General features: G+C 37.7%; 101 protein-coding genes, 1 tRNA gene, 8 pseudogenes and 2 riboswitches (1 of these 112 running past the window's edge). Of the genes and pseudogenes, 90 read left to right on the top strand and 20 right to left on the bottom strand.

The genetic code is table 11. The annotated features are described in order from the left end of the window. Positions 1 to 25: 25 nt before the first annotated feature. Positions 26 to 985 carry an IS30-like element IS6770 family transposase gene (locus tag MKX69_RS07900; RefSeq protein WP_002293280.1) on the bottom strand — a complete coding sequence of 320 codons (960 nt, stop codon included), beginning with the start codon at positions 983 to 985 and terminating at the stop codon, positions 26 to 28. Between the two features lie 302 nt (positions 986 to 1,287). Between MKX69_RS07900 and tuf the strand changes: the two genes are divergently transcribed. Further along, positions 1,288 to 2,475 carry an elongation factor Tu gene (tuf, locus tag MKX69_RS07895; RefSeq protein WP_341009666.1) on the top strand — a complete coding sequence of 396 codons (1,188 nt, stop codon included), beginning with the start codon at positions 1,288 to 1,290 and terminating at the stop codon, positions 2,473 to 2,475. 187 nt (positions 2,476 to 2,662) lie between these two features. Here the strand turns inward: tuf and mprF are convergent, their stop codons facing one another. Together mprF and MKX69_RS07885 are read right to left on the bottom strand one after the other, a co-directional pair. Continuing rightward, positions 2,663 to 5,254, bottom strand: coding sequence for a bifunctional lysylphosphatidylglycerol flippase/synthetase MprF (gene mprF / locus MKX69_RS07890; protein WP_002300997.1), 2,592 nt, complete (start codon positions 5,252 to 5,254; stop codon positions 2,663 to 2,665). A 25-nt stretch (positions 5,255 to 5,279) separates the two neighbouring features. Further along, complete coding sequence (locus MKX69_RS07885) at positions 5,280 to 6,041, bottom strand: alpha/beta fold hydrolase (protein WP_341009663.1); 762 nt, start codon at positions 6,039 to 6,041, stop codon at positions 5,280 to 5,282. A gap of 166 nt (positions 6,042 to 6,207) precedes the next feature. Here MKX69_RS07885 and MKX69_RS07880 point away from each other — a divergent pair, with 166 nt between their 5' ends. The 19 genes and pseudogenes from MKX69_RS07880 (at position 6,208) to MKX69_RS07790 (ending at position 27,877) form a co-directional block, all read left to right on the top strand. Next, the gene (locus MKX69_RS07880; RefSeq protein ID WP_341009661.1) at positions 6,208 to 6,840 is read left to right on the top strand and encodes a lysozyme family protein; all 633 of its coding nucleotides are present in this window, start codon (positions 6,208 to 6,210) and stop codon (positions 6,838 to 6,840) included. A 58-nt stretch (positions 6,841 to 6,898) separates the two neighbouring features. Continuing rightward, positions 6,899 to 7,759, top strand: a complete 861-nt coding sequence (locus MKX69_RS07875) for a DUF368 domain-containing protein (protein ID WP_341009659.1) — start codon at positions 6,899 to 6,901, stop codon at positions 7,757 to 7,759. Between the two features lie 184 nt (positions 7,760 to 7,943). Next, on the top strand, positions 7,944 to 10,259 hold the full coding sequence (locus tag MKX69_RS07870) for a cation-translocating P-type ATPase (protein WP_341009657.1): 2,316 nt from the start codon (positions 7,944 to 7,946) through the stop codon (positions 10,257 to 10,259). Positions 10,260 to 10,440: 181 nt separating this feature from the next. Further along, positions 10,441 to 12,282 (top strand): DNA primase, encoded by a 1,842-nt coding sequence (gene dnaG, locus MKX69_RS07865; protein WP_341009655.1) that lies wholly within the window; start codon positions 10,441 to 10,443, stop codon positions 12,280 to 12,282. Between the two features lie 23 nt (positions 12,283 to 12,305). Next, positions 12,306 to 13,415 carry an RNA polymerase sigma factor RpoD gene (rpoD, locus tag MKX69_RS07860; protein WP_341009653.1) on the top strand — a complete coding sequence of 370 codons (1,110 nt, stop codon included), beginning with the start codon at positions 12,306 to 12,308 and terminating at the stop codon, positions 13,413 to 13,415. A gap of 219 nt (positions 13,416 to 13,634) precedes the next feature. Further along, positions 13,635 to 15,734 carry a cell division site-positioning protein MapZ family protein gene (locus MKX69_RS07855; protein ID WP_341010536.1) on the top strand — a complete coding sequence of 700 codons (2,100 nt, stop codon included), beginning with the start codon at positions 13,635 to 13,637 and terminating at the stop codon, positions 15,732 to 15,734. A gap of 407 nt (positions 15,735 to 16,141) precedes the next feature. Then, positions 16,142 to 17,005: a virulence factor B family protein gene (locus MKX69_RS07850; RefSeq protein WP_341009652.1), complete on the top strand. Its 864-nt coding sequence runs from the start codon at positions 16,142 to 16,144 to the stop codon at positions 17,003 to 17,005. A 103-nt stretch (positions 17,006 to 17,108) separates the two neighbouring features. Continuing rightward, on the top strand, positions 17,109 to 17,582 hold the full coding sequence (gene fur, locus MKX69_RS07845; protein ID WP_341009651.1) for a ferric iron uptake transcriptional regulator: 474 nt from the start codon (positions 17,109 to 17,111) through the stop codon (positions 17,580 to 17,582). A gap of 63 nt (positions 17,583 to 17,645) precedes the next feature. Next, positions 17,646 to 19,076: pseudogene (locus tag MKX69_RS07840) on the top strand (IS3-like element ISEfa10 family transposase). A gap of 33 nt (positions 19,077 to 19,109) precedes the next feature. Then, entirely contained in the window at positions 19,110 to 19,289 is a 180-nt protein-coding gene (locus MKX69_RS07835) for a hypothetical protein (protein WP_341010533.1), read from the top strand. Further along, complete coding sequence (gene xerD, locus MKX69_RS07830) at positions 19,246 to 20,133, top strand: site-specific tyrosine recombinase XerD (RefSeq protein WP_002294386.1); 888 nt, start codon at positions 19,246 to 19,248, stop codon at positions 20,131 to 20,133. The genes MKX69_RS07835 and xerD overlap by 44 nt, the downstream gene beginning before the upstream one ends. Positions 20,134 to 20,151: 18 nt before the next feature. Then, positions 20,152 to 20,523 (top strand): GNAT family N-acetyltransferase, encoded by a 372-nt coding sequence (locus MKX69_RS07825; RefSeq protein ID WP_002298147.1) that lies wholly within the window; start codon positions 20,152 to 20,154, stop codon positions 20,521 to 20,523. Beyond that, complete coding sequence (locus MKX69_RS07820; RefSeq protein ID WP_341010531.1) at positions 20,520 to 21,290, top strand: segregation/condensation protein A; 771 nt, start codon at positions 20,520 to 20,522, stop codon at positions 21,288 to 21,290. Before MKX69_RS07825 ends, MKX69_RS07820 begins: the two co-directional genes overlap by 4 nt. Then, on the top strand, positions 21,274 to 21,843 hold the full coding sequence (scpB, locus tag MKX69_RS07815) for an SMC-Scp complex subunit ScpB (protein ID WP_002296975.1): 570 nt from the start codon (positions 21,274 to 21,276) through the stop codon (positions 21,841 to 21,843). The genes MKX69_RS07820 and scpB overlap by 17 nt, the downstream gene beginning before the upstream one ends. A gap of 5 nt (positions 21,844 to 21,848) precedes the next feature. Next, on the top strand, positions 21,849 to 22,565 hold the full coding sequence (locus tag MKX69_RS07810; RefSeq protein ID WP_002294391.1) for a pseudouridine synthase: 717 nt from the start codon (positions 21,849 to 21,851) through the stop codon (positions 22,563 to 22,565). A gap of 81 nt (positions 22,566 to 22,646) precedes the next feature. Continuing rightward, positions 22,647 to 22,771: riboswitch (FMN riboswitch) on the top strand. Between the two features lie 122 nt (positions 22,772 to 22,893). Next, entirely contained in the window at positions 22,894 to 23,505 is a 612-nt protein-coding gene (locus MKX69_RS07805) for an ECF transporter S component (protein ID WP_341009648.1), read from the top strand. Between the two features lie 380 nt (positions 23,506 to 23,885). Continuing rightward, positions 23,886 to 25,409 carry a YfcC family protein gene (locus MKX69_RS07800; protein ID WP_002290168.1) on the top strand — a complete coding sequence of 508 codons (1,524 nt, stop codon included), beginning with the start codon at positions 23,886 to 23,888 and terminating at the stop codon, positions 25,407 to 25,409. Positions 25,410 to 25,645: 236 nt separating this feature from the next. Next, positions 25,646 to 26,986, top strand: coding sequence for a M20 family metallopeptidase (locus MKX69_RS07795; protein ID WP_002294399.1), 1,341 nt, complete (start codon positions 25,646 to 25,648; stop codon positions 26,984 to 26,986). 153 nt (positions 26,987 to 27,139) lie between these two features. Next, a complete protein-coding gene (locus tag MKX69_RS07790; RefSeq protein WP_341009645.1) occupies positions 27,140 to 27,877 on the top strand; it encodes an alpha/beta hydrolase in 738 nt (245 codons plus the stop codon). Positions 27,878 to 28,041: 164 nt separating this feature from the next. On the opposite strand, the gene MKX69_RS07785 is transcribed toward MKX69_RS07790, so the two are convergent. After that, positions 28,042 to 28,263: a ferredoxin gene (locus MKX69_RS07785; RefSeq protein WP_341009643.1), complete on the bottom strand. Its 222-nt coding sequence runs from the start codon at positions 28,261 to 28,263 to the stop codon at positions 28,042 to 28,044. Positions 28,264 to 28,293: 30 nt separating this feature from the next. Between MKX69_RS07785 and MKX69_RS07780 the strand changes: the two genes are divergently transcribed. The 4 genes from MKX69_RS07780 (at position 28,294) to cmk (ending at position 32,145) form a co-directional block, all read left to right on the top strand. Further along, the gene (locus tag MKX69_RS07780) at positions 28,294 to 29,325 is read left to right on the top strand and encodes a helix-turn-helix domain-containing protein (RefSeq protein ID WP_341009641.1); all 1,032 of its coding nucleotides are present in this window, start codon (positions 28,294 to 28,296) and stop codon (positions 29,323 to 29,325) included. Continuing rightward, positions 29,312 to 30,715: a RecQ family ATP-dependent DNA helicase gene (locus MKX69_RS07775; RefSeq protein ID WP_341009639.1), complete on the top strand. Its 1,404-nt coding sequence runs from the start codon at positions 29,312 to 29,314 to the stop codon at positions 30,713 to 30,715. Before MKX69_RS07780 ends, MKX69_RS07775 begins: the two co-directional genes overlap by 14 nt. A 65-nt stretch (positions 30,716 to 30,780) precedes the next feature. Beyond that, the gene (locus tag MKX69_RS07770) at positions 30,781 to 31,416 is read left to right on the top strand and encodes an SAG1386/EF1546 family surface-associated protein (RefSeq protein ID WP_002294404.1); all 636 of its coding nucleotides are present in this window, start codon (positions 30,781 to 30,783) and stop codon (positions 31,414 to 31,416) included. 48 nt (positions 31,417 to 31,464) lie between these two features. Beyond that, entirely contained in the window at positions 31,465 to 32,145 is a 681-nt protein-coding gene (gene cmk, locus MKX69_RS07765) for a (d)CMP kinase (protein WP_002294405.1), read from the top strand. A gap of 13 nt (positions 32,146 to 32,158) precedes the next feature. Here cmk and MKX69_RS07760 read toward each other — a convergent pair whose 3' ends face one another. Then, the gene (locus MKX69_RS07760) at positions 32,159 to 33,118 is read right to left on the bottom strand and encodes an IS30 family transposase (RefSeq protein ID WP_002330482.1); all 960 of its coding nucleotides are present in this window, start codon (positions 33,116 to 33,118) and stop codon (positions 32,159 to 32,161) included. A 226-nt stretch (positions 33,119 to 33,344) separates the two neighbouring features. On the opposite strand from MKX69_RS07760, the gene rpsA reads away from it, so the two are divergent. The 7 genes from rpsA to MKX69_RS07725 all read left to right on the top strand — a co-directional run bounded on the left by rpsA (position 33,345) and on the right by MKX69_RS07725 (position 40,781). Continuing rightward, entirely contained in the window at positions 33,345 to 34,574 is a 1,230-nt protein-coding gene (gene rpsA / locus MKX69_RS07755) for a 30S ribosomal protein S1 (protein ID WP_341009635.1), read from the top strand. A gap of 181 nt (positions 34,575 to 34,755) precedes the next feature. Beyond that, complete coding sequence (der, locus tag MKX69_RS07750; RefSeq protein ID WP_002296982.1) at positions 34,756 to 36,066, top strand: ribosome biogenesis GTPase Der; 1,311 nt, start codon at positions 34,756 to 34,758, stop codon at positions 36,064 to 36,066. 242 nt (positions 36,067 to 36,308) lie between these two features. After that, the gene (locus tag MKX69_RS07745; RefSeq protein ID WP_002290178.1) at positions 36,309 to 36,584 is read left to right on the top strand and encodes an HU family DNA-binding protein; all 276 of its coding nucleotides are present in this window, start codon (positions 36,309 to 36,311) and stop codon (positions 36,582 to 36,584) included. A gap of 231 nt (positions 36,585 to 36,815) precedes the next feature. Continuing rightward, positions 36,816 to 37,775 carry an IS30-like element IS6770 family transposase gene (locus MKX69_RS07740; protein WP_002293280.1) on the top strand — a complete coding sequence of 320 codons (960 nt, stop codon included), beginning with the start codon at positions 36,816 to 36,818 and terminating at the stop codon, positions 37,773 to 37,775. 111 nt (positions 37,776 to 37,886) lie between these two features. Beyond that, positions 37,887 to 38,933, top strand: a complete 1,047-nt coding sequence (locus MKX69_RS07735; RefSeq protein ID WP_341009632.1) for a hypothetical protein — start codon at positions 37,887 to 37,889, stop codon at positions 38,931 to 38,933. 1 nt (position 38,934) lies between these two features. Next, complete coding sequence (locus MKX69_RS07730) at positions 38,935 to 40,194, top strand: tetratricopeptide repeat protein (RefSeq protein WP_002298134.1); 1,260 nt, start codon at positions 38,935 to 38,937, stop codon at positions 40,192 to 40,194. Between the two features lie 5 nt (positions 40,195 to 40,199). Then, positions 40,200 to 40,781, top strand: coding sequence for a ReoY family proteolytic degradation factor (locus MKX69_RS07725; RefSeq protein ID WP_341009630.1), 582 nt, complete (start codon positions 40,200 to 40,202; stop codon positions 40,779 to 40,781). An 81-nt stretch (positions 40,782 to 40,862) separates the two neighbouring features. Here the strand turns inward: MKX69_RS07725 and MKX69_RS07720 are convergent, their stop codons facing one another. Next, positions 40,863 to 41,738, bottom strand: coding sequence for a YitT family protein (locus tag MKX69_RS07720; protein WP_341009628.1), 876 nt, complete (start codon positions 41,736 to 41,738; stop codon positions 40,863 to 40,865). 147 nt (positions 41,739 to 41,885) lie between these two features. Here MKX69_RS07720 and MKX69_RS07715 point away from each other — a divergent pair, with 147 nt between their 5' ends. The 9 genes from MKX69_RS07715 to MKX69_RS07675 all read left to right on the top strand — a co-directional run bounded on the left by MKX69_RS07715 (position 41,886) and on the right by MKX69_RS07675 (position 51,478). Then, the gene (locus MKX69_RS07715; RefSeq protein WP_002290045.1) at positions 41,886 to 42,218 is read left to right on the top strand and encodes a nucleotide pyrophosphohydrolase; all 333 of its coding nucleotides are present in this window, start codon (positions 41,886 to 41,888) and stop codon (positions 42,216 to 42,218) included. 98 nt (positions 42,219 to 42,316) lie between these two features. Continuing rightward, positions 42,317 to 43,525, top strand: coding sequence for a CCA tRNA nucleotidyltransferase (locus tag MKX69_RS07710; RefSeq protein WP_002324657.1), 1,209 nt, complete (start codon positions 42,317 to 42,319; stop codon positions 43,523 to 43,525). A 153-nt stretch (positions 43,526 to 43,678) separates the two neighbouring features. Beyond that, positions 43,679 to 44,134 carry a hypothetical protein gene (locus MKX69_RS07705; protein ID WP_002290187.1) on the top strand — a complete coding sequence of 152 codons (456 nt, stop codon included), beginning with the start codon at positions 43,679 to 43,681 and terminating at the stop codon, positions 44,132 to 44,134. Between the two features lie 361 nt (positions 44,135 to 44,495). After that, entirely contained in the window at positions 44,496 to 44,771 is a 276-nt protein-coding gene (locus MKX69_RS07700) for a hypothetical protein (RefSeq protein WP_002290188.1), read from the top strand. A gap of 12 nt (positions 44,772 to 44,783) precedes the next feature. Then, a complete protein-coding gene (locus tag MKX69_RS07695) occupies positions 44,784 to 46,856 on the top strand; it encodes a cation:proton antiporter (RefSeq protein ID WP_002324658.1) in 2,073 nt (690 codons plus the stop codon). 128 nt (positions 46,857 to 46,984) lie between these two features. Beyond that, the gene (locus MKX69_RS07690; RefSeq protein ID WP_002330482.1) at positions 46,985 to 47,944 is read left to right on the top strand and encodes an IS30 family transposase; all 960 of its coding nucleotides are present in this window, start codon (positions 46,985 to 46,987) and stop codon (positions 47,942 to 47,944) included. Between the two features lie 144 nt (positions 47,945 to 48,088). After that, complete coding sequence (locus MKX69_RS07685; protein WP_033581979.1) at positions 48,089 to 49,972, top strand: ABC-F family ATP-binding cassette domain-containing protein; 1,884 nt, start codon at positions 48,089 to 48,091, stop codon at positions 49,970 to 49,972. An 11-nt stretch (positions 49,973 to 49,983) separates the two neighbouring features. Beyond that, positions 49,984 to 50,931 carry a thymidylate synthase gene (locus MKX69_RS07680; protein WP_341009623.1) on the top strand — a complete coding sequence of 316 codons (948 nt, stop codon included), beginning with the start codon at positions 49,984 to 49,986 and terminating at the stop codon, positions 50,929 to 50,931. Positions 50,932 to 50,950: 19 nt separating this feature from the next. Further along, the gene (locus MKX69_RS07675) at positions 50,951 to 51,478 is read left to right on the top strand and encodes a dihydrofolate reductase (RefSeq protein ID WP_002298124.1); all 528 of its coding nucleotides are present in this window, start codon (positions 50,951 to 50,953) and stop codon (positions 51,476 to 51,478) included. A gap of 62 nt (positions 51,479 to 51,540) precedes the next feature. Here MKX69_RS07675 and trhA read toward each other — a convergent pair whose 3' ends face one another. After that, on the bottom strand, positions 51,541 to 52,194 hold the full coding sequence (gene trhA / locus MKX69_RS07670; RefSeq protein ID WP_002288393.1) for a PAQR family membrane homeostasis protein TrhA: 654 nt from the start codon (positions 52,192 to 52,194) through the stop codon (positions 51,541 to 51,543). A 131-nt stretch (positions 52,195 to 52,325) separates the two neighbouring features. On the opposite strand from trhA, the gene MKX69_RS07665 reads away from it, so the two are divergent. The 6 genes and pseudogenes from MKX69_RS07665 to lepB all read left to right on the top strand — a co-directional run bounded on the left by MKX69_RS07665 (position 52,326) and on the right by lepB (position 56,403). Then, positions 52,326 to 53,168, top strand: coding sequence for a DegV family protein (locus MKX69_RS07665; RefSeq protein ID WP_341009620.1), 843 nt, complete (start codon positions 52,326 to 52,328; stop codon positions 53,166 to 53,168). A gap of 157 nt (positions 53,169 to 53,325) precedes the next feature. After that, a complete protein-coding gene (locus MKX69_RS07660; RefSeq protein WP_341009619.1) occupies positions 53,326 to 54,222 on the top strand; it encodes an SGNH/GDSL hydrolase family protein in 897 nt (298 codons plus the stop codon). 2 nt (positions 54,223 to 54,224) lie between these two features. Beyond that, positions 54,225 to 54,938, top strand: a complete 714-nt coding sequence (locus MKX69_RS07655; RefSeq protein WP_341009617.1) for a YpmS family protein — start codon at positions 54,225 to 54,227, stop codon at positions 54,936 to 54,938. Between the two features lie 18 nt (positions 54,939 to 54,956). Then, a pseudogene (gene msrA, locus MKX69_RS07650) lies at positions 54,957 to 55,452 on the top strand (peptide-methionine (S)-S-oxide reductase MsrA). Positions 55,453 to 55,472: 20 nt separating this feature from the next. Further along, the gene (locus tag MKX69_RS07645; RefSeq protein ID WP_002288398.1) at positions 55,473 to 55,700 is read left to right on the top strand and encodes a YozE family protein; all 228 of its coding nucleotides are present in this window, start codon (positions 55,473 to 55,475) and stop codon (positions 55,698 to 55,700) included. 151 nt (positions 55,701 to 55,851) lie between these two features. Continuing rightward, positions 55,852 to 56,403 (top strand): signal peptidase I, encoded by a 552-nt coding sequence (gene lepB, locus MKX69_RS07640; RefSeq protein WP_002294418.1) that lies wholly within the window; start codon positions 55,852 to 55,854, stop codon positions 56,401 to 56,403. An 88-nt stretch (positions 56,404 to 56,491) separates the two neighbouring features. On the opposite strand, the gene MKX69_RS07635 is transcribed toward lepB, so the two are convergent. Both MKX69_RS07635 and MKX69_RS07630 read right to left on the bottom strand, forming a co-directional pair. Beyond that, positions 56,492 to 57,784, bottom strand: coding sequence for an ISL3-like element IS1251 family transposase (locus MKX69_RS07635; RefSeq protein WP_341009017.1), 1,293 nt, complete (start codon positions 57,782 to 57,784; stop codon positions 56,492 to 56,494). 208 nt (positions 57,785 to 57,992) lie between these two features. Further along, positions 57,993 to 58,223: pseudogene (locus tag MKX69_RS07630) on the bottom strand (hypothetical protein); the annotation flags it as partial. Positions 58,224 to 58,320: 97 nt separating this feature from the next. On the opposite strand from MKX69_RS07630, the gene MKX69_RS07625 reads away from it, so the two are divergent. Next, on the top strand, positions 58,321 to 59,280 hold the full coding sequence (locus MKX69_RS07625) for an IS30-like element IS6770 family transposase (protein WP_002293280.1): 960 nt from the start codon (positions 58,321 to 58,323) through the stop codon (positions 59,278 to 59,280). An 8-nt stretch (positions 59,281 to 59,288) separates the two neighbouring features. Here MKX69_RS07625 and MKX69_RS07620 read toward each other — a convergent pair. Both MKX69_RS07620 and MKX69_RS07615 read right to left on the bottom strand, forming a co-directional pair. Further along, positions 59,289 to 59,603 (bottom strand): annotated as a pseudogene (locus tag MKX69_RS07620) (ECF transporter S component); the annotation flags it as partial. A gap of 236 nt (positions 59,604 to 59,839) precedes the next feature. Next, a complete protein-coding gene (locus MKX69_RS07615; protein ID WP_341009613.1) occupies positions 59,840 to 60,238 on the bottom strand; it encodes a VOC family protein in 399 nt (132 codons plus the stop codon). A gap of 259 nt (positions 60,239 to 60,497) precedes the next feature. Between MKX69_RS07615 and ylqF the strand changes: the two genes are divergently transcribed. The 10 genes from ylqF (at position 60,498) to MKX69_RS07565 (ending at position 71,444) form a co-directional block, all read left to right on the top strand. Continuing rightward, positions 60,498 to 61,358, top strand: coding sequence for a ribosome biogenesis GTPase YlqF (ylqF, locus tag MKX69_RS07610; RefSeq protein ID WP_002296988.1), 861 nt, complete (start codon positions 60,498 to 60,500; stop codon positions 61,356 to 61,358). Further along, a complete protein-coding gene (locus tag MKX69_RS07605) occupies positions 61,351 to 62,118 on the top strand; it encodes a ribonuclease HII (RefSeq protein WP_002296990.1) in 768 nt (255 codons plus the stop codon). The genes ylqF and MKX69_RS07605 overlap by 8 nt, the downstream gene beginning before the upstream one ends. Before the next feature lie 55 nt (positions 62,119 to 62,173). Beyond that, positions 62,174 to 63,031, top strand: a complete 858-nt coding sequence (dprA, locus tag MKX69_RS07600; protein WP_025477861.1) for a DNA-processing protein DprA — start codon at positions 62,174 to 62,176, stop codon at positions 63,029 to 63,031. Between the two features lie 121 nt (positions 63,032 to 63,152). After that, the gene (gene topA, locus MKX69_RS07595; RefSeq protein WP_341009610.1) at positions 63,153 to 65,231 is read left to right on the top strand and encodes a type I DNA topoisomerase; all 2,079 of its coding nucleotides are present in this window, start codon (positions 63,153 to 63,155) and stop codon (positions 65,229 to 65,231) included. Continuing rightward, positions 65,200 to 66,576, top strand: coding sequence for an FADH(2)-oxidizing methylenetetrahydrofolate--tRNA-(uracil(54)-C(5))-methyltransferase TrmFO (gene trmFO / locus MKX69_RS07590; protein ID WP_341009608.1), 1,377 nt, complete (start codon positions 65,200 to 65,202; stop codon positions 66,574 to 66,576). The genes topA and trmFO overlap by 32 nt, the downstream gene beginning before the upstream one ends. Before the next feature lie 197 nt (positions 66,577 to 66,773). After that, entirely contained in the window at positions 66,774 to 67,679 is a 906-nt protein-coding gene (gene xerC, locus MKX69_RS07585) for a tyrosine recombinase XerC (protein WP_002288415.1), read from the top strand. Positions 67,680 to 67,715: 36 nt separating this feature from the next. Then, a complete protein-coding gene (gene hslV, locus MKX69_RS07580; protein ID WP_002288419.1) occupies positions 67,716 to 68,264 on the top strand; it encodes an HslVU peptidase proteolytic subunit in 549 nt (182 codons plus the stop codon). 13 nt (positions 68,265 to 68,277) lie between these two features. Further along, complete coding sequence (gene hslU, locus MKX69_RS07575; RefSeq protein WP_002298110.1) at positions 68,278 to 69,678, top strand: ATP-dependent protease ATPase subunit HslU; 1,401 nt, start codon at positions 68,278 to 68,280, stop codon at positions 69,676 to 69,678. Between the two features lie 17 nt (positions 69,679 to 69,695). Further along, positions 69,696 to 70,487 (top strand): GTP-sensing pleiotropic transcriptional regulator CodY, encoded by a 792-nt coding sequence (gene codY, locus MKX69_RS07570; RefSeq protein ID WP_341009604.1) that lies wholly within the window; start codon positions 69,696 to 69,698, stop codon positions 70,485 to 70,487. An 81-nt stretch (positions 70,488 to 70,568) separates the two neighbouring features. Beyond that, entirely contained in the window at positions 70,569 to 71,444 is an 876-nt protein-coding gene (locus tag MKX69_RS07565) for an aldose 1-epimerase family protein (protein WP_002296994.1), read from the top strand. Positions 71,445 to 71,576: 132 nt separating this feature from the next. On the opposite strand, the gene plsY is transcribed toward MKX69_RS07565, so the two are convergent. Further along, a complete protein-coding gene (plsY, locus tag MKX69_RS07560; RefSeq protein WP_002296995.1) occupies positions 71,577 to 72,215 on the bottom strand; it encodes a glycerol-3-phosphate 1-O-acyltransferase PlsY in 639 nt (212 codons plus the stop codon). A 136-nt stretch (positions 72,216 to 72,351) separates the two neighbouring features. Here plsY and MKX69_RS07555 point away from each other — a divergent pair, with 136 nt between their 5' ends. The 8 genes from MKX69_RS07555 to MKX69_RS07520 all read left to right on the top strand — a co-directional run bounded on the left by MKX69_RS07555 (position 72,352) and on the right by MKX69_RS07520 (position 83,330). Continuing rightward, complete coding sequence (locus MKX69_RS07555) at positions 72,352 to 72,786, top strand: CoA-binding protein (RefSeq protein WP_341009600.1); 435 nt, start codon at positions 72,352 to 72,354, stop codon at positions 72,784 to 72,786. Positions 72,787 to 72,951: 165 nt separating this feature from the next. Beyond that, on the top strand, positions 72,952 to 74,955 hold the full coding sequence (gene parE / locus MKX69_RS07550) for a DNA topoisomerase IV subunit B (RefSeq protein WP_341009598.1): 2,004 nt from the start codon (positions 72,952 to 72,954) through the stop codon (positions 74,953 to 74,955). A gap of 53 nt (positions 74,956 to 75,008) precedes the next feature. Further along, positions 75,009 to 77,459, top strand: coding sequence for a DNA topoisomerase IV subunit A (parC, locus tag MKX69_RS07545; RefSeq protein ID WP_341009596.1), 2,451 nt, complete (start codon positions 75,009 to 75,011; stop codon positions 77,457 to 77,459). A 276-nt stretch (positions 77,460 to 77,735) separates the two neighbouring features. Continuing rightward, positions 77,736 to 79,967 (top strand): formate C-acetyltransferase, encoded by a 2,232-nt coding sequence (gene pflB, locus MKX69_RS07540; protein WP_341009594.1) that lies wholly within the window; start codon positions 77,736 to 77,738, stop codon positions 79,965 to 79,967. Positions 79,968 to 80,210: 243 nt separating this feature from the next. After that, on the top strand, positions 80,211 to 80,972 hold the full coding sequence (gene pflA, locus MKX69_RS07535) for a pyruvate formate-lyase-activating protein (protein ID WP_341009592.1): 762 nt from the start codon (positions 80,211 to 80,213) through the stop codon (positions 80,970 to 80,972). Between the two features lie 84 nt (positions 80,973 to 81,056). Beyond that, positions 81,057 to 81,983: a manganese-dependent inorganic pyrophosphatase gene (locus tag MKX69_RS07530; protein ID WP_002339399.1), complete on the top strand. Its 927-nt coding sequence runs from the start codon at positions 81,057 to 81,059 to the stop codon at positions 81,981 to 81,983. Positions 81,984 to 82,164: 181 nt separating this feature from the next. Next, positions 82,165 to 83,046, top strand: a complete 882-nt coding sequence (locus MKX69_RS07525) for a DUF1803 domain-containing protein (protein ID WP_341009589.1) — start codon at positions 82,165 to 82,167, stop codon at positions 83,044 to 83,046. Between the two features lie 158 nt (positions 83,047 to 83,204). Next, on the top strand, positions 83,205 to 83,330 hold the full coding sequence (locus MKX69_RS07520; protein WP_002296999.1) for a GNAT family protein: 126 nt from the start codon (positions 83,205 to 83,207) through the stop codon (positions 83,328 to 83,330). Positions 83,331 to 83,463: 133 nt separating this feature from the next. Here MKX69_RS07520 and MKX69_RS07515 read toward each other — a convergent pair whose 3' ends face one another. Continuing rightward, the gene (locus tag MKX69_RS07515) at positions 83,464 to 84,096 is read right to left on the bottom strand and encodes a hypothetical protein (protein WP_002289266.1); all 633 of its coding nucleotides are present in this window, start codon (positions 84,094 to 84,096) and stop codon (positions 83,464 to 83,466) included. A gap of 174 nt (positions 84,097 to 84,270) precedes the next feature. Between MKX69_RS07515 and MKX69_RS07510 the strand changes: the two are divergent. After that, positions 84,271 to 84,642, top strand: a pseudogene (locus MKX69_RS07510) (IS30 family transposase); the annotation flags it as partial. 34 nt (positions 84,643 to 84,676) lie between these two features. Here the strand turns inward: MKX69_RS07510 and MKX69_RS07505 are convergent. Continuing rightward, a protein-coding gene (locus MKX69_RS07505; protein ID WP_094850654.1) for an IS3 family transposase occupies positions 84,677 to 85,803 on the bottom strand; the annotation gives its coding sequence in 2 pieces (ribosomal slippage) (positions 84,677 to 85,575 and positions 85,575 to 85,803; 1,128 coding nt in all). 79 nt (positions 85,804 to 85,882) lie between these two features. Here MKX69_RS07505 and MKX69_RS07500 point away from each other — a divergent pair. The 4 genes and pseudogenes from MKX69_RS07500 to MKX69_RS07485 all read left to right on the top strand — a co-directional run. Further along, a pseudogene (locus MKX69_RS07500) lies at positions 85,883 to 86,392 on the top strand (alpha/beta fold hydrolase); the annotation flags it as partial. A gap of 128 nt (positions 86,393 to 86,520) precedes the next feature. After that, the gene (locus tag MKX69_RS07495; protein ID WP_002289258.1) at positions 86,521 to 87,468 is read left to right on the top strand and encodes a LacI family DNA-binding transcriptional regulator; all 948 of its coding nucleotides are present in this window, start codon (positions 86,521 to 86,523) and stop codon (positions 87,466 to 87,468) included. 141 nt (positions 87,469 to 87,609) lie between these two features. After that, positions 87,610 to 88,350 (top strand): hypothetical protein, encoded by a 741-nt coding sequence (locus MKX69_RS07490; protein ID WP_341009585.1) that lies wholly within the window; start codon positions 87,610 to 87,612, stop codon positions 88,348 to 88,350. 314 nt (positions 88,351 to 88,664) lie between these two features. Then, positions 88,665 to 89,573 carry an IS982-like element ISEfm1 family transposase gene (locus tag MKX69_RS07485; RefSeq protein WP_002295743.1) on the top strand — a complete coding sequence of 303 codons (909 nt, stop codon included), beginning with the start codon at positions 88,665 to 88,667 and terminating at the stop codon, positions 89,571 to 89,573. Between the two features lie 122 nt (positions 89,574 to 89,695). On the opposite strand, the gene MKX69_RS07480 is transcribed toward MKX69_RS07485, so the two are convergent. Next, positions 89,696 to 90,364, bottom strand: coding sequence for a YitT family protein (locus MKX69_RS07480; RefSeq protein ID WP_002297002.1), 669 nt, complete (start codon positions 90,362 to 90,364; stop codon positions 89,696 to 89,698). Positions 90,365 to 90,497: 133 nt separating this feature from the next. Between MKX69_RS07480 and MKX69_RS07475 the strand changes: the two genes are divergently transcribed. The 8 genes from MKX69_RS07475 to MKX69_RS07440 all read left to right on the top strand — a co-directional run bounded on the left by MKX69_RS07475 (position 90,498) and on the right by MKX69_RS07440 (position 98,462). After that, a complete protein-coding gene (locus tag MKX69_RS07475) occupies positions 90,498 to 90,785 on the top strand; it encodes a hypothetical protein (protein WP_002324669.1) in 288 nt (95 codons plus the stop codon). Between the two features lie 415 nt (positions 90,786 to 91,200). Next, entirely contained in the window at positions 91,201 to 92,739 is a 1,539-nt protein-coding gene (locus MKX69_RS07470) for an ABC transporter permease/substrate-binding protein (protein WP_002289765.1), read from the top strand. Beyond that, the gene (locus tag MKX69_RS07465; protein ID WP_002289763.1) at positions 92,736 to 93,701 is read left to right on the top strand and encodes an ABC transporter ATP-binding protein; all 966 of its coding nucleotides are present in this window, start codon (positions 92,736 to 92,738) and stop codon (positions 93,699 to 93,701) included. Before MKX69_RS07470 ends, MKX69_RS07465 begins: the two co-directional genes overlap by 4 nt. After that, the gene (locus MKX69_RS07460; protein WP_002339395.1) at positions 93,688 to 95,010 is read left to right on the top strand and encodes a dihydrolipoyl dehydrogenase family protein; all 1,323 of its coding nucleotides are present in this window, start codon (positions 93,688 to 93,690) and stop codon (positions 95,008 to 95,010) included. Before MKX69_RS07465 ends, MKX69_RS07460 begins: the two co-directional genes overlap by 14 nt. A gap of 62 nt (positions 95,011 to 95,072) precedes the next feature. After that, a riboswitch (TPP riboswitch) is annotated at positions 95,073 to 95,177 on the top strand. Positions 95,178 to 95,250: 73 nt separating this feature from the next. Then, positions 95,251 to 95,994: an ABC transporter permease gene (locus MKX69_RS07455; RefSeq protein ID WP_002297003.1), complete on the top strand. Its 744-nt coding sequence runs from the start codon at positions 95,251 to 95,253 to the stop codon at positions 95,992 to 95,994. Positions 95,995 to 96,008: 14 nt separating this feature from the next. Beyond that, positions 96,009 to 97,001 carry an ABC transporter substrate-binding protein gene (locus tag MKX69_RS07450; protein WP_341009581.1) on the top strand — a complete coding sequence of 331 codons (993 nt, stop codon included), beginning with the start codon at positions 96,009 to 96,011 and terminating at the stop codon, positions 96,999 to 97,001. A gap of 11 nt (positions 97,002 to 97,012) precedes the next feature. After that, positions 97,013 to 97,750 (top strand): ABC transporter ATP-binding protein, encoded by a 738-nt coding sequence (locus MKX69_RS07445; protein WP_341009579.1) that lies wholly within the window; start codon positions 97,013 to 97,015, stop codon positions 97,748 to 97,750. Next, positions 97,740 to 98,462, top strand: a complete 723-nt coding sequence (locus tag MKX69_RS07440) for a TatD family hydrolase (protein WP_002297012.1) — start codon at positions 97,740 to 97,742, stop codon at positions 98,460 to 98,462. The genes MKX69_RS07445 and MKX69_RS07440 overlap by 11 nt, the downstream gene beginning before the upstream one ends. A gap of 83 nt (positions 98,463 to 98,545) precedes the next feature. On the opposite strand, the gene MKX69_RS07435 is transcribed toward MKX69_RS07440, so the two are convergent. Further along, the gene (locus tag MKX69_RS07435; protein ID WP_341009576.1) at positions 98,546 to 99,169 is read right to left on the bottom strand and encodes a LysM peptidoglycan-binding domain-containing protein; all 624 of its coding nucleotides are present in this window, start codon (positions 99,167 to 99,169) and stop codon (positions 98,546 to 98,548) included. Between the two features lie 394 nt (positions 99,170 to 99,563). Between MKX69_RS07435 and MKX69_RS07430 the strand changes: the two are divergent. The 3 genes and pseudogenes from MKX69_RS07430 (at position 99,564) to MKX69_RS07420 (ending at position 102,044) form a co-directional block, all read left to right on the top strand. Further along, positions 99,564 to 100,257, top strand: a pseudogene (locus MKX69_RS07430) (DNA-directed RNA polymerase subunit omega). A 207-nt stretch (positions 100,258 to 100,464) separates the two neighbouring features. Then, the gene (locus tag MKX69_RS07425; RefSeq protein ID WP_002295437.1) at positions 100,465 to 100,755 is read left to right on the top strand and encodes a hypothetical protein; all 291 of its coding nucleotides are present in this window, start codon (positions 100,465 to 100,467) and stop codon (positions 100,753 to 100,755) included. 126 nt (positions 100,756 to 100,881) lie between these two features. After that, a protein-coding gene (locus MKX69_RS07420; protein ID WP_086956687.1) for an IS3 family transposase occupies positions 100,882 to 102,044 on the top strand; the annotation gives its coding sequence in 2 pieces (ribosomal slippage) (positions 100,882 to 101,158 and positions 101,158 to 102,044; 1,164 coding nt in all). A 345-nt stretch (positions 102,045 to 102,389) separates the two neighbouring features. Here the strand turns inward: MKX69_RS07420 and fosX are convergent. After that, positions 102,390 to 102,800, bottom strand: a complete 411-nt coding sequence (gene fosX, locus MKX69_RS07415; protein WP_010723919.1) for a FosX/FosE/FosI family fosfomycin resistance hydrolase — start codon at positions 102,798 to 102,800, stop codon at positions 102,390 to 102,392. Between the two features lie 990 nt (positions 102,801 to 103,790). On the opposite strand from fosX, the pseudogene MKX69_RS07410 reads away from it, so the two are divergent. Further along, positions 103,791 to 105,161 (top strand): annotated as a pseudogene (locus MKX69_RS07410) (DUF6056 family protein). A gap of 239 nt (positions 105,162 to 105,400) precedes the next feature. On the opposite strand, the gene MKX69_RS07405 reads toward MKX69_RS07410, so the two are convergent. After that, positions 105,401 to 105,484 (bottom strand) — tRNA-Leu (locus MKX69_RS07405). 54 nt (positions 105,485 to 105,538) lie between these two features. Between MKX69_RS07405 and MKX69_RS07400 the strand changes: the two genes are divergently transcribed. The 6 genes from MKX69_RS07400 (at position 105,539) to MKX69_RS07375 (ending at position 111,647) form a co-directional block, all read left to right on the top strand. Further along, on the top strand, positions 105,539 to 105,718 hold the full coding sequence (locus MKX69_RS07400) for a hypothetical protein (RefSeq protein ID WP_002303756.1): 180 nt from the start codon (positions 105,539 to 105,541) through the stop codon (positions 105,716 to 105,718). Between the two features lie 148 nt (positions 105,719 to 105,866). Continuing rightward, positions 105,867 to 107,084, top strand: coding sequence for a pyridoxal phosphate-dependent aminotransferase (locus tag MKX69_RS07395; protein ID WP_002303757.1), 1,218 nt, complete (start codon positions 105,867 to 105,869; stop codon positions 107,082 to 107,084). A 183-nt stretch (positions 107,085 to 107,267) separates the two neighbouring features. Further along, positions 107,268 to 108,104, top strand: coding sequence for a helix-turn-helix domain-containing protein (locus MKX69_RS07390; RefSeq protein ID WP_002339389.1), 837 nt, complete (start codon positions 107,268 to 107,270; stop codon positions 108,102 to 108,104). Positions 108,105 to 108,179: 75 nt separating this feature from the next. Beyond that, complete coding sequence (gene nagA, locus MKX69_RS07385; protein WP_341009572.1) at positions 108,180 to 109,328, top strand: N-acetylglucosamine-6-phosphate deacetylase; 1,149 nt, start codon at positions 108,180 to 108,182, stop codon at positions 109,326 to 109,328. 279 nt (positions 109,329 to 109,607) lie between these two features. After that, positions 109,608 to 110,609 (top strand): AEC family transporter, encoded by a 1,002-nt coding sequence (locus tag MKX69_RS07380; protein WP_341010528.1) that lies wholly within the window; start codon positions 109,608 to 109,610, stop codon positions 110,607 to 110,609. Positions 110,610 to 110,627: 18 nt separating this feature from the next. Continuing rightward, complete coding sequence (locus tag MKX69_RS07375; RefSeq protein ID WP_002339386.1) at positions 110,628 to 111,647, top strand: 2-hydroxyacid dehydrogenase; 1,020 nt, start codon at positions 110,628 to 110,630, stop codon at positions 111,645 to 111,647. A 101-nt stretch (positions 111,648 to 111,748) separates the two neighbouring features. On the opposite strand, the gene MKX69_RS07370 is transcribed toward MKX69_RS07375, so the two are convergent. Both MKX69_RS07370 and MKX69_RS07365 read right to left on the bottom strand, forming a co-directional pair. Next, on the bottom strand, positions 111,749 to 112,465 hold the full coding sequence (locus MKX69_RS07370) for a response regulator (protein ID WP_002321172.1): 717 nt from the start codon (positions 112,463 to 112,465) through the stop codon (positions 111,749 to 111,751). Further along, entirely contained in the window at positions 112,434 to 114,083 is a 1,650-nt protein-coding gene (locus MKX69_RS07365; protein WP_139902671.1) for an ATP-binding protein, read from the bottom strand. Before MKX69_RS07365 ends, MKX69_RS07370 begins: the two co-directional genes overlap by 32 nt. Before the next feature lie 174 nt (positions 114,084 to 114,257). Here MKX69_RS07365 and MKX69_RS07360 point away from each other — a divergent pair, with 174 nt between their 5' ends. Together MKX69_RS07360 and MKX69_RS07355 are read left to right on the top strand one after the other, a co-directional pair. Then, complete coding sequence (locus MKX69_RS07360; RefSeq protein WP_002295447.1) at positions 114,258 to 114,782, top strand: NfeD family protein; 525 nt, start codon at positions 114,258 to 114,260, stop codon at positions 114,780 to 114,782. Between the two features lie 15 nt (positions 114,783 to 114,797). Continuing rightward, positions 114,798 to 115,343, top strand: the 5' end (the start) of a protein-coding gene (locus MKX69_RS07355) for a flotillin family protein (RefSeq protein ID WP_002297122.1). 954 nt of this gene lie beyond the right edge of the window; the window shows 546 of its 1,500 coding nt (coding positions 1–546); it begins with the start codon at positions 114,798 to 114,800; its stop codon lies beyond the right edge, outside the window.

The following is a 115,343-nucleotide window of genomic DNA, read 5'->3' as shown; positions in this document are numbered from 1 at the left end:
ACACATTTTTTTATTTTATGATTTGTCAAATTAAGCTAGAATAAAATGCTTCTTGTACATAGCTCAAAAATATTTCGATTGGTGTTCTGTAATTCAATGATTTTCTTGGAATATGATTACGTTGATTGCTGACACTGGAAATAAATGTCTGATTCACTTCTCTAAAATCCATTGATTTCGGCAGTCCATTACGACGCAGAATCCCGTTAGAATTCTCGTTTAATGGGCGTTGAGAAGGTGTTCCAGGGTCCGCAAAATATATATCAATATCATGTTGGTTACTAATGGCTTTCCAGTTAGAAAATTCTTTTCCACAGTCAAACGTAATAGATTTAAAGAAGTTTTTAGGGAAGCGAGAAAACCATTGATTAAGGGCAGTTTCAATATCTAATGCCTTACGGCCGTTGGGTTTAATCGTGATAATGACTTTAGATAATCTTTCAACTAAAGTAATGACGGCACTTTTATGATGAATGCCAACGATCGTATCACCTTCAAGGTGACCAAACTCAGAATTGAAATCAGGATAATTATCAGGTCGATCATGGATTGAGCGCTGATACTGTTGTTTTCCCCGTTTTTCCTGATGGCCATTGGGTTTTCTTTTACCTTTCATCGGTAGTGTGTCAATATCAAATATTCCTTTAGAAAATAAACGATAAAGTGTTCTCATACCGCATGAAACAGGCCTTTCTTTTCGCCCGATAATGACGTCAGGCGTCCAACCAAGAGTGACTTTCTCTTTAATGTAATCTACTTCATGAGCAGGTAATTGAATGACTTTTCTCCCACATTTTTTCTTATTTTCTTTATACTGGTGCCAATAATCAAGAGCAGTCTTGCCTTGCTTGAACTTATTGACTACATTATAAATAGTTTGTATAGCACGTCCCATTCGGTTAGCGATTTCAACCGGCTTATTATGTTGAAGATAATATGATTCTATCATTGTCAGTTCGTCTATGGTAAGATGTTTGTAGGTCATTTATGGTTACACTCCTTTGTTTTCTTTCGTCGGAAATACAATTTGAGTGTACCATAAATGCCTTTTTATTTTTCTAACTTAATTTTACAATTCGCGTTTATAAAAGGTACTTTTTTCGCGTATAAGACAAGCGAGTGCTCTTAGTTAACTTTGACCAATATTGACGTATAATAAGCTTAGTTCGAATCTTACAAAAAGTAAGTCGGACGTATTCTTTTTGATTTAGTCAAAAAAAGACTATAATAAAAAGGTGAGAGCTGAAATTTTTCAGTGATCTATATTATTTAGGAGGTTTGTAAATTATGGCAAAAGAACATTATGACAGAAGTAAACCACACGTTAACATTGGTACGATTGGACACGTTGACCATGGGAAAACTACTTTAACTGCTGCGATCACTACAGTATTAGGCAAAAAAGGCCTAGCAAATCCTCAAGACTATGCTAGTATTGATGCAGCTCCAGAAGAACGTGAACGTGGGATTACGATCAATACCGCACACGTAGAATATGAAACAGAAAAACGCCACTACGCGCATATTGATGCACCAGGACACGCGGACTATGTGAAAAACATGATTACAGGGGCAGCACAAATGGATGGTGCAATCTTAGTTGTTTCTGCAACTGACGGTCCGATGCCTCAAACACGTGAACACATTTTATTGTCACGCCAAGTTGGTGTAAAATACCTGATTGTTTTCTTGAACAAAGTTGATTTAGTCGATGATGAAGAATTGATCGATTTGGTAGAAATGGAAGTTCGCGAGTTATTGAGCGAATATGGTTTCCCAGGCGATGACACTCCTGTGATCAAAGGTTCCGCATTAAAAGCATTGCAAGGCGATCCAGATGCTGAAGCTGCTATTATGGAATTGATGGATACAGTAGATGAATATATCCCAACACCAGAACGTGATACAGATAAACCATTACTATTGCCAGTGGAAGACGTCTTCTCAATTACAGGTCGAGGAACTGTTGCCTCAGGTCGTATTGATCGTGGTGCTGTTCGTGTCGGTGATGAGGTAGAGATCGTAGGGATCAAACCTGAAACACAAAAAGCAGTTGTAACAGGTGTAGAAATGTTCCGTAAAACGTTAGATTACGGGGAAGCTGGGGATAACGTAGGCGTGTTGTTACGGGGGATCCAACGTGACGATATCGAACGTGGACAAGTACTTGCTAAACCAGGTTCCATTACTCCACATACAAAATTCAAAGCAGAAGTGTACGTGTTGACAAAAGAAGAAGGTGGACGTCATACTCCATTCTTCAACAACTATCGTCCACAATTCTACTTCCGCACAACTGATGTTACAGGAACAATCACATTGCCAGAAGATACAGAAATGGTCATGCCTGGTGACAACGTGACGATTGATGTTGACTTGATCCATCCAATCGCTGTTGAAAACGGAACGACATTCTCAATTCGTGAAGGCGGGCGGACAGTAGGTTCAGGTATCGTTACAGAGATCAAAGCATAAGAAACGCGACTCGAATATTTTGGTAATGAAAAATGTTTAAAATAAAAGAGCGGTCCAAACAGGATTTCTGTTTGGACCGCTCTTTGTTCTTCAATTGTATAAGAAGAGATTGTAGAAGCATGAACTTTCGTTTTACTTCAGTCTCTTTTATTCATCATGAGAGTGTTCATCTATCGGTATGCAGTTTTTAATACTTTCTTCGTATCCATTTTTTCAAACCACTTATTCTACCTTGTGTCTGCTCAACTGGCGCATTATCAATAATCAGCAAAGCAATCATAACATATGCAATCCAACTATCTCTAGAATATAGAGTATAACGTGAGACCCAGTTTGTAGCGTACTTGCTTTTATATTCTCTTAATCCATGGAAAGAATAAAAATGAGAACCAAACTCGTAAACCAAGTATGCAATCCTTTCCTGTAAAAAACTCTTTCTGGAAGTTCCGACATTTGAAAGAGGGGCCATCCCTAAATTGAACCATTGGATATGTTCTTCTTTCATATAGGCAAACAAATGCAAGAACAAGAAATCCATACTGCCAGAAGGTGCTTTTTTAGGATCATATCGCATCAGATCAATCGTTCCTACTTTATTGTTCGTGTAAGTAGGCATGATCGTTGCAAAAGCGACAATTTCTTCTTGGGTATTTTTGACAACTGCAATAGGCGCTCTTTGTAGATAATCTTCAGAGAAAAAGCCTAAAGAAAACCCTTTTTCCTTTCGTGAACCCAACCAATTATCAGAGATATTTTTGAAAGTACTCATTTGCTCAGTAGAAAATGGTGGTTGTAAGACATCAAATGTAAATCCTTCTCGTTCGATCCGATTCAAGACAGCACGAGTGCCCTTCATTTTTTTCCCTGAAGTTGTAAAACTATTCAGGTCTACATAAGCTTCTTCCCCCATCTTAATGAAATCGTAGCCGAATTCATGCAAAATCATAACAATCTCTTCGCTTGTTTCGTAGAAAACTGGTAAATAGCATAGTCGATCTGTTTCTTCGATAAAAGCTTCGATTGCTTCTGGAAAATCTTCTTTCTTACCAGAAGGATCACCCATTACAATACATTTATTATTGAAGCAAGCGAATTGGAGAAGAACAGTTGGTTCACCGTCTTTTTCATAGGCAAACATCCGCTTATCTTTTAAGAAGATCAATTGACTATCGGAGTTTCCTCCATAAGTTGTAAGGATCTTCAGGGCCTTTTCTTCATTAAAGGCTTCGCCAATCTGTTTCTTTTCTCCTTGAAGGAAATGAACAAATAGAACGATCATGAAACTAACAGCGATGATGGCCAACAATCCCGAAAACCAAATCTTTTCAGAAGGAAATAAGAAAAAGGAAATAAAATGGTGACGCCGATGAGGGAAATCCGGCAGATTGTATACCCCAATAACGATGTAAAGCAAGGACAGTGCACCAATAATGATTCCATCGATCGTACGCCACTCCCATGAATAGATCAATTGTTCCCGAAATAATTCGTTTTTAGAAGCAAGAATGATCAGAAGCAGAATAGACAAGAAAACCACCGGTGTGAAACTAAAATCACTTAATAAAACATAAAGTAAAGCTAGAACAATCAAGAAGATTGTAGGCAAATATGCTCGTTTCACACGTGCTGCGATCCCTCTGCCCATAATGATTAAAAGAAATCCCAATAGTATACTAGGAAATTGGATAATAAAATGAAATTTCAATGGGTTCAAACTATGAAGCCAGCGAAACTCTGTAAAAGCTTGCGGGATAGTGGCAGAAAGTACTAGCATGATTCCAGAAAAGTATAATAAGACAACCACGATTTTATGCGCAATTTCTGTTGCTAATTGTTTAGGGATACCAGAATAACGCTGATCAAAAGTGGAACCGATATTTTTGAAGAAAAAGACGATTCCAATCAAAAACGGAATGATGTAGTAGAACAGGCGATAGAGCAAGATCCACACAACGACTATTTCTCTTGGCACACCAATAGCGGACAACCCGATAATCATCATTACATCGAAACTCCCAATTTCTCCTGGAATCATAGACACGATTCCTATCACTGAAGCAGCAATGAATAACGGAATTGTTTGCCACAGATCAATCCGGATTTCCATTAAATAACCAACAGAAAGGAAACTAAACAGGACACCGGTCCATTCCAACAATGAAACTAGCAATAGCTGTCCTTGAGTTTTAAGTGAGGTACCACCAAGGAATCCTTTCTTTTTGAAAGTAGTAAATAAAAAGACGACAGGAAAATATAGACCGCCGCCGATCAACCATATCCAATATTGCTTCAAAAAAGGAGCAACTGGCGTGAAGACTACAAGTAAAAAAGAAAGCAGACTGTAAATAGAAAGTCCAGCCATCAAAAACAAGAAAACTTTCGATAATGCTTGGATCACGTTTCTGCTCTCTTTCTTTTGTCCATATAGTTCAGAGCGAAGCCCCACACTAACAAACCCGCCGAAACCGGCAATATTGTTGATTGTATTGATCAGCCAGCTTGTCTCAAACAAGTAACGAGGATTCTGCTTTTGTTCAAGCATCCGATTCAAAATAATATCATAACCAATCATAGGTAACACAGAGACAAGACCAATCAACAGCATAAGTCCGCTTTTCCATACAGGTATAGTGGCAAACGTTTCTCCTAATTGCTGGATAGATAGAGTTTTACCGATGGACATCAATTCACCGACAATAATGACAATGACAGAAATCAAAAAGATTGTTTTGAACAGTCCTAGGTGGTTTTTCAGCCATTGTATGGTATTTTTTAACAAATAAATCACCTTCTATTCCTAATAGTTATGTTTCAGAAAGAAATTGAAGAACTTCTCGATTGAAGCGTTCAGGATCTTTTCTAGCTAATTCATGTCCTTGTTCTTTCACAAGCACAAAGGAAGCTTTTGGTATAGTTTTAGCTATATACAAAGAATGTTTTAGCTTGATTACATCTTTTTTTCCCACGATGATCAAAGTGGGGGAGTTGATTTTTTTTAAATCATTTTCTGTAAGCCCGATGTCATGCAGCAAAAGTTTGATAACTAAAAGATTTTTGCGAAGACTTGGGCGAAATAAAGAGAGTAACCATACCCATGCATAATGAATATTACTGATGACTCTGGCAGAAAAACGAACGCCTTTAACAAGCGTGTTTCCAGAATTTAAAATCAATCGATGAACTTTTTTAGGGAAGCTGCTGGCAAATACCAGTGCTAGATTTGCTCCATCACTAAATCCAAGAAAATCTGCCTGATCGATTTTTTCCAGCAACATGATCGTATTCAGATCCTCGGCCATTAACTGAAAATTCAACATAGATGCTTCGTTTGTCGAACGACCATGTCCTCGGCTATCTACTAGATACACGGTATAGTAGCGTTCGAGTACAGGGACCTGTTCTGAAAAAAAGCGGCTGCTGCCGTCATTGCCATGCAGTAAAAAGAGAGGGAAGCCTTGACCGCTCTTTTCATAGTAAATTTCGCTCCCATCTGGCATTTTTGCATATTTCTTTTCTTTTTTCACATAATCACCTACTGTGTAAAGTATAACGATTATATCAGTCATTGGGCAATTGTTTTTACTGAAAAACAACGATCATTTTCGTAAGATGACAAAAAATACAGGAAAATTCATTTTTTCTTAAGGCGTACACAGAAATCAAGGAAGAAATAGCCAAGAAGATAAAGAAATAGTAAGATAAAAAAAGATGTCAAAATAACTAGGTGATGAAATGAAGCGAAAACGATTATCTATTATCCGTATTCTTTTTTACATGATCATTCTAACGGTTATTGGTGCGGTGTTGTTTTTAGGAGGAAGAACTTATCGTTCGGTAAAACGAGTGGAAAGCTATCAAATAGAAATAACAACAGCTGCAAAAAATTATCATATGGAAAACTACGAGAATTTGATCAAGGCGATAATATTGACCGAATCAAAAGGAAAAGGGACAGATCTCATGCAGAGCTCGGAAAGTCTGCATGGAGAAGCTGAGATCATTGATAATCCAGCTGACAGTATTGATCAAGGTGTCAAATATTTGGCGGAAATGATAGTAGAAGCAAAGAAACAAGGATGCGATTTATGGACAGCTGTCCAAGCATATAATTTTGGGAAAGATTATATTGCCTATGTAAAAAATCATGGCGGAGAAAACACAGTAGAATTAGCAGAAGCGTATTCTAAAGATGTGCTGAGCCCACTTTTAGGAAATGAGGAAGGGAAACAATACCGATATTGGCGGATCCAGTCCTTGCTTTACAATGGCGGCTATCTCTATCATAATGGAGGTAACATGTTTTATTCTGATATTGTCAAAATGAATGAAAAAATAATAGAGACCTATGAAAAAGTCTTTAAGTAAAATAGTAGGAAATGTTCAATCATGAATAAAATTAAATGAAAGAAGGAGTGCGCAAATAGTGGAAAAAAGGCAAAAAATGGAAAATCAAAAAGTGGGGTACACAACCAAAGACTGGATGTTACGGTTTGTGAAGGGAACGTTTATCGGTTCAGGATTTATCTTGCCAGGAGTCAGCGGTGGTGCATTAGCAGCTATCTTTGGCATGTATGAGCGGCTGATTTCTTTTTTAGCCCACCTTACAAAAAATTTCAAAGAAAATGTTTTGTTTTTTCTGCCTGTTGGTCTAGGCGGAGTGACAGGCATCTTTCTACTTTCTTTTTTAGTCAGTTTTTTATTAGGTGCGTATGAAACAACGATATTATGGTTTTTTGTCGGATGTATCGCTGGAACTGTTCCTGCGTTATGGAAAGAAGCAGGAAAAAAAGGAAGAGATACTTCTGATGTGATCATCATGGTTGTTACTTTTGTTCTGGCTTATTTGTTTTTATTATACGGCGCTCAATTATTTGACGGGCAAGTCGATCAGAATTTTGGAACATGGCTGATTGCCGGCGGATTGATTGGTTTGGGTATGATCGTCCCAGGATTGAGCCCTTCTAATTTTTTGGTGTATATGGGATTGTATAAAGCGATGGCTGACGGATTTAAAGAAGTACGACTTGAAGTGATTGTGCCGATCGGAATTGGTGGGATTCTTTGTGTTCTTGGATTGTCAAAAATCATGGATTACATTTTCTCAAAGGCATATAGTAAGCTATTCCATTTCATTTTAGGTGTAGTTTTTGCTTCAACAATTATGATCATTCCTACTGATTACGCGGAATTGGGAGTTGCTGGGGTGCTAGCTTGTCCTGTTCTTTTTATAGCCGGTACAGCACTAGGTTGGTGGATGAGCCGTTTGGAGGAACAATATAAGTAAAGATAGATTGATAATAAAAACAGCACACGGGTGATTCAAACAAAAAGGTTGGCATCTTTTTTGTAAAATCATTCGTGTGTTTTTCTATAAATTTTATAAAAACAAGTTGTTTTTAATCTTGGAACACGCTAGACTTAAACACGTGATTATTTTTGAAAGTTGGCGGAAAATGGAGAAAAAGAAAATGAATGGACTTACACAGCAAGAGGTAGTTCAGAAAATGGCTTCTGGCCAGCAAAATGACTACCAGGAAGATGCATCAAAAAGTACAAAACAAATATTCAGCGATAATATATTGACGTTATTCAATTTTCTGAACTTTGGTATTGGGATTTGTCTGTTATTTGTAGGTGCGTATTCCAACATGGCGTATTTAGCAATTATTGTCGTCAATATCGTTATTGGAATTTATCAAGAAATACATGCAAGAAATCTTGTACGGAAATTATCGATTGTTTCCCAATCAGAAGTACTAGTGATTCGGGACGGTAAAGAACAATCGATTTCTACTAAAGAGCTGGTATTAGGAGATTTGGTAAAAATCGGAGCAGGAGAACAGATACCAGCCGATTTACAGGTTATATCTGGACGGGCAGAAGCAAATGAAGCTCTTTTGACAGGCGAATCTGATTTGATTGTCAAAGAAACTGGAGCTGAATTGCTTTCTGGAAGCTTTTTGACAAGCGGTTCTGTCATGGCTGAAGTTATCCGAGTAGGTGCAGATAATTATGCTGTCCGCTTGACTAGCGAGGCAAAGACTCACAAAGCTATTCGTTCTGAACTTGTAGATTCGATTCGCAAAGTATCCAAATTCACTAGTTTCGTGATTATTCCTTTGGGGATCATACTATTTTTGGAAGCACTGTTCATCCGCGATGCTTCTATCAAAATTTCTGTTATTGCATCTGCAGCAGCTTTGTTAGGCATGCTTCCAAAGGGTTTGGTATTGCTAATAAGTATTGCATTAACGACAGGGGTAACCAAACTGGCAAAAAAACGAATCCTTGTTCAAGACATGTATTCAATTGAAACGCTGGCCCATGTCGATACATTATGCTTGGATAAAACAGGGACCATTACTGAAGGAAAAATGAGTATCCAGCGGGTAGAAGCACTACATCCGCTGTACGAGAAAGCCATCCCAGAAATTATGGGGACGTATCTGGCAGAAAGCAGTGATAACAACATCACTATGCGGGCTATGAGAGATTATTTTGAGCTTTCTAATCGGTATGATGTGACAAACAAAGTCGCATTTTCTTCTGATCGCAAATGGGGCGCGATGGAATTTCCAGAACTGGGAGTCGTGTACGTAGGAGCGCCTGAACGTTTGGTGGAAGAAGATCGGCTTCCGGACAGTCTAAAAACAGCCCAAGCGAATGGCTATCGCGTACTTATGTTGGGGATCGCTCCAAATCAGCAATTGAACGAAGAAAAACCAGCATTTGTTGAGCCGGTTGCTCTGTTTGAAATCGATGATCCAATCCGAAAAAACGCTCAAGAAACACTAGCTTATCTTCATGAGGAAGGTGTGGATCTGAAAGTGATTTCTGGAGACAATCCTTTTACTGTCTCCAATATCGCTAGACGTGCAGGATTACCGAATTATGATGCGTATGTCGATCTTTCTCAAATTACTGAAGAAATGGAAGTGCGAGAAGCTGCTCATCGCTATACGGTTTTTGGACGAGTGAGTCCTCAGCAAAAGAAATTGCTGGTAAATGAATTGAAAGAAAGCGGCAGAACGGTTGCAATGACAGGCGACGGTGTGAATGATGTTTTGGCGTTAAGAGAAGCAGATTGCAGCATTGCTATGGCAGAAGGTGATGGAGCAACACGTCAGATTGCGAATCTGGTATTGTTGGACTCTGATTTTACTACATTGCCAGAAGTCCTGTTTGAAGGACGCCGAGTGGTCAACAATGTGACGAAAGTCTCAGGCATCTTTTTTATCAAAACGATTTATTCATTTATTTTATCGATTATATGTGCCGTTACAGCAATTGGATTTCCGTTTATCCCTATCCAAATCACGATGATTGATTTAGCGATTGAAGGGTATCCTTCCTTCTTTTTATCTTTTGAACAAGATAAAAGAAAAATCACTTACCGTTATTTGCCTACAGCACTTATTAATGCTTTACCAAATGCCTTGCTTGTAGTAGTGAATATCATTGCGGTGTATCTACTTGGAAAAACATTCGCATGGGGAAATGCTGAAACTACTACTTTGATGTATTACTTGCTGATTGGGATCAGTTGCATGGCAGTTGTAAAAGCTTGTTATCCCTTCAACCCATTGCGCATCTTCCTAGCAGTAACGACGATCGTAGGGATATATGTAGCTGCAATGCTGTTCCATGGAATTTTGGAAGTAAACTTAGGGTTGGGAGAGAGCGTAGGATACTTCTTTGTATTCATGCTCGTAAATATTGTTCTTCGAGTATTGTACTGGAAGGCTGATATTCAAAATCATTTACTGAAAAGAGTAGCAAATTGATGCTTAATGAGATAGAAATGTGTTATACTTGAAAAAGCAATGAAATATGATACAATCAAACATGTATAATTGTGTCCTTTAAAATCGCACTGATTTCAGTTAGTGCGATTTTTTACCGGTTATTCTCCTGAAATATCTTCTGTTAAACCCAAAAGATATCAATAGAGCAGGGGGTGGAAAAATGGCTCAACGGATTCCTCAAGAGGTTATCGAAACAGTACGCAGTCAAACGAATATCGTTGAGGTGATTGGACAATATGTCCAGTTGAAAAAGTCTGGTAAAAATTACTTGGGGCTGTGTCCTTTTCATGAAGAACGTACACCGTCTTTTTCTGTTGCAGAAGACAAGCAGATTTTTCATTGTTTTGGTTGTGGTAAGGGCGGAAACGTGTTTACTTTTCTTCAAGAACTAGAAGGTCTAAGTTTTCCAGAAGCAGTGGTAAAAGTGGCAGACTTCGAACAGATACCGTTAGAAGATCAATGGCGTCAGCGTACTATAGCTGTCCAAAATCCTGAATCTGCTACGGGGAAACTGATTGCTGCTCATGAAAAAGCAGCGGAAATCTATCATCACATGCTATTGCATACAAAAGCTGGACAGCCAGCTTTAGAATATTTGCAAAATCGTGGGTTGTCTTTAGAATTAATTGAAGAATTCAACATAGGTTTTGCACCTAATGAGCGTTCTTTTCTTCAGCAAGTATTCAAGAATGAATCAATTTCAAATGAATTGTTAGAACGCTCTGGATTGTTTGTCACGCATGATGATGGCCGTATGTCTGATCGTTTTTATCAAAGAGTGATGTTTCCACTTCGTAATTCTCAAGGCCAGACGATCGGTTTTTCAGGACGCTGGCTTGCACCTGAAAAAGGGCAGGAAAAAGATCAGCCCAAATACTTGAATAGTCCAGAAACAGAACTGTTCAATAAAAGACAAGTTTTATTTAATCTTGATAAAGCAAGAAGCGATATCCGGAAAAACGGAGAAATTTTGTTGTTCGAAGGGTTTATGGATGTGATTGCTGCATGGCAGGCTGGTATCAAAACTGGATTAGCTTCTATGGGGACAAGTCTAACAGCTCAACAGATCCAACAAATGGAAAAGCTGACGAAAGAATTGGTCTTTTGCTATGACGGAGACAACGCAGGTTTTGAAGCAACCAATCGAAGCATTGAATTGCTTAGGCAAAACAGTCGCTTAGCACTTTCTGTCATAGTCGTTCCAGAAAAACTCGACCCGGATGAATATCTGCGTAAGTATGGAGAAGCATCTTTCCAAGAATTAGTGGCTAATGGGCGCGAAACAGTCTTTACTTTTAAATCACGTTATTTAAAACAAGGGAAAAATTTAGATAATGAAAAAGACAAGATCGAATACCTCGAAGAATTACTAGTTGAACTTAGTCGAGTTGTTTCACCAATCGAACAAGATATGTATCTATCTCAACTGTCAACAGAGTTTCAGATCGGCAGAGAGACGATACAAAAACAACTGCGCGATCTTCGAAGGACAAATCAGCAAAATCGTCAAGAACCTCAGGAAAGTCAACACACTCAGGTTACGAGACAAGAAACTGCACGAAAAAAGAGACCATTGACGCAAGTAGAAAAGGCAGAGCAGATTCTATTATATCGTGCATTTAAAGAAGTTTCTGTCCGTAATATTTTAAAAGAACGAGAATTTCAGTTTATTCATGATGCATATGCAGAAGTTTATTTTTTATTCGATGCATATGTCTCACAAAATTATGAATTCAACCTTGCAGAGTTTTTAGACTTTTTGCAAGATGAAAATTTAAGGCGGTTGGTGGTGGAGATCGAATATTTACCGGTGGCAGAAGAAAGTTCGCCACGAGAAATCCAAGACTTGCTAGATGTGATCAGCAAATCTGGCTTAGCTGATGAAATAATATTAAAAAAACAAATGCAGCAAGAAGCCAGACGTACTGGAAACAAACAGCTTGAGCTTGAATTGACGATTGAAATCATCAATTTAACGAAACAGTTAAAACAAGCCAAATAGCTACTCAAGGGGGGCCTTCTTTTATGGCAAATGGAACAGATAAAAAAACGTATGAAGCAGCAGTAGCAGCTTTCATCAAAGAAAACAAACCCAAACGACAAGTTGTATATGATGATTTATCCAATCAGCTTGCTACACCATTTACTTTGAATGCAGATGAAATGGACAAATTGATCCAAAAGATTGAAGACGCAGGTATCAGTGTGGTGGATGAAAATGGTGATCCATCAATTCACAGCTTGAAGAGTGCTGAGAAAAAAGCTGAACAAGCAAAAACAGAAGATATATCTGCGCCAACCGGTGTAAAAATCAATGACCCGGTTCGTATGTATCTGAAAGAAATTGGCCGTGTCTCCCTTTTAACTGCGGAAGAAGAAGTAGCGTTAGCATTGAAAATCGAAGAAGGCGACCAAGAAGCGAAACAGCGTCTGGCAGAAGCAAACCTTCGTTTAGTAGTAAGTATCGCTAAACGTTATGTAGGACGAGGCATGCAGTTCCTTGACTTGATCCAAGAAGGAAACATGGGACTGATGAAGGCAGTTGAAAAATTTGACTACCGCAAAGGATTTAAGTTTTCAACCTATGCTACATGGTGGATTCGTCAAGCCATCACTCGAGCAATCGCTGACCAAGCACGTACGATCCGTATTCCAGTTCATATGGTTGAAACGATTAATAAATTGATACGTATCCAACGTCAATTGCTGCAAGACCTTGGAAGAGAACCTACGCCAGAAGAAATCGGTGCGGAAATGGATCTTCCAACAGAAAAAGTCCGAGAAATCTTGAAAATCGCGCAAGAACCTGTTTCCCTTGAAACGCCAATCGGTGAAGAAGATGACTCTCACTTAGGTGATTTCATAGAAGACCAGGAAGCAACAAGTCCAGCAGAACACGCAGCTTATGAGTTACTAAAAGAACAATTGGAAGATGTACTAGATACATTGACTGACCGGGAGGAAAATGTCCTTCGCTTACGTTTTGGTTTAGATGATGGCCGGACGAGAACATTGGAAGAAGTAGGGAAAGTATTTGGTGTTACTCGGGAACGTATTCGTCAGATCGAGGCTAAAGCATTAAGAAAATTGCGCCATCCTTCTCGTTCAAAACAATTAAAAGATTTCTTAGAATAAGCGTGGACTATTGACCAGAAGAGAAATCAGTAAAATTGTTTGGTTTATTTTAAAAGAAAAAAAGCTTGAGACTACGCAGTCTCAAGCTTTTTTTTCTATAGGAAGGAAATTCATTCATTATTTTTAAGTAAATCCTAAAAATAAGCTATTGGCGTGACGTATAGAATATGATAGATTAAATGGTAGCGTAAACCTAGTAAAGGAGCCGATCGCTAAGTGATGAAAAAATGTCCAAATTGCGGATCGAAAAAAATGGAGCAGAATACTATCTGTCCAGACTGCGGTCATCAAATAACTGCAGAAGATCAGCAAATAAAAGAATCAATTGAAGAAACAAATACAGATGCAGCTATGCAGGATAAATCAACTGAAGATGCAGTCTTTCCTGATACAGAATTAAACGATCCAATCGAATGGTCGGAATTGAAAGATTTACCTCTAGAATCTGTAATGGAATTATTCGAAAAAGCAGAACCAGAAGACGAAGAACCACCTGCTCACGATCAAGTAACTAATATAGAGAAAAATGAACAGAAGAAAGCAACTGTTCATGAGACTTCGGAAGAATCAGGAAAGAATCAAGAAGAAACGCTTGAATCAAAACAAAAAAGAAGAGTAGCTGAACTGAAAGAAATCGTCGATAATGAGGAAGAAAATTCGATACTATCCGCTTATATCAAAGCACATCGTGAAGATACAAAAGAAGAGCACGCGAAAGAGCTGCTCAAAATGATCAGTGAAAAAATTGCACAGGAAAACAAAGTAGAGCCAGAAAAGGAACAAGAAACTGAAAAAGACTCTGACAGAGAAAACGCTACAGGTAAAGAAACAGTAAAAATAAAAGACGTAAAAACGGATATCCCAGAAAAAACTGAAGTATTTACTGAAAAACAATTAGAAGAGAAAAAAACGAATAAGCTGCCGGAAGCAGAGAAAAAAGAAATACTCGAAAACACAGACAAAAAGTCAACAGAGCCCGATGAAATAAATAGTGAATCCGACGCTGAAAATCAATCTGTAAGCAAAGAGGGTACTGCTCTTGAAGCAAAAATAGAAAAAGAAGAGAACCAGCCTAAGCTGTTTGAAGCAGAAGCGAAATCAATAACAATCGTGCCAGATGCTGAAAAAACACATCAAGAATCAAACTTAGAAAAAACAGATTTAGATAAAGCGCAAAAGAAAAAATCAAAAAAAGTATCTTATCTCGTTTTAGCAGCAGTACTTCTACTCGGTGGAGGAAGCTGGGCTTATTATGACCATCATCAAAAAGTAGAAGCCGAAGTAGCTGCGGAAGCAAAAAGACAGCAACAAATGGAAGAGCTTCGTGGGGCACTTGCTTCATTTTATACGGATGATCACCATCAATTCATTCGTTCAGGCATGATCCATCAAGATTTATCAAAACTAAAAAATGATTTATCCAGTCTTAAGAATGAAAAAGGATATTCAGAGTTAGAAACAACTTACCAAGATATCCAATCTAAGATCCGAGATATCCAAAAAGTGAATGAGTGGTTCATAGTACCTGCCATCGTCGATGATCATCTAGCAGATGACATCAAGTTGAAAGTAGATAAAGAGATCCAAGCAATCGAAACGGATAACACAGATTTTGGAAAATTGATTCAACAAGCACAAACAGAAGCTAAAAATCAATATGCTGAATTGCAAACAGCTAAAGAAAAAACAGCTATAGTATTTAAAGACGGAAAAGTAGTGGATTCAGCAACACGCGATCAATACAAGACGGCAAAAGAAGCAGTAGAAAAAGTGAAAAATACAGATCTATCTGCTCAGTTGAATGAACAATTGAAACAAGTAGATAAGATGCTCACTGATAAAGAGAAAAAAGAAGAAGAGGAAAAGAAAAAAGCAGAAGAAGCGAAAAAAGCAGCTGAAGAACAAGCAAAACAAGCGGCTCAAGCAGCAGCTGCCGCTCAAGCCGCTCAACAAGCTGCGGTCGCACAAGCAGCACAGCAAGAAGCTGCTTCAGCGACTCCTCCCTCTTCAAACTCAGCGAATCAGCCAATCAAATCAGCCAGAGCAAGTGATATTGCCGATGCGTCTAATCCGGCGTGGACTTGGGCACCAGGTGTCCAAAGCAAAGTAATTGCTACATGTATCCAACGTGGATATATCGTTGAAGGAGGTTACAGATTAGAAAAAGCCAGAATCGAAAATGGGGAAGGCTATTATAATCTATATGCCACTTCAACAAAATCTGCATTGATGAAAGGCATTGGAGAAAGTGCTTTGCCATTTTACATCGTAACCATCAACTGTAAAACTGGATGGTTCGGAGGAAATGGGAGCAATTAATTTTAGGCAAATGAAAGAGGCTGTTAGCCTGCCGTTTAATTCTGAGTCACAAGGAACAATTTCAAAAAACAGCTTCTCATAGTTTATGACTGACTATTGTGAATTGTGAGTCAGAGTTGGCAAGAGAACACCGTTTAAGAAAGAGATTGTAAAATCAGCATTTTATTCTGAGTATTAGAGAAAAAAACAGGAAAATCAGCTTCTCATATTTTCCCGCTTTTTGATCTAGTACCGAAGACTAACTGATTGAATACCGCTTGCTCGAAAAAGGGGAATGTGACACAATTTTTGTCATACTCCCTTTTTCATTTCCCTTAAGCAAGGGTCAGCTATTCAATCAGAAAACATTATGTTATGATAGCAAAGAAATGTATTAAGAAAACCTTTCACTATAGAGGGAGAAAAAAATGAACGATTTATTAGCAACTATATTTACAGGTATTATTATTGATGAAAATGAAAAAAACTACTTTGTCCAAAAAAACGGACAAACCTTTGGCTTAAGTAAATCAGAAGGTGAACACAAAATCGGTGAAGCAGTTGAAGGATTCGGTTACCAAAATCAAAAACATGAAAATCGGATCACTACACAAATTCCTAAAAGCCGTATCGGTCATTACGCTTTTGGAATCGTTACTGCTACACGAAAAGATTTAGGTGCGTTTGTCGATATCGGTCTTCCAGATAAAGACTTTGTCGTATCTCTTGATGAATTGCCGACAATGACAGAGCTATGGCCTAAAAAAGGGGATCGCTTGATGATTTCCCTTAGAGTTGATGCAAAAGACCGTATTTGGGGCAGTTTAGCAGATGAAAAAATATTCAAATCTTTAAGCAAATATGGAACAGAAGAAATGAAAAACAAAGATGTGATAGGAACAGCATACCGCTTGAAATTAACAGGTACGTACGTTTTAACGGAAGATTTCTATCTTGGGTTTATCCATCCTTCTGAACGATATACTGAACCTCGTCTAGGCGAGCAGATAAAAGGTCGAGTGATTGGTGTCCGACCAGACGGTGTACTGAATCTTTCATTGAAACCAAGAGCATATGAAGCTATATCAGATGATGCACAAATGATTTTAACCATTTTAGAACGTTCTGCAGATCAGCAAATCAACTTTACAGATAAATCGGATCCAGAAGAAATCATGAAAGCTTTTGGTATCAGCAAAGGAGCATTTAAGCGCGCATTAGGTAATCTTTTGAAACAAGGATTGATTACACAAGAAAACGGTGTGACAAAACTAGTCAAAAAATCTAATTGAGAATCCCTTGCATGTTTTTCTTAACTAGCTTATAATAATTTTAATTAACATAGTGTTATATCTTTTTTTATTTGTAATTATTATAAATTGTTGGGGTTGAGTAATGGTCATGAATGCTATTTCGGCGATGAAAAAAACAAAACAGCAGCTACATGAAGCGGGGTTTAAGCTGACACCGCAAAGAGAAGCTACTCTGCTTGTGCTTTTGGAAAATGAGAAAGAGCATTTATCTGCAGAAGAAATCTTCTTTTTAGTGAAAAAAAAGAGTCCGGAAATTGGACTTGCTACTGTTTATCGAACCCTTGAAATCTTGACAGAATTGAAAATTGTCGATAAAGTAAGTTTTAATGATGGATTAGCCCGTTATGATTTGAGAAAAGAAGGCGCCAAACATTTCCATCATCATTTACTATGCTTGAACTGCGGCACGATCGAGGAAGTAGAAGAGGATCTTTTACTTGAAGTGGAGCAAGTAGTAGAAGAACGTTATCATTTTTTAGTAAAAGATCATCGGCTGACGTTCCATGGAATCTGTCATGAATGCTATGAAAAAGAAAAAAGAAACCAGTCCGTCTGAGTGTCTGTACCGACCCCCAAAAGTTAGACCAAAAAATCTAACTTTTGGAGGTCGGTATTTTTTATGGCTAAGTATACTTTTGAACTTAAATTAAAGATCGTTCATGATTATTTGGATGGCAAAGGCGGAAGTGATTATCTGGCAAAGAAGTATTCCATTAAGGCTCCATCACAAGTGAAGCGCTGGATCAATGCCTATCAAGAATTTGGTGAAGAGGGTCTAGTAAGAAAGCGACAAAAGAAAAAATATTCTGTTCAATTTAAGCTGGATGCGATAGAGTTATATCTAACAAGTGAGCTGTCCTATCGTGAAGTTGCCAACACACTTAACATGAACAACCCTAATTTGATCGCTAGTTGGATGCATCAATTCCGTGAGGGTGGGATCGATGGACTCTCAAAAACGAAAGGATGTCCACCTATCTTGTCTAAGAAAAATGAACCCAAAAATAAGAAAAAATCTACAACTAAAGCAACGTCTGAAGAACGTGAACGCATCGAGGAGTTGGAGAAACGAGTCCGTTCCCTTCAAATTGAAAATGCCTTTTTAAAAGAATTGAGGAAGCTGCGAAAACAGGAAGCCCAACAACGACGAATGAAGCAATCGCACGAATCATCGCAAGCCTCCGAGGACCGTTTAAATTAGTTGAGCTTCTAGAAACTTTAAAGTTCCCTAAGGCAACCTTTATGTACTGGCAAAAACGATTGGACCGTAAAAATCCAGATCAAGAGATTGAAGCGGAAATGCTTAAAATTCGGGAGAAGCACAAGGATTATGGCTGTTTACGGATGACCAATGAACTAAGAAACCGCGGTTTCTCTATCAATAAAAAGAAAGTTCAGCGCCTGATCAAGAAGCTAGGAATAAAAGTAACGGCATACACACGTAAATCACGGCGCTACAATTCTTATCGAGGACAAGTCGGAGCAGTAAGTAGCCAAAAATCGGATCCATCGTCGTTTCTACACCAGTATCTGCCATCAGAAAATCACGACGGATACAACTGAATTTAAATACCATGAAGTGGATGCCAAAGGCATTATCCGTCAAAATAAATTGTATCTAGATCCTTTTATGGATATGTTCAATAGTGAGATTTTATCCTATCGTATCTCTGAAAAACCCAATGCATTAGCGGTAATGGAAGGTTTGGAGGAAGCTATCCAGACCACTAACGATTGTCCCTATCGTCGTACGTTTCACTCAGATCAAGGTTGGGCGTATCAAATGAAAGCTTATAGAAACAAATTGAAGGAGTACAAAATCTTTCAAAGCATGTCTCGGAAAGGGAACTGCTTAGATAATTCACTTATGGAGAATTTTTTTGGCTTATTAAAACAAGAGATTTTTCACGGGAAAGTTTATAACTGTTTCGAGGAATTAAAATCAGCCATCGATAGCTATATCTATTACTACAATAATGAACGGATAAAACAGAAATTAAACTGGCAAAGTCCCGTCCAATTTCGTAAAACAACCGTAACGGTTGTGTAAAAATATCATTTTAGAGCATGAAAAAAGGAGTGGATTTCTCCACTCCAAAAAAGTCTAACTTTTGGGGGTCACTACAGTCTAGACGGCTTTTTCTTTGCTCAGATTATGGAAAAAGACTATCAGAATGAAGCGGTATCTGATATGATAGAGAGGCATGAGGGGGATTATTATGAAAGAGCAAATCAACGATTATCTCCACTACTTGAATATTGAACGGGGATTGTCCGCCAATACACGACAAAGCTATGAACGTGATTTGGAACAGTACTTGCATTTTCTACAGGAGCAGAAAATTGCTTCATGGCAGGATGTCGATCGCTTTTTAGTCATCCGTTTTCTGGAGAAGTTGCATGAAGAAAAAAAAGCGACAGCAACTGTTACTCGGATGATCTCAAGTCTCAGAAGATTCCATCAGTTTTTACGGCAAGAGCGTATCACTGATCATGATCCGATGCAACATATCGATACGCCGAAGAAAGCACAGAAATTACCAAGTACATTGACTCTGACAGAAGTAGAAAAGCTGATTGAAGCACCTGATACGACAAAAACGTTAGGGATAAGAGATCGTGCAATCTTGGAAGTCATGTATGCTACTGGGATGCGCGTCAGTGAATTGATTGGATTGAAATTGGGAGATCTTCATCTTTCTCTTGGACTGGTACAGACAGTTGGAAAAGGAGATAAAGAACGGATCATTCCTTTAGGTGATTATGCGATCCAATGGCTGGAACGCTACTTAGACGAAGCACGTCCATTACTTGTAAAGGACGCATCTGAAATGCATGTATTTGTCAATAATCATGGGAAAGGTCTTTCTCGGCAAGGAATCTGGAAAAATCTGAAGCAGCTAGTACGAGAGGCTGGGATTTACAAAGAAGTAACACCACATACGCTGCGGCATAGCTTTGCCACACATCTGCTAGAAAATGGAGCTGATTTGCGGACAGTACAGGAATTGTTAGGTCACGCGGATATCTCTACGACTCAGATTTATACACATATCACGAAGAAAAGAATGACGGATGTTTATAAGCAGCATTTTCCAAGGGCTTAGTCATAGGAAGGTGAGAAGATGTTAACACATTACCGGAAAGAAAACCGTAAAATTGCTATGGGACTATTGAGTTTCCATAAGAAACTGACAGGTAAAACTTCTTTGTTGAAGGAGATTGATACGTACGAATCTGAAGACGATTATGAACTTTTTTTCTTTACGCCAGAAGGTTCAACCAACATTCAAGGGATTATTGGTGTTTACTGGGCAACGAACGATCAGCTGATCATCCATGACATTTCTTTGAATCCGTCTTATCGCGGTGAGAATATGGGCTTTCAAATGTTAGATGAATTACAGGAAAAGTACCCGGATGTCTCCATCCGTGCAACTGAAATCACAGAGCCTTACATTGGAAAATGGCTAGCAAAGAAAAAGAAGAAAGAGTGAATGAGTTGACGGAGATCAATATTAAATTAGATGTATTCGAGGGTCCTCTCGATCTGCTGCTTCATCTGATTCAGCAAATGGAAATCGATATATATGATATACCGATCGCTACGATCACGGAGCAATATATGAATTATATCCATACAATGAAAACACTAGAGCTAGCTGTTGCAGGAGAATACCTAGTGATGGCTGCTACATTGATGGCAATCAAAAGTAAGACGTTGCTCCCTATCCAAGAGTTTGTTACAGATGATGAAGAACTATGGGAAGAAGATCCTCGAGAAGAATTGGTCACTCAGCTTTTAGAATACCGTAAGTATAAGTATGCGGCTGAAAAATTAACAGAAAAAGCAGAAGAACGAAGTCTTTATTACACAAAAGACCCTATGAACATCGATGGATTGGCGGATGTTGAAAAGCCGTTGAAGCGAGGACAAGTGAAAAAAATCGATTTGATCCGTGCCATGCAGAAAATCTTAGAACGTAAGAAATTTTCTAAAAAAGTGGAAAAAACGATCACGCCCGATGACACAACGATCGAAGAACGAATGGTATTTATCGAAGAGCGTATAAAAAGAAATGCGCATGGCTGTACTTTCGATTCTTTTTTTGAGTCACCTTCTAAAAGTGAAGTTGTCACTACTTTTATGGCTTTGCTAGAATTGATGAAAAAAGGGCAGATCATTGCGCAACAAAAAGAAAACTATGAATCAATTATGCTTTATCCAGCAGTAGGAGATACCGAACATGACGAAATTAAGTGAACTTGAAGCCCTTCTTTTTATTGTTGGCGAGGAAGGGATCAGTAATGAAGAATTAAGCGGACTGTTAAATCTCAGCGAAGCAGAAGTCACAAGTTTAGTGAAAGAATTAAAAGAATCTTACACTCAAAACTCGCACTCAGCTTTGCATATTTTTGAAACGGAAAGCCATTATGTATTAACGACTAAAAAAGAGCTGGCTCCCTTACTTAAGCGATATGCGCAAGGGACATCAAACACATTATCTCAAGCCGCTGTCGAAACCTTAGCAATCATCGCTTATAAACAGCCAATCACAAGAGCTGAAATCGAGCAGATTCGAGGAGTTCAGGTTTCAGGAGCGGTACAGCGTCTAGCTGCCCATAAACTGATTGAAGAAAAAGGTAGAGTAGAAGGGCCAGGTCGGCCGATATTATATGGAACAACTGGCTACTTCTTAGATTATTTTGGTTTGAAATCATTAGAAGAACTGCCTGATACACAAGAAATGGAAATTTCACTTGAAGAAGACGTGTCACCAGATCTATTCTTTGATGGAATGAATAAAGGAGAATAATTGTAATGGAGAGATTGCAGAAAGTAATTGCCCACGCTGGCATCACTTCTCGTCGAAAAGCAGAAGAATTCATCCTTGCAGGACGTGTAAAAGTAAACGGACAAGTTGTAAGGGAATTAGGGATAAAAGTTGGGAAACATGACACTGTGGAAGTGGATGAAGTCCCAATTTATCAAGAAGAATACGGTTATTATTTATTGTACAAACCTAAAGGAGTTATTTCTGCTGTTGCAGATGACAAAGGAAGAAAAGTTGTTACGGATCTTTTGCCGATGGTAAAAGAACGTATCTATCCTGTAGGTCGACTGGATTACGATACTTCGGGGATCTTGCTACTGACAAATGATGGAGATTTTGCTCAGCGCCTGACACATCCAAAACATGAAGTGGATAAAGTTTACGTTGCAAAGGTAAAAGGGATCGCTACAAAATCGATGCTTGCACCTTTGACAAAAGGAATAAAGATCGAAGGACGAAAAACATCTCCAGCTAAATTCCAAATTTTATCAGTGGATCCTAAGACAAACCACAGTATCGTGGAATTGACGATCCACGAAGGACGTAATCATCAAGTGAAAAATATGCTTCAAGCAGTTGGTCTTCCTGTGCAAAAACTAAAACGTGAAAAATACGGAGATCTGACTTTACAAGGCCTACGTCCTGGGGATTACCGTGAACTGAACAAAAAAGAAGTCAGCAGTTTGCTGAATCACTCAAAATGAACACTTACTTTTTATAAGTGTTAGATGTTGCGTTTTTTGAATAGATATGTATAATGAATATGTAAACAAAAATTATATAAGGTTCGTCTTCAGGGGCAGGGTGAAATTCCCGACCGGTGGTTATAGTCCACGACCTATTTTGCAAAAAATAGCTGAATCGGTGAAATTCCGATACCGACAGTATAGTCTGGATAAAGAAGATAGAGCTTATTTGACGACGCTTGATCAAATAACTCTAACTCTATTTTCCCTGGAAAATAGAGTTTTTTCATTTGGAGAGAAACGTCAAAAAGTTCGCTGAAGAGGAGTCCTAACAGGAGGATTTCAAATGAAGAACACCCGTGTACAGAAAATGGTTGCAGTAGCGATGTTTGCTGCGATCGCATTAGTTTTACAGTATTTTGCTTTTCCGATCATGCCGGCTTTTAGTTTTTTGAAGATCGATTTTAGTGATATCCCGGTATTGATCAGCATGTTCTTATTCGGTCCAGCGACCGGAGTTGCAACAGCGTTCTTGCGTTCAGTATTACATCTGCTGACTACAGGTTTTTCTCCGGATAATTTGGTAGGAGACACTGCTAGTTTCTTATCAACAACGATCTTTACATTCCCGATTTATTATTTCTTTAGTGTAAAGAAACAGCATAAAGGAAGAAACAAATTTTTAGGTGTCATTACAGGAACCATCGCTCTAACTATTTTTATGAGTATCGCAAATTATTTCGTTATTACGCCTCTTTACTTAATGTTTTTAGGACTGAACGCAACACAGATGCTGGGCATGTCTTTAGCAAACTATGTACTGATTGGGATCGTTCCTTTCAACTTGATCAAAGGATTCATCGTGAGTGCTGTCTTTTTAGTGCTGCATGCGCAACTTCTTCCATGGTTAAGTCGAAAACAACATCAGTTCGAACAACGTCATACAGCAGTCAAATAAATATCAAAAAGATCAAGAAATTTCTTGGTCTTTTTTTTTTTTGGAAAAAAATACAAGACATGCAATAATGTAAACGTTTTATTTGTTTGTTTTGAGTATTTTTTTGATTTATGCATAAAAATCAATCAATTCTTTACAAATGTGAAATTCTTCTCATTTTAAAAGACGAAAATGTTTGTTTATAAAAAAAAGGAAACGCTACAATGAAAAAGAAGAAAGCTTTAAAAACCTGTAAAAAGAGGAGGGAATAGGGAAAAACGAACTTTTTGAACAAAAGTTTTACAAAATGCGTGTTATTATTTTTGTTCTGATACTCTTTTTGATAAAATAACATTAGAGCCAAAATTGTTGTCTCTAACGGAAAAGAAAGGAAGAAGAAGATGGAACAAACAAAAAAGAAAAAATTTCAAATGCCTTCAGCGTATACGGTCTTATTTATTATTATTGCAGTAATCGCTGTACTTACTTGGTTTATACCAGCTGGGCACTATAGTGTAGACGATGCAGGCAACATCGTCGCTGGATCATATGAACGAGTACAACAAAATCCTCAAGGGCTGTGGGATATTTTCATGGCGCCAATCAATGGGATGCTAGGTGTACCAGCGGGGGAGCTAACTAAAGAAACACCTGCTGCAATCCCAATCTCTTTCTTCATTTTGGTTGTTGGTGGATTTTTAGGTATTATCAACAAAACAGGGGCACTAGATGCCGGGATTGCTTCAGTTGTGAAGAAATTCAAAGGAAAAGAAAAAATGCTTATTCCAGTATTGATGCTGTTATTTGCATTAGGCGGCTCTACTTACGGAATGGCAGAAGAAACGATTCCATTCTATGCTTTACTGATCCCAGTCATGATGGCTGTAGGCTTTGATACAGTAGTAGCTGTAGCAATCGTATTAGTAGGGTCTCAAGTAGGCTGTCTAGCTTCAACGGTAAATCCTTTTGCAACAGGCGTAGCTTCACAAGCTGTTGGGATTTCGATGGGTGAAGGTATTGGTCTTCGATTCTTGATGTTCGTTATTTTGTTAGCTATTTCTATTGTATATGTGTATCGTTATGCATCAAAGATCGAAAAAGATCCAACAAAATCATTAGTATACAACCAACGTAAAGAAGATATGAAGCATTTCGATATTGAAGCAATCGGTCGTCAAGAAGTAATCACGAAAAAACAAAAACATGTTAATGTATTGTTCTTTATTACTTTTGGTATCATGATCATCAGTTTGATTCCTTGGACAACCTTGAATGCGAATTTCACGATTTTTGAATCATTGACAAACTGGTTAACAAACCTTCCGGTACTAGGTACGGTTCTAGGTAAAAGCATGCTTCCATTAGGTGACTGGTACTTCCCAGAAATTACTATGTTATTCTTAGTAATGTCCATCGTAGTAGCAATCACTTATGGCATGAAAGAGTCTGAATTTGTCTCTGAATTTTTAGCTGGTGCTTCTGATTTGATCGGTGTAGCAATCGTAGTAGCTGTTGCTCGTGGTATCCAAGTGGTTATGAACAATGGATTAATCACAGACACCATCTTACATTGGGGCGAACAAGGATTAAGTTCATTATCTTCAAGTGTATTCATCATTATTACATTTATTTTCTATATCCCTATGTCATTCTTGATTCCTTCAACTTCCGGCTTAGCTGCTGCAACAATGGGAATCATGGGACCTATGGGTGAATTTGCCGGCGTCGGTAAGGATTTAGTAATCACTGCTTATCAATCTGCATCTGGTTTAGTAAACTTAATTACACCAACATCTGCTATCGTAATGGGTGCTGTAGCAATTGCTCGTTTCGATGTTTCAGTGTGGTGGAAATTTACCGGTAAATTAATTGCGATATTATTTGTAGCCATCTGTGTGATCCTAGGTGTAGCAGCAATGTTCTAAACCTAGACAAATACAGGTACAAGGTCTATCATAAGAATGAAGAAACCGATAAACGGCTATCGATAAGCACGTGGACAAGTCAATAGCTCCATTCAGTGAGTGTTTTTTCTTTCATCATTTGTTAAGAACATTCTGCTTGCTGATGGAGCAGGCTTAAAACGTCATTATTTGAGAAGAAGAGGTTGTGTCGGAGGAATTTGACATGACCCTTTTTAACATATTAGGAGGATAATATCATGAAAAAATTTGTGACAGAACAACATCATGAACAAGCATTAGAATCATTGAGCGAATTGATCCGAATTCCTTCCGTACTAGATGAAGCAGATTCAGGACAAGGACATCCCTTCGGTAAAAAAGTGATTGAAGCTTTGGATAAAGTATTGGAAATCAGTGAAAAGCTAGGATTTAGAACATTTAAAGATCCAGAAGGCTATTACGGTTATTCAGAGATTGGCTCTGGAGATGAATTATTCGGTATCTTGTGTCATATGGACGTTGTTCCAGCAGGGGACGAAAATAATTGGGAAACAAAACCATTCGATCCAACTATAAAAGACGGCTGGTTAGTTGGTCGCGGATCCCAAGATGACAAAGGTCCTTCTATTGCGGCAATGTATGCCGTCAAAGCTTTGATTGATGCTGGCGTGGAATTCAAGACACGTATTCGTTTTATCTTTGGTACAGATGAAGAAAATTTATGGCGTTGTTTAGAAAAATATAACGAAAAAGAAGAAGGAATTACGCAAGGATTTGCGCCAGATGCTGAATTTCCTTTAATTTATGCAGAAAAAGGCTTATTGCAAGCTTACTTGACAGGACCAGGAACGAACGAGTTTTCTGTAAAAGCTGGAGGAGCGTTGAATGTTGTTCCTGATGCAGCTCCTTACTCTGGAGAAAAGCTTTCTGAAGTAAAAGAAGCATTGAAAAAACACGAATTCGATTTCGAAGAACAAGGTGAAGGCATCGTCGTTCTTGGTAAAAGTATCCACGCGAAAGATGCAGCACAAGGAGTGAATGCTATTTCTCGTCTGGCAATTGCTCTTTCAGAAGTATTCGATTTTGGCCCAATCAATTTCTTAGGAAAATTAGTTCAAGAAAATGCAACTGGTGAAGCTGTCGTGGGCAAAACAGAAGATGAACAATCCGGCGAGCTAACGATGAACTTTGCAAGTTTGGAAATCACACCAGAACAAACAAAAATCGGTGTAGATATGAGAATCCCTGTTACATTCAAGAAAGATGATTTAGTAGCTAAATTAACTAAAACAGCAGAAAAATATGGGTTGACTTATGAAGAATTTGACTTCCTTGATTCATTATACGTGCCACTAGACAGTGAGTTAGTGAAAAATCTATTGGGGACATATCGCGATATTACTGGAGACATGACTGAACCGTTTGTATCAGGCGGCGCTACTTTTGCTCGTACGATGAACCAGTGTGTGGCATTCGGTGCGATGTTCCCTGATACTCCTGACTTTATGCACCAGGCGAATGAACGATGGGAATTAAGTAGTATGTATAAAGCAATGGAAATTTATGCAGAAGCTGTGTATCGTTTATGTGCTAAATAAAAATAAACATACAAAAAGGGCGAATATTCAAATGGATATTCCGTCTTTTTTTATTTGATGCTGGAAAGTTTGCATTTCTCTCTTATTTTTTTTTAGGTATAATCATACTTGATTAAGAAAAAGGGGTCACTCAGATAGAAAAGGTGGGAGAAAGTGAAAATATTTAGACGAATACTAATTGGCTTAGTCATCATTTTAGGATTACTCGGTGGAGCCGGTTATTACTATATACAGCAAAATACGTACGAACCATCGTCAGAAGCGCAAGTGTTGGTAAAAGAAGGAAAAAACAAAGAAGATTACTTATTTTTTGAAGGAGAGAAAAAGAATCATGGAAAGTCTCCATTACTTATTTTTTATCCTGGTGCTCTCGTAGAGCCAGAAAGTTATAGTATTTGGGCGCAAGATTTAGCAAAAAACGGCTTTTCAGTCGCTATTGTCAAAATGCCACTTGATCTAGCAGTGATGGGCGGAAACAAAGCGGATAAGGTCAAAGAAGATTTTCCAAATTCCGATTATGTGATCGGTGGTCATTCATTAGGTGGCGTAATGGCAAGTCGTTATGTCAATAAGAATCATTCAGACAAACATTTAAAAGGGGTATTCTTCATGGCAAGTTATCCCGACAAAAAAGGAACATTGACAGAATCAGCTGTCCCTGTTTTATCGATCACGGCGACAAAAGATAAAGTATTGAATCAGGAAGCTTATCAAGAAGCTAAGCAGTATTTACCGGAAAGAACAGAGTGTGTATCAATCAATGGCGGAAATCATGGAGGTTTTGGCAGCTATGGTGAGCAAAAAGGAGATGGAGAGGCAGAAATTTCTAACGCAGACCAGCAAACTGTGATCGTCAATACATTGGAAAACTGGCTGAAAAAGTTGAAATAATATAAATGGGTCCTATAGGGTCCGTGAAAAAACTAGTCAATTAACTATAGATAGCAAATGAATCTTTCAAAATAAGTCGGGATTTCACGGAACAAGAGAAACAGATCCCGGCTTATTTTCAAGTTTAGAGAACTTAGTGTACGTTTTTAAAGTTTCGTTTATATTTATATTTTATTTTCTAATAAAATCGCTCGAACTGGACATTTTTGATACGCTTTTTTTACATATGTTTCTTCTTCCGGCATCACGAACTGTTGATGAGCCTCTGGTTCTTGGGCAAATAAAACGATTCCTTCTTCATCATAATCGAAAATATCTGGCGTTTCGATTTGACAAAGACCGCATGCAATACAGCGTTCAGGTACAAGTTTACATAGTAGTGACATTTCTAACCATCCTAACTTAAGGAGAATAATATGATTGTTTTTATTTTATCGCTATTTTCATCAGGACACAAGCTGCGGATTAGTTCTCTTTACCAACTCCTTGTGGGAAAACGAACGACTTCAGTACTTATTTATGGATTTACCCACGAACTTTTGTTTATCCATAACTGTTTTCCAGAATTGAAGCAGGATAAGTTTTATCAAATTTTGCAAAAAATTGCGCAGCAAGGTTGGATCGAAATAAATGAAAATGAAGCAAAGCTAACGCCTGTAGGGGCTGATATGTTTTCCGAACATCAAATAGAACATACTGGTTTGCGTTTTGACCGCTATGGCAGAACAGGGGAAACTAGTTGGCGGCTCATTAAATTTGCTGTTCAAGTAATTTCTAATCTGGCAACGGGTATTCAAGACTATCTTCCAGCAGAGACAAGTCCTTTTTATACTTTCCAACTAAAAAAATGGCTTAGTGAAAGCCAATTGCCACGTGAAATTTTGATTGATACTGCGTATGAGAGTTTGATGCAGCTGTTTTCGGAGATACCAGAAGAAGCAGCAGATTTTTTAGCTAACCAATTATCTGGAAATGAGCGAACAGGGCTGCTTCCTTATCAGCTGGCAAAAAACAATGATGAGTCAGCGGTTTATCTGCAACAAAGCAGATGTATCCACCTTTTGTTAGCACAAATCGAAAAACGGCCAGATTCGCTTTGGCACGCTTTGATCGATTCATTATTACAGCAAAAATTCAATCAAAGTATGATGATCACCAAGCAGATGTTTATGAATGGTCAGACAATTGACCAGATCATGGCAATCCGTCATTTAAAAAGAGGAACAGTAACAGATCATCTTATTGAGTGGGCCTTGTTTTTTGATGATTTTCCATACGAGCGGATTCTCTCTGCAGAAACAATCGAACGTTTGGAACCAAATAAGGATTCCGTGCGAGAGTGGCGCTTTAGCGAATGGAATGTAGATGGACAATTAGATTATGGAGAATTTCGTTTGTATCAAATCTATCTATTGAGAAAGGAAGCGATACAGAATGTTAATAAATGAATTAAAAAAATATTTTGGATTTGATTCATTTCGTCCCGGCCAAGAAGAAATCATTCAGGCGTTGCTTGATGGAGAAGATACTCTCGCTATTTTGCCTACAGGAACGGGAAAAAGCCTTTGCTATCAATTGACGGGGTATTTAATGGAAGGTCTGGTCATCATCGTGTCACCGCTGCTTTCTCTAATGGAAGATCAAGTGACGCAATTACAAAAACGAGGGGAGAAACGAGTAGCTGCTTTCAATAGTTTACTTTCGCAATCTGAAAGAAGATACGTCCTCCGTCATCTATCGCAATATAAATTTTTGTTTTTGAGTCCCGAAATGTTGACTAATCCTTCTCTTTTAGAGCATCTGAAAAAACAAAATATTGCGTTATATATAGTAGATGAGGCTCATTGCGTGTCTCAATGGGGAGTTGATTTCCGTCCAGAATATCAACAGTTAGGGAAAATCCGAAAGCTTTTAGGAAACCCGGTCACACTGGCACTAACGGCGACAGCAACAGATTTAGTAGCAAGAGATATACGTCATGTACTATTTGATCGACCACCAAAAGAGATCAGACAATCAGTCAATCGGCAAAATATCTCGCTTTTTGTTCGGAAAACGCAGCAAAAAGAACAAGAACTTGAACACTTCATGGAAAGAGCACAAGGAGCGGCAATCATTTATTGTGCAACAAAAAAAGAAGTCGAACGCTTGTATCATTTATTCAGGGAACGTTTTACAGTTGGATACTATCACGGTGGTCTTGATGCAGCTCAAAGAAGACAACTTCAACAGCAGTTTGTAAAAAATCAGCTGCAGTTTCTCATTGCTACGAATGCATTTGGTATGGGGATCGATAAATCTGATATCCGTTATGTGGTCCATTATGATTTGCCAGACAGTCTAGAAAACTATGTACAAGAAATCGGTCGAGCAGGCAGAGATCAGGAAGAAAGTGCAGCAATTCTTTTTTATCAAAGTGGGGATGAACGTATCCATTATTTCTTTAATCAACTTTCTAGAGAACAGCGACAAAGTTTTGAGCTTTATTTGGAATATGCCACAGAGCAAGCTCCCTTTGATGAGCTGCAAAAAAAATGGATGGAGCTGATCCAGCAGTCTGAAAAACCAGAAAATTGGGTGGAACGGCTCAAACGTCAGGAAAAAGAAAAAGAATTCCGCCTGCAGCAGATGCTTCGCTATATTAATGAAGAAAACTGCCGCAGAAAATTCATCTTAGCTTATTTTGGCGAAAAACTCTCCGAAAAGCCGCAGAATTGTTGTGATATTGATGGAGCAAAAGCAGAACTTCTGCCAAAGAGGAAGCTTTTTTCTAAGACTGAACAACTTCATTGGGAAACGATTTTACTAAATTTATTTAAAAAAAACATGGAACATTGATTTTTTAGGACAAGACACTTTTTCCTATGGTATAATACACACGATAGAGTTTAGGAGGTAAAACAGTGAGCAGAAAAGATAGACATCAATCTACAGAAAATAACGAAACACAAGAACCATGGGAACAACCAATCTACGATACAGATGATGAAGTTTCATCAAGAAGTTCTCAGAGACAACAAAAGAAAGGAAATACATTATTTCTTTCGCTATTTTTGATTTTACTGGTCTTATGTATCGCTATTCCAGCAGGTGCTTATTTCTGGATCAGAAATGGATCAAGCAACAATGCAACAGCAGCAACTTCTTCTGAAACTTCGACATCAGTAGTAGAAAGTTCTACAAGTACAACAAAAGAGGAGTCAACTGAGACTTCAACAGTAGAATCTAGTACAATCGCGGAAGAATCTACTGTGTCTCAAGATACAGGTGTAACGTCAGAAAGCAGTATTGCAGCAGAGACAACACCGACTTCCTCAAGTGAGGCAACTTATCAAGCAGGGGATTCAAGCAGCAATGCAGCAGAAACAACACCTTCTTCATCAGCTGCAGCCGGTTCAACAACGACTGTTCAAGCAGGCGAAGGTCCAAAACAAGTGGCTGAGCGTGCAGGGATCACCACTGATCAATTGTTTGAATTGAATGGCTTAGATCCAAACAACTTTATGCTTTACCCTGGTCAAGAATTAAGAATTAAATAATAATAGCCGCGCTTTGCGGCTTTTTTTTTGAGAAAAAGGAGTTATATCATGACACAAATCAGTATTGCAATCGACGGGCCTGCTTCATCTGGGAAAAGTACCGTTGCCAAGATATTAGCAAAAGAATTGAATTATATTTATACAGATACCGGTGCCATGTATCGCGCAGTAACTTATTTAGCTATTACGAACAATGTATCTTTTTCAGATGAAGAAGGGCTAGTTTCGCTGATCAAAAAGTATCCTATCTCTTTTTCGCAACAAGAAGATGGACAGCATGTATTCATAGCATCAAAAGATGTGACATTAGAAATCCGTCAACCAGATGTCACAAAAGCTGTTTCTGAAGTCTCTGCACATGGAAAAGTCAGAGAAGAATTAGTTGCTATCCAACGAAAAATAGGGGAACGCGGTGGCGTTGTCATGGACGGAAGAGACATCGGGACAGCTGTATTACCGAATGCAGAAGTGAAAATCTTTTTAGTAGCAAGCGTAAGTGAGCGTGCAGAAAGACGTTTCAAAGAGAACCAAGAAAAAGGAATTCCGACTGATCTTGAAACACTGACGAAAGAGATACAGGAAAGAGACCATTATGATTCAACAAGGGACGTCTCTCCGCTGAAGCAAGCAGAGGATGCTGTTCGTATCGATACGACTGGCAAATCGATTCCAGAAGTCGTTGCAGCAATAAAAGCTGTTGTTTTGAAAAAAGGTTATCTTCTTTTTTAAATTATCTTAATTGTCAAATTAAGTTAGACAAATCATCAATACTTACGTAACTCAAAAATACTTCCAAAGGTGTTCGATAATCCAGTGATTTTCTAGGAATATTATTTCGTTTAGATGTGACAGATTGAATAAAAGATTCATCTACTGAATTGAAATCCATAGATTTCAATAAACCATCTCTACGTAACAATCCGTTAGAATTCTCGTTTAGGCCTCTTTGAGACGGTGTTCCTGGATCAGCGAAATAAATGGCAATATCATTGGCATTACTGATTTGTTTCCAATTTGAAAATTCCTTTCCACAATCAAAAGTGATGGATTTGAATAGATTTTTCGGTACAGATTCAAACCAATGATTTAATTTTTTTTCAATATCAATCGCTTGTCTACCACACGGTTTCAATGTAATGATAACTTTTGATAATCGTTCAACTAAGGTAATTACAGCACTTTTATGTTTCAGACCTACGATAGTGTCACCTTCAAGGTGACCAAACTCATTTGAGAATTGGCTATAATCTTTTTCACGTTCATGAATAGAGCGGCGGAAAGCTTGTTTTCCACGCCTTTCTTGATGTCCATTCGGTTTACGCTTGCCTTTCATCGGTAAGTCAGAAGGATTAAATAGCCCCTTTTTGAACATACGATAAATGGTACGAGCAGAACAACGAATAGGAAACGCTGCACGACCAACAATCACATCGGGTGTCCATCCTTGAACAACCTTTCTTTGAATATATTCTGATTGTTCCTCGGGTAAAACAAGCGGGCGTCTACCACAGTTTGATTTGTTTTTCTTATACTGTTGATAGTATTCTAAGGCTGATTTTCCTTGCTTGAAGAATAGGTATACTTTATGGATCGTTTGTCTTGAACGATTCAAGCAATGCGCAGTTTTCGCAACAGATTGATTTATTTTGAAATAAGACTCTATCATTACAAGTTCATCCGTTGTAAGATGGGTATAGGTCATTTGTACTCACTCCTTATAATTCTTTGGTCAGAACTATTTTGAGTGTAGCACAAATGGCTTTTTTAGTTGTCTAGCTTAATTTTACAATCGGCGTTAAGAAAAAAAATGAAAAACAATTGTTTTTTCAAGGAAAACGAACGAAATCGCTTTATTTTTTTTGAATAATCAATTAAACTAAAAACAGTACCGTACTTACGGCAGAATGTTGGTTAGGAGGACAAGTGTTATGACAGAATTTGATCAAAATCAAGAGAACAACCAGTCAATGGAAGACGCAATGAAAAGCGTACAAGAAGTAAAAGTTGGCGATGTTGTTAAGGGCGAAGTTTTAGTCATTGAAGACAAACAAGTGATTGTCGGAATCGAAGGGGCTGGAGTTGAAGGAGTCGTTCCGGCAAAAGAATTATCAACTTTGCCGGTAGAAGATATCAGCGAAGTAGTAAAAGTCGGTGATGTATTAGACTTAGTCGTTATCAGTACGATCGGCAAAGATAAAGAAAACGGCAGCTACCTACTTTCAAAACGCCGTTTAGATGCTAAAAAAGTTTGGGAAGATATCGAAAGAGATTTTCAAGAGGGCAAGGTGATCGAAGCACCTGTTACAAATGTTGTCAAAGGCGGTTTAGTCGTTGACGTCGGTGTACGTGGTTTTGTCCCTGCATCAATGGTGGAAGATCATTTTGTTGCAGACTTTTCAGACTATAAAGGCAAAACATTGAGCTTTAAAATCATCGAAATCGAACCATCAGAAAATCGTTTGATCTTATCGCATAAAGCGGTAGTGGAAAACGAAAGAGAAGAAAAGAAAAAAGAAATTCTTTCAACTATCCATGAGGGAGATGTTCTCAGTGGACGTGTTGCACGTCTTACTGATTTTGGCGCATTTGTCGACCTAGGCGGAATTGACGGTCTAGTCCATGTCTCAGAGATTTCACATAGTCATGTAGCAAAACCAAGTGGTGTATTGGCTGTCAATGATGATGTAAATGTCAAAGTGTTGTCTATCAATCCTGAACAAGAACGTGTTTCCTTGTCAATCAAAGACACACAGCCTGGACCTTGGTCAGAAATCGATACAAAAGCTCCAGTTGGCACAGTATTAGACGGAACAGTTAAACGTTTGACAAGCTTCGGTGCCTTTGTTGAAGTGTTCCCTGGAGTAGAAGGGCTAGTCCATATCTCTCAAATTTCACATAAACATATTGCGACACCACATGAAGTGCTTCATGAAGGTGACGAAGTGAAAGTGAAAGTATTAGAGATCCATCCAGAAGAACATCGTATTGCATTGAGTATCAAAGCTTTAGAAGAAAAACCAGCTTCAGAAGAAGAACCAAAAAATGTTGAGTCTTATGAATTACCAGAAGAAAATACTGGATTTACTATGGGAGACATTTTAGGTGATGCGTTGAAAGAAGAAGTAGAAGAAAAAGCAACCGATGATTCTGAAAAATAATTGATTTTGTATCTGTGACTGAGATGAAAGCAGCTGCTTTTGTCTCAGTTTTTCTTTTGAAAAGCGATTAGTATTTCAATAAGGAATAAAAATACTTCGTTTAATTGACAATCTATGCTTGAAAGTTGGCAATGCATTCGTTAAACTAAGTGAGATTGGAAACTTGTGAGGAGGAAATAATATGGCAAATCCAACAATTGCAATCGTTGGCCGCCCGAACGTCGGTAAGTCTACGATTTTTAACCGCATCGCTGGTGAGCGTATCTCGATTGTCGAAGATACTCCTGGAGTAACTCGTGATCGTATTTATGCAAAAGGTGAATGGTTAGGTCGAGAATTCAGCGTGATCGACACAGGCGGAATTGATCTTGGCGATGAACCTTTTATGGATCAGATCAAGCATCAAGCAGAAATCGCGATTGAAGAAGCAGATGTAATCATTTGTGTAGTCAGCGGACGCGAAGGCGTGACAGACGCAGATGAGATGGTTGCGAAAATTTTATACAGAAGTAATAAACCAGTGATTTTAGCAGTCAATAAAGTAGATAATCCAGAAATGAGAAACGATATCTATGAATTTTATTCCTTAGGGCTAGGCGATCCTTATCCTGTTTCAGGAAGCCATGGACTAGGGATTGGTGATATTTTAGATGAAGCAGTGAAGTATTTCTCTGAAGAGACTGAAGAAGAGGACGACGACACGATTAAGTTTAGTTTGATTGGTCGCCCAAATGTTGGTAAATCCTCTTTGATCAATGCGATTTTAGGAGAAGAACGTGTAATTGTTTCGGATATTGAAGGAACGACCCGAGACGCAATCGACACCCACTTCGTTTCTGAAAGTGGTCAGAAATTCTTAATGATCGATACAGCTGGTATGCGTAAACGCGGAAAAGTATACGAAAATACTGAAAAATACAGCGTGATGCGTGCAATGCGTGCCATTGACCGTTCTGATATCGTTTTGATGGTACTGAATGCTGAAGAAGGGATTCGGGAACAAGACAAGCGAGTAGCGGGTTACGCCCATGAAGCTGGTCGTGGAATTATTATCGTCGTGAATAAATGGGATCTTGTAAAGAAAGAAACCAATACAATGCGTGATTTCGAACAAGAGATTCGTGATGAATTCCGGTATCTTGATTACGCTCCAATCGTTTTTGTTTCTGCAGTGACTAAACAACGGTTGGAACGTCTGCCTGAAATGATCGAACAAGTAAGTATGAACCAGAATCTTCGTATCTCTTCGGCTGTGTTGAATGATATCATTATGGATGCTGTAGCAATCAATCCAACACCAACAGATAAAGGAAAACGCCTGAAGATTTTTTATGCTACACAAGTCGCTGTCAAACCACCTACATTTGTCGTTTTTGTCAATGAAGAGGAATTGATGCATTTTTCTTATGAACGTTTCTTAGAAAATCAAATCAGAAAAGCATTTACTTTTGAAGGGACGTCCATCCGAATTATCCCTCGTAGGAGAAAATAGGCATTTTACCATATCGACGTTTTTTTTTCAAAAGAAAAAGACAGTTTCGTTTGTTACGTTTCTATGACTAAAAAAAGCATGTGAAAATTGGTAAAAACCTTGCTATTAAGCGGTTCATATGATATCGTGATAACAGAATATTGAAGTTAATCAATATTTCTTTTTAAACTTCTGGACCACTCAGAAAGTTTTAACTAAATGATATTTCTATCATATCTCTTGTGGAGGAGGTGAATCTATCCATGGCAAACAAAGCAGAATTAATCGAAAAAGTTGCTTCAGCTACTGATTTAACTAAAAAAGATGCAACTGCAGCAGTAGATGCTGTATTTTCAACTATTCAAGATGCTTTAGCTAACGGCGAAAAAGTTCAATTAATCGGTTTTGGTAACTTTGAAGTTCGCGAACGCGCAGCTCGCAAAGGTCGCAACCCACAAACTGGTGAAGAAATCGAAATTCCAGCTAGCAAAGTACCTGCATTCAAACCAGGTAAAGCATTAAAAGACGCTGTTAAATAAGACAGTTGAAAAAGCGCTTGTGGCTCTAGGGCTACAAGTGCTTTTCTTTTTATTTCCTAGCAGAAAAGAAATAAATAAGAGACAGAGATTCCGAATCCGTATGTCATACATAGAAAACACATGTATTTTATTTAACGCGAATTGTAAAATTAAGTTAGAAAAATAAAAAGGCATTTATGGTACACTCAAATTGTATTTCCGACGAAAGAAAACAAAGGAGTGTAACCATAAATGACCTACAAACATCTTACCATAGACGAACTGACAATGATAGAATCATATTATCTTCAACATAATAAGCCGGTTGAAATCGCTAACCGAATGGGACGTGCTATACAAACTATTTATAATGTAGTCAATAAGTTCAAGCAAGGTAAGACTGCTCTTGATTATTGGCACCAGTATAAAGAAAATAAGAAAAAATGTGGTAGAAAAGTCATTCAATTACCTGCTCATGAAGTAGATTACATTAAAGAGAAAGTCACTCTTGGTTGGACGCCTGACGTCATTATCGGGCGAAAAGAAAGACCTGTTTCATGCGGTATGAGAACCCTTTATCGTTTATTTTCTAAAGGAATATTTGATATTGACACACTACCGATGAAAGGTAAAAGAAAACCCAATGGCCATCAGGAAAAACGGGGAAAACAACAGTATCAGCGCTCAATCCATGATCGACCTGATAATTATCCTGATTTCAATTCTGAGTTTGGTCACCTTGAAGGTGATACGATCGTTGGCATTCATCATAAAAGTGCCGTCATTACTTTAGTTGAAAGATTATCTAAAGTCATTATCACGATTAAACCCAACGGCCGTAAGGCATTAGATATTGAAACTGCCCTTAATCAATGGTTTTCTCGCTTCCCTAAAAACTTCTTTAAATCTATTACGTTTGACTGTGGAAAAGAATTTTCTAACTGGAAAGCCATTAGTAACCAACATGATATTGATATATATTTTGCGGACCCTGGAACACCTTCTCAACGCCCATTAAACGAGAATTCTAACGGGATTCTGCGTCGTAATGGACTGCCGAAATCAATGGATTTTAGAGAAGTGAATCAGACATTTATTTCCAGTGTCAGCAATCAACGTAATCATATTCCAAGAAAATCATTGAATTACAGAACACCAATCGAAATATTTTTGAGCTATGTACAAGAAGCATTTTATTCTAGCTTAATTTGACAAATCATATAATTTTTATTTATTTCCAAGTTATGAGGTGAGCTTTGCTCTTATCTTTTCTAGAATTTGCTTACTAATGGTAAAATAAAAATAAGAAGAGGAGGGATGCGTATGGAACTTGATTATCAAGTAGAAGATGCGTTGACGAAAGTGTTTTACGGAGAAACGCTAGTCAGCCAGCTAAGAGAACTTTCCATTGATCAGCCAATCTTATTTTTAACGAATCAGCGCTATTATGATTTGTTTGCAGATAAGATCAACCCGTTATTTGCAAATCAAGCAAACAATGACTGGTATATTTGTGCCAACACTCAATGCAAACATTTAACAGAATTAAAGAACCTGCTTGATTTCGTCAAACGCTATCCCGAAAATCAATCCATGTTTGTCATCGGATTTGGAAATGAAGGGATCATGGATCTGGCAGGTTTTTTTCAAAAACATACAACCCTTGATTCATCACTATGGATGATCCCTGTATCGATCCGTTCTCTAAGCCGAGCATTAACACCGCAGCGGACGATTTTGCAGCTACCAAATCGTGTAGTACTGCAAACCATCAATCTGCCAGAACGCATCGTTTATGATCAAACGATCAGCGAGCGGCAAGTGGACGGAAAGCAGATTGACTTTTTGACTTTTATCTGTTGCGGAATGATTTGTGATCATCGTTTTTTGCAAAATCTGTATAAAAACTATCCAAATAAAAAGCAATTAACGACTCGGCCGTTTGCCGGGATGATCGAAGAAATGATCTATTTTTATCAATTAGAGGCAGAAAACCTGTCAAATTATGGTAAACTGTTTGAACAAGCTTTTTATCTGACCGAAAATGGCCATCTACTTTCTGCTAGTATGAAAAAATTTTTAGGAATGATGTTTCATTTCGTGTGGAATCTCCAAGCATATCCTTTTGATTTCCAACTAAAAAACTTTTTTGTGTGGCTGGACTTGCTTGGCTATCCAATCCACTGGCTGGAACAGATTTCAAAGATGGAGTATTTGGAAAAAGTTCTTTTTTTGGCAGAAAAAAGCAAAAAAATGCTTGTTTTAGAAAAAATAGGTATAATAGACGGATACCAACGTCCAAACGAAAAAGAATTATTGAGAACAATGACGGTATTTCAACAAATCGTCAGTGAGATAAGAGGGAATTGAAATGAATACAAATAGCGAAAAAATGTTGCAAGCTTTATCAGATGAAGACTTGTCACAAGCACAAATCTTTTTAGAAAAAGCATTAAAAGAAGACCCAGCAGATATATTAGCTGAACTAGGCGAAGAATTGCTGGCTATTGGCTTTTTGATCGAAGCAAAACAGATTTTTGAACAACTGATCAACCAATACCCAGAAAATGACGGACTGAACATCCCGTTAGCAGAAATTGCAATCGAAGATAATGAGATCGACTTAGCTTTTGAATACCTGGAAAAAGTGGATAAGCAAAGTGATTACTATCCGCAAAGCTTATTGGCGATAGCTGATTTGTACCAAGTTATCGGAATCCCTGAAGTGAGTGAAGCAAAATTGAAAGAAGCAGCTGGGTTGCTTCCTGATGAACCATTGATCCAGTTTGCGCTAGCTGAATTGTATTTTTCAGTTGATCGTTTCAAAGAGGCAGCAGTGGTTTATGAAACATTGTTGGCAAGCGGGATAAATGAAATTTCAGGAATCTCGATGCAGGAACGTTTAGGACAATCCTTAAGTATGCAAGGAGAATTCGAAGCAGCTATCGCACCTTTAGAAGAAGCACTGAAAGAAGAAAGGACAGATGATCGACTGTTCCAGCTAGCTTTTACGAATCTTCAATTGAAAGAAAATCAGCAGGCAATCAACTATCTGGAAGAACTTCGAGAAGTTAATCCGCATTATCAATCGTTATATCTATATCTAGGACAAGCTCTTCAAGAAGAAGAAATGATTGAAGAAGCACAAACAGTGTTAGAAGAAGGAATCAAAGAAAATCCTTACCAAGTCGAACTTTATCACCTGGCCTCGGAAAATGCTTTCCGTCTGCATGATAGACAGCGAGCAGAAGAACTTTTACTGAAAGCTTTAGAAGTAGGAGACAAACAAGATGAAACATTACTTACTTTAAGCAATCTTTACTTGGATGATGAAAGATATGAAGATGTGATACAAGTGATCAATCAGATGGAAGAAACTGCTAATCCTTATGCAGAATGGAACCTAGCCCATGCTTATAATGAATTAGAAGACTTTACCGTTGCAGCTGTACACTATGAACAGGCTTATCATGAACTATCACATGAACCAGATTTCTTGAAAGAGTATGCCTTTTTCTTAAGAGAAGAAGGGCAGCTGAAAAGAGCGCAAGAATTATTGACTTATTATTTAACACTTGAACCAGGAGATATGGAGGCACTGTCATTATTAGATGACCTAACAGAGAGGTGAGAAAAATGCTAATTGATGTACGGGAAAAGAAGAATTTTTTAACGTGGATGGTCAATCATGTATCTTTTAGCCGAAGAGAAGTTTTTTGGATCTTGAATTATCTTGCCAATCATGAAGCGATTTTAAGCAATGTCCACTTTGTTGAAGGGGCGAATTTTGCGGATCGAGGACTGCAGATCAGTGATCTATCTGTTGAAGGGGAACCCATGAATTTGTTTTTGCAGGGAAAAGAATTTACGGACACAGACCAGATTTTTCATGAAATCCGTTTGAATTGGAAAAAGCCTTTATATGTGGAATGTATATTCGAAAATGCTTGGCAGACAAGAGAATATCTATCTATCTTAGAAGACAATCCATTTTCTTCTTGGGATTCTTCAGTCAGTGAAGAAGATACTGAATTAATTGAACGATATTTTCAAGAAAAAGAAGAAGAGGCAAAACTAAAAATGCTTTATGCTCAAATCGATCAAGCACTAGAAGATGGAGATAGGGATGCTTTTTTGAAATTATCTGATGAAGTTAACCGAAAGATCCTTTTGCAGACACAAAAGAAAAGTAACCGGGTAAGTGAACATAACAATTAGTTAAAAATAGTATAGTACTAAAAAAGACAAAGGTCAGCTGGATGTGGAATCTTTCCTCATAGCCTATCTTTGTCTTTTTTCTTATAGTTTTTTCAGTAATCTTGTCTGTGGCTTCAAATAAGTAAAGCCTTGCCCTTCCACTTCATGCACATTGATGATTGAAAGGAAAGCTTTTTCGTCAATCTCGTGGACGATCCTCTTAGCTTCAGTTAATTCACTAGAGCTAACGACCATATAGATGATTTTTTTTGAATTACCAGAGAATGCGCCTTCTCCAGAAAGGAAAGTCACACCTCTTTGCAGACCGGTCATCAGTAGTGGTGCAATCTCTTCGCTTTTGTTGGAGACGACAAGTAGACCTTTTGCAGAATATCCGCCATCTAAGATCGAATCAATCACACGACTGAAAACATACGAAACAATCAATGTATACATCATACGTTTCAAGTCGATATAGGTTAATGAAGCAAGTAAGACGATGATATCAAATGCCAATAGGGAACGCCCCATAGTGATGCCGTAATTTTGTTCTAAAATCCGAGCGATAATATCACTGCCGCCTGTTGTTCCACCCATGCGGTAGACGATCCCGCTTCCTACACCTGCAACTAAACCCGCAAGTAGAGAAACGATCAGTAGATCATGCTGTAAATTGATTTCTAGTGGAACCTTTTGCCAGATCCATAAAAAGAATGACAAAGAAAGTGTACCTAGAACAGTATAGGCCAAGGAACGTTTACCGAGGATCTTTCCTCCTAGTAAAATCAATGGGATGTTGATTAATAAAGTCGTATAAGCTGGATCAATACCAAATAAAGCTCTTAAGATCAAGGTGATCCCTGAGACTCCCCCTTCTGCTAAATGATTAGCGATGTTCAAGTAAACAAGACCAAATGCATAAATACTTGTTCCTATAATGATAAAAAGAACTTCTTTTACTGTTTTTCGTTTGACCATATGAATTCCAGCTTTCAATTATGTATTTTCACAGAATTTCCATTTAGAAATTCCTTCCTAAATGTAGCATGGAAATTCGATTTTCTCAATTGCTCTTATCTAGGATTTGCGTTAAAGTTTTGGTAAGATAGTTTTGGAGGGAAAAAGATGGATAAAAAGCGTTCTTTATACAGTATGCAGCAGGAAGTGGATGAATATATCCAGCAATTCAAGGTGGGGTATTTCTCTCCATTAGCTCAGATGGCTCGATTAACTGAAGAAGTAGGTGAATTGGCAAGAGAAGTCAACCACACTTATGGAGAAAAAAGCAAAAAGGCTTCTGAACCAGTTAACTCGGTAGCAGAAGAACTTGGTGATGTTTTATTCGTTACGATGATCATGGCTAATTCATTGAATATCGACTTAACTGAAGTTTTTGAAAAAAACATGGAAAAATTCAATCAAAGAGACCATAATCGCTTTGAGCGTAAGGACGAGTAAGTCCTGGCCTTGAAGACTCTGAAACGGACTTGTCAAACAGTCACCATGCAACTGAGTCTTTATCTCAGTACAAGAAACACGCAGGAAAGGTTGGAAAAATGAAATTAAAACAATTACCTCTGGAATACCAAAAGGCAATTCCAGTTCTGAAAAAATTAGAGAATGCAGGATATGAAGCTTATTTTGTAGGTGGAAGTGTTCGTGATATCTTGCTGAACCAGCCAATCCATGATGTGGATATCGCAACAAGCGCATTTCCAGAAGAAATCAAACAGCTTTTTCCAAAAACGATAGATATTGGGATCGAACATGGAACTGTGTTGGTATTAGAAAATGATGAACAATATGAGATCACCACATTTCGGACGGAATCAACTTATCAGGACTACCGCAGACCAGATCATGTCGAATTCGTTCGTTCGTTGGCAGAAGATTTGAAAAGAAGAGATTTTACGATCAATGCGTTTGCTTTGAAAGAAGATGGAGAAATCATCGATTTGTTCGATGGTCTGCAAGATCTAGAAGAACAGATCTTGCGAGCTGTAGGCAATCCTCATGAGCGGTTCCATGAAGATGCCTTACGAATGATGCGCGGGTTGCGTTTTGTCAGTCAACTAGGGTTCAAATTAGAGGAAGAAACCTTCTACGCCATCAAAGAAAACCACGAGCTATTAGGTAAAATATCTGTAGAACGTATAAATGTGGAATTCATCAAGATGCTCTTGGGAAATGAACGGGCCGCGGGAATCCATGCATTTATTGAAACAGAGTGCTACATTTGCTGTCCCGGTTTGAAAGAAGAAGGCGAAGCACTTTTACGTTTTGCTGAATTACCATCCGTCCCATTGAAAGAAGAGAGCCAAGTATGGACATTATTGATCAGCCAACTGGGTCTAAAAGAAAATGAGATTCGTTCCTTTTTGAAATCGTGGAAGTGTTCTAACCAAATGATTAAAGACGTTCAAGCACTTGTCCAAGGACTACGACAACGAGAAACTGGAGCTTTGGAACCATTCGAATTGTACTTCTTAGGCAAAAAACATGCACTGCAAGTAGAAGAATTGATGATCTATTTTGACGAAACACCTCAGATGGATGCCGTAGGAGAATCCTATGATCGTTTACCTATCAAGTCATTAAGCGAATTAGCAGTAGATGGTAAAATCTTGCTAGAAGAAACTGGAAAAAAACCTGGTAAGTGGGTTAGTGAAGCTTTGCAATTAGCTGAAAAAGCCGTCGTAGAACAAAGAATAAAAAATGATAAAAAACAGGTTTTGGATTTTTTATCGAAAGAAAAATTGATTTAAAAAACACTAGACTGTATCTGCTCAGCTTTGTTGGCTACTTAAAGTGGGCAGATACGTCATTAGAAGAAAAAACATAAGATGTGACCACTTACATAAATTTGTGCTAAACTGAGGTAGTACAAGAATAAATTACATCATAAAGGAGTCTTTTTAATGAGTAAAGAAATGACAGCGCTAAAATTTTATTTTAGAAATGGAGAAACCTGGACGATCAACCGCCGTCATATCGGCGATCTTTGGATCAAACAAATCACAACAAGTTTTGGACGAATCAATGGCAGTGAATTTGTTGAAATCCATCCGTGTGCTGGATTTAAAATCGAAATCTTCCATGAAGGGGACGCAGTTGCGACACATGATATCAACCTAGGCGGACTGGAAATGGGCATGTTTAATCGCGCATTGAAATACGAAGATATCGAGCGAATGGAAATCCTTTACCGAAATGGCACACCTGATCTTGTGTACTTCCCATATCTAGATAAAGGAACAGAAGGATTAGACAATCAATATCAATCAACAAAAATCAGCGAAAAAACAGGTAACTTGTATATCGTGATCAATCCAGATCAACGTGTAGAAGATGTATACGGGGAATTTTTCGAATAAATCGATTTTTACGCAAAAATGAGGCTGTGAAAGAGATGTGTCTTATTACTACTGATAAGCTGTCTCTTCCACACCGTTTATTCAGAATAAGGGACTGTGACAAGATTTTTGTCGCAGCCCCATTTTTTTGTTGTGATAAAAGAACAAGAAAGGCAGGAATGGAAAAGTAAACATCCTTTTGTCAGAAACTTTTATCTTTCTTAAGTTTTACTTGATATCTGATACTATTTGGAATAGAATGAGGCGTTGAAAAATTTATGGAAATTTCTAACTAGCAATAAACGATGAAACAATGAAATATTTTTCATCCAAAAAGAACTTTGTTATAATGATGGAAGTTTGTGTATAGGAGATCTGGAAAATGAGAGAGAGTTTTGAACAACAAAAAAAACTGTTGCATGATCGCTATGGCGCCCTTTCGATGGATGACCGCCGTCAAATACTTTGTAAGTTGCGTAAAAGAAATATATTGATGTATCGTCAGTTGGAACGTCTGAAACATGATCTGCTTCGTTTGGAGTCAAAACGTGTACAGTGTGAATTAGAGGGAAACCAAACACAGGTTGAAGTAGTCGAAACCAAAATTTTAAAGAAAAAAGAACAATTTTTAAAAATGCTTACACAAAATAAAAAATAAAGGGGATGGACGATGGAATTTGCTGAGTTAGTTATTGTATTTGCAGTAACGATCACCTTATCGAACATAGCTAGCCGCATTTTGCCAATGATTCCAGCTCCACTGATCCAAATTTTCCTTGGAGTGGTATTAGGTCTGACAGAGTGGGGACAATCAATCGATTTTGAACCTGAATTGTTCTTAGTTATGATTATTGCACCATTGTTATTTAGAGAAGGAGAAAAAGCAGATATTTCTTCGATTCTCAAAAATTTCGGGACAATTTTGTTCTTGGCATTTGGAGGAGTCATTTTGACCCTTGTCGGGGTAGGTGCGACGTTATCATTCCTGTTGCCAAGTGTCCCACTTGCTGCCTGCTTTGCTTTTGGAGCAGCGTTAGGTCCGACAGATGCGGTAGCAGTCAGTTCTCTTTCTGGACGAGTGAATATCCCTAAAAAGGCGATGCATATTTTGGAAGGAGAAGGTCTTTTGAATGATGCATCTGGTGTTACTGCCTTCCAGTTTGCTCTTGGTGCGCTGATCACCGGATCTTTTTCAGCAGTAAACGCGGGGATGAGTCTAGTAGTTTCTAGTATTGGGGGAGCTTTGATCGGCTTTTTGCTTGTCTGGTTCAAACAAAAAATAATTCATTTGATCGAAAAAGCATCAGCACAAGATGTCACAGGGTATCTGCTGATCGAACTTTTGCTTCCTTTTCTAGCCTATGTATTGGCAGAGGCATTTGATGTATCTGGAATCATTGCTGCAGTGGCAGCAGGTATTCTCCAAGCTTCTGGTTTTAGGAAAATCTCTGTGTTTGATGCAGAATTGTCGAGCTTGTCCCACAGTACATGGACAACTATTGCTTTTACACTGAATGCATTAGTATTTATATTTTTAGGAATCGAATTGACGCAAGTGTTCTCGCCAGTATGGGGAGACGGTTTATATCCAAACGGTCTTTTATTAGCGATTATCGTATTAATCTCTGTCATGCTTTTTGTGATCAGATTCATTTCTATCAGTCTTTTTTATGTATTCAAAGATGGCAGTAAAAAGTTCAAAAAACAGTTGAACGAGATCTTGATCTTAACATTTGGCGGTGTAAAGGGAACAGTCAGTTTGGCTACGATTTTTATTTTGCCATTTTCAATCAATAATATGATGTTTTACCAGCGGTCTTTGCTTTTGTTTCTGACGGCGGGTGTCATCTTAGTGACTTTGGTCATAGGGATCATTGTCTTGCCTATGCTGACGGAAACAGAGGAAGCGAAAAGCACGGATTTGAATGCTTTGATGATTTTAGAAGAGGTCGTTGAAGTTTTGCGAAAAGAAATAAAGGAAATTGATCGTAATACAAAAGAATTTTTAGCCACTGAAGCAGTGATAGAAAATTATCAAGAACGGATACGTGATCTGTACTTGGAAGATTTAACCGATGATGAAAAGCAAGAAGTACAAGAAATACAAGCACTGATTTTGTCGATCGAACGGGATGGATTGGATGAAAGTTATCGTTCGGGCAAGCTTTCTTCTAATGGTTATCGTTTTTACTCCCGTTTTCTTTCTCGATTCGAACATTCTATCACAAGCCAGATTTTGTCTTTTATCGGCTTTTGGTTCATTGTTGTCCGTAGGTTAATGCGAATCGTTCTCCATCCGAAAATGTTTTGGCAAAGAAGATATGCTGATCGTCAGACATTTATTAGTGATGAAGATATCCAAGAAATCAGAGAGACATATCAAAAAAATACTCAGTTGATTATTGAAAGTTTAGATAACTTGACTGATATTTATGATGAAACGATGGTTCAATTTTTTATCCAGCAACGCAAACTTGAAGGAATAAAAATGAACTCGGGGAATTTGATTTCTTCGTGGATGATCCAGCAAGATAGTCTGTTTACGAAAAAAATGCTAAGAGGTTATTATCTTGAAAGAAAAATCATTGATGAATACGAAGTTGCTGAGAAAATCACGACGTTTTCTGCGAACAGCTATCGCAGGAATATCAATTTGTTAGAATCTTATACGATGAACAAACCATCTGATAACTTTTCTTTCCGATTTGCGTTTCGAGCAAAGTCAAAAAAACGAGTCCAATAAAATAAAAAGGTAAAAATTTTCAAGTTTTATAAAAACGCCGATTGTAAAATTAAGCTAGACAACTAAAAAAGCCATTTGTGCTACACTCAAAATAGTTCTGACCAAAGAATTATAAGGAGTGAGTACAAATGACCTATACCCATCTTACAACGGATGAACTTGTAATGATAGAGTCTTATTTCAAAATAAATCAATCTGTTGCGAAAACTGCGCATTGCTTGAATCGTTCAAGACAAACGATCCATAAAGTATACCTATTCTTCAAGCAAGGAAAATCAGCCTTAGAATACTATCAACAGTATAAGAAAAACAAATCAAACTGTGGTAGACGCCCGCTTGTTTTACCCGAGGAACAATCAGAATATATTCAAAGAAAGGTTGTTCAAGGATGGACACCCGATGTGATTGTTGGTCGTGCAGCGTTTCCTATTCGTTGTTCTGCTCGTACCATTTATCGTATGTTCAAAAAGGGGCTATTTAATCCTTCTGACTTACCGATGAAAGGCAAGCGTAAACCGAATGGACATCAAGAAAGGCGTGGAAAACAAGCTTTCCGCCGCTCTATTCATGAACGTGAAAAAGATTATAGCCAATTCTCAAATGAGTTTGGTCACCTTGAAGGTGACACTATCGTAGGTCTGAAACATAAAAGTGCTGTAATTACCTTAGTTGAACGATTATCAAAAGTTATCATTACATTGAAACCGTGTGGTAGACAAGCGATTGATATTGAAAAAAAATTAAATCATTGGTTTGAATCTGTACCGAAAAATCTATTCAAATCCATCACTTTTGATTGTGGAAAGGAATTTTCAAATTGGAAACAAATCAGTAATGCCAATGATATTGCCATTTATTTCGCTGATCCAGGAACACCGTCTCAAAGAGGCCTAAACGAGAATTCTAACGGATTGTTACGTAGAGATGGTTTATTGAAATCTATGGATTTCAATTCAGTAGATGAATCTTTTATTCAATCTGTCACATCTAAACGAAATAATATTCCTAGAAAATCACTGGATTATCGAACACCTTTGGAAGTATTTTTGAGTTACGTAAGTATTGATGATTTGTCTAACTTAATTTGACAATTAAGAAAAACAAAACATATCAGAACAGGATCGAATCGGTCCTGTTCTTTTTTTGAGAACACAAAAAGAACAAATACCAAAAAAATTTTCCTGAAGTTCACTATTTTTATGATACAATATCCAAGATAAGGAGGGAACATGTTGAAAGAATTAAAAGTAACTGACCTCAAAAAAACTTATGGTGAAAAAGATTTGTTTGACCAGATTTCTTTTTTGGTCCACGAAAAAGACCGTATCGGGTTGATTGGGACGAACGGGACGGGTAAAACAAGTCTCTTAAATATTATTGCCGGTATCGATAGCGGCGACGGTGATCGGCAAACAGTGTTTTATCCAACTGATTACCGTATTGGTTATCTTTCTCAAGCAGCTGAATTTTCCGATGAATTAACTGTTCTCCAAGCAGTCTTTCAAGGAAACAGCCCCTTGATCCAAACTGTTCGAGCATATGAGGAAGCATTGATCGAACTAGGGGAAAACGGAGAAGACCCTGATGTGCAAAAACGTTATGCTAAAGCAGAAGAACAAATGAATAAAGAAGATGCTTGGACTACAGATACCAACGCAAAGATTATTTTGCAAAAATTAGGAATCAGTGAATTAGATAAAAAAATCAGTACTTTATCAGGTGGTCAGAAAAAACGAGTTAGTCTGGCGCAAGTGTTGATTGATGAACCCGATTTACTATTACTAGACGAACCAACAAACCATTTAGATTATGAAGCGATCGAGTGGTTGGAAAACTATTTGAAACAATACCGTGGCGCACTATTGATGGTTACCCACGATCGTTATTTTCTAGATAGAGTAGCAAACCGAATCTTCGAACTTTCATTTGGAAAATTATACGAGTATAAAGGAAATTATGAAGCTTACGTCTTAGAAAAAGCAGAACGTGATCGTGTAGAAGTAGAACAAGAAGAAAAGCGCAAGCGGCTTTATAAACAGGAATTAGCTTGGATGAGGGCTGGCGTACAGGCACGTGGCACCAAGCAGCAAGCACGGATCAACCGTTTCGAAGATCTAAAGGAGAACTTGTACCAAGTAAACCAAGAAGATGATTTAGAGCTGAACCTAGCGACACAACGTTTAGGGAAAAAAGTACTGGAAATCAAAGATGGCAGTTACCGTATAAATGACCAAACACTGCTAGAACATTTAGATTTACTGATTCAATCTCGGGAAAGACTAGGTATTACTGGTAAAAATGGTGCGGGAAAATCGACATTGCTTAATATTCTAGCTGGCAGAATTCCCCTGGATAGCGGTACAATGTCTATCGGTGAAACGGTTCATCTCGCGTATTATACACAAGAAAATGAAGAAATGGCACCAGATAAACGGATGATTGCTTACTTACAAGAAGCTGCTGAAGAAGCAAAAACAGCAGATGGCAGTCAAATCGGAGTAGCAGAATTACTTGAACGATTTTTATTTCCAAGATTTATGCATGGGACACTGATAGGCAAACTTTCAGGCGGAGAAAAACGCCGGTTATTTTTGTTGAAACTGCTGATCCAGCAACCTAATGTTTTATTATTGGATGAACCGACCAATGATTTGGACATAGCAACATTGACGATTTTGGAAGATTATTTTAGAAGTTTTCCAGGTGCTGTGATCACTGTTTCCCATGACCGTTATTTCTTGGACAAGGTAGCAGATAAGTTATTAGTATTCCAAGGAAACGGAAAACAAGAACTTTATTACGGAAACATGTCCAGTTATTTACTGAAGCAAAAAGAGACCCAGCAGCCTGCTGAAAAAGCGAAACCAAAAATACAGAGCAAGGAACCTGCTGAAAAGAAGAAATTATCTTACATGGAACAAAAAGAATGGGAAACGATTGAAGATGAGATTGCAGAACTTGAAGAAAAAATCTCATTGCTCCAAGAAGAGATGAATCATCAAGGAGATAATTTCACTCGATTACAAGAATTGCAAAACGACGTATCTGAAACAGAAGCACAACTTGAAGAAAAAATGGCACGGTGGGAATACTTGAGTGAATGGGTAGAAGATTAGGAGGAAAAAGGATGGAACAAGCGTATCTTGACTTAGGAAGAAAATTGTTGGAAGAAGGGCATCGTAAAGAAGACAGAACAGGCACAGGCACATTAAGCTTATTCGGATACCAAATGCGGTTTGATCTGCAAAAAGGGTTTCCTTTGTTAACAACGAAACGAGTACCTTTTGGATTGATCAAAAGCGAATTGCTTTGGTTTTTAAAAGGAGATACGAATATCCGCTATCTATTACAAAATAAAAACCATATTTGGGATGAATGGGCATTTGAACGCTACATCAAAAGTCCAGACTATAATGGACCAGATATGACTGATTTTGGCCATAGATGTTTGACAGATCCTGAATTCAATGAAGAATATAAAAAGCAGAGCAAGCTTTTTTGCGAGAAGATCCTAACCGATGATTCCTTTGCTGAAACATACGGCGATCTTGGACACATCTACGGCTATCAATGGCGTCACTGGGAAACAAAAGACGGTGGCTTTATCGATCAAATCAAAGAAGTGATCGAAGCAATCAAAAAGACTCCTGATTCTAGAAGATTGATCGTTTCTGCATGGAATCCGGAAGATGTTCCTAGCATGGCTTTGCCTCCTTGTCATACGATGTTTCAATTTTATGTTCAAGAGGGACGGCTAAGCTGCCAATTGTATCAACGCAGTGGGGATGTGTTTCTAGGCGTTCCGTTCAACATTGCAAGTTATGCGTTGCTGACTCACCTAATTGCACATGAAACAGGTTTAGCGGTTGGCGAATTTGTTCACACATTAGGAGACGCTCATCTTTATATCAGTCATATCGAACAAATGAAAGAACAATTGAGCCGAGAAATACGCGCATTTCCGACTTTAGTTTTGAATCAGGAAAAGCAGTCAGTATTTGATTTTGAGATGGAAGATATCCAATTAGAAGGATATGACCCACATCCGGCGATCAAAGCTCCTATCGCTGTTTAGAATCAGAAAGGATGAGAAAATGTTAGCTGCAATTTGGGCACAGGATGAAAACGGATTGATTGGAAAAGAAGACCGTCTTCCTTGGCGTTTGCCAAATGATCTGAAATTCTTCAAACAAATGACAGAAGCAAATACACTAGTGATGGGACGAAAAACTTTCGAAGGGATGGGTAGCCGTCCGTTGCCGAATCGTCAGACGATTGTTTTGACGAGAGATTCTTCCTATAAAGCAGAAGGCGTGCATGTCATGCATAGTGTGGAAGACGTGCTTGCTCTGGAAAAAGAAACAGATGGTATCTTTTTCATCGCTGGAGGGTCAGCTGTTTATCAAGAATTTCTGCCATTTTGTACGATATTATACCGTACAGTCATCCATCATGTATTCGATGGAGATGCTTATTTTCCACCTGTTGACTGGTCTGATTGGTCACTGATCAATACTAGTCAAGGAGAAATAGATGAAAAAAATCGTTATCCGCATCAATTTGAAACGTATCAGCGTAATGAGAATCCTGTAAAAAGCGGGACAGGCGAATTGACGATATAAAAAAGCTATGGATAGACTAGCTGTTATTTAGAGCTGTCCCATCCATAGCTTTATTTTTTTTATTAAGTAAAGAATAAAACAGAGAAGTACATAAAACCTGCACCTAACATAACAAACAAATGCCAAACAACATGCATATAGCGGATAGAATTCAAGCTATAAAAGAATGCGCCTATCGTGTAAGAAAGCCCGCCTGCTACCATCAAAATAACACCAGTCATTCCAAGAGAGTGATAAAGAGGAACAGCAGCCACGACACAGAGCCACCCCATAAAAATATAGATGATCGTAGATACTTTTGATACTCTCTCCCGTTTATGCAACGTCAACGCTTTATATATAATGCCAAGAATCGCAAACAACCAGATTAATACAAATAAAGTCCAACCTAGCCATCCTCGGATACTCAGCAAACAAAAAGGAGTATAACTTCCTGCAATCAAAAGAAAAATCGAACTATGATCGAATACTTGGAACACCTTTTTTGCTTTTGTAAAAATCAATGAATGAAACAAAGTAGACGTTAAAAATAAAAGAATCATCATCGATCCATAGATAGCATAAGAGACAATATGGAGGGAGGAATGCAAGTGGGCACCTTTTACTAAAAGAACCACTAGTCCCGCGATACTCAATCCAGTCCCAATTCCATGGGTGACTGCATTAAACACTTCATTTAATATTTCATACGTTCGATTAAATTTCGTTTTTTCCATGAAAACGGCTCCTTTACTAGGTGTAATTAATGAAAAATCATTATTTGTCTGTTATACTAAAAATAGAAATTGTCTTACATGTAGTTTAACATGAATAAGACATCTTGTTAAAGAAAGAGAGAGAGAAAATAATGACAAATGTAAAAATCGTAACAGATTCTTCATGTACGATGGAAAAAAATGTACGCGATGCTTTAGGCATTCGTGTCATGCCGCTATCCATCATGATCGACGGAACAGTATATCCCGATGATGACCAACTAGACGGCGAAAGATTTATGGAAATGATGGCGAAAGCAAAAAATCTGCCCAAAACAAGCCAACCACCGATTGGAGAATTCATCTCGATGTATGATGAGCTAGGAGAAGACGGCAGTGAAGTGATTTCGATCCATATGACAAAAGGCTTGAGTGGAACAGTAGAAGCAGCAAGACAAGCCAGTAATCTAACAAAAACGAAAGTAACGGTTATCGACAGTGATACCACTGACCAAGGATTATCTTTTCAGGTAATTCGAGCAGCTGAATTAGCAAAAGAAGGTAAAACAGTAGAGGAAATCCTTGAAGAAGTCAAAAAAGTACAAGACAATACAAAATTATACATCGGAATATCCACACTAGATAACTTGGTAAAAGGTGGAAGAATCAGCCGAACAACTGGTTTGCTGTCTAGTGTTTTGAACATACGCGTGGTGATGAATTTCGCCCATTCTGAATTAATCCCTGTAACTAAGGGGCGAGGAAAGAAAACGTTCGATAAATGGTTTAATAATTTGAAAAATGAACTGAAAGAATTGCCAAATGTGCGACAAATCGGTATTTCACATGCGGATGCAAAAGAATTGGCGCAAGAATTCAAAGTGGGTTTGCAAGAATTATTCCCGGACATGCATATCCCTGTACTGCATACGAATCCGGTTATCGCTACGCATACTGGTAAAGACGCGTTTGCAATCATGTATTATGTAGATTAGTCGAAAAGAGGATAAGCCCTCATCCTGAAAGGCTTGCAGCTTATTCTCTTTTTCTTTATAAAATTAGGAAAATAATTGTTTTCTTTTTTCATAAAGACTACCTTTTTGATAAAATTTTTGATAACATTAGAACCAATCGAATACAAGAGGTGAAAAAATGAAATTAACGAAACGACATTTGATCCTCGTTTTGTTCCCATTATTAATTGCGATCATCATCTATGTAGGTTTAGCTGCTTCTATACCGAAAGCTGGCCCACTAATGAAACCAGTAACTACTGTGAGAGAAGATCCAAATAAAAAAGAAAAACTTCACTACATAGCTATCGGAGATTCGCTGACTGAAGGAGTAGGAGATCAAACCAAGCAAGGAGGATTCGTTCCCCTTGTCGCAAATGATCTAAAAGACCGTTATAATTTGACCGCGGTTGAAACAGAAAACTATGGTGTAAATGGTGAACGAAGTGACCAGATCTTAAAGCGAGTAAAAACAAAAGAAGAAATTCGAAACAATATCAAAACAGCTGATTTTATCACACTGACTGTTGGCGGTAATGATTTGATGAAAGTTATCCAAAATAATTTATTCGGGTTAACGGTCAATTCCTTTAAAAAGCCACTGAAAAACTATCAGGAAAATGTCACAGAACTATTGGAAGAATTTCGATCCCTCAATAAAACCGCACCTATTTACATTTTAGGCATCTACAATCCATTTTATTTGAACTTTCCTGAGATCACTGACATGCAGATAATTGTTAACAATTGGAACAAAGGAACAGAAACGGTGACGAAAAAAATGCCGAACTGCTACTTTATCCCAATCAATGATTTGCTTTATCAAGGATTGAATCAGGAAGTAGGTGTCACAGAAGAAGGAACAGATCAAACAACTAGCACGACAGAAAATCTAAATGGCATCAAAAATAATGTGCTCTATGAAGAAGATCATTTCCATCCAAATAATTTAGGTTATCAATTGATGGCAAATGCAGTGAGAGATCAGCTGATCGAGACACAAAACCAATGGCTAGAGAAGGAGGATGATCAATAAACATGAAAACAAGATCTGACGTATCTTCAAACAAAACAAAGAAAACAAATTACTGGAAATTCGCCTTCCTTATCCTTCTTGGGGTAGTACTTGGTTCGACCGTATTTTTAGGCAGCCGTATTTTTGCTAATCGGGAACCAGAACTCCCAGAAATACCAGCTCTTACGGAAAGACAAGGAGATCCTGTCTTAACGATCAATTCAAATAAAGAAAAAGTCAATCAAATCATCAGCTTTTTCCTTAGTGAGTATCAAAAAGATAGTGATATTGAATATAAATTTTATTTGGAAAATGAAGCACTACTCAATGGTACTTTCGAAGTACTAGGTTTTCCTATCGATTTCTATTTATATTTTGATCCGTATGTGATGGAAAACGGAAATGTCCAACTAAAAGCTAGAAGTCTTTCTATCGGAACATTGAGTTTGCCAATCAAAGATGTGATGAATATGATCAAGAGAAACTATAAATTACCAGATTGGATCGAAGTCAATACAGATGATCTGACTATCATGCTTAGGTTGGATCAATTCCGAATGCAAAACGGGATGTATATTAAAGCAGATAAAATCGACTTAGTAAATGATGACATTCGGTTTAGTCTATATTTGCCAAAAGATACCTCTGATGCTTCAAACAACTTAAATACCAACAAAACTAGCACCAGCAGTACTGAAAGCAAGACAAAAGAAAATAAAAAATCATCGGATGAGTAGTATTAGAGGGGAATCATAATGGAACGAGCAATATTTGCAGGAGGCTGCTTCTGGTGTATGATCCAGCCTTTTGACATGCTTCCTGGTATCCATACAGTGATGTCAGGATATACTGGAGGGCAATGTACCAGATCCGACTTATGAACAAGTAAAAAGCCAAACGACTGGACATACAGAAGCAGTGGAGATTATCTATGATCCAACATTGATTTCATATGAACAATTAGTAGAACTTTACTGGCAGCAAACTGATCCAACTGACGCTTTCGGACAATTCGAGGATCGCGGTGACAATTATCGCCCGGTGATTTTTTATTTGACAGAAGAACAGCGGATCATTGCTGAAAAAAGTAAGAAACAGTTAGCTGAAAGTGGACGTTTCGAACAGCCAATCGTTACAAAAATCGAACCAGCCCAACCATTTTATCTAGCAGAAGAAGACCATCAAGAGTATTATAAAAAGCATCCTGAAAATTTTAAAAGAAACCATGCACGCCGGGCTGCCTTTATCTAAGAAAATTGGAGGAACGAAGGGTGAATCGAAGCTTTTTTCATTATTTAATGACACTGCGAGGCGGTGGCACACATGATGCTTTATCTGTTTTCGCTACAGAAGCCGGTAAAGACATCCAATTTCCTAAGCACAGCTCTAGCTACGAAGAAATTTCTAATTATCTGGAACTGAATGTCGACTATTTGCCGTCCATGGATATCTTTGACGAAGCATGGGAAAAATATTTAGAAAATAATCATGACATATAAGAGATAGTTTTGTACTTTATGATCAAAAAAGTTTTTTGTCCAATAGCCTAATTGAAAGAATTATTTTTATTTCAGCTATCTAGTCGCATTTTTTTGATATTTTTCTTATAATAAAGAAAGAATGAAAAAACGAGGGATGGATTGATAGAGATTGACAAAAAAACAACGCTATATTAATCGCTTCTGGCTTGTATTCAAATACTTACTTGTTTCTGTATTCCTTGCGTTCATGTTGCGGGGATTTTTATTCATCCCGGTACCAGTGGAAGGCAATTCAATGGAAAACGTGTTGAAGCAAGGTGATATGGTTGTGATGGAAAAATTTTCGGAGATCAGACGATTTGATATTGTTGTTTTTCAATTAGCAGATGGCACGATTTATATCAAACGAGTAATCGGTCTTCCAGGAGAAAATGTCAGCTACCAAAATGATCAATTGAAGATCAATGGGAAAGTAGTTAAGGAACCTTATCTAACTAAAAACCTGAAATCAGATCATGCAAATGCATCCTATACGACGGACTTTACACTACAAGAGCTAACGGGACAATCCAAGCTTCCGGAAGATAATTATTTTGTACTTGGAGATAATCGAAGAGTTTCAAAAGATAGTCGTTCGTTTGGCACGATCAATAAAACTGATATTCTAGGTAAAGCAAGATTTGTCTATTATCCACTTGATGAAATAAAATGGATCCAGTGAGAAACAATGGCTCTTTGTCAAATGATGTTGGTAAAGAGAAATCTTAGAATAATTGGAGATCAAGTGGATCAGTTCCTCTTGATCTTTTTTAGTTGAAAATCAATGCGTTGCCATGACGAATCATGATGCGCAATTTGAAATTATAAAAGCTACGAAAGCCATATGCATTTCGTTTTAACACTTTGATATGGTTGTTCAGACATTCAAGTGGGCCATTTGAATAACTTTGTTGTAAAGCATTTTTGATTTGTGGCAGAAATTTCTGGAACGTTCTCAAGGTCGTCTGATAGCCTTCGGGAAGCATGATATTATTGGTAAGTAGTTCTTCAAACGATACGTAGTCTCGTTCCTTTACAGCGTAAAGAAAGTCTTGATATAACTGATAGCCTACACGCAAAGCAGGGCTCCCTTTCAGTAAGCGATCCACAATATCGGTCTCTGTTAAATGAGCTTTGAAGCCAGGTCGCCAAAGGCGTCGAGTATAATCAAGCTTGCGTTCATCTTTTTGAAGAAGTTTCCAGTATCTTTTTAATTGCTTACCTAATTGATAGTGTTTTTGTTCTTTGCTTTTTAATAGTTGGTTCGTTTCTTTGATTCGATGATTGCGAAAGGTACGACCAATATGTTGGACGATGTGAAACCGGTCAATAATCAGCTGTGCTTTTGGAGACAGCTTTTTAACGAGCGATACATAAGGAGCGTACATATCAATCACGATCCATTCGACCGCTTCACGAATTTCTCGTGAAAAATGACTAAAATAACGTTTTAAAAAAGGCAGTTGTCGGTTCTCGACAATGTCCAATAAGCGCTGTGTTTGTCCATCCATCATGATGAAACTCATAGCACCTGAAACACCCCGAACTGATTTGAATTCATCAAAACAAAGTACCTTAGGTAACGGTGTCCGAAAAGGATTCAACGGACGATAAAATCGCTTCATAATACGGTAAACAGAAGAGACCGATAGATTTTTCTGAGCGGCGATCTCTGTCATTGAGGTATTTTTTTTCAGACGAGTCACGACAGACCAGCGGACTTTCTCACTGATGAAACAGTGTTTTTTCGCAACAGAAGTATCTGCGACAAAGGTCCGCTGACAAGCTTTGCATTTGAAGCGTTGCTTTTTCAATTCGAGGTAGGTACGGTATTCAGAAACATCGTTCATTAACAACCGGACGGTTGTTGTACCCCAACGCACAATATCTGAAGCAATCTGGTGTTTACAGTGGATGCATTCTTGGGCTGTATAAATCAAGTTTCCACGATAAATATGACAGATTTGCCCTTTGTATTTTTCTTTTGTGAGACAATTTTCGTTAAAAGTAACTGATAAGTCTAGAATATCTAATGTTTCTTTGATAAGGTGAGTGTAAGACATCTTGATTCCTCCTTTTGGGTTGGTTCGCCAAATTAATTCTAAAGGATTTCAAGGTGTCTTTTCTATATGTTTTGGAAAATAAAAAAGATGCTGGTGTCATCCACCAACATCAAAAAGTATAGAGCCGAAACAATAAAGCGTGCAGTCTGTTGAGACTGCACGCTTTATTGTTTAATCCAAAATCAGTTTACTACCTTAGTACGTAAAATCAAACAGCTCGTTTAAACACTTTTCTAGCCTCTAAAGTTTTGATAAATGAATAAACAACCATTATTTGAATAGGGATTTGGATCATATTCCTGATGACTCTACCTAGAAAAATCACTTTGAAATCTGCACCAAACAAAACAGACATCAGCCAAGAATTGATAAAAAGGCTGACTGGGATCATAATCAATAATTGGGCAGCGATGACGGAAGGCAGGTTTATCTTTTTATGACGCGAATTGTAAAATTAAGTTAGAAAAATAAAAAGGCATTTATGGTACACTCAAATTGTATTTCCGACGAAAGAAAACAAAGGAGTGTAACCATAAATGACCTACAAACATCTTACCATAGACGAACTGACAATGATAGAATCATATTATCTTCAACATAATAAGCCGGTTGAAATCGCTAACCGAATGGGACGTGCTATACAAACTATTTATAATGTAGTCAATAAGTTCAAGCAAGGTAAGACTGCTCTTGATTATTGGCACCAGTATAAAGAAAATAAGAAAAAATGTGGTAGAAAAGTCATTCAATTACCTGCTCATGAAGTAGATTACATTAAAGAGAAAGTCACTCTTGGTTGGACGCCTGACGTCATTATCGGGCGAAAAGAAAGACCTGTTTCATGCGGTATGAGAACCCTTTATCGTTTATTTTCTAAAGGAATATTTGATATTGACACACTACCGATGAAAGGTAAAAGAAAACCCAATGGCCATCAGGAAAAACGGGGAAAACAACAGTATCAGCGCTCAATCCATGATCGACCTGATAATTATCCTGATTTCAATTCTGAGTTTGGTCACCTTGAAGGTGATACGATCGTTGGCATTCATCATAAAAGTGCCGTCATTACTTTAGTTGAAAGATTATCTAAAGTCATTATCACGATTAAACCCAACGGCCGTAAGGCATTAGATATTGAAACTGCCCTTAATCAATGGTTTTCTCGCTTCCCTAAAAACTTCTTTAAATCTATTACGTTTGACTGTGGAAAAGAATTTTCTAACTGGAAAGCCATTAGTAACCAACATGATATTGATATATATTTTGCGGACCCTGGAACACCTTCTCAACGCCCATTAAACGAGAATTCTAACGGGATTCTGCGTCGTAATGGACTGCCGAAATCAATGGATTTTAGAGAAGTGAATCAGACATTTATTTCCAGTGTCAGCAATCAACGTAATCATATTCCAAGAAAATCATTGAATTACAGAACACCAATCGAAATATTTTTGAGCTATGTACAAGAAGCATTTTATTCTAGCTTAATTTGACAAATCATATGATATAAAAATAAGCCATTAATAAATCCACCAAGGAAAGCCGTGATAAGAAAAGCAGCTTGAAACGTTCCTGAACCAAATATCGTGAAATTTAAAGTGTTCGACAACATTTCAAGCAAACCAGCCCAGATCGGTCCATATAGATAACCCATAAGCGCCATACTTAAAAATCCGAATGTGATTTGAAAATAAGCAGGACCAATCGCTATCTTGTATAAGATGACATCAAGGGCTAATAAAAGAGCAGAGGTCGACAACAATCTTGCATTCATTTCGGGCAATCTAAAAACGTCTTTTGCAATCAAAGTGTTCAAAATATTCTCTCCTTTGTCAGTTAATAATAAAAGGATACCATAAAATCACCAATGTGTCATGACACATTGGTGATTTACATACACTGGCATCTAACAATTAAAAAAAGGGTGAGAAGACTGCTTTTATAAACTGTAAAAAAGAGATTGTACGAATGAAAAAAATAGAGGCGGAGAATACTTATCGTATCATCCGCCTTTGTTTTTTTGTTATAAAAAACGTCAGATTAGTTATCTGCTTACATCTTCATCCATACGGGTTCTAATGTATTTCCGTCTAGATCTTGGACTTCTAATGAAAACATTTCTTCTTCAGGCATTCCCATATCTACTTCGTGGAAAGTACCACCATTTTCTTTTGCAATTTGAGCAAATTTTTTTACTTCATCCGCGTTTTCAACACTAAGCGAAATCAAAGCACCACTTGTTTTTTTATTATCAGCTATTTCTTTATCTTTTATAAATTTTTTATAAAAATCATGAGAGAGAAGCATTACCCAAAAAGTGTCATCCCATACCATTGAACCAGCTTCTTCAGTAGAAAATTCTTCATTTTTTTTAAAACCCAGCTTTTCATAAAAAGCAACGGAACGATTGACATCAGCAACAGGAAAATTAACAAAAACCATACTATTCATTTGTTTCGTCTCCTTTCTGTTTTGTTCGTTTATCATCTCTTATTTAGGAAACGCTGTCAAAAATTTAGATTCATATATAGAAACCAAAATAAAAATTTACATCATCAAAAAAGTGAAGATGTGATAGAATGAGGACTGGTTCACTTTCACTTAACTAATAGATGGAATTTCTTTATAATAAAAAAGTGAATTTATATTGAAAAAGAAAAAAACAAGTAAAGCCGGGGAATATTCCGGTATGAAAGGAATGGAGAGAACAATGACCATCCAATGGTTTCCGGGACATATGGCAAAAGCCCGACGAGAAGTTTCTGAAAAAATGAAATATGTGGACATCGTATTTGAATTGGTAGACGCACGATTACCTTTATCTTCTCGTAATCCAATGCTAGATCAGATCATTCAGCAAAAACCTCGCCTTGTTTTATTGAATAAAGCGGATCTGGCAGATCCACAACAGACAAAGCTGTGGCAAGAATATTTTCGTAAACAAGGCCATCTTGCATTAGCTATCACGGCACAAGAAAGTAAAGGAATTAAAGGTCTAGTACCTGCGGCTAAAGAAGCATTGAAAGAAAAACGGGCAAGAGATGCTGCTCGGGGGATCAAGCCTCGCGCTATTCGGGCAATGGTCTTAGGTATTCCAAATGTTGGGAAATCTACGTTGATGAATCGACTAGTAGGCAAGAAAATTGCACAGACAGGAAATAAGCCTGGCGTAACAAAAGGTCAGCAGTGGCTTCGTTTAGGTAATGAGTTGGAATTGTTAGACACACCAGGGATTTTATGGCCCAAATTTGAAGATGAAGAAATCGGCAAAAAACTAGCGCTGACAGGCGCGATCAAAGACCAGCTTGTCCATTTAGATGATTTAGCGATTTACGGATTAGACTTTTTTGCCCGATATTATTCAGGAAGAATCAGCGATCGTTATGGTTTATCAATCGAGCAAGAAGAAAAATTGGCACCGGAATTACTGATGGATATTACAGCAAAACGTGGGTATAAAGAAGACTATGATCGCGGCAGCGAATTAGTCGTGCATGATATTCGCCAAGGAAAACTTGGACGATACACACTGGATCGTTGCGAAGAAATGGAGCAAAAAAGTGATGACTGAATCCATCCAAAGTATCAAAGAACGATTGAAAAGCATACAGAGAATAGATGATCCTACACTAGAATCATTAAGAAATGATCCACGCAAAGGCGTGCAGCAAGCACTGGCTTCTTTTGAACGACGATTGAAAAAGGAAGCATTAATTAAGGAAAAATATGAAGAAATGTTTTGCTTTGAAAAGCAAGGGTACGCACAAGGTCACCAATGGATTGCCGGCATTGATGAAGTAGGAAGAGGACCATTAGCTGGACCTGTCGTGGCAGCTGCAGTTATCTTGCCGAAAAATGAGATCATATTAGGGCTGAATGACTCCAAACAATTATCAGAGAAAAAGCGAGAACTTCTTTATCAACAAGTTCAAGAAAAAGCCCTGGCAATCGGGATCGGGATCGTTGATCAGCAGACAATCGATGATGTGAATATTTATGAAGCAAGTAAATTAGCGATGATCCAAGCAGTAGAAAAATTGTCCATTGTACCAAGCTATTTGTTGATCGATGCGATGACCTTGGATTTGCCTATCCAGCAGGAAAAAATAATCAAAGGGGATGCACGATCTGTGTCGATTGCTGCTGCAAGTATCATTGCTAAAGTATATCGAGACCAATTGATGAAAGAATATGACGTGCTTTATCCTGGATATGGTTTCTCGCATAATGCAGGTTATGGAACAAAGGAACACTTAGAAGGACTTGAACGACAAGGAATTACGCCAATCCATCGTAAAAGTTTTGCACCTGTAAAAAAATATTTACAATAAAAAACAGCCGCTTTTACGTATCTTATTAGAAAGAGAGACGAAAGGCGGTTTTATGATGTATCAAATAGAAGAGAATTTATTGAAACTTGCTTATACAAAAGGAATCAGTAGTCAAGGAAAATGGGCACTTGCTAACTGGATGATGCAGTATCCTTATAAAGAAATCGGATTTGAAGACATCATTAAGATAGGTAAAATAACCACACATCGGGAGCTGTTTCGCAAAAGTTGGCAGGAAATTCACGCTAACTGGGGCAAAATCCAATCGAAACAGTCGTTTATCACTTGCTTTGATCCCAAATATCCCCCTCAGCTGCTTCACTTGACCTATCCGCCAATTGTACTGTTTTATAATGGTGATCTATCTTTACTTTCTTGTAACATGTTAAGCGTTGTTGGTGGAAGACACACTTCTGCTTTAGCCAAAAAAACAGTTTATTATTTACTAAAACCAGTGGTAGAAGCTGGATATGTGATCGTCAGTGACTGCGCGAAAGGGATAGATACATACGGTCACCAAGCAGCAATCTCTCATGGTGGACGGACAATCGCAGTCATTGGAACAGGGATAGAGCAAGTCTATCCTGCTGAAAATCGTGACTTGCAAGAGGTGATTGCAAATGATCATCTTCTTTTGAGTGAATATCCTCCTCAATCCGGCCCGAAAAAGCATCGTTTTCCAATGAGAAATCGGATTATCGCAGCTTTGTCTAAAGGAACATGTGTCTTTGAAGCCAAGAAAAAAAGCGGCTCTCTGATAACAGCACAGCAAGCATTGGATCTTGGAAGAACAGTTTTTTCTGTTCCAGGAAATATTTTAACAGAACATTCTACCGGATGTCATCATTTGATCCAAGACGGTGCAGTTTGCACGGTTTCGGGTGAAGATATCTTGGCAGAATTTAAAGAATAACACCATACTTTTCATTTGCTTTTCTTGACAAACGTTTTCTGAATGGATATGATTAGCTACGATTTGTATGAATCCTCTTTTAATAGTAGGAACACGACAATGGAAAGGAGTCCATTCAGTAATGGCGTATAAATATTTAGTGATTGTAGAATCACCTGCAAAAGCCAAGACAATTGAGAAATATCTTGGACGAAACTATAAAGTAATGGCCAGTGTTGGCCATATAAGAGATTTACCGAAAAGTAAAATGGGTATCGATTTTGAAAACAATTATGAACCCCATTATATTTCTATACGCGGAAAAGGCGATGTCATCAAAAGCCTTAAAGCCGCAGCAAAAAAAGCTCAAAAAGTTTACTTGGCAAGTGACCCGGATAGAGAAGGAGAAGCGATTGCTTGGCATTTAGCGTACCTACTTGGGTTGGATCTGAAAGAAAAAAATCGGGTGGTCTTCAATGAAATCACAAAAGACGCAGTCAAAGCAGCTTTTAAGGAACCAAGAACGATCGATGTAGATTTAGTAGATGCACAGCAAGCTCGTCGTACCTTAGACAGAATCGTTGGTTATTCGATCAGTCCTATTCTCTGGCGTAAGGTCAAGAAAGGGTTAAGTGCAGGACGTGTCCAATCTGTCGCTTTAAAAATTATTATTGACCGTGAAAAAGAGATCCGAGAATTTGTTCCAGAAGAATATTGGAGCATCGACGGTAATTTTAAAAAAGCTCGCAAGAAATTCAAAGCAAATTTCTGGGGAATCGACGGTAAGAAAAAGAAATTACCAGATGCACAAAGTGTAAAAGAAGTCACTGCTAGAATTGATGGAACAGACTTCGAAGTTAAAAAAGTAGAAAAGAAAGAGCGCAAAAGAAACCCTGCGAATCCTTTCACTACAAGTAGCCTGCAACAAGAAGCTGCCCGTAAGTTAAACTTTCGAACAAGAAAAACCATGATGGTAGCACAGCAATTATATGAAGGAATCACTTTGGGTAAACAAGGAACAGTCGGCTTGATTACATACATGCGTACTGATTCTACCCGGATTGCCGATACAGCAAAAGCAGAGGCCGCAGCATTTATTGAAGATACGTATGGAAAAGAATTTTCTAGACATGATCACCGAAAGATCAAAAATGCTCAAGGCGCACAAGATGCCCATGAAGCTGTGCGTCCAACGAGTGTGCTTCGTACACCAGATGAACTCAAACAATATTTAGATAAAGATCAATTGAAACTTTATACATTGATCTGGTCACGTTTTGTGGCTAGTCAGATGACACCAGCTATTTTAGATACAATGAAAGTGACATTAGAACAAAATGGTGTCATCTTCATTGCGAACGGTTCAAAAATCAAATTCAAAGGATTCATGCAAGTGTATGTGGAAGGTAGAGATGACGGCAAAGAAGAGAAAGAAAATATTCTTCCAGAACTTGAAGAAGGCGATGTAGTCCAATCTGTTGATATTGAACCAAAACAACATTTTACTCAACCACCAGCACGTTTTAGTGAGGCTACGTTGATTCGTGCACTAGAAGAAAACGGGGTAGGGCGACCTTCCACTTATGCACCAACACTTGATACGATCCAAAGACGCTACTATGTAAAATTGACACAAAAAAGATTTGAGCCGACTGAACTAGGAGAAATTGTCAATTCACTGATCTGTGAATTCTTCCCTCAAATCGTCGATATCCATTTCACAGCAGAAATGGAAGGAGATTTGGATAAAATTGAAGAAGGCACGGAAGCGTGGGTCAAAGTGGTTGATCGTTTCTATAAACCGTTTGAAAAAGAACTGACGAATGCGGAAGAAAAAATCGAAAAAATTCAAATCAAAGATGAACCAGCAGGATTCGATTGTGATGTCTGTGGACATCCGATGGTGATAAAATTAGGGAAATATGGGAAGTTTTATGCTTGCAGTAATTTTCCTGATTGTCGGAATACGAAACCAATCGTAAAAGAAATCGGTGTGACTTGCCCAGTATGTCATGAAGGACAAGTCATTGAACGAAAATCTAAGAAAAACAGACTATTCTATGGTTGTTCCCGTTTTCCAGAATGTGAATTCACTTCTTGGGATAAACCAGTGGGCAGAAATTGTCCAAAATGTGACGGATATCTGGTCGAGAAGAAAGTCAAAGGCGGTAAACAAGTAGTCTGTGTAAATGGAGATTACGAAGAAGTCATCCAAAAATAATAGAAAAGAGGTTCTTTCATTGAAAATGGTAAATGTTGTTGGAGCAGGGCTTGCCGGAAGTGAAGGTGCTTGGCAAATCGCACAAGCAGGAGTCCCTGTCCGTTTATATGAAATGCGTCCAGTCAAATCGACTGAGGCGCATCACACAAGTAATTTTGCTGAACTAGTATGTTCCAATTCATTAAGAGGAAACAGTTTGGCTAATGCAGTAGGGTTATTGAAAGAAGAAATGCGCCGATTGGATTCGGTAGTAATCACTTCGGCAGATGAAACAGCAGTGCCAGCTGGTGGTGCCTTAGCTGTTGACCGCGATTCTTTTTCTGAAACAATTACCCGAAAAGTCAAAGAGCATCCATTAGTAACAGTGATAAACGAAGAGATTACTGAAATACCGGAAGGAATCACCGTAGTAGCAACAGGACCTTTGACTTCTCATCCATTAGCAGAAAGCATCAAAGCATTCAATGGTTCAGATGGTTTTTATTTCTATGATGCAGCTGCACCAATCGTAGACAAAGCTACGATCGATATGGATAAAGTATATTTGAAGTCCCGCTATGACAAAGGAGAAGCTGCTTACTTGAACTGTCCGATGACAGAAGAGGAATTCAAAGCTTTCCATGAGGCACTAATCAATGCCGAAGTGGCAGAACTTAAATCTTTTGAGAAAGAAAAATATTTTGAAGGATGTATGCCAATTGAAGTAATGGCACAGCGAGGATTCAAAACGATGCTTTTCGGACCCATGAAACCAGTTGGATTGGAAGATCCTAAAACTGGCAAACGTCCTTATGCTGTTATCCAGCTGCGTCAAGACAATGCTGCAGCTTCTTTATACAACATCGTGGGCTTTCAGACTCACTTGAAATGGGGCGAGCAAAAACGTGTTTTCCGGATGATTCCTGGGTTGGAAAATGCTGAATTCGTTCGCTATGGTGTGATGCACCGAAACAGCTTTATGAATTCGCCAGAATTGCTGAAACCGACTTACCAATCAACGAAACGCGAAGATCTGTTCTTTGCAGGTCAGATGACTGGTGTAGAAGGCTATGTTGAAAGTGCAGCGAGCGGACTACTTGCTGGAATCAACGCCGCACGCTTAGCAAAAGAAATGGAACCAGTCGAGTTTCCACAAGAAACAGCTATTGGAAGTATGGCTTACTACATTACTCATGCGGAAGGAAAACATTTCCAACCGATGAATGCCAACTATGGTCTGTTTCCTGAACTGCCAGAGCGCATTCGAGACAAAAAAGCAAGATATGAAGCAATTGCACAACGAGCTTTAAAAGCTAATGAGGCAATAAAAACAGAATTAGAAAAAACTGCAGTCCCAAATGAGTAAGGAAACTCCATGAAGAGGGTGAGACGGATAGTCTCGCTCTTTTTCTTGCGTTTTTCTTAAGAATTTCTCAAACAAAAGGTGAGGAATTGCGCCAATTGTGAACAAACTTAGAAATATTGGTTAAATTCTGACAATTTATTTGTCTTTTTATAAACGCTGTGCTAAATTATTCTCTGGGACAAAAGGAAGGTGAGAAAATGACAGAAGCCACGTGGGAACAAAAATTTTTGCGTTATTTGATTGTCGAAAGAGGATATTCAGAAAAAACGAAAGAAGCATATGAAGAAGACATTCTCCATTTCAAACATTTTTTGGAGGAATCTGGAGACGCTGATCTGCTGAAGGCGGAATATTTTACGGTTCGTGTCTATTTGAGTGCATTAGCTGATCATCGTCCTAGCTATAGCAGAAATTCTATCAGTCGCAAGATAGCCAGCCTACGTTCGTTTTATCAGTATCTTCTCAAAGAAGAAGTGATAAAAGAAAATCCATTTTCTTACGTTCATCTCAAAAAGAAAAATTTGAGATTGCCACGCTTTTTTTATGAAAATGAAATGCAAGCACTTTTTGACAGCGTAGCAGGAGATAGTCCTCTAGATTTGAGGAACCGCGCTTTGCTGGAAGTCCTTTACGGATCTGGCATCCGTTTAAGTGAGTGTAGCAGTTTGTCGGTATCAGACATTGATTTTGATTCAGAGGTCATGTTGATCCATGGTAAAGGAAACAAAGAGAGATATGCTCCTCTAGGTTCTTTTGCTCAAGATGCTCTGCAAGAATATTTCAGGGAAGGCCGCCAGGTATTGATGACAAAATATCACGAAGAGCATGATATCGTTTTTGTGAATCATCATGGAAAACCAATCACGCCTACTGGAATTGAATATGTCTTGAATCAAATGATCAAAAAAAGCAGTTTGGATAGTGATATCCATCCTCACATGCTGCGCCATACATTTGCTACTCATTTATTAAATAATGGGGCAGATTTGCGGACAGTCCAAGAATTGCTAGGACATGCCAATTTATCGACTACCCAGATCTATGCCCATGTAACAAAAGAAAGTTTACAAAAAAACTATCGTTCTTTCCATCCAAGAGCGTAAAAATAAGGAAAAGAACAAATTTAGGAGGAAACAAACATGGTCGAATCACCATTTCATTCAACCACTATCTGTGCCGTCGAAAAAGACGGGAAATTTGCTATGGCTGGAGATGGCCAAGTAACAATGGGTGAATCTGTTGTCATGAAAGGCACTGCAAAGAAAGTACGACGTATCTACAATGGAGAAGTTGTTGTAGGTTTCGCCGGAAGTGTTGCAGATGCGTTTACTTTAGAAGAAAAATTTGAAGGCAAACTAAACGAATATAACGGGAATCTACAACGCGCAGCTGTCGAATTAGCTCAAGAATGGCGGACACAGCAATCTATGCAAAAACTTGAAGCGATGCTGATCGTAATGAATGATAAAGAAATGCTTCTTGTTTCAGGTACAGGAGAAGTTATCACACCAGATGATGGTATCTTAGCTATCGGATCAGGAGGGAATTTTGCGTTGGCTGCAGCCCGAGCAATGAAAAACTATGCTCAAAACGACATGAGTGCGAAAGAAATTGCAGAAAATGCGTTAAATATTGCCGCAGATATCTGTATCTTTACTAATCATAATATTATCGTAGAAGAACTGTAAGAGGTGAGTAGATATGTATGAATTAAAACAAACACCAAGACAAATCGTAAGTGAATTAGATGAATATATCGTAGGACAGCACGCAGCAAAAAAATCTGTTGCCGTTGCTTTGCGTAACCGCTATCGCCGTTTGCAGTTAGATGAAAAAATGCAACAAGATATTACACCAAAAAATATGCTGATGATCGGACCTACAGGGGTCGGTAAAACAGAAATCGCACGACGTTTGGCAAAAATCGTCAATGCACCATTTGTCAAAGTCGAAGCAACAAAATTTACTGAAGTCGGTTATGTCGGAAGAGATGTAGAATCAATGGTTCGGGATTTAGTAGAAAATGCGATCCAAATCGTAGAAAAAGAGCAGTACAGCCGTGTATACACAAGTGCTAAAAAAAATGCAGAAAAACGTTTGGTAAAAATCTTGGTACCTGGTATAAAAAAAGAACAGAAACAATCCACTAATCAATTTGAACAAATGATGAATCTTTTTAATGCTAGTCAGCAAAATACCGCTGAACCGCAAGAAGAAGTGACAGAAGATATTCGAATCAATCGCCGTACAGTCTTGGAACAACTACAAAAGGGTTTACTGGATAGTCGTGAAGTAACTATTGAAGTTGAAGACCAAAAGAAACCTGCACCAATGATGAACAATGGATTGGAGCAAATGGGGATCGACCTAAATGAAACTCTAGGTGCTTTGACACCGAAGAAAAAAGTGGAACGGACGGTAACAGTCAAAGAAGCTTTAGAGTTATTGATCAAGGAAGAATCAGCAAAATTAGTCAAGGATGCTGATATCCATAGTGAGGCAATCAAATTAGCGGAAGAAAGTGGAATTATTTTTATCGATGAAATCGATAAGATCACTTCTAAATCACAGCAATCTGGAGAAGTATCCAGAGAAGGCGTTCAAAGAGACATATTGCCAATTGTCGAAGGTTCACAAGTAAATACAAAATACGGGATCATCCAAACAGATCATGTCTTATTCATTGCTTCAGGAGCGTTCCATTTATCTAAACCGAGTGATTTGATTCCAGAACTCCAAGGGCGTTTCCCAATACGGGTAGAATTAGATGATTTGACAGCTGAAGATTTTGTGAAAATTCTGACTGAACCGAATAATGCTTTAATAAAACAATATGTAGCATTGATTGGTACAGAAAATGTGTCAGTTACGTTTACAAAAGAAGCAATTGAACGGATCGCTCAAATCGCTTTCGATGTCAACCGTGACACAGATAATATCGGCGCACGCAGACTGCATACCATTTTGGAAAAACTACTAGAAGATCTATTATTTGAAGCACCAGATATGCAAATGGGAGAAATAACGATCACAGAAGCATATGTGGATGACAAACTTGGCTCAATTGCGGCAAATGAAGATTTAAGTCGCTATATTTTATAAAAAATCGGAGGACGACAATGACAGACCTGCTAACGAAAACCCGCAAGATAAACACACTTTTGCAGCAAAAGAATACTTTTGACATGCAAGCAGATTTGCCTTACGATAAAATGGCTGTCACACTAGGTGGTATTCTTGACAGCAACACCTATATCATAGGAAGTGACGGAGTATTACTAGGTTATAATGAACGTCACGATGTGAACAATGAACGAATCAAAACAATTTTTGTTGAGAAACAATTTCCTGAATCTTATACTGATACAGTGGCACAGTTGATGAAAACTGAAGCTAATATCCCAATTACTAGTGATATTACTGCATTTCCGATAGAGTCAAGAGAGAAATATCCATTTGGTCTGACGACTGTCGTTCCGATCTTTGGAGCTGGCGAACGTTTGGGTACGATTATCTTATCTCGTATGGAACAATCGTTTGCAGATGACGATCTAGTCTTAGCAGAATATGGAGCTACGGTTGTCGGTATGCAGATCCTTTATCAGAAGTCTCGAAGCATCGAAGCAGATGTACGGAGTGCAACGGCTGTCCAAATGGCAATCAACACATTATCTTATAGCGAATTGAAGGCTGTACAAGCTATCTTTGAAGCATTGGATGGAGATGAAGGTCGTCTGACTGCTTCTAATATTGCCGATAGTATCGGCATCACTCGTTCTGTGATCGTCAATGCTTTACGAAAATTGGAATCAGCTGGAATCATTGAATCTCGTTCGTTAGGCATGAAGGGAACTTATTTAAAAGTATTGAATTCCCGTTTTAAAGACGAGTTAGCAAAACACAGTTATTAGAAGTAAGGGGACTGGGGCAGATAGAAATGTTTGTTCCAGCCTTCCCATTTTAAAAAGTAAGTCGAAGTTGGAGGAATGGCAATGACTGTTATTATTCAAAATGACCAGCTGATCGCCGAAATCGCTGAACACGGTGCGGAATTGATCAGTCTGAAATCAAAAGAACATGGTTTAGAGTATATCTGGCAAGGTGATCCAGCGTATTGGGGCAGACATGCACCGGTTTTATTCCCTTTTGTTGGACGTTTAAAAGATGATCAGTATGTTTATCAAGGGAAAACATATCAAATGGGGCAACACGGATTTGCTCGGGATATGGATTTTGAAGTCATTGAACATGGACAAGAAATGGCTAGTTTCATCTTAAGGAGTACGCCGGAGACATTAGAAAAGTATCCATTTGATTTTGAATTAGTGATCAGCTATGAATTAGGAGGAGACGGCATCACGGTTCATTATCAAGTGGCAAATACCGGTGAAAAAGAAATGTTCTTTTCTATCGGTGGACATCCTGCTTTCAATGTACCTCTTGAAGAAGGATTGTCATTTGAAGATTTCTATCTGGCATTTTCTCCATTGAAATCAAGATTACGCCTACCATTGAAAGGCCCATTCATCGATATGGATCAAAAGACGTTAGGTCAGACAAATACGAATCTGGCTTTGAATCGTGAACTTTTTGAGCAAGATGCCTTGGTTTTTGAAACAAGGGGTCTAAATGCGTATGCCATTCGAAGTGAAAAATCTTCCCATAGTGTAACTTTAAGCTATAAAGATATGCCTTATGTAGGGATCTGGTCTCCTTATCCAAAAGAAGCGCCTTTCGTTTGTATCGAACCGTGGTGCGGAATCGCTGACACGGTGAACAGTAGTGGAAACTTGATGGAAAAAGTAGGGATCAATCAACTAGGTGCCCATGAAATCTTCAAGACAAAATATTCCATCACAGTGAAGTAAGAGGTTGTGACCGAGAAGTTAGCAGGGAACACCGGTTTACCAAGGTGTGTAAAAAAGCTATCCTGTAAGTAATAAGGGAGTGTGACATCGATTTGTCACACTCCCGTTTTATCTCTTTGGAATGAAAAAGTATCAGGATTTTTTCTTGCTGCTATTCAAACCAAACGGGATTCGACTTTCTGTATGGTTTCTGATACGCTTGATATTGTCTTTATGCCGATAAAAGATAAAGGAAGAAACTAAAAAGGCAATGATCGTCAGTAACCAATTGGGCTTAGCCAAAATCACAGGAGCTACATAAGGAAGGACGATCGTAGATAAAGTGATCAATACTGCACTGATCATACTGCTCAAACTCACCATACTTGTACAAAATAAACTAACGATAAAGATGATACAAGAATAAACAAAAAATACAGGATTAAATCCTAAAAGCATTCCTGCACTTGTCGCAACAGCTTTTCCTCCTTTGAACCCAGCAAAAATCGGAAATGTATGGCCAAGAATGGCGCATACCCCAAACCAAAGAGGGTTAATCCCAGAAAGGTGGAAGATCATCGGCAAACAAGTAGCCAATGTACCTTTTAAAATATCCATAAGCAGGACAACAATCCCGGCTGTTTTGCCTAATACACGAAATGTATTGGTCGTTCCAGTATTACCGCTCCCGTGTTGTCGGATATCTTTTTTGAAAAACAATTTGCCAATCCAGACACCGGAAGGAATAGAACCTAAAAGATATGCTAAAATAAGTAATAAGATCAATTTCATTTTTTACCCTCTTTCAAGTTGAAAACTATCCTTTACTATCCTTTATTTTAGCATGAATAGGTAACAGGAACAATTGAAAAAATGAAAGATACAAGTATAATAGATGGAATAAAAAGAAAAGCAAGGGGTGGCAGAAATGTCTGTAAAAAATAAAACACAAGAAACGATTTTCAACTATTTGGAAGAAGCAAAAAATATTGCCGTCGTAGGCTTGAGCAATAAACCAGAACGAACAAGTTACATGGTTGCACAGGTATTGCAAGACAATGGATATAAAATCATACCAGTAAATCCATTATTGGCTGGTGAAGAAATTCTAGGCGAGAAAGTCTATGCGAATTTGACAGAAATCGATGATCCAATCGATATCGTAGATGTATTTAGACGGAGTGAATTTTTACCTGAAGTAGCAGATGATTTTTTGAAAACTGATGCTAAAGTGTTCTGGGCACAATTAGGGATTGAAAACAAAGAAGCAGCTGAGATGCTAAGAAAAGCAGGACGTACAGATATCGTGATGGATCGTTGTATTAAGATTGAACTTGGTAAGTTGAAAGAAAACCAAAAATAAAAATGACCACAAAGAAGAGATGATCGATAGAGGGGAATGTCGAAAAAGCGGTTAGGAGATAATTAAAATTGATTTCTCGTCTACCCTCTTTTTTTTCACGACCTTTTCTAGTATGATAATCGTGGTGCGGTTTTGCCGCAAAGTATTATTGAAGGAGCGTTTGCCTTGGCAAAAAAAGTAAACAACGAATACAATGACTCGTCCATCCAAGTATTGGAAGGATTAGAGGCAGTTAGAAAAAGACCAGGGATGTACATTGGATCCACTGACAGCCGAGGCTTGCATCATTTAGTCTATGAAATCGTCGATAATGCAGTTGACGAAGCATTATCAGGTTATGGCAGTGAGATTGATGTGACCATCCATGAAGACAATAGTATAACTGTTGCAGATAGCGGACGTGGGATGCCTGTAGGAATGCATGCTTCCGGAATACCAACAGTTGAAGTGATTTTTACTGTGCTGCATGCTGGCGGAAAGTTTGGTCAAGGAGGGTACAAAACTTCTGGTGGACTGCACGGTGTAGGAGCCAGTGTGGTAAATGCCTTATCGAAATGGCTAACTGTAACGATCGTTAGAGATGGCGTAGAGTATCAGCAGAAATTTAAAAACGGCGGTAAACCTGACGGTACGTTGAAAAAGATAGGAAAAACAAAAAAAGCAAACGGGACGACTGTCCATTTTTTACCAGACGATACAATATTCAGTACAACGAAATTTTCATATGAAATTTTAGCCGAACGGTTAAGAGAATCTGCCTTTCTTCTAAAAGGCGTTAAAATCTCTCTTTCTGATCTTCGTGGAGAAGAACCAGTCAAGGAAATTTTTCATTACGAAGAAGGAATCAAAGAATTTGTTGATTATCTGAATGAAGAAAAAGATACATTGACACCAGTTGTTTATTTTTCAGGAGAAAAAGAAGGTATCGAAGTAGAGGTCGCTTATCAATACAATGACGGGTATTCAGAAAATGTTTTATCTTTTGTCAATAACGTTCGGACAAAAGATGGGGGAACCCATGAAGCTGGTATGAAAGCGGCGATGACGAAATCTTATAATGAATATGCGAGAAAAGTTGGTTTGCTGAAAGAACGGGACAAGAATCTGGAAGGTAGTGATTTCAGAGAAGGGTTAGCTGCTGTACTTTCTATCCGTGTACCTGAAAATCTTCTGCAATTTGAAGGGCAAACAAAAGAAAAACTTGGTACGCCAGTTGCTCGTACCGTAGTAGATAACGTCATCAGTGAACAAATGGGCTTTTATTTGCAGGAAAATAGCGAAATGAGCCAGATGTTGGTCCGTAAAGCAATCAAAGCCAGAGAAGCGAGAGAAGCAGCACGTAAAGCCAGAGAAGAAAGCCGAAATGGGAAGAAGCGTAAAAAAGGCGAATCTCTTCTTTCAGGAAAATTGACACCCGCACAATCCCGAAACCCTAAGAAAAATGAATTGTATTTAGTCGAAGGGGATTCTGCTGGCGGATCTGCTAAACAAGGAAGAGACAGAAAGTTCCAAGCAATTCTACCTTTACGAGGAAAAGTCATCAATACCGAAAAAGCTAAAATGCAAGATATCTTGAAAAATGAAGAAATCAATACGATGATCTATACGATTGGTGCAGGAGTCGGTCCTGAGTTTTCTATCGAAGACTGTAATTACGACAAAGTAATCATCATGACCGATGCGGATACAGACGGCGCCCATATTCAAGTATTGCTGCTTACTTTCTTTTATCGCTATATGAAACCGCTGATTGAAGCTGGGAAAGTATATATCGCGTTACCGCCTTTATATAAAGTATCCAAAGGACAAGGGAAGAAACAAGTCATTGAATATGCGTGGACAGATGACGAATTGGCAGCAATGATTAAAAAAGTCGGCAAAGGATATATGCTGCAGCGGTATAAAGGACTTGGAGAAATGAATGCGGAACAATTGTGGGAAACAACGATGGATCCGACTTCCCGTACGTTGATCCGCGTCCGTATCGATGATGCTGCGCAAGCTGAACGTCGAGTAACCACACTGATGGGTGACAAAGTAGAACCTCGAAGAAAATGGATCGAAAATCACGTGCAATTTACGCTCGAAGAAGATGGCAGTATCTTAGATAAAAAAGAGGATACTGAAATCTCTCCTTCAGTTTCTAATGATTTATTAGATGAAGAATGAGCAGATAAAAATGAAAACAATCAGTTATTTGAAGTAGAATAGGAGGTCACCTGATGGAAAATCGACAAGAAGTACAAGAATTAACTTTAGAAGAAGTGATGGGTGACCGCTTCGGACGTTATTCCAAATATATTATCCAAGAACGTGCACTGCCTGATATCCGTGATGGATTGAAGCCAGTGCAACGCCGGATATTATTTGCCATGAACAAAGATGGCAATACGTATGACAAAGGATTCCGTAAATCAGCAAAATCTGTCGGAAATATCATGGGGAATTATCATCCTCATGGTGACAGCAGTATTTATGAAGCGATGGTCCGCATGAGCCAAGACTGGAAGTTGCGGGAAGTACTGATCGAAATGCACGGGAATAACGGGAGTATGGACGGTGATCCACCTGCTGCGATGCGTTATACTGAAGCCAGGTTATCCAAGTTAAGTGGAGAGATGCTAGCAGATATCGAAAAAGAAACAGTCGATCTCGTGTGGAATTTTGATGATACAGAAAAAGAACCAACAGTCCTTCCAGCTCGATACCCAAACCTTCTCGTCAATGGATCGACAGGTATATCTGCTGGATATGCGACAGAAATCCCGACTCATAACTTAGCTGAAGTGATCGACGGCACAATCTATATGATCGATCATCCACAAGCGAGCCTTGAAAAATTGATGGAATATATTCCTGGACCTGACTTTCCAACAGGAGGGATCTTGCAAGGAAAAGATGAAATCAAAAAAGCTTATGAAACAGGGCGAGGAAAAGTTATTCTTCGTTCGAAAACAAAGATAGAAGCAATGAAGGGTAATAAACAGCAAATCGTGATCACAGAAATCCCATATGAAGTAAATAAAGCGACCTTGGTGAAAAAAATGGATGAGATCCGTTTGAATAAGAAAATCGATGGAATAGCTGAAGTACGAGATGAAAGTGATAGAACAGGTCTGCAAATTGTCGTCGAATTGAAAAAAGACGCCAATGCTCAAGGAATTTTGAATTATTTGTTCAAAAACACTGAGCTACAGATCAATTACAATTTCAATATGGTCGCTATCGACCATATGACTCCGCATCAAGTTGGACTGAAAGACATTTTAAGAAGTTATATCGAGCATCGAAAGCAAGTCATAACAAAACGTAGTCAATTCGATTTAGCCAAAGCTCAAAAAAGACAGCATATCGTAGAAGGATTGATGAAAGCTTTATCGATTCTGGATGAAGTAATCGCAACGATTCGTGAAAGTAAAGACAAAAAAGACGCCAAAAAGAATTTAGTCGACGTCTTTCAATTTACAGAAGAACAAGCAGAAGCAATTGTCACATTGCAATTATACCGTTTGACGAACACGGATATCACAGAGCTTCAAAAGGAATCCGAAAGCTTGATTGCGCAAATCACAGAGTTGAATAAAATCCTTTCAAATGACAAAGAGCTTTTCTCTGTTATGAAAAAAGAATTGCGAGAAGTGAAAAAAAATTATTCTTCCGCTCGTCTAACGACAATCGAAGACGAAATCGAAGAAATCAAAATTGATACGCAAGTCTTAGTGTCACAAGAAGACGTAATTGTCAGTGTGACGCGAGAAGGCTATGTGAAGCGAACAAGCCTTCGTTCTTATAGTGCTTCCAAACCAGAAGAAATCGGGATGCGAGAAGGCGACTACTTGCTATACTCAGGTGAATTGAGTACATTGGACCATGTTCTTCTGATCACAAATAAAGCAAATGTGATCTACCGCCCTGTCCATGAACTACCCGATTTGAAATGGAAAGATGCTGGTGAGCACATTTCTCAAACAATCTCCAATCTGTCTGTAGACGAATCGATTTTAGCTGTTTTCCCATATCAAAAAATTCAAGCAGAGAAAACATTTGTATTCATCAGCAAGAATGGATTGATCAAGCAAACACGAATGACAGAGTTCGAACCATGGCGCACCTATAAGAGCCGTCCGCTCAGCTGTATGAAGCTAAAGGCGGAAGAAGATGAACTGATTGCTGTGTATCTGAAAGAAGATCAGCCAGGCTTAGATGTTTTCTTAGTAACGCATCAAGGAATGGGTTTGCGCTATCCTTTAACAGATGTTCCCGTTGTTGGAGCAAAGGCAGCTGGAGTGAAGTCTATGAATTTGAAAGATGGAGATAGGATTATCAACGGGCTGCTTGTGTTAGCAGAAGGTGATACGCCGATCGTAATCGTTACTCAGCGAGGAGCTGTTAAACGCATGCTTGCTCAAGAAATCAGCCAAACTTCACGTGCGAAGCGGGGAGTGACGGTCATGCGTGAGCTGAAAAAAAATCCGCACCGTATTATCTATATGTCGGAAGGAAGATCAAAAGAAATAACCTTGATGAATCAAAAAGGGCAGCAGTTAACGATTGACCCAACTGATTTCCCTATAGGTGATCGAACATCGAATGGATCATTTGCGATGGATGAGAAAAAAGGTGGAGAAGTCATCGAAGTTATCGATGCTCCTGAGATTTTCATCGAGTCGTAACTGTTGTAGTATTTTAATGAAGAGACGACGTCTGTATTAATACAGATGGCGTCTCTTTTTCATTCATTTTTAATAAATCCTTATACGTTTGCAAAAAAAGATGAAAGTGTTCACAATGCTTAAATGTTGGTATGTCAACGTTGATTTAAATATATGTAAATAAAACATAAAGATTGTTAAATAAAAAACAAGAAAACCCTTGCAAAGATAGGGTGCTGTGTTATACTAATCACGTAAAAACTGTTACATAAAACAGAAATTTAGGAGGTCCATACAATGGAGCAATGGAATGGATTTAAAGGTACCAAATGGAAAGAAGGCGTAGACACTAGAGACTTTATTCAAAATAACTACAGTGAATATCGCGGTGATGACAGCTTTTTGGAAGGCCCAACAAAAGCAACAGAAAAATTATGGGATGAATTGCAAAAGTTAAATGATATCCAATTCGAGCGTAACGGTGTCTATGATATGGACACAGAAATAGTATCAACTATTACTTCACACGATGCAGGCTATTTGGATAAAGATTTGGAAAAAATCGTCGGTCTACAGACAGACAAACCTTTGAAACAAGCATTCATGCCGTTCGGCGGAATCAATATGGCTAACAATGCGCTAAAAAGCAATGGCTATACACCAAACGATGAATTGACACATATTTTCACTGACTGGCGCAAAACACATAATCAAGGTGTATTTGACGCTTATACTGCTGAAATGCGTGCTGCTCGTAAAAACAAAATCATTACAGGACTTCCAGACGCTTACGGTCGCGGACGTATCATCGGTGACTATCGTCGTGTGGCATTGTATGGAATCGACTATTTGATGGAACAAAAGAAAAAAGATCATGATATGACTGGTTATCATACAATGAGTGAAGAAGTGATTCGTTTACGTGAAGAAATCACTGAACAATATCGTGCATTAGCGCAAATGAAAGAAATGGCTGCGAAATATGGCTATGATATTTCTAAACCAGCTGCAAATGCAAAAGAAGCTGTCCAATGGCTATACTTCGGATATTTATCAGCAATCAAATCACAAAATGGTGCTGCGATGTCAATCGGACGTATCTCAGCATTCCTTGATATCTATATCCAACGTGATTTGGATAATGGAGTAATCACAGAAAAAGAAGCACAAGAATTGATCGACCACTTAGTAATGAAATTACGTATGGTCAAATTCGCGCGTACACCTGAATATAACCAATTATTCTCAGGATTCCCTATCTGGGCTACTTTATCCATTGCAGGTATGGGATTAGATGGTCGTTCATTAGTTACAAAGAATGATTTCCGTCTGCTTCATACATTAACAAATATGGGACCTTCACCAGAACCAAACTTGACTGTTTTGTATTCTGAACACCTTCCAGAAGGATTCAGAACATATGCTAGCAGAATCGCTATCGAAAGTTCTTCGATTCAATTCGAAAATGATAATCAGCTTCGTGAACAATGGGGTTCTGATGATTGTGCGATTGCTTGCTGTGTATCAGGAACAGTTGTCGGAAAAGACATGCAATTCTTTGGTGCTCGTGCTAACTTGGCTAAAACACTATTATATGCCATCAATGGCGGAGTCGATGAAGTGACTGGCGCCCAAGTTGGACCAGAATATCGTCCAATCACATCAGAAATACTAGACTTTGAAGAAGTGAAACATAACTTCATGAATATGATGGATTGGTTAGCAGAACTATATGTCAATACGTTGAACATCATTCATTATATGCATGATAAATATTCTTATGAAGCAGCTCAGCTGGCTTTGATGGATTCTGACTTGCAACGCACATTTGCTACAGGTATTGCTGGGATCTCTCATGCGGCAGACAGCTTGTCAGCGATCAAATATGCAAAAGTAAAAGCAATCCGTAATGAAAAAGGAATAGCAGTTGATTTTGAAGTGGATGGCGACTTCCCTAAATACGGAAATGATGATGACCGTGCAGATGAATTAGTTTCATGGATCTTGGAATACTTCATGGGACAAATCAAACGTCATAAAACTTACCGCAACTCAAAACCAACAACTTCATTATTGACGATTACTTCAAATGTTGTTTACGGTAAAAATACAGGAAATACTCCTGATGGCCGTGAAGCTGGAAAACCACTTGCGCCAGGAGCAAATCCAAGTTACAATGCGGAACAAAGTGGGTTATTAGCTAGCCTGAACTCAACAGCTAAAATGAATTACGGCTGTGCATTGGATGGAATTTCAAATACCCAAACAATCAATCCTTCAGGTCTTGGAAAAGAACAAGATACAAGAATCGAAAACTTGCGTAATGTCTTAGATGGATACTTCTCAAAAGGAGCTTATCATTTGAATGTCAATGTATTCAGTAATGATTTATTGCGTGATGCAATGGAAAATCCAATGAAATATCCGAACTTGACGATCCGGGTATCTGGTTATGCAGTTAAATTCCGTGACTTGACAAGAGAACAACAATTAGATGTCTTGATGAGAACTTCACACGACAGAATGTAAAAAGTTCGTGAAAAAAGTTTTTCGACTTAGCGTCGAAAGGACGTTGAATAGCCATCGCATCAAAATCGAATAATCAGTATGCTTATTTGAAAGAAACGATTTACAGGGGCAGGACTTGTATGTTCCGTCCCTGTAAATTTTACACATAACGAAGCGGCAATTGCGAAAAATTTTGTTCAGAAAGCTTCGCTTCGACAGCTAACTTGTACTTAAAATGAAATCAAAGAAAAGATGTGAACTTAAATGGAAGAAAAAACAATCGGCTATGTTCATTCTATCGAAACTTTCGGTTCAGTAGACGGACCTGGACTGCGCTTTGTCGTGTTTATGCAAGGATGCCGCATGCGTTGCCAATTTTGTCACAATCCAGATACTTGGAATATTGGCGGAGGGAAAGAATACACAGCAGATGAACTTTTAGATAAAGCAGAACGCTTCAGACCTTACTGGGGAGATAAAGGTGGTATTACTGTTAGTGGTGGAGAACCTCTATTGCAGATCGATTTTTTGATCGAACTATTTAAAAAAGCAAAAGAGCGGAAGATGCATACTACATTGGATACATGCGGAAAACCTTTTACGTATGAAGAACCTTTCTTTTCACGTTTTCAAGAATTGATGAAGTATACAGATTTACTGTTATTTGACATCAAACACATCGATAATGAAGAGCATAAAAAACTAACGCATTGGGACAATGAAAATATTTTAGAAATGGCTCAATATTTGTCAAAAATCAACAAACCGGTTTGGATTCGCCATGTACTAGTTCCTGAGCGAAGTGATTATGATGAATATTTGATCCGACTAGACAACTTTATTCAAAACTTGTCAAATGTAGACAGAGTAGAGATTCTTCCTTATCATACGATGGGAAAATACAAGTGGGAAACACTTGGTTTGAAATATCCATTAGAAGGGATCGAACCACCTACAAAAGAACGTGTCGAAAATGCTAAACGATTGCTTCATACAGAAGAGTATACAAAATATTTAACGCGATAGGTCGCATCGGAAAGAAGATAAGTATTGCTTCTTTCCGTTTTTTTGCTATTATTAAATAGGAGAAATCACAAAGGAGCGAATGACATGTCAAAAATTTTAGTTTTTGGTCACCAAAATCCAGATACAGATGCAATCGGGGCAGCCATTGCGTTTTCACACTTGCAAAATGAATTAGGTAAAGAAACTGAAGCAGTTGCTCTAGGTACACCTAATGAAGAAACACAATACGCATTAGACCACTTTCAGCTATCTGCACCACGAGTAGTAGAGTCAGCTAAAGCAGAAAATGCAGATGTCATGCTTGTGGATCATAATGAATTCCAACAAAGTATTTCAGATATCAGCGAAGTAAATATTTTAGCTGTAGTAGACCACCATCGTATTGCAAACTTTGAAACAGCTAATCCATTGTACTATCGTGCAGAACCAGTTGGATGTACAAGTACGATTATTTTAAAACTATATAAAGAAAACCCAGTAACAATTCCTAAAGAAATCGCAGGAATCATGCTCTCAGCTATCATTTCAGATACATTGTTGTTCAAATCACCAACATGTACGCCTGAAGATGAAGCAGCTGCAAAAGAACTTGCAGCAATCGCTGAAGTCGATCTAAACACTTATGGACTTGAAATGTTGAAAGCAGGAACAAATCTAAGTGATAAATCAGCTGCGGTTCTTCTTGATTTGGATGCAAAAAGTTTCCCAATGGGCAGTTCCAACGTTCGTATCGCTCAAGTCAATACAGTGGACCTTAATGAAGTGATGGATCGACAAGCAGAGCTAGAAGCAGCAATGGAAGATGAAATGAAAGCAAATGGCTACGATCTGTTCGTATTAGTTGTCACAAACATCTTAGACAGTGATTCAGAATTACTTGTTGCTGGTAAAGGAAAAGAAAAAGTAGAAGAAGCTTTCCAAACAACTTTGACCAACAACCGTGCTTTGCTTAAAGGTGTCGTTTCACGTAAAAAACAAGTCGTACCTCAATTGACGGCTGTATTTAGCTAATCAAATGGTAGTATGAAGCATTCAAAATGAATGGATAAGCGATTGATATAAAAAGAAACATAGAACATACTAAAGGCCGAAGAAATGGAGGAGAATAACAGTCAATTATGACTCTTGTTCTTCCTCCTTTTTACGTAAAAGCCTTTTAAGTAAAATAAAACGGATAGAAAAGAGAACATATATGAACTATTATTATTCAAAAAATAAGGAAAACTTTTATCAAAAACTGACCGATGATCCGCTTTTTTCTTCATTGACCGATTATCTATATGAACATCGAGAACAAGAAACGATTCTAAGAGAATTGAAAAAAGAATTTTCGCAAAATAAATTTTCCCATTTTCTTGATCTATTGATCGATGCAGGATTAATCAAGAGGGAAGAACGAAGATATCATTTGAACTTTCCAATATTTGATCCTAAAGATTACTTGCAACAAGCCACTTCGGCTGCTGAAACCATAGCTGAACAATTGAAGAGACTCTCTGTTGATGAACAAAAATTAGCGATGGGAGAAGTTATTTGGGCGTATTGTTTCGAAGATGAACGGAAAGAAGCGTATTTTTATGGAGTAAAAAACAGCCGAGAGACAGAATTGTTGAGGACAACTGCAGGAAATGAGAAGTACCGTTTTATCACACTTTCCTCTATAGAACACTTCCCGCTTACTTTGGCTAATTACTTTTTTGTACAGAAGAATCAGCTTCCTGTAACGAAGGCATTCAAAGAATTAGCCGAACTTATTGGAGACGTAAATGAAGCGTACTTTTTTGATCAAATAGAAGTTATCGTTGACAGGATACGTAAGAATAAATATAAAAATTGCCGGCCTAGTATTTTCCATCAGTCTCTACTTGTGACGAATACTATAAAGGAAGAAGAATCATTCACATTAGAATTACCTATTGTCGAAAAAAACAATTTTGAGATTGAATTACCAACATTGGATCCTTCATTGACAATGGAGGAAACGGCCTTTCTTAAACGACAAATCTTTTCTGAGCTGAGCAAGAAATTTATACCGCATGTATTTTCTTATATCAAAGAATATGGAACAATATAGAACAGCTTTAGTGCGTAAAATTTAAGAGAGCAGTAAGCAAAAATTATACTGAGTCTTGCAGGAGGAGCCTTTCTCTTCCTTTATGGTTAAAAGAATTATTTGAGTATTTTGCCTATCTACCACCTATTAGATTCACTACATGGTCTGGAAACAAAGGAATGCAAAAAAATGGTGAGAAATGTGGAATGACAAAGGAAGTAGTGATAAGAAAAGTTAGATTTTTAAATAATCAATATTATGATTCAGTCAAGTATGGCATTTTATGGGAAGAACTAGCTGATTAGATTAGGAAGTCCATTTGATGATCCAGAATCACTAAGAAACGAATGGCGAGTCATTAATAATTTATCCAATCTTGGGTTATTCTTTTAGATTGAAGTGTTTAAAACTAAAAAAGCATTTATGAAGTTGTAATAGTCAGGCTTCAAAATGCTTTTTATTTTGTTTGTTTTTTCTTTGCCACATAAATACACCTAGACTGACGATGAAGAGCATATCCAACAGATTTCCTGCGACTTGGATCGTCGAAGGGTTGGTCAGTGGCATTAAAGCAAGGACAAAAAAGGAAAACAAGCTGTAAATAAAACAGGTGACAGGAACTAATCGAAAGAAGAGCGGACATTTCAATTGGCTAAAAATGAGTGAAAAAATAAAATAAGTAAAAATGGATAAAATCACGACTAAACCATTCATGATAAAGAAGAAAAGCGTATTGTGATTAAACGAATAAAAAAGAATTGCTAAAAAAGAAAACGTTTTAAATGCAATCAATACGCTTGAAGCTTCGTTTAACGTACCAGGATGTCGATGAAAAAAATAGGCACCGAAATAAACAGAAAACAGTAAGCCGCAAAGAGAAGACAAAATCAAAAAAAACGGATTTTCTTCGGCTTCTGTGATATCAGAATGATCCAAAAGCAACCAGCCTAATGCACTAGAAGGCGCATGTGAGGTCTTAAGGTATGAATAACATAGAAAAAATAAGATCGTCAAAGTTGCAAAAAAAGAGCCTAAATGTAAAAAATTAGTGGTTCTACGTTGAATTTCCATAATATCTCCAAATTAAATTGATAAGTATATAAAGTATAATAACAAATTGATGAGTATATGTCGATGTTTTTTAATCAACGCGAATTGTAAAATTAAGTTAGAAAAATAAAAAGGCATTTATGGTACACTCAAATTGTATTTCCGACGAAAGAAAACAAAGGAGTGTAACCATAAATGACCTACAAACATCTTACCATAGACGAACTGACAATGATAGAATCATATTATCTTCAACATAATAAGCCGGTTGAAATCGCTAACCGAATGGGACGTGCTATACAAACTATTTATAATGTAGTCAATAAGTTCAAGCAAGGTAAGACTGCTCTTGATTATTGGCACCAGTATAAAGAAAATAAGAAAAAATGTGGTAGAAAAGTCATTCAATTACCTGCTCATGAAGTAGATTACATTAAAGAGAAAGTCACTCTTGGTTGGACGCCTGACGTCATTATCGGGCGAAAAGAAAGACCTGTTTCATGCGGTATGAGAACACTTTATCGTTTATTTTCTAAAGGAATATTTGATATTGACACACTGGATTTGAGTCAATATCTTGGACACATTTTAGTAGAGACGGTTAAGCCATTTTTTCTTTTGCTAATTCTTCAAATTCCTGTGGGGTTAGATAGTGAATCGAGCTATGGATTCGATTTCGGTTATAAAATCCTTCAATGTAGCTAAATAGCGCTCGATTTGCTTCTTCAAAATCTGAGTAGCTAGTCGTGTAGACTTCTTCTTTTTTCAATGAGGCATGGAAAGATTCGATTCCAGCATTATCATAAGGTGTTCCTTTTCTACTATAAGAATGCCTTATTTTGTTGGTTTTAAGCCATTGTTCCACTTCTCTTGCTGTGTATTGGCTGCCCAAGTCAGTGTGTAGAATCATTCCTTCTGGAATGTGATAATGTATTTTTGCTTTATTCAATGTTTGAATGACACAATCCACAGTCATTCGTTTTGAAAATGTATAACTAATAATTTTTTTCGTGTGTAAATCCATGATTGAAGATAAGTAACACCAACCATTTTTCTTAGTAGGAATGTACGTAATGTCAGCTGCCCATTTCTCACAGATCGTTTCAGTAGAAAAGTCCTGATTTAAGAGATTCTCTTTTGAAATGATCGGTTTATTAGACCTTTGAGGTCTATATTTTTTAACTACAATCGACCTTAAATTTAATTGTTTCATTAGCTTTTGGACATGTTTAAGAGATACTGAAATCCCTTCTTTTAATAAAACTTGATGGATCTTTGTGGCACCATAGCGTTGTTTATTCGTAAAAAAAATTGTTGAAATCTTCTTTTTCAACTTATTATTTCTGATTTCTGTAGCTGTCAACGGTTTATTCTTATAAAAATAATAGACACTTCTAGGGATTTCTAATAACCGACACAACAAAGAAACAGTGTAATCCTTACACCATTTTTCAATAAATTGAACAAGCGAATTTAGGTTTTCCGAGAGAATATGGCTGCGGCTTTTTTTAAGATTTCAAGTTCCTCATTTAAACGAGCATTTTCTTTTCTCAGTTCAGCTACTTCTTTTCCAGTCAGTCCTGTGGACTGATCAGGTAAATATAAATTCTTCCATTTGTAAATCGTTGCTTCAGATAAGCCATATTCTTTCGCTAACCCTCGAACAGAACGTCCAGTTTGATTCAGTTCAACAATCATTTGTTTAAAATTTTCTTCATATCGGGTCATAAAAATTCATCCTCTCGTAGATAAGTTTAATTTATTCTTGTCTCTACGAAAAGCTGTCTAAGATTTGATACTAACACCATACGGAAATCTGTTTGAATTTGACACACTTATCAAGCATTTAGAAAAAAGAGGTCTTCTACATGATCAGCTTGCAGTTGGCGGGGTTTCGATGGGGGGAATGACAACATGCGCCTTGTTGGCTAAACATCCTCATATAGTAGCGGGCGTGTGTTTGATGGGTTCCCCTGCACCTTTGGAATATGGAAAAGAAATCGTAAGGCGCGCATCGGAATATAATTATGTCGTACCAAAAGACTATTTTGATTTGATTTCATGGGTTAAGAGCTATGATTTGTCATTGCAGCCGGAAAAGTTAGCTGGACGTCCTCTGTTCTTTTGGCATGGACAAGCTGACGAAAAAATTCCTTATATACAAACGGAACGATTTGTAGAAAAAAATCGGCATAAGTCTTACGGAAAAGAAATTGTTTTTCGTTCCTCAAAAACACAGCGACATATGGTACAAATACCACTAATGGAAGAAGCTTCCACTTTTTTAGCAAAAAATTTGATAAAAAAGTATAAATAATTGAAACGGAAAATCACTCATGACGATAGAGGATTTTCCGTTTTTTATTTTGGGCTATAATAAACTCTGTTAGGAAAATTTGGTATAATTGATAGTAAGAATGACAACATGTTAGAAAGGAAGAGAGCATGCCCACTTTAGCAGATGTTGCAAAACGTGCCAATGTTTCAAAAATGACGGTCTCTCGAGTCATCAATCATCCGGAACAGGTGACTGACGAATTGAAAGAGTTAGTTTTCTCAGCAATGGCTGAACTGGATTACCGTCCAAATATTGCTGCAAAAGCACTTGTCACGAATCGGTCGCAGATCATCAAATTATTTATACTGGAAGAAATCGACACAACTGAGCCCTATTACATGAATTTGCTGATGGGAATCGCTAAACGGATCGGTAAAGCGCATTATTCTCTCCAATTAGTTACAAATGATGCCTTCGACGTCGGTTCTTGTGATGGATACATCATCACAGGTGTCAGAAAAAAAGACTTCGATTGGATCGATCGTTTGGAAAAACCAGTTGTCTTGTTTGGGGAAAATTCTGAAGGATATGATTATGTAGACAGCGATAATGAATATGGTACAGCAAAAGCAACGCAATATGCCTTAGAAAGAGATTATCAAACGATTATTTATATCGGTATCGAAGTGGACGAGCCTTTTGAAATTTCAAGGGAAACTGGTTATTTATCTGTGATGAAGGAAGTTGATCTTCCTAGTAAAATCTTGCGGTTTCCAAATCATTCGACAGAAGTAGAAAGATATATGACAGAAAACTGGGCAGATTTTACAGATAAAACTTGTTTTGTATGTAGTTCAGATCGGCTAGCACTAGGAGCAGTAAGAGGGATTATAAATGCTGGAGGACACTTGCCCGAAGAATTTGGTGTGATTGGATTTGATGGGGTATTTTTAGACCAAATCAGTTCACCTAAATTGACAACGATCAAGCAAGATATTATACGTATGGGTGAAGTATGTGGAGAAATGTTGTTAAAAAAAATAGAAGAAAAAGGGGCGAGTCAAGGTTATCGTCGTTTTTTTCCTGAACTAGTTATCAGAGAGACAACGAATTAAGTCTTATTACTATATATATATTTATGAAAATATTTATGAAATTCATCGCTATTTTCTTAAAATAATCAGCGCATTGCTACTGAAAACAATGAATCTGTGCTATTATTGAGAAAAGTTCCATTTTTGAGAAGGATGGTTTGAATGAAAGAAATCAGACGAAAACATTTCCGTTTTCCTGCGTACGATGATGAATTAGGCGTAAAATTAACCAACGACAAGAAGCGAGTATTATTTGACGGACAAGAAGATCTTTTGACTGAACAGAATCAGTCCCCGTTTGAGCAGATGAAAGAATTTCATTTCACGAACACGAACACCGAGAAAATCCGTCGCAAGCGTCGTGCAACAAATGGATTGAAGTCAGCTCCGCGTAAGGAAAATTTGGAAAAGCATAAAGGAAAATTACCGGATTATACCGGCCATTACCAATCAGAAATCACATCGACAGGACGAAAAAAACTTTTTGGTGATTCCTCTCGTTCTGTCAGACAAAGTGAAACAAGGACAGAGTCCAAGCATACTACACGAAACGCATCTATTGACACGAAGGTGCGGGAGCGTTCTTATTTTGTTCCTAAATATGTACCCGCATCGATTATCCCAGACCCTAGAGAAAGCAAAATTTCTGAGGATCATTTAATCGAATCGATGAAAAAAACGGATGACTCTTATCTGTTGTTCGATACAGAACCGACGCCGTATCAAGAAAAAAGAAATGGTGAGCCGTCTGTACGAACATTCAATCGAACAAAAACGTTAGAGGAAACAAAGCAGTCAGAAGAAAAAAAATCGAAAAAAAGCCATGGTATCTTAGAACGCTCATTACAAGGATTGATCGATGATCAAGGAAACTCTTTGGGAGAAAATAGCTATTTTAAATAAGTGATATACAAATTTATATTCGGCTACAGTTGGAAAGGAAACGCTGCGGCGTTTCCTTATTTTATACTCTATCCGAAAGTTTATATCGTATCCTCAGATTTTTTTGAGTTTAAGCGAATTTTTTCTCCCAATAAGTAAGAAAATAATGGCAAAATAAAAAAACAAACTATTTTCGCAGATCGTTTGCAAAAATAGTTTATTTTACCCGTGGTGCTAGTTAATTTTTTCCTAGAGGAAAATGTCTAAACATGTTGGTAAATCAACAAAAAAACGCATATAGTAGTCTCAAAACTCCCAAGAAATGAGGACTACATATGCGTTCATCAAAATATACTGAACATTATACAGATACTTTTATAACATTCAAGGAAATTATGAGAACTGTTTCTAACATATACCACAATTGTGTACCAGATAAGATTAAAAACCGAAGAAATACTGATCAACTGAAGCAACGCGATACAGTGATTATTGCTTGTGTTATATGGGGCATAATTAATGGCTATACTAGCCAAAGAGCCACGTATAGAGCGGTTTGTTCCGTCTTATTTCCTAATGGTGACTTTCCTAGTAGGAGTCGATTCACTCGCTTAAGTTCAAACTTAGCTTACACTATCAAGATTATTCGATACTTTTTCATCAAGAAGCTCACCAAAGGTGAACTAGTCGGAATTATAGATAGTTTTCCTAGTCCATTATGTAAACCAGTTAGAAATAGACAAGCAAAACTATTGAATCAAATAGCCAAAGTTGGCTATAACTCAACAAAAAAATCTTATTTTTATGGTCTTAAAATTCATATGATCGTTACTAAGACTGGCTTTCCGATTACTTACTCAATCACGAATCCAGGTGTCCATGACGTGAAAGTGTTAGAGACTTTATCGGAAGAAGCGAATCTTCCCAATATCCTAGGGGACAAAGGATATATTAGCCATAAAATCCATGAAAAGCTTGCCCTTAAGGGCATTACTATATCCGTTCCGCCACGTAAAAACATGGATAAATCAGAAAAACTAGACCACAGCTTACTTGGAAAACAAAGAAAAACAGTTGAGACTGTTTTTTCTTCCTTAGAAAAATTAGGTTGTCAAAATTTCAACTCACGTTCTGTTAAAGGGCTAGAGAGTAGATTTGAAAGCATATTACTGGCTTACAGTGTTCTATTAAGTCGAGCACAACGACGTTTTGAAGGAACTTTGAGATATTCTTTAGGATATTAAAATTAACTAGCACCACGGGTTTTATTTTTTATTTTTTTATAAAGAAGATTTTACTGAATAATATCATTTTAGTTTACATAATGATATTTCTGTAAATTAAACAAAGTAGTGAAAAATAAGAATCAGTGCTCTAACTGTTCAAGAGGATCAAGTGGTTCAAATGTTTCTGTAGTCTGTTTTGCTTCCAATTGGGGCAAAACAGATCCAATTTCCAGATACTTCACTTTATTCAATGTATAAGATAGAATAGAACAGCTAAGTAATGTATACAGAAAATGTGTGAGATCCAAATAAAGCAAGGAGACAACTAAAATACCAAAAGTAATCAAGAAAAGACTTTTGCCAATCTTAATATGAAAATATTTTTCAATGGCTTGATAAATGATATCTGTTCCGCCTGTGCTTCCGCCGAATCGAAAGACGAGACCGCAACCAATGCCAGAAAGAATACCTGTCATCAAACTATTGATCAGTAGACTATCTACAGCAAAATGTATATGAAGGCTCTCCCATAAATGTAAAAAGAAAACTAGCGCAAATGTTCCGACGATCGTCCGGAGAAAAGCGTGTTTTCCAAAAAGAAACAATGAGATAAGCAATAAAGGTAAATTAAAAAGCAGTGAAGTGACAGAAGGAGCGAATCCAAAAAGATTATGCAAAAGCAAAGCAATACCAGTAACCCCACCATCTGCCAGCTTAGATGGAATATTGATTCCTGTCACAGCTAATCCGTAGATTCCTGCGCCTAAAATGATTCCGCACAATTCTGTAAATAAATTTAATTTTTTCATTTCTAGCCTCTTTTCTTTTGAAAATTTTCAGCAACTTCTTTATTATACTGACTTATACTCTTACTTCAAGAGGAAAATGAAAAAAAATTATTTTTGGCTGTTTCTTTTTATTTATCAAATAAGGAGTGGAAAAATGCGAGCAGCAGACTTATTGACAATTCTTACAAAATCACCCAAAAAAACAGAGTATAAAGGAGTTTTTTTGGCTCAAGAACAAAAACTGGTGCCTGTGACAATGGTCCAGATAAATAAAGCAAATCAATTTATCTTTTTATTTGAACACGGCAAAGCACCACTTGCTATGAAAGACATCTTTCTTTTTTTGATGAAGAACCGTGAGAAAGCTGTTTATTATCAGTCAAAAGAAGAACTCATTCCGCTTTATGGAGTGAAAGAGATAGAAAATAAAGTGGTGATATAAGTAAAAATAAGAAAACAAGACGTTTATGATGTCAAAACAACCGTTTTTTACATTTTTGGCAAAAAAGTGTCATGATACAGTATAATATTCGTTGAACAGGCCAATAAAGGTGTTCTCCCCCACGAGATTTCTACTTTATTGGCTGTTTCTTTTTATTAAAATAAAAGTTGTGTGTGTAAAAAAGATATAGCTGATTCCAAGTGACAATTTCGTATAGATTTTTATGGTATTCGTAGTGAAAAAACGAGAACCAAAAAGTTGATCCGACTTTGTTGCTTGGATTCTTTTTTTGTCAGCATATTTAGAGGTATTTTTTTCTTTTTTTTGTTCGTGCTGTAAGGTTAAGGCAAGACAAGTTAGTTGGGAAAAAGGAAAGAAATGTTTATACTTAAAGAATAACAGAAAGGAAGGTCGCATGAATAATTTTATACAAACATTAAGTGAAAGAAAAGGCGAGTTGCTGGAAGCTGCATTTCAACATCTGTCCATTTCTCTCATTTCTTTGCTGATTGCAGCACTGATTGCTATTCCTTTAGCGATTTGGGCAGCCAATCATAAAAAAATGGCAGAAGTCTTATTGCAGATCACGGGTGTGCTCCAAACGATTCCTTCACTTGCCTTATTAGGTTTACTTATCCCATTTGTAGGGATCGGAACTGTTCCAGCATTGATTGCACTTGTTATTTACGCTTTGCTTCCGATTTTCCAAAACACGTATATTGGTCTAGCTGAAATTGACCCGTCTATTGAAGAAGCAGCGGTAGCATTTGGTATGTCCAGAATGAGACGCTTGCTGAAAGTAGAGCTTCCCATCGCATTACCTGTCATTATCTCAGGTATCCGAACTGCCTTAGTTTTAATCATCGGTACGGCTACTTTGGCAGCATTGATCGGAGCAGGTGGATTAGGGACATTTATTTTGTTAGGTATTGACCGAAATACACCTGTTTTGACATTGATTGGTGCGATCAGTTCTGCCTTGCTTGCCATTATATTCAGCGGACTGATTCGCTGGTTGCAGCATAAGAAACCTCGATATTCCATCATTACTTTAGCAGCAGTGGTGTGTTTATTTGGCGGCGTTTCTTTATATCAGTCTGCCTTGTTTAAAAATGAAACCATCACGATTGCTGGAAAATTAGGAGCGGAACCTGAAATCCTGATCCAAATGTATAAAGAATTGATTGAAGACAACACAAAAACAGAAGTTGAATTAAAACCGAATTTTGGCAAGACGAGTTTTTTGTTCAATGCACTGGATCAAGGTCAAATCGATATCTATCCTGAGTTCACAGGTACTGTCCTAGAAAGCTTGGTGAAGGTACCTGAAGCAATGAAAAGTGCTGATTTGACAAAAGAAAAAACATATGACGAAGCAGAAGAATTATTGAATAAGCAATTCGATATGACATTATTAAAACCAATGGCTTACCAAAATACGTATGCCTTGGCAGTCAAGAGATCTTTTGCGAACGAACATCAACTTAAAAAGATTTCCGATTTGGCAGCTATCTCTGATCAGATCAAAGCGGGATTCACACTGGAATTTATTGATCGTTCAGATGGATATAAAGGAATCCAAGAAGCATATGGCTTGAATTTTTCAAGTGTACAAAGCATGGAGCCAAGTTTGCGTTACCAAGCAATCAATAATGGAGATGTCAATATTGTGGATGCCTATTCCACAGATAGCCAGCTCAAGGAGTACGATCTAGTGACTCTAGAAGATGATCGAGGGTTATTCCCAGCTTATCAAGGCGCACCGCTGATGAAAAAAGATTTTGCTAAAGAACATCCTGAAATCGTTAAAGCACTGAATAAATTAAGCGGAAAAATAACAGAGGATCAAATGATTGATATGAATTACCAAGTCAATGTCGAAAAGAAAAAGCCGACAGAAGTAGCACGAATCTTCCTGAAAAATGAAGGATTAGTAAAGGAGGAAGATCAGTGACTAAATTAATCGAGTTCAAACATGTGCAAAAAAAGTATGATGGAAAGTATGTCATCGATGACCTAAATCTGGCAATCAAAAAAGGAGAAATCTTTGTTTTGGTTGGTCCTTCCGGTAGTGGAAAAACAACTACTTTGAAAATGATCAATGGATTATCTAAACCATCAGCAGGAGACATCTACTTCAAAGGAAAATCGTTAAATGAATATAATCTGCAGAAAATGCGGTGGAATATGGGATATGTGCTGCAGCAAATCGCTTTGTTCCCGACCATGACAGTCAAGCAAAATATTGAAGTCATCCCTGAAATGTTAGGTTGGGAAAAGCAGAAAAGAGCAGACCGTGTAGATGAACTTCTTCAAAAAGTTGGCTTATCTCCTGATATTTATCGAGATCGTATGCCTAGAGAGTTGTCTGGAGGAGAACAGCAACGGATCGGGATCATCCGAGCTATTGCTGCAAGCCCAGATGTGATTTTGATGGACGAGCCATTTAGCGCATTAGATCCGATTTCAAGAAACTCATTACAAGAATTGGTTTTGTCCTTACACGAAGAATTGGGCACGACCATCGTTTTCGTTACGCACAATATGGAAGAAGCAATCAAGCTAGGTGATCGTATTGCATTTATGAAGGATGGAGAAATTATCCAATGTGACACACCAGAGCAGTTATTGATGAATCCTAAAAACGACTACGTTCGGCATTTCTTTGATGAACCGAAACAGACGAAAGAGTGGCGAGTAGAAGATTTAGTCGTCAATGGATATTTCTTAAATGAAATACCAGAAAATGCTCGTCAACAAGTTTGCTTTGATACGCCTATGAAAGAAGTATATTCGCTTCTTTCGGTGTATCCAAGCATTGTGATAGTAGAAAAGCAAAGAAGTATTGGGTCGCTGACAAGTAAAGAAATCTTTGCTTTTTTAAGTCGAGAGGAGGAAGGAAATGAAAACATATGATGCAATCGTCATCGGTTCAGGTGTGAGTGGCTTAAGTGCTGCTTATGGATTGAAAGAAGCAGGTAAAACAGTACTAGTGGTCGAAGAAGATCTATGGGGCGGGACTTGTCCTAACCGTGGATGTGATCCTAAAAAAGTCTTGTTAAGTGCAGTAGAGGCACGTAATCGGGTAAAACAATTGAGTGGAAAAGGTTTTAACGAGATCCCAACTGCCAACTGGGAAGAACTTCAAAAATTCAAACGAACATTTACGGATCCAGTCCCAGAAAGCCGAAAAAAACAATTAGCAGAAGCTGAAATCGATCATCTTTCAGGAACCGCTCGTTTTTTGGATGATTCATCTATTGAAGTCAACGAAGAAGTCTTCCATGCGGATTACTTTGTTTTGGCAACCGGGCAAAGACCTACGATCTTACCAGTGGAGGGAAAGGAATACTTGAAAACTAGTGCAGACTTTTTATCATTGCCTGTACTGCCTAAAGAAATCATTTTTATCGGTGGTGGTTATATTGCTTTTGAGCTAGCTACGATTGCCAATGCTGCAGGGAGCAAAGTAACCATTGTCCATCATAATCAACGGCCATTAAAAGAATTTGAGGCGTCTTTGGTAGAGGAAGCCGTCCATCAAATGGAAGCATCTGGCATTCAGTTTGCTTTTGATGTTGAAACCCAAAAGATCATTTCAGAAGGTACTCGCTATCGTTTAGTCGGAAAAGAGATGGAATTAGTAGCAGATATGATTTTTTGTGCGACTGGGAGACAGCCGAATACAGAATCTTTAGCACTTGAACAAGCGAATGTCGTCTTTGATAAACACGGAATTGCAGTCAATGATTATCTGCAAACGAGCAATCCAAAAATTTTTGCGTGTGGAGATATTGTTTCAAGGAAAACCCCCAAATTGACACCAGTCGCCACTTTTGAAGGAAATTATGTAGCTAAGCGGATAACGGATGCAACAAGCGAACCTATCAAATATCCGATTATACCTACGATCGTCTATGCCAGTCCTAAACTTGCTGAAGTAGGAGTTACAAAAAGTCACGCCTCTTCGTCAGATCAAGTGGTAGAGATGGATCTTACCAGTTGGTTCACCTATCATCGTGTCAATGAACCAGTTGCTAAGGCTGAATTGACCTTTGACCAGCAAAATTATTTGATTGGTGCTGCAGTGATTAGCGAGCAAGCAGACGAATTGATCGATGATTTGACACTAGTCATCAATCAAAAATTGACTAAAAAAGAGTTGGATAGCTATATCATGGGGTATCCGACATTGGCAAGTGATCTCTCCTATTTATTGAAATAATCAGCATGATAACTAAAGCGCTTGTTGCTTTTTCCTTCTTGTGCTACACTTTAAAAAATGAATACCTGTTTCTGGGGATGTCGTAGACGACATGAGAGTAAGTTGTGAACTTAGACCCATTGAACCTGTCAGTTAATACTGGTGAAGGGAGAAACATAGCAGACGCTTGAAGCTGGTTACTATGTCGTGCCCATTTCAAGCGTTTTTTGTTATTCATATTAGAAGAAAGGAGGTAACAAAATGAAGAAAAATCTTTATCCAGCAGTCAGTATGGCATTCATTTTAATTATTTGGCAGATTGTTGTCATAGTTTGGAAAATACCTGCCTTTATTTTACCCGGACCTGCTGCTGTATTTTCTGCATTAGCGGCAGATGCACAAGTATTACTTTCCCATTCTGTCACGACATTAAATGAAGCAGTGCTTGGTTTGGTAATAGCTAGCGTTCTTTCTTTTATTACTGCCTTGGCAATGGATTATTGGAAGTTTTTAGAAATGTCTTTTTATCCGTTACTAGTGATTTCACAAATGTTGCCAATCATGGTGTTAGGGCCATTACTTACCCTATGGTTTGGTTTCGGTATGCTTCCAAAAGTGATCCTTGTTGTCTTGATAAGCTATTTTCCGATCGTAGTTTCTTTTTCGGATACATTGAGGAAAGTATCAAAAGAGCAAATCATCTTTTTGAAAACGATGGGGGCAGATACAGGGAAGATTTATCGAATATATAAAATACCAGCGGGTTTATCCGGCTTCTTTTCCGGTTTAAAAGTGGCTGCTACTTATTGTGTCAGCGGAGCAGTCGTTGGAGAATGGCTAAGCGCTCAAGCAGGCTTAGGGTATTACATGATACGCGTAAAAAACAGCTACCAGATCGATAAAGTTTTTGCTGCGATCATTTGTGTCATTCTATTGAGTTTATTGCTGAATGGCGCTTGTTCATTATTGAAAAAAGGGTATTATCGTATGCTTTATATTTTTTAAGAGAAGGGGATCAAATGAAAAAATTATGGCTTTTATTACCGCTACTGTTGCTTTTATCCGCTTGTGGCACTGCAAAAGAAACAAGTAGCAAACAAGAAACAAAGGATTTGAAAAAAGTGACACTTGTTTTGGATTATGTACCGAATACTAATCATACTGGCATCTACCTAGCAAAAGAAAAAGGCTATTATAAAGAGGCTGGTTTAAATGTCCAAATCATCGAACCAGGAGATAATTCGACAAGTATTGGTCTAGTAGGTGCGGACAAAGCACAATTTGGTGTAAGTTATCAAGAAGATGTCACTTATGCTCACGCAGATGGACAGAATATACCAGTCAAAGCAATTGCTACAGTGATCAAACATAATACTTCTGGATTCGCCACCCTATCAGACAGTAACATCCATTCACCAAAAGATTTTGAAGGAAAAACATATGCAGGTTGGCAAAGTCCAAGTGAAGAAGCTGTCTTAAAAGCTGTGATGGAAAAAGACGGCGGGGACTTTTCAAAACTGACAATGGTAGGAAGCAATGGAGAAGGGCCAGAAAGCTTAGGAAAATCCTCAGATATCCAATGGTACTTTGAAGGTTGGGATATGATCAAAGCAAAAGAAGTGGGTATTGAACTAAACTATATCCCATTGAAAGAATTAGATGAACGGTTAGATTACTATACTCCGGTAATTATTACGAATGATCAACTGATCAAAAGTGATCCAGAATTGGTACAGTCTTTTATGGATGCCACGAAAAAAGGCTATCAGGAAGCTATTAAGGATCCAAATGACAGTGATAAACTGTTGCAAAAATATGCAAAAGAAAATGATCGGACGTTTTTAGAAGAATCACAAGCATTCTTGTCAAAAAATTATACGGATGATCCTGAGAATTGGGGATTGATGGAAGAAAAAGTTTGGCGCAATTATACAGCTTTTATGCAGGAAAACGGATTGATCAAGCAAGATGTACCTTCGCAAGAACTATTCACTAATCAGTTTATAAAATAGGAGTGATAGATATGTCAATCCAAATCAGCCACTTGAATGTAGTCATTGAAAACCTGAAAATATTAGAAGACATCCATTTCACTATCCCTAAAGATACCTTTACATCGATTGTCGCGCCAAGCGGAGCCGGTAAGTCAACATTGATGAAAACTTTAACAGGAGTCCAGCCTATGACTTCTGGAACGATCAAAGTAGACGATCAAAAAGTAACTGGTCTCCATACAGCATTTAGTTATATGCCGCAAGAAGATATGTTACTTCCTTGGCTGAGCGTCTATCAAAACGTTACGTTATATCAAAAAATCAATCATCCAACAATCAATGAAGAACAAGTAAGGGATTATCTGGATATCTTTGGGTTAAACGGCTATGAACATTTTTTGCCGGAACAATTATCTGGCGGGATGAAGCAGCGAACGGCCTTGTTACGAACAATCATGAATCCTTCTTCTTACTTGCTTCTTGATGAACCATTTGGAGCGTTAGATGCTATGACCAGAGGGCAGATGCAAGACTGGATGTTGAAGCTGCCTAAAAAAGCAAAGCGGACTACTTTACTTGTGACGCATGATATCGAAGAAGCAATTTATTTATCAGACAGGATTCTTGTGCTTTCCGCCCGTCCGGCACATGTGATTGCTGAGATTCAAGTGCCTGAAAAACGACGGTCACGTGAATGGCTACTGCAGCAATCAGAGTTGAAGCAAACGATTTATCAGTTATTGGCAGGTGAATTAGATGTTAAGTGATGCTCATTGTCATTTAGATGGGAGTCAGAGTTTAGCACTCCTTCAGCAGGAACACACGATTTTGACGATCATCAATTGTGATTCGCCAGAAGAATGGAAGGAAAACAGACAGCTTGCAGCAAGTAAGACTCAAGCCTTAAGTTACGGTATCCATCCTTGGAAAGCAGATAGCTATACGTTTGAACAAGTTGAGCCTTTTTTGAAAAAAGCAAGGATCATCGGTGAAATAGGGTTAGATAATATTTGGACGAATGTACCGATGACTACACAAAAAAAAGTATTTGAGCGACAGCTTGCTTTTGCAGCCATAAATGAGAAACCTGTTGTACTGCATACAAAAGGATGCGAAAAAGAGATCTTAAATTATATCCAAGCTTACCCTAATCACTATTTGATCCATTGGTATTCTTCTTTGGACTATCAACAAGACTATATTGATTTAGGCTGTTATTTCAGTATTGGTCTTGATTTGAAAAAGAATCCAGCAGTCTGGCAACTAGCTAAAGCAGTCCCAATCGACCACTTACTTATTGAAACGGATGGACTACATGCAGCAGAGTGGGCTTTAGGGGGGATTTTTTCAGAAAAAGATTATGTCTCACTGCTTGAAGAACAGTTAAAGACAATCGCTGAGATCAAAGAGCTATCAGTTGAAGAAGTTAAAAAAAATACTTATCAAAACTTGGAACGTTTCATTAGATTAGGTAAATAAAAAAGAGGTGTGACACAACTAGTGTCGCACCTCTTTTTGGCTTTCTTTATATAAAAGTAAACCGTTCGATTAATAAATGAATCTTAGTACCAACCGTTTGCTTCCCAGAATGCTTTCGCCGCTTCCCAAGAACCATAACGTGAAGCAACATATTGTTCTGCCACTTTTTCTTGGTTCGCAGCAGAGTAGTCACCATTTAAGTAAGAAGAATCTAGTTGGTAACGCCCGATGTAACGTCCGTTCGTTGCTGTGTAAGAACCGCTTGATTCTTTTTGTGCGATCCATTCTTTTGCAGAGCTTGTGCTTGCTGGAGTAGCAGCAGTTTCTGTTACAGCAGGAGCAGCTTGTGTTTCAGCAACAGGCGCTGCTTGTGTTTCCGTTTGAACCGTTTCTTGTACAACAGGTTGTTCAGCTTGGACTGGTGCTTCTTGAACGGCTGCTTGAGGTTCAGCAGCTGCTTGTGCAGAGCCTTCTGTTGGGATTGTTAATTGTTGTCCTGAGTAAATCAGGTTAATATCAGAAATTGAATTTGATTCTGCAATGGCATTGATCAAGGAGTTATCACCAACGTATTTTTGAGAAATCGTTGATAGAATATCACCTGATTGAACGGTATAAGCTTCGTCCGCATGAGCAGTCGTTCCCATGAAGAATGCAGCGCCGGCAGCCAAAGTTGTTCCAAAAAGTAAAGTTTTAAGTGATGTCATGAAAAATCTCCTTTATTCGTTAAAAAGTTTTATTTGTTGTGTTCAACGAGGAATACTTTAACACGTGAAAATATTTCATAGGTAAAAGAAGCATGACAATTTATGACAAATCCACGTTTTTTGTAATAAATACAGTAATCTATGAAATGAAAAGGGTTACGTTTAATAAAACTTGCTTTTTTGTTTTTGTTCACCATAAATATTTATTTAAGAAAGTATTAACCTGCATTTTTCTCTATAAAAAAGATTTTTTAAATAGATAAAAAAGGAGGATTAAATGAGTATTTGATAGTATTTATATTAAAATTACATATGTAATTTAAAAACGCTTGACATTGTGTTTGAGATCACTTACTTTTAGTATGTAAAAGTATTGGATTAAGGAGCTATGCAAATGAAAAAGAAATTTATTACTGGTGGGATTGTCGTTGCATTTCTATGTCTAATTGGCTACACAGGCACGCGGTACGCAAAATGAAATTATTTTGTGGGGTGGAGAGACAGATATTGATACAATCAATGAGAATCTGACACAGCTTGATCATACATTGACAGATAAAGAGCAAGCGATTACAGATCTTACCGCTCGACTAGCACAAAAAGAACAGACATTGCAAGATTCAAAGGCAGATGTCCAAGAATACCAAACAAAAGTAAATGAATTAGAAAACCAAAAAAATCAATCGGCAGCAGAAAAACAAAACTTAGAAAGTCAATTAGTCAGCAAGGATGCACAACTACAAAGCAAACAAAATGAAATCAATGTCAAACTAGATGAGATCAACCAAAAAAATGATGAAATCAATCATCTGAATGCAGATTGGACAGCAAGACTACAAGAAGCACAAGCAAAACTTTCAGAATTACAAAATACTGTAAATGGTTTGAACCAACAAATCGCAACACTTACACAAGAAAAAACAAATGTAGAAACTCAGTTAACAGATACACAAAAGAAATTAGACGAAGCAACTGCTGAAAACTCAAGCTTGAAACAATATATTCAAAAGTTAGAAAAAGCAAAAGATGAAGTGGAAGATACAGCTGATAAATCTCAGCAAATTGTTGAAGAACATTTGCGTAAATAATCTTTCTTAACAAGTAAACCTAAATTAGTAAAGAAGCAACAGTAATCTATACTGCTGCCTCTTTTTTTTAGTACATGTCCTTCATCTTCGCAGGAAGTGCCAATATGATTTTAAGAAAGGTAATAGACAAAAAGTCAACAAGATAAAACAGAGTTTCTTCTTTACAAAGGGAATGTATGTTCGTATAATGGTATTGAGGTGAAGGTTATGGAGAAAAAATATGGAACAGTAGATAAGATCCGTACTTTGCAAGTCAGTGCCAGACCGTTGATCCGTTTCAGTTTAAATGGGGTCAATTGTTTGATTGCTTCCCATAGTTTGAACTTCCTAGCTGAAGTAGACGAAGGGATGAAGTTAGTCGTTACAGGTTATTATAATAATAGAAAGCAATTTGTTGTGAGATCCTATCATGTGTTAGGGAAACCCAAAATTGTGGTAGAATATGAGAAAAGTCTATACCCAAGAAAAAAGGTCCGACAAGATGAAAGAATAAACTAGAAAACAAGCGGCTGAGACAAAAATGTCCTAGCCGCTTGTTTTGGAAAGATGTGGATAGGCTACAATTAACTAGACAGAAAAATTAAGGTGTGTAGACTAGAAGAAAACATACCAGGAGGAATTTTTATGTCTAAGAGAACACGAAGAACTTTTTCACAAGAATTCAAGCAACAAATCGTCAATCTTTACTTAGCTGGAAAGCCACGTGTAGAAATCATTCGAGAATATGAACTAACGGCTTCAGCATTTGACAAATGGGTAAAGCAATCTAAAACGAGTGGTTCATTCAAAGAAAAAGATAATCTTACGCCTGAACAAAAAGAATTGTTAGAACTACGTAAAAGAAACCAGCAATTAGAAATGGAAAATGATATTTTAAAGCAAGCAGCGCTGATATTCGGACGAAGAGACAAGTAATCGATGCGAATAAGCATCTTTACCCTATATCAGCGATGTGCAGAATATTAGGTCTATCACGTCAGTCCTATTATTATCAATCAAAACCAAAGAAAGACGAATCAGAACTTGAAGAAGTAGTCGCTGAAGAATTTATCCGCAGCCGAAAGGCCTACGGCTCAAGAAAAATAAAAAAAGCCTTATCAAAACGAGGCATTCAGATCAGCCGACGAAAAATTAGTAGAATCATGAAAAATAGAGGATTAAAATCGAGCTATACTGTTGCTTATTTTAAAGTACATCATTCTACTTGCAATGAAGCCAAAACGACAAACGTATTGAATCGTAAATTCTTAAGAGACAACCCATTAGAAGCGATCGTAACAGACTTGACTTATGTACGAGTCGGGAAAAAATGGAATTATGTCTGTTTCATTTTGGATCTGTTCAATCGAGAAATTCTCGGCTATTCTTGTGGAGAACATAAAGATGCCGTTCTAGTAAAAAAAGCATTTAGCCGTATCAAACAACCTCTGACAGAGGTTGAGATTTTTCATACTGATCGTGGAAAAGAGTTTGATAACCAAGCTATTGATGAATTATTAACAACTTTTGACATCAATCGATCATTGAGTCATAAAGGCTGTCCTTTTGATAATGCCGTAGCTGAATCAACTTATAAGTCGTTGAAAGTAGAATTTGTCTATCAATACACATTTGAAACCTTACAACAATTGGATTTGGAGTTATTTGACTATGTCAATTGGTGGAACCACCTTCGGTTGCACGGTACACTTGGCTACGAGACACCGGTTGGTTACCGTAACCAGAGATTGGCGCAGCGAATCCTTGATAATGAGCTCGGATGTGCTAACGCTAGCGAGGCAGTCTAACTTTAACTGTTAGCTCCTGCCGAAGATCGTCACATCCGAGGAGGCTCATTGTCAAGGACAATCGGAATAGCATACGGAAAGAAGTTCTACACCTTATAAAATTTGTCAAAAAAACTGTTGCCATTCCAATGGATGCAGACGATGGGATTTGAACCCACACGAGCATACGCTCACAAGAACCTCAATCTATATACAACTACATGTATTTAAGTATTTGTGATGAATCACTAAACTTTACAAACTCATTTGAGGGATATTGCTTAAAGATTGAACAGATCAATTCGAAGCCCTATTAGTATTCGCTCAATGGGGGGATCAGAGGCCATAAAAAGAGACTAGTCATTACTAGTCGCAGGTAGTGGAATTGTAGGATTTTAAACGTTCCTGGAGAGTACCGGTATGTAACTCGAAGAGGTGATTATCATAGTCGTAAAAGTAAATTGAAGAAGCCTCGCCTTTCACACGAGAACGTCCTGGTTCGACAGTTAAACCTAACATTTGGATTTTTGAGACAAACGAATCTATATCTTGTTCGTCAATTTTAAAAGCAATATGATTGTATGTCTTTGGCAGTTTATTCGACGAATTCTGCATTACTGCAATCCATAGGTCCTTAACTAAGAAAAATTTTTCTGGATATAATGAAAATTTTTTTTGTTGACTATCGTAGATTTCTTTTGCATCAAATAAGGTATTTAACAATACAGAAGTTTTATTTAAGTCTTTAACAATTAACGTAATATGAGAAATTTCCATATCAAACCTCCTCTTTTTATCGATTCTAACATAGGGTCAATTTGATGAAAAGCTTTTAATTTTATTGTTTTAAAAGTTATTTCAAAAGAAAAATATGGAAGCAGAATGAGCGTTCAAGACAGTATTTCATCTATATGATCTAAGAGATAAATCGCTTAAAAAGTGTATTTCAAGAAGTGAAAAGAAGCCATTTCTTAATTCATAAGTGAGAAAAATATAGCATTATATCTATCCGCAGCAGGCGTCAATCTTGAAATTAAACGATTAAAAAAGCAAAATAACCGACTGCAAAAAATAGAGCGTTGTGGCGAAAGGAGTGTACGTAAACTACCTGTATATAAGTTGCAGTTATATATTAGATCACTCGTTGAATGGTTTTTTATGTCGTATAAATGGCTTAATAACGTGCCTACTGACAGGGCATTATGGCTGTAATCTTACTTTGCAGTTCCTGCAGCAATCACTGCTCAAATGCAAGACTACTTTATTCACAGTTTAAAAAATACTACGATAATCCCGCATTGAAACCTGATAGCAGTACTGAAGATCAGAGCCTTGATGATAAAGTATCAGCAAGCACGCTAACGCATCAAGGGAACGTTTATGGCAAACTAGATATTTCAAAAAAGTAATAGACAAAACAGTTCGTGTGGCTGGCTGGTTCTCGACAAACCACAAGGTGTAGTTGGAACTTATGTTTACGTACTTGTGATAGAACACGGAACACCTAAAGAATTAACGTGTATTTAATCTCAAGCGACTGCTCGGCAAGACATCAAAAAGGCATACGGAATCAATGTGGCGATGCAATCAGTCAAACGATGAAGGTGTAGTGAAGGATGTGCGATTTCTGATATTCATTTGACGATATATTCAGCCCACACATGAGGGGATACATATAAGTATTTAAAAGATAACTTTTAAGTTATCTTTAAGTAATGCTTAAAGCTATGTTATACTCTATTAGGAAATATAAGAAGGAGTATAAAAATGAACAAACATAATAGAAAAATAACGAATAACAAAGAACTGATCTTGTTACTAATAGGGATTTGGGGTATCTTTTTACTCTTTAATATGTATATGCCGACTATGAGAGCGGATGACGTAGTTTATGCAAGTAGATTAGATGAACTTGGCTATTTGGGTGCTTCGATAGAACATTATAAGACATGGAGTTCAAGAATTATTATAGAACTATTCTTAATGTTCTTTTCTAAACACTTTATGCTATGGAAATTATTAAATTCTACGATTATGTTAGGAATTGTAGTATTACTTTGCAAGTATGTTTTTGAGAAAATAAATGTTAAAAATTTATTATTGGTTTGCTCTATATACTGTTTAATACCATTGACAGTAATGGGGGAAACCGGTTGGAGAGCAACCACCTTGAACTATCAGTGGCCAGTAGCATTTAGTTTACTAACTTTTTATCCGTTTTTTCAACTCTTAAGAGGAGAAGAAATAAATAGAAAAATATATTGGGTAAGTATTCCTTTATTGATATTTTTAACTAATCAAGAACAAGTCAACGCCTGTTTTTTTGTTCTAACAAGTATAGTTAGTTTATATTTGATTGTCAATGGACGATATAATTATAAGTTATCAGTATTTTCAATAATAAGCTTAGCAGAATTAATTTTCTCTTTGACAACTCCAGGGAATGCATTACGTGCTGCACATGAAATTAATAAATGGTTTCCTGAATATAAAAATTTCAACTTTCTTAATAAGTTAGATTTAGGTATTTCATCATTTGGAAAGCCGTTTTTTTTAGACATGAATATCTTATTTTTATTGCTATTTTTCTTAATTTTCCTTCTAACATATAGGAAATGTCAAAACTATTATGTGCGTATATTGACTGCATTACCGTTTTTCTTAAACCTGATTATTTATTTTGGTAATACAATGGGTCAAAGCTTTACTTACGTCAATGGAAATAAAAGGGCAATGATTTGGAGTAGTAGTAACCTGAATAATCTCTTTACAGAGTTAGGAACGAAACTGTCACTTTTTTATCCAGGTACTTGGATAGCTACTTTAGTAGTCTTGGCATTATTACTATGTTTAATTGTTGGAATTTAATTAAGTTTTGACAATAAGAAAACTTCTATTTTTTTAGTTATTTTGATGATAATGGGATTTTGTTCAAGGTTAATTATGGGATTTTCTCCCACAGTATGGGCTTCCGGAATGCGGACGTACTATATACTTTATGTTGTTATCGCCATCTTAGTACTAATGGCAGTTAAAGAGCTAATGAAAAGCATGAGTGTACAAAAAAATGAATTTATGCAATTTGGATTAACCGTGCTTGGTATTTGTACCTTTATAATAACGGTGATAAACAGATAATATACAAAAAATCCCTCGCTTTAGTATTAGGTGAGGGATTTTACTCGTTTTTCGATTAATTGTTTTAACACTTGCAAGTTTCTACGAGTAGCTTGTTTCCGACCTTCATATACTCACCTCAGGCTGTTTACATGATTGTACGTTCTTTTTGTAAAGGATACAGTGATATGTATATAATGGCATAAAGAAACGTTCAAACAAAAAAACTCGTGAAGCAAAATTAACTTCACGAGTTGTAGTGCAGATGATGGGACTCGAACCCACACGAGCTAACGCTCACATGACCCTCAATCATGCTTGTCTGCCAATTCCAACACATCTGCGTAATAATAACACACTAATGATAGCGAGGTTTTACATAGTTGTCAAGCTCAAAAATGGGAGGACTTATTAAGATGGAGAAATATGACGGAGAATTTTCAGGACTGGGAATGATCTTAGGTGTATTGATTGGACTTGCATTCGGACGTTTTTTGCTTGGTTTTATGCTAGGAATCATTTGTGGAATTGCAATGGATTGGGCAGCGAATCTATGGAATGACTATCATGACAATTAAGTTCTCAACGCTTGTTTGTGTTTTTTTAATACTTACGTTTTTCCTAAATAAGTGGCAAAATTTTCTAGGATGGAGTATGATATTGAAATAGTAAATAACAAAAAATTTGGAAAGTTCTAACTTTTTGAAATGAGGGATTAGCTAAGTGATGAGAGAATTTGAAAAATCCAACAAATTAGAAGGTGTCAGTTACGATGTTCGCGGTCCCGTTCTAGAAGAAGCGGAGCGGATGCAAGAAGAGGGCATTAGTATTTTAAAATTGAACACGGGAAATCCCGCACCTTTTGGATTTGAAGCACCAAACGAAGTCATTCGTGATTTGATCATGAATGCCCGTGACTCAGAAGGCTACTCAGATTCCAAGGGGATCTTTTCTGCTAGAAAAGCAATTGAGCAATATTGCCAACTGAAACATTTTCCGAATGTGACGATCAATGATATCTACACCGGCAACGGAGTGAGCGAATTGATCACGATGTGTATGCAGGGGTTGCTGGACAATGGAGATGAAGTACTGGTTCCAATGCCGGACTATCCGTTGTGGACGGCTTCTATTGCATTAGCTGGAGGCACACCTGTTCATTATATTTGCGATGAAGAGGCAGAATGGTATCCTGATATTGATGATATCAAATCAAAAATAACGAGTCGGACAAAAGCTATTGTTATCATTAATCCTAATAATCCTACTGGGGCACTTTATCCAAAAGAATTATTAGAAGAAATCGTTGAAGTAGCTCGACAAAATAACCTGATTATTTATTCCGACGAAATCTATGATCGCTTAGTGATGGATGGTCTAGAACATATTCCGATTGCTACATTAGCGCCTGATTTGTTCGTTGTTACGCTGAACGGTCTATCCAAATCTCATCGTGTAGCAGGATTTCGAGTAGGCTGGATGGTCCTAAGTGGAGATAAGTCACACGTCAAAGGCTATATAGAAGGGCTGAATATGTTGTCCTCCATGCGTTTGTGTTCCAATGTATTGTCTCAGCAAATTATCCAAACCGCGCTAGGCGGTTATCAAAGTGTCGATGAGCTGCTCCTGCCAGGCGGAAGGATCTATGAACAAAGAGAATATATCTATAATGCAATCAATGATATTCCTGGTCTTTCAGCCGTAAAACCAAAAGCTGCTTTTTATATATTCCCAAAAATTGATACAAAGCGATTCAATATTTTGGATGATGAAAAATTCGTTTTGGACTTTTTACATGAACATCATATTCTACTTGTACATGGTGGTGGATTTAATTGGAACCAGCCAGATCATTTTCGAATCGTTTATCTTCCTAAAATGGATGATTTGAAACAAACAGCTAAGAAAATGAGAGAATTCCTAGCAACCTATCGCCAAAAATGATTTTAAAAACCAAATTTTTCAGTAGGAGGGCCACAGACAAACACACTGAGGCTCTCTTTCTAGTGGAGTTTTCTTAAATAACTAAAGTATATTATTTAGTTGCAAGTCTTTTCTTGAAGTTTGCGACTTCCTAAAGTAAAATACGAATAGAATGCGAATACGCATATTTTGGGGAGGATACTTATGGAAACGTTAATCGAGTCCTTTGGAACGATCATTAAAGAGATTCGAAAAGAACAAAAAATGACGCAAAAAATGCTTTCGCAAGATATTTGTTCACAAAGTGTATTAAGTCGGATCGAAAATAATGAGGAACTGCCGAATGTATTGGTGATGATGCAGATTTGTCAACGGCTAGGGGTAACGATTGATCATGTGATGAATCTCTCTCGAAAAACTACTCGGACAAACGATAAATTATTTGAACTGTTGGATAGTTGTTTCCAAAAACGTGATTATCGCAAGTTAGAACAAGTACTAAAATCTTCTGATATTTCTGAGAATCTGTATCAAGCAACTGACTTTCAACGCTATTATTATTATCTCGGTGTTTGTGAATTCACGTTGCGTCAAAATATTTCTCAGTCTCTTTATTATTTAAAAGAAGCATTAAGCTACTCTAGCCAAAAAGAAAGAATCCATGTTTCTGACACAGAAATACAACTGATTAGTTGTATCGGAAAAATATATGGTGTGGCAGGAAAAACTGCTGAAGCCCGCTACTATTTGAGTCGAAGCATCCAACTGCTGCATCAATCAGCTGATGAACGATTAAAAAGTGAATTTTCGCAAATTTTTTATAATTATGGAAATTTCTTATTCCATCAAAATGAAATTGACGAAGCACTAGAGCAAGTGAACCAAGGAATCTATTGGGCTCAAGAGAAAAATAGTTACTATTATCTCAATGATTTATTTGTGCTTAAGAGCTTGATATACAAGCGTAAAGAAGAACCAGAAAGAGCAGCATTTTATGAAGGATTGGCACAAGCTGTGAAACAAATTTCAAAAAATCTATAAATGGTGTAGACCATTCTTGACTTCTTCTCTAAATAAGAGTACTTTAGAGGTAGAAAAACAAAGGGAGAGAATAGAATGAGAACTTTTATCTATGCTGACAAATTCTTTTTAGCGTCAGGTGTCAAACATGCAGGCTATCTTGAAATTACCGATGGACTTTTTGGTGAATACACGAAAGAACTACCTGAGGGAGAAGTCAACATTATTGACCAAAGTGGCAAATGGATTGCTCCTGGTTTGGTAGATACACATATTCACGGCTATATGAATCATGATGTAATGGACAACGATGCAGAAGGTATCGAAGTGATGTCTGAAGGTCTATTATCTTGTGGAGTGACTTCATTTTTACCAACAACATTGACGTCAAGCAAAGAACGTTTAAAAGATGTAGCTGAGACAATCGGCAAAATGTATCAGGAAGCACCAGGAGCTAAAATCAAAGGAATCTATTTTGAAGGTCCTTTCTTCACGGAAGAACACAAAGGCGCACAAAACCCAAGTTACTTTGGTGATCCTGATTTGGATACTTTCCATGAATGGCAAGAAGCTTCAGGCGGTTTGATCAAAAAGATTGCTTTAGCACCAGAACGTCAAGGTGTGGAAGAGTTTGTCAAACAAGTGACTGAAGAAGGAGTAGTTGTTTCTCTAGGACACAGTAATGCTACACTAGAAGAAGCGCAAAAAGCTGTTGAAGCAGGCGCAAGTGTATTTGTCCATGCTTTCAATGGTATGCGTGGATTGAATCATCGCGAACCAGGTATGGTGGGTGCGTTATTATCTTTAGAACATGTCTTTTCTGAATTGATTTGTGATGGCCATCATGTACATCCAAATGCTGCGGGAATCCTAATGGAAAAAGCAGGACATGATCATGTCGCATTAATTACAGACTGTATGATGGCCGGTGGGATGCCTGATGGATATTACAATTTAGGCGAATTTCCAGTAGTAGTAAAAGAAGGAACAGCACGTCTAGAATCTGGCAACTTAGCTGGAAGTATATTGAAATTGAAAGAAGCAATTAAAAATGTTGTAGACTGGGGATTAGCAACACCAGAACAAGCAGTCATGATGGCTAGTCTGATTCCAGCAATCAGCTGTAAAATCGATGATACATGTGGAAAAATCGCTCAAGGACGCGATGCAGACTTTATCGTATTGAACCCTGATATGACATTGGAAGCAACTTATCTAGATGGCGTGGAACGTTTCCACGCATAATATAATTTAAGTTAACCTTAAAACTAAACTTCTTAAGTTTAGTTTTAAGGTTTTTTTTTTGCGTTCTAGTAAAAATCACTTTACATAAGTTTCAAAAGTTTCTTTAATTTCCTATTGTTCAATAAGTAACAATGTAAAGATAAAATTAAAAATGTTAATACGTATTAGCAAAAAAAAGCGTTTTTTTATTGTGAATAAATGAACATAATTAGAGGGAGAAAGATGAACTTATTTGACATTTTTCGATCGACTTTGACAGATATGTCGATTGTCAGTGCAATCACTTCAACAGTTTTTATTATATTATTAGGGTTTGTTTGTAGAAAAAAGGAGATTTTTTCTGAATCTGTTGGAAAAATTCTATCGAAAGTCGTCTTAACAGTGGCTTTGCCAGCACTGGCATTTCGAGCTTTCATGCAAGATATCAATACAGAATTACTGATGCAAGGAATCAATGTCTTGATTTGGGGATTAGTTATTTATATTATTCTTATTCTAGTTTCAAAACCTTTTTTATTAAGCTATAAAGGGGATAAGCAAACAACGTTGCGTGTCCTGACGATCTTTGGTTCTACGACCTTTTTCGGAACGCCTATCGTCAGTGCGATTTATGGTCCTGTCGGCGTGATGTATTCCTCAATTTTCAATATTGGCTACCGAATCTTTTTGTATTCTTATGGATACATAAAAATGAGTGGCTTGAAGATGGAAGCTAAAAATATCAAAGCGATGTTCGTCAATCCAATCATTATCGCTACTTTTGCCGGCCTTTTCATTTGGCTGTTCCAAGGGTATCTGCCACAAGTGTCAGTTACAGGTGCAGAAGGAGAGATAAGCCAAGTAGCGTTTTTGCGAATTGACCAGACTGCACCGTGGCTATTTCAGCCGATGGATTATTTAGCTGGTTTAAGTTCACCATTGGCGTGGCTAGCAATCGGCGCAACATTAGGTGAAGTAAGCTTCAAAAAAGCTGCATCTGAAAAAACTTCATGGTATTACAGTCTAGTCAAAGTGGTATTTGTACCTGCATTGAATATCGTGATTCTAGCAGTTTTGACGGCAACGAATATTCTACCAGTCAATTTTGAAGCACTGGCAACAATCGTTATTATGATGGCTACACCAGCTGCAACAGTGGCAGCAGCCTATGCTATCAGTTTTGATAGGGAGGCACTTTTAGCCTCCAATGCATCCTTACTGTCAACTATTTTTGCTGTGGTACTGACACCTGTATGGATCGTTGTATTACAAATGATTCATGGCATAGGTTTATTTTCATAAGAAATGGAGGAAGAAAGTATGAGAATCGCATGTTACGGTGTTCGTCCGAACGAGATAGATTTTTTTGAAAAATTGAATATTTACCATTATGATCTCAGTCTTTATGAAGAACTGTTGACACATGACAATATCGTGTCAGCAAAGGAACATGATGCTGTATTGTTGAGGGGAAATTGTATAGCAGATGAGACCAATCTTGCAAAAATGCAGGAATATGGGATTCGTTATGTTTTTACACGGACTGTGGGAGTCAATCATATCGATCTACAAGCGGCAGCTGATTTTGGTATGACAGTAGCCCGTGTACCATCGTATTCGCCAAATGCGATAGCAGAGTTATCTTTGACTTTTGCCATGATGCTTTTGAGAAATACTGCGTATACGACGATCCGAACATCTTTCAAAGATTTTCGAGTGGATGAGCAAATGTTTAGTCGTGAAATCAGAAATTGCACAGTAGGGATCATAGGAACAGGCAGGATAGGGTTGACGGAAGCTGTCTTGTTTAAGGGACTAGGAGCCAAAGTGATCGGCTACGATATTCATCAGACAGAAGCTGCTAAAAAAGTATTGACGTTCCACTCGCTTGAAGAGTTATTAGCCAAAAGCGATATTGTCAGTATTCATGTACCTCATATCCCAGGTGAAAACGATCAAATGATCAATGAAGGATTTTTAGCTCAAATGAAAAAAGGCAGCATCTTGATTAATACAGCCCGTGGAGAGCTTCAAGATAATGAAGCTATTTTAAGAGCTTTGAAAAGCAATCATTTAGCTGGTTTTGCAACCGATGTTTTTGCAAATGAAACAGAGGTTTTTTTCCGATCCTTCAAGCCATGGGAGACGATTCCAGACCCTGCTATCCAGCAATTAGTAGAAATGTACCCTAGAGTTCTTGTAACCCCGCATGTAGGTTCAAATACAGATGAGGCATTATCAAATATGATTTCGACAAGTTTCGAGAACTTTCGTGAAATAATAGAAACTGGAAAAACGAAAAATGAGGTATCTCTTCCTAAAGCCCGTCAATTAAGATAAGAAAACATGGATATTCGTCAATAAAATGTTTAAAAATAGTCCAAGTAAACAGTTGTTACTTCTGTATACTTGGACTATTTTGTATGGGATAATTCGATGACTCAACAGTAATCTGTGAGCTTTTTCCGCCCATTCTTTGTCAATTCATAACAGGTTAGCGGCCGGCCGATTTCCAAATATTTGATTCTTTCGTTCAATATATCTTGTTCTACTAAGAAATTCAAATATTTCTTGACGGATATACGTGACAGTGAGCTTTTTTGAGCCAGTTCTTTTGTTGAAAAAATAGTATCTTCTTTTAGAATAAATGCACTTATTTTTTTTAAAGTCAGTTTTGACAGACCTTTAGGCAAATCGATGAATGATGGTATTTCGTGAATGGGAGTGGTGTGGTTGAATACTTGATCGATCAATTTCTGATCGGCTTTTTCAGTCGTTTGGATTGTCTGAGAGAAAGCAAGATACTTTTCGATCGCCAGCTGAAAACGTTGCAAAGTGAACGGTTTGATCAAATAATCTAAGGCACCGTAGCGGATCACATTCTTTATGGTTTCGATATCATCTGCAGCAGTGATCAAAATCACTGGGATATCATTTCCTTGCTGTCTAAGCCAAGATAAAAAATGGATACCACTTTCGCCAGGCATGTATACATCAAGCAGCAGCAGATCTGCGTTTTTTTGTCTGAAATATTTTTTTCCTTCTTCTACATTTCTGAAACTTTCGATTACGTTCATATTAGGGATACTTTCCACAAAAGTACGATTCAATTCTGCAACCATTGGATCATCTTCGATTATCAGGACATTTGTCATCATTTTGATCTTCCTTTTTTGGTAATTCTAGATAGACGATTGTACCGCCATTTGTTTGTTTGGAAAATTCTAAAAATCCACCGTGGCGTTTGACGATTGAATGGATGAGATTCAACCCAAATCCACGATTGATTCCCTTCGTCGAAAAACCTAGCGTAAATATTTTTTCTGAGATTTCTTCTGATATCCCGACACCGTCATCGCAGACGGTCACGATGAATACTTCAGCTTCTGTGTCATAGTTTAAATGAATCCGGACCTGTCCGTTTCTTTCATGTTTTTGTAGCACGGCTTCTTTTGCATTATCAAGTAAGTTCCCTAACACTTGCAAAAGTGAATGGATGGAGTCATCCATCTCCATTTTAGGGATAAAAGAATCGCTTTCTAACAGCATTTCAACAGATTGTTCTTTGGCTTCGTTTATTTTGCCTAATAAAAAACCGGCAATTGCAGGTACTTTGATCAGACTTGAGACTTGGCCAATCTCTTTTTTATAATTTTGATTTAGCTGCTGGATAAAATGGGTGACTTCTTCATACTTCTTCAAATCAATCAAACCAGAAATGACATGAAGTTTATTCATGAATTCATGGGTTTGAGCTCTCATGGAGTTTATATATTGTTTCGTCCCCCCAAGCTCCTCCATTAATTTCATTACTTCTGATCGATTTCGTAAAGTTGCGACTGCTCCTAAAAAACGGTCATTGCTAAAAAGAGGTGTAACGCTAGAAATAGTTTCTATCCCATTTAAATACATGGATTGAGTCCGAACGGTCGTTTGATGCTCAATCGTCTCTTTAAACAAAACGTCATATAGATTATCACTGATTTTTTTTCCTACTTCGAAATCCAATAGCTGCTCTGTTTGGTAGAAAATGTTTTTTGCAGGTGTATTGATCAAGAGGATAGTTTTATCAGAAGAGATGGCTAAGATTCCTTCATCTACTTCATTTTCGATAATCGTTTTTTCACTTAACTGTTCTGCTATTTCTTGTGGTTCAAGTCCAAGCAGTACTTTTTTCATTTTTTGGGCAAGAAAAACGGCGCCTATGATGCCTACGCTAAGTCCGATAATCAATGAAAAAACAATCATTTTTTGTCCATCTTTGACTTGATTGTCAATCGTGTTGTTTGTTAAGCCAACACAAATTGCACCAATAATCTCTTGATCATAATAAATAGGGACGAAATAGCGGAAGCCGAACCCTAACATTCCTTCTTTTTCAGAGAAAAATTCTTGTCCTCCAATCACTTTTTTCACATCTTCATGACTTGAGAAAGGAAGACCGATGTAACTTGGGTCTGCGTGAGAATATCGAATGCCTTCAGGGTCCATGACAACGATAAAATCTAAATTCGATGCAATCATGATTTCATTTGTTATTCCTTGAATCGCATGTGTCGGGTCACCAGTCTGCAGCTTTTTTTGGATGAGTTTATCATTGGCAACGATTTTAGCAATGCTAGAGATTTTATCTGACACACTAGATCGGTTCATCGAAAGAATAAAATTCCTGATCAATATGGCAGAAACAATCAAAGAAACGAATGTGGAGAAACAAACGACAAGGATGATCGTGTTCTGGAGCTTTAATGGTTTTTTCTTAAAAAAAGGAAACATAGGCTACCTCGAAAGAATTTATTGTGAAAATTTTAACATGAAAATAAAAATTTAACAAATTGTCAACGATAAACACAACCTTCCTATAAAAAACACCACTGAGTCGGTAAAAGAAGCTATACAGAATTTTCAAACATTGGTATGATAGACGTAGAAATGGAAGGAGGCGTGTATATGATAGGGGGAATCGCACTTGAGACGATTTATTGGTATACATTGCTGATTTGTGCAGGATTGGCAGTCCTATTGATTATTTTTGGAGATGTATTCGATTTTGATGGCCCGCTTGATCCGATGCTTATTATCCCTTGGTTAACTTTCACAAGCTTATTTGGTTTTCTAGGTGAGCGTTTAACAGATCAATCATCTTTATTTTTATTTATTGCTAGTGGAGGCATATCGATAGTGTTGGTATTTTTGCTTAATTTCTATATATTGATGCCGATGAAACATGCCGAATCAACGATGTCGTCTTCTGAAAAAACTCTGGAAGGACAAGTAGCTGTTGTGATCACACCGATCCCTGTACGAGGTATGGGAGAAATTCAGTTGAAAAGTGTTACCGGTTCCATTAGTCGTCCAGCTTGTTTTTACAGCCCCCAAGAACAGACAGCTGAGCGGGGAACGAAAGTATTGATCATTGAGATCAAGGAAAGAATCTGTTATGTCATGCCTTATGAAAGCATGATAAAAGCTTAAAGGAGCGTGTGTTAAATGGAAATACCAGTTGTTTTTATCGCGATCGCAATTGCAGCTTTGATTTTACTGATGTTGCTGATCGTCTTTGTAGCGAAGTACCAGACAGCAAAACCGGATGAAGCGTTGATCATCAGTGGAAGTTATTTAGGAAGCAAAAATGTGCACATTGATGAAAGCAATAACAAAATCAAAATTGTGCGTGGAGGTGGCGCATTCGTCTTGCCGGTTTTTCAACGTTCGAATCGGATCAGTCTATTATCGAGTAAATTGGACGTCTCCACCCCTGAAGTGTATACGGAACAAGGCGTACCGGTGATGTGTGATGGTACTTCGATCATCAAAATCGGTTCATCTGTAGAAGAGATTGCTACAGCAGCAGAACAGTTTTTAGGCAAGACAAGAGAAGAACTGGAAAATGAAGCAAGAGAAGTATTAGAAGGACACTTGCGCTCGATTCTTGGTTCTATGACTGTAGAAGAAATCTATCAAAATCGCGATAAGTTCAGTCAAAGTGTACAAGAAGTCGCTTCTGTAGACCTTGCAAAAATGGGGTTGATCATC

The sequence above is a fragment of the Enterococcus sp. FSL R5-0957 genome (genome assembly GCF_038008005.1).
Taxonomy (GTDB): Bacteria; Bacillota; Bacilli; order Lactobacillales; family Enterococcaceae; genus Enterococcus_B; species Enterococcus_B faecium.
Note: the sequence above shows the minus strand (reverse complement) of the source record. Positions and strands in the feature narration are given on the sequence as shown.

Excerpts from the sequence above, each read along its gene's own strand:
- MKX69_RS07900 (WP_002293280.1), bottom strand. The coding sequence starts at position 985 with ATGACCTACAAACATCTTACCATAGACGAACTGACAATGATAGAATCA.
- tuf (WP_341009666.1), top strand. The coding sequence starts at position 1,288 with ATGGCAAAAGAACATTATGACAGAAGTAAACCACACGTTAACATTGGT.
- MKX69_RS07885 (WP_341009663.1), bottom strand. The coding sequence starts at position 6,041 with ATGACTGATATAATCGTTATACTTTACACAGTAGGTGATTATGTGAAA.
- MKX69_RS07880 (WP_341009661.1), top strand. The coding sequence starts at position 6,208 with ATGAAGCGAAAACGATTATCTATTATCCGTATTCTTTTTTACATGATC.
- MKX69_RS07870 (WP_341009657.1), top strand. The coding sequence starts at position 7,944 with ATGAATGGACTTACACAGCAAGAGGTAGTTCAGAAAATGGCTTCTGGC.
- dnaG (WP_341009655.1), top strand. The coding sequence starts at position 10,441 with ATGGCTCAACGGATTCCTCAAGAGGTTATCGAAACAGTACGCAGTCAA.
- rpoD (WP_341009653.1), top strand. The coding sequence starts at position 12,306 with ATGGCAAATGGAACAGATAAAAAAACGTATGAAGCAGCAGTAGCAGCT.
- MKX69_RS07855 (WP_341010536.1), top strand. The coding sequence starts at position 13,635 with ATGAAAAAATGTCCAAATTGCGGATCGAAAAAAATGGAGCAGAATACT.
- MKX69_RS07850 (WP_341009652.1), top strand. The coding sequence starts at position 16,142 with ATGAACGATTTATTAGCAACTATATTTACAGGTATTATTATTGATGAA.
- fur (WP_341009651.1), top strand. The coding sequence starts at position 17,109 with ATGGTCATGAATGCTATTTCGGCGATGAAAAAAACAAAACAGCAGCTA.
- xerD (WP_002294386.1), top strand. The coding sequence starts at position 19,246 with ATGAAAGAGCAAATCAACGATTATCTCCACTACTTGAATATTGAACGG.
- MKX69_RS07825 (WP_002298147.1), top strand. The coding sequence starts at position 20,152 with ATGTTAACACATTACCGGAAAGAAAACCGTAAAATTGCTATGGGACTA.
- scpB (WP_002296975.1), top strand. The coding sequence starts at position 21,274 with ATGACGAAATTAAGTGAACTTGAAGCCCTTCTTTTTATTGTTGGCGAG.
- MKX69_RS07810 (WP_002294391.1), top strand. The coding sequence starts at position 21,849 with ATGGAGAGATTGCAGAAAGTAATTGCCCACGCTGGCATCACTTCTCGT.
- MKX69_RS07805 (WP_341009648.1), top strand. The coding sequence starts at position 22,894 with ATGAAGAACACCCGTGTACAGAAAATGGTTGCAGTAGCGATGTTTGCT.
- MKX69_RS07800 (WP_002290168.1), top strand. The coding sequence starts at position 23,886 with ATGGAACAAACAAAAAAGAAAAAATTTCAAATGCCTTCAGCGTATACG.
- MKX69_RS07795 (WP_002294399.1), top strand. The coding sequence starts at position 25,646 with ATGAAAAAATTTGTGACAGAACAACATCATGAACAAGCATTAGAATCA.
- MKX69_RS07785 (WP_341009643.1), bottom strand. The coding sequence starts at position 28,263 with ATGTCACTACTATGTAAACTTGTACCTGAACGCTGTATTGCATGCGGT.
- MKX69_RS07780 (WP_341009641.1), top strand. The coding sequence starts at position 28,294 with ATGATTGTTTTTATTTTATCGCTATTTTCATCAGGACACAAGCTGCGG.
- MKX69_RS07775 (WP_341009639.1), top strand. The coding sequence starts at position 29,312 with ATGTTAATAAATGAATTAAAAAAATATTTTGGATTTGATTCATTTCGT.
- cmk (WP_002294405.1), top strand. The coding sequence starts at position 31,465 with ATGACACAAATCAGTATTGCAATCGACGGGCCTGCTTCATCTGGGAAA.
- MKX69_RS07760 (WP_002330482.1), bottom strand. The coding sequence starts at position 33,118 with ATGACCTATACCCATCTTACAACGGATGAACTTGTAATGATAGAGTCT.
- rpsA (WP_341009635.1), top strand. The coding sequence starts at position 33,345 with ATGACAGAATTTGATCAAAATCAAGAGAACAACCAGTCAATGGAAGAC.
- der (WP_002296982.1), top strand. The coding sequence starts at position 34,756 with ATGGCAAATCCAACAATTGCAATCGTTGGCCGCCCGAACGTCGGTAAG.
- MKX69_RS07745 (WP_002290178.1), top strand. The coding sequence starts at position 36,309 with ATGGCAAACAAAGCAGAATTAATCGAAAAAGTTGCTTCAGCTACTGAT.
- MKX69_RS07740 (WP_002293280.1), top strand. The coding sequence starts at position 36,816 with ATGACCTACAAACATCTTACCATAGACGAACTGACAATGATAGAATCA.
- MKX69_RS07735 (WP_341009632.1), top strand. The coding sequence starts at position 37,887 with ATGGAACTTGATTATCAAGTAGAAGATGCGTTGACGAAAGTGTTTTAC.
- MKX69_RS07730 (WP_002298134.1), top strand. The coding sequence starts at position 38,935 with ATGAATACAAATAGCGAAAAAATGTTGCAAGCTTTATCAGATGAAGAC.
- MKX69_RS07725 (WP_341009630.1), top strand. The coding sequence starts at position 40,200 with ATGCTAATTGATGTACGGGAAAAGAAGAATTTTTTAACGTGGATGGTC.
- MKX69_RS07720 (WP_341009628.1), bottom strand. The coding sequence starts at position 41,738 with ATGGTCAAACGAAAAACAGTAAAAGAAGTTCTTTTTATCATTATAGGA.
- MKX69_RS07715 (WP_002290045.1), top strand. The coding sequence starts at position 41,886 with ATGGATAAAAAGCGTTCTTTATACAGTATGCAGCAGGAAGTGGATGAA.
- MKX69_RS07710 (WP_002324657.1), top strand. The coding sequence starts at position 42,317 with ATGAAATTAAAACAATTACCTCTGGAATACCAAAAGGCAATTCCAGTT.
- MKX69_RS07705 (WP_002290187.1), top strand. The coding sequence starts at position 43,679 with ATGAGTAAAGAAATGACAGCGCTAAAATTTTATTTTAGAAATGGAGAA.
- MKX69_RS07700 (WP_002290188.1), top strand. The coding sequence starts at position 44,496 with ATGAGAGAGAGTTTTGAACAACAAAAAAAACTGTTGCATGATCGCTAT.
- MKX69_RS07695 (WP_002324658.1), top strand. The coding sequence starts at position 44,784 with ATGGAATTTGCTGAGTTAGTTATTGTATTTGCAGTAACGATCACCTTA.
- MKX69_RS07690 (WP_002330482.1), top strand. The coding sequence starts at position 46,985 with ATGACCTATACCCATCTTACAACGGATGAACTTGTAATGATAGAGTCT.
- MKX69_RS07680 (WP_341009623.1), top strand. The coding sequence starts at position 49,984 with ATGGAACAAGCGTATCTTGACTTAGGAAGAAAATTGTTGGAAGAAGGG.
- MKX69_RS07675 (WP_002298124.1), top strand. The coding sequence starts at position 50,951 with ATGTTAGCTGCAATTTGGGCACAGGATGAAAACGGATTGATTGGAAAA.
- trhA (WP_002288393.1), bottom strand. The coding sequence starts at position 52,194 with ATGGAAAAAACGAAATTTAATCGAACGTATGAAATATTAAATGAAGTG.
- MKX69_RS07665 (WP_341009620.1), top strand. The coding sequence starts at position 52,326 with ATGACAAATGTAAAAATCGTAACAGATTCTTCATGTACGATGGAAAAA.
- MKX69_RS07660 (WP_341009619.1), top strand. The coding sequence starts at position 53,326 with ATGAAATTAACGAAACGACATTTGATCCTCGTTTTGTTCCCATTATTA.
- MKX69_RS07655 (WP_341009617.1), top strand. The coding sequence starts at position 54,225 with ATGAAAACAAGATCTGACGTATCTTCAAACAAAACAAAGAAAACAAAT.
- MKX69_RS07635 (WP_341009017.1), bottom strand. The coding sequence starts at position 57,784 with ATGTCTTACACTCACCTTATCAAAGAAACATTAGATATTCTAGACTTA.
- MKX69_RS07625 (WP_002293280.1), top strand. The coding sequence starts at position 58,321 with ATGACCTACAAACATCTTACCATAGACGAACTGACAATGATAGAATCA.
- MKX69_RS07615 (WP_341009613.1), bottom strand. The coding sequence starts at position 60,238 with ATGAATAGTATGGTTTTTGTTAATTTTCCTGTTGCTGATGTCAATCGT.
- ylqF (WP_002296988.1), top strand. The coding sequence starts at position 60,498 with ATGACCATCCAATGGTTTCCGGGACATATGGCAAAAGCCCGACGAGAA.
- MKX69_RS07605 (WP_002296990.1), top strand. The coding sequence starts at position 61,351 with ATGACTGAATCCATCCAAAGTATCAAAGAACGATTGAAAAGCATACAG.
- dprA (WP_025477861.1), top strand. The coding sequence starts at position 62,174 with ATGTATCAAATAGAAGAGAATTTATTGAAACTTGCTTATACAAAAGGA.
- topA (WP_341009610.1), top strand. The coding sequence starts at position 63,153 with ATGGCGTATAAATATTTAGTGATTGTAGAATCACCTGCAAAAGCCAAG.
- trmFO (WP_341009608.1), top strand. The coding sequence starts at position 65,200 with ATGGAGATTACGAAGAAGTCATCCAAAAATAATAGAAAAGAGGTTCTT.
- xerC (WP_002288415.1), top strand. The coding sequence starts at position 66,774 with ATGACAGAAGCCACGTGGGAACAAAAATTTTTGCGTTATTTGATTGTC.
- hslV (WP_002288419.1), top strand. The coding sequence starts at position 67,716 with ATGGTCGAATCACCATTTCATTCAACCACTATCTGTGCCGTCGAAAAA.
- hslU (WP_002298110.1), top strand. The coding sequence starts at position 68,278 with ATGTATGAATTAAAACAAACACCAAGACAAATCGTAAGTGAATTAGAT.
- codY (WP_341009604.1), top strand. The coding sequence starts at position 69,696 with ATGACAGACCTGCTAACGAAAACCCGCAAGATAAACACACTTTTGCAG.
- MKX69_RS07565 (WP_002296994.1), top strand. The coding sequence starts at position 70,569 with ATGACTGTTATTATTCAAAATGACCAGCTGATCGCCGAAATCGCTGAA.
- plsY (WP_002296995.1), bottom strand. The coding sequence starts at position 72,215 with ATGAAATTGATCTTATTACTTATTTTAGCATATCTTTTAGGTTCTATT.
- MKX69_RS07555 (WP_341009600.1), top strand. The coding sequence starts at position 72,352 with ATGTCTGTAAAAAATAAAACACAAGAAACGATTTTCAACTATTTGGAA.
- parC (WP_341009596.1), top strand. The coding sequence starts at position 75,009 with ATGGAAAATCGACAAGAAGTACAAGAATTAACTTTAGAAGAAGTGATG.
- pflB (WP_341009594.1), top strand. The coding sequence starts at position 77,736 with ATGGAGCAATGGAATGGATTTAAAGGTACCAAATGGAAAGAAGGCGTA.
- pflA (WP_341009592.1), top strand. The coding sequence starts at position 80,211 with ATGGAAGAAAAAACAATCGGCTATGTTCATTCTATCGAAACTTTCGGT.
- MKX69_RS07530 (WP_002339399.1), top strand. The coding sequence starts at position 81,057 with ATGTCAAAAATTTTAGTTTTTGGTCACCAAAATCCAGATACAGATGCA.
- MKX69_RS07525 (WP_341009589.1), top strand. The coding sequence starts at position 82,165 with ATGAACTATTATTATTCAAAAAATAAGGAAAACTTTTATCAAAAACTG.
- MKX69_RS07520 (WP_002296999.1), top strand. The coding sequence starts at position 83,205 with ATGCAAAAAAATGGTGAGAAATGTGGAATGACAAAGGAAGTAGTGATA.
- MKX69_RS07515 (WP_002289266.1), bottom strand. The coding sequence starts at position 84,096 with ATGGAAATTCAACGTAGAACCACTAATTTTTTACATTTAGGCTCTTTT.
- MKX69_RS07495 (WP_002289258.1), top strand. The coding sequence starts at position 86,521 with ATGCCCACTTTAGCAGATGTTGCAAAACGTGCCAATGTTTCAAAAATG.
- MKX69_RS07490 (WP_341009585.1), top strand. The coding sequence starts at position 87,610 with ATGAAAGAAATCAGACGAAAACATTTCCGTTTTCCTGCGTACGATGAT.
- MKX69_RS07485 (WP_002295743.1), top strand. The coding sequence starts at position 88,665 with ATGCGTTCATCAAAATATACTGAACATTATACAGATACTTTTATAACA.
- MKX69_RS07480 (WP_002297002.1), bottom strand. The coding sequence starts at position 90,364 with ATGAAAAAATTAAATTTATTTACAGAATTGTGCGGAATCATTTTAGGC.
- MKX69_RS07475 (WP_002324669.1), top strand. The coding sequence starts at position 90,498 with ATGCGAGCAGCAGACTTATTGACAATTCTTACAAAATCACCCAAAAAA.
- MKX69_RS07470 (WP_002289765.1), top strand. The coding sequence starts at position 91,201 with ATGAATAATTTTATACAAACATTAAGTGAAAGAAAAGGCGAGTTGCTG.
- MKX69_RS07460 (WP_002339395.1), top strand. The coding sequence starts at position 93,688 with ATGAAAACATATGATGCAATCGTCATCGGTTCAGGTGTGAGTGGCTTA.
- MKX69_RS07455 (WP_002297003.1), top strand. The coding sequence starts at position 95,251 with ATGAAGAAAAATCTTTATCCAGCAGTCAGTATGGCATTCATTTTAATT.
- MKX69_RS07450 (WP_341009581.1), top strand. The coding sequence starts at position 96,009 with ATGAAAAAATTATGGCTTTTATTACCGCTACTGTTGCTTTTATCCGCT.
- MKX69_RS07445 (WP_341009579.1), top strand. The coding sequence starts at position 97,013 with ATGTCAATCCAAATCAGCCACTTGAATGTAGTCATTGAAAACCTGAAA.
- MKX69_RS07440 (WP_002297012.1), top strand. The coding sequence starts at position 97,740 with ATGTTAAGTGATGCTCATTGTCATTTAGATGGGAGTCAGAGTTTAGCA.
- MKX69_RS07435 (WP_341009576.1), bottom strand. The coding sequence starts at position 99,169 with ATGACATCACTTAAAACTTTACTTTTTGGAACAACTTTGGCTGCCGGC.
- MKX69_RS07425 (WP_002295437.1), top strand. The coding sequence starts at position 100,465 with ATGGAGAAAAAATATGGAACAGTAGATAAGATCCGTACTTTGCAAGTC.
- fosX (WP_010723919.1), bottom strand. The coding sequence starts at position 102,800 with ATGGAAATTTCTCATATTACGTTAATTGTTAAAGACTTAAATAAAACT.
- MKX69_RS07400 (WP_002303756.1), top strand. The coding sequence starts at position 105,539 with ATGGGAGGACTTATTAAGATGGAGAAATATGACGGAGAATTTTCAGGA.
- MKX69_RS07395 (WP_002303757.1), top strand. The coding sequence starts at position 105,867 with ATGAGAGAATTTGAAAAATCCAACAAATTAGAAGGTGTCAGTTACGAT.
- MKX69_RS07390 (WP_002339389.1), top strand. The coding sequence starts at position 107,268 with ATGGAAACGTTAATCGAGTCCTTTGGAACGATCATTAAAGAGATTCGA.
- nagA (WP_341009572.1), top strand. The coding sequence starts at position 108,180 with ATGAGAACTTTTATCTATGCTGACAAATTCTTTTTAGCGTCAGGTGTC.
- MKX69_RS07375 (WP_002339386.1), top strand. The coding sequence starts at position 110,628 with ATGAGAATCGCATGTTACGGTGTTCGTCCGAACGAGATAGATTTTTTT.
- MKX69_RS07370 (WP_002321172.1), bottom strand. The coding sequence starts at position 112,465 with ATGATGACAAATGTCCTGATAATCGAAGATGATCCAATGGTTGCAGAA.
- MKX69_RS07365 (WP_139902671.1), bottom strand. The coding sequence starts at position 114,083 with ATGTTTCCTTTTTTTAAGAAAAAACCATTAAAGCTCCAGAACACGATC.
- MKX69_RS07360 (WP_002295447.1), top strand. The coding sequence starts at position 114,258 with ATGATAGGGGGAATCGCACTTGAGACGATTTATTGGTATACATTGCTG.